Genomic DNA, 115,343 nt, shown 5'->3' with positions numbered 1-115,343 from the left:
TTGTTGATCGGATTAAGCGCATGCAGCACAACAGACAAACCAGCAACTAGCACGACGCCCGTAGCGACTACAACTGCTAAAGCAACGGAAGCGCCGAAAGCTGTTGCTAAACCTCTTGTTGTTGGTATTGAAGCCGAGCCTAAATCTCTGAGTCCTTATAATGCAACAGATGGTAACTCTTCTGGAGTACAGGGCAGTATGTTTGAGGGCTTATTGAAATTGAGTGCAGACATGAAAGTGGTTCCGCAGTTAGCAACGGATTATAAGTTAAGTGCAGATGCCAAATCCATTACATTTACCCTTCGCCCCAATGTAACCTTCCATGATGGCAGCAAACTTACCGCACAAGGCGTTAAAGATAGCTTGGATTTCGTGCGTAATAAAGCCAATAAACAAGCGCGTGCCAGTTTTTTTGAGTTCGTAGATTCCATAACGGTTGTTGATGATACGCACGTAACGATTACCTCCAAATCTCCAAATTCAGCAATGGCTGCATACATGGCGCATTCTGCAGCATCCATTCTTTCCCCAGCCGAGCTGAAGAAGAAGAAGGATGATCCAAACTACAATATGGATCGTAATCCAGTTGGCACAGGTCCGTTTAAATTTGCAGAATGGAAAGATGGGCAATATGTGAAAGTGGTTCCTTATGACGGGTATTGGGATGCGGAGCACAAAGCCAAGCTGGAGAGCGTTACATACAAACCAGTTAAAGAAGCCAGCACACGTGTCAATATGTTGAAAACAGGCGAGCTCGATGTTGTGAAAAATGTGCCTTCTCAAAGCGCGAAAGAACTAAGTGCAGATACAACAATCGATATTAGCAAAAACCCAAGTATGGACGTTTTCTACGTTGGTGCTAACAACAAACTGCCACAATACAATAAAGAGGTTCGTCAAGCGATGAACTATGCAGTAAATAAAGAACAAATGATTGCGCAAGTAGAAAATGGCTATGGACGAGTTGCTGACTCTGCGATTGCTCCAAACGTTATTGGATACGCTGCTCAAAAGCCATATGAGTTTAATGTAGAAAAAGCAAAAGAACTTATGAAGAAAGGTGGTTTCGAGAAAGGCTTTGAAGCAACACTTTGGACGCGTAATGATACCGAATTTGTTGCCATCGCTGAGAATGTTTCCATCCAATTAGGTAAAATCGGCATTAATGCGAAAGTCGTACCCATGGAGTCAGGGACGCTATTTGATAAGCTAGATTCTGGAAAAGACATCGACATGTATATCGGTCGTTGGTCACCTGGAACGGGTGAAGCGGATTGGGGACTTCGTCCAAACTTCCATTCTACACGCATCCCGCCAAGCTATAATAACGATACTTTCTATATCAACAAGGAAGTCGATGATTTGCTTGACGGTGCACTAAGTTCATCCGATGCTAAGAAAACGCAAGAAAACTATGACAAGATTCAAAAAATCGTGTATGAAGATGCCGCGTGGTTATATCTGCTTTCTCCAGAATCCATTATTGGTAAACGCAAAGATGTCAGCAATGTTGTACTTCTTCCAACAGGCTATGTTGATGTGAACAATGCTGTAAAAAAATAGGTGTAACAGATCCTTGGCGAGAGCTAGGGATTTGGTTTCTTTTTCTCAACCATTTCCACGAGGAAAGTAGTGAGTAGCTTGTACTTATATATGATTAAACGCACATTAGGCATGATTCCTATTTTACTCATCGTATCGATCATTTCGTTTCTGCTCATCCATTTGACCCCATCCGATCCCATTCGGATTCTATATGGAAACGATTTGGATAAAGCGACCTATGAGAAGTATAAAAAGCTCGAGGGCTTCGATGATCCGCTATATGTCCAATACGGGCGGTATATGTATCAGGTGCTGGTGAAAGGCGATTTCGGGAAGTCTTATAATTCGAAGAGCAATGTGTCTAAAGAAATTATGGAACGTCTTAAAGCGACGACAATTTTGACACTTATGGCCATGATTTGGGCTGTTATCTTGGGTCTAGTTATCGGTATGATATCGGCTGTAAAACGAAATTCAGTGTGGGATAGGATGGGTATGATTGCATCCATTACAGCCCTGAGTGTACCTGAATTTTGGTTTGGCCTTATACTAGTCGAAGTCTTTTCTGTCAAACTGGGCTGGTTGCCTTCTGGTGGTGCAGGGGGAATCTCGCATTTAATATTGCCTTCTCTAACGCTTGGACTAGGAGTTGCTGCGGTTATTGCCAGATTTACTCGTTCTAGTGTATTAGAAGTGCTTCGTGAGGATTATATACGTACTGGCGGCGCCTCCGTCGTTGAAACGGTTTTTGTTTATCCGGGATTAGGATTATTTATGGTAGATGCCATCGTAACCAGGGATTATCCCGTTGTTCAGGCATTAATTATGTTGTTTTCGTTCCAATTTCTCGTCATTAATTTGCTCGTAGATATAGGTTATAGCTTTTTGAATCCGCAAATTCGTTATCAGTAAAGGAGATTCACATGCACGCAAACGAGACGAAGCCTTACTCTCCTTTTCGTTTCTTTCTCAATAAATTTTTGAAGCAGCGTCTAGCTGTTATCGCTGGATGTATGATTATTCTTATTATTTTCATTGGACTGTTCGGTCCATGGATTGCGCCATATGATGCTGGTGTTCCAGTCACTGAGCAGTATGCGGCAAAGGGTATTTCTGTGGAGGATCTAACCAGCCGTGATGTGCAAATAAGGGGAATTACAGGCAAAGGAACCGAAATCGGAGCGAAAGATTTGGTGAAGCTGACTTCTAGCAGTGACCACTCCGAGGTCGCAAAGGCATCCCTCAATGATCAGGGTGCGAAAGTGATGGCGGTTTCAAGTGGAACTGCGGCGATTCTATTTTGCTCGGAGGGGGCATGTTCGGCCATACAAGTAGGTGTATCGGATCAAAGTGGTCAACCTATTCCTGCAAACGTTACCGCGTCGACCCCAGCGAAGGAACAAGCCGTGGGGGATTCCTTTCAACTTCAGCCAGAGATTGTTCTTACGGATGGTATGAAGCTGCAGGGGATTGCGGCTATAGCTGACTACGCAAAGTCACATGGGCAGAAGACTCAGACGGAAGATAATGGCTTCGTGACAGGCAGCGCTAAGAAAGTGGAATCAGGGTTGCAATTTGAGTCCATAACTCCGCAGATCGTATCCGTTGACAAGGAGGGCAAGGTTCGGGCTGTTAGAGAAGGAGCGGGACTTATCAAAATTTCTTATGGCTCTGTTTCTTCCTTGGTTCCCTTCGTTGTTGGTGCAGGAAATACGTATATTGGATTGACGCAGCTAAAGCTATCCCAGAGTCAGATCGCGTTAGAAGGGATTTTCAAGCATCAAGAGCCTTCCACTCGTCATTGGTTTGGGACCGATCATGTCAACCGAGATATTTTCAGTCGTGTACTCGTTGGAACGCGTCAAACCTTAATTATTGGATTTGTTTCTGTATGTATTGGTGCCGTTCTTGGTATCGTGTTTGGTTTGTTGGCTGGTTACTACGGTCGTTGGACCGATAGGCTCATCTCGCGCGGTTCTGATATTTTACTTTCTTTCCCAGGTATTTTACTCGCCATCTTCGTGGTGGCCGTTATTGGACCAGGAATGGTTAATATTATTATGGCAGTCGCTGTGTTCACGGTGCCTATTTTTATTCGAATCGTTCGCGGAAGTGTACTTTCCCTAAAAGAAATGACGTATGTGGAAGCCGCTCGCTCCATTGGTGTCAAGGATTCAGTCATTATTTTCCGACACATATTCCCAGGTACGCTATCTGTCGTCATGATTTATCTAACGATGCGCATCGGAAGCGCGATTCTCATTGGAGCTGGACTAAGCTATCTTGGACTTGGAGGCGACGTCACCGCGCCAGAATGGGGATCGATGCTGAATGCTGCGAAAAACAACTCTATGCAACAGTTTTTTCCATTGTTCTTTCCCGGTATAGCAATCGTGATTACGGTACTCTGCTTTAATCTACTCGGGGACGGACTAAGGGATGCATTAGATCCGAAACTCAAGGAATAGAGGACTCACACCATGGACAAAAAACTACTTGAAGTAGAGAATTTACGGGTTAATTTTAAAGTCGAAGGCAAGGAAGTTTCGGTGGTGAATGGCATATCCTTTGGCATTGATGCGGGTGAAACGGTAGGCGTCGTTGGTGAATCCGGTTGCGGGAAAAGTATTACTTCACTCTCGATTATGGGGCTTATTCCAAGTCCTCCAGGGCGCATAGCCGATGGTCGGATCCTGTATAACGGACAGGATTTGCTCCAGCTCAAAGAAAGTCAGATGCAGCAAATTCGCGGTAATGACATTTCGATGATTTTTCAAGAGCCCATGACCTCGCTGAATCCTGTTATCCGCGTAGGTAAGCAGCTGGATGAGGTCATTTTGCTTCATAATGCGGTATCCAAGAAAGCGGCCAAGGAGCGCTCAATTGAGATGCTGCGCACGGTTGGTATTGCACAAGCCGAGCAGGTTTATGCGAGCTATCCGTTTCAGCTCTCTGGCGGCATGCGCCAGCGTGTCATGATCGCGATGGGGCTTGCATGTGAGCCCAAGCTGTTAATTGCCGACGAGCCGACGACAGCTCTCGATGTGACCATTCAAGCCCAAATTCTAGATTTGATGCGTCAGCTTAAGCAGAAAACGAATACATCCATTTTATTAATAACGCATGATCTTGGGGTTGTAGCTGAAATGTGTGACTATGTCGTCGTTATGTATGCTGGTGAAATTGTTGAGGAAGCGAATGTCGATACGCTATTTCATGATCCGCAGCATCCGTATACGAAAGGTTTGCTTGCCTCCATCCCCAAGCTGGGTGATAAACGTGATCGGTTGTATTCCATTCCTGGGCAAGTGCCGCCAGCGGGAACTATTACTTCAGGTTGTAAATTTGCTGGACGTTGTTCTGAAGTGCTGGATGTATGCCGCACGACGAGTCCTGAGCTCGTTTCAGTAGGCGTGAAGCATCGGAGCCGTTGCTTACTTCATCACGGCAAGGAGGCCATCGTTTATGAATAAGCCATTGCTCGAAGTTAGAAATTTGCAAGTGCATTTTCCGGTTAAATCGAGTATTTTTCAGCGCGCAAAGACATTTGTAAAAGCCGTAGATGATGTTTCTTTTGATGTGAATGAACGTGAAACGCTTGGCATTGTGGGTGAATCGGGTTGTGGTAAATCAACAACGGGGAGAGCCGTACTTCAGTTGATTCCTCCAACTTCGGGTCTTGTACATTTTGAAGGGAAATCACTTATTGGATTGAAGTCTCACGAATTAAGGAAGAAACGGCAGAACATGCAGATGGTGTTCCAAGATCCGTATTCATCTCTAAACCCGAGATTAACGGTGGAGCGTATCCTAGCAGAGCCCCTTCAAGCACATGGCATAGGCAGCCATGAAGAACGTAGGTCCCAAATTCTCGAAGTCATGGATCTTTGTGGACTTAGCAGCACTTATATCAATCGTTATGCGCATGAATTTTCAGGTGGTCAGCGGCAGCGAATCTGTATTGCAAGGGCGTTAATTTTGAGGCCTAAACTGATTGTTGCCGACGAGCCTGTCTCTGCTTTAGACGTTTCCATTCAATCTCAAATCCTTAATCTTATGCAGGATTTGCAGCGAGAACTAGGGTTGACCTATTTGTTTATATCCCATGACCTAGCGGTTGTAAGACATTTGTGTACACGAGTGGGTGTAATGTATTTAGGTCGGATGGCGGAGATTGCACCTGTTGAGTCCCTTTATGAGACGCCGCTCCACCCTTATACGCAAACGCTGCTTTCAGCTATTCCGAAAGGAAGTCCTCGTGAAGTTAAAGAACGGATTATACTGCAAGGGGAAGTGCCTTCGCCTCTAAATCCGCCATCTGGCTGTGCTTTTTCGACACGATGTCCTCACGTTATGGATCGCTGCCGGACAGTTCGCCCTGAACTTCAAGAGGTAGGCGGGGCTAGTCATCAAGTTGCTTGCCATTTATACGACGAAGAATGAAAGAAACTAATAAAGGGGTGAGGCCTGTGGGGGAAAGGTTAGTCGTTGTCAAAAGAGGAAATAGAATCGAAAGCGAGCACACGGGTCATATCGCCGTTGTGGATGCTTCGGGTCAGCTTATCGCAAGCCTGGGTGACCCAAGGCGCCTCACATTTGCTCGCTCGACGTTGAAACCGCTTCAGGCGATACCGCTCGTTCATTCTGGCGCAGCGGAACGATTCTTGATGAGCGCCAAGGATATCGCCATTTGCTGCGGCTCGCATAATGGAGAAGAAAGGCACGTTGAAGCGGTCCATTCTTTGCTATCGCGGATTGGACTTGATGAACACCGTCTGTGTTGCGGTGCACATGCACCTTACGATGGCGCCAGCTACGAGGCGTTGCTGGCACAAGGGAAAAAACCCACAGCGGTGCACAATAACTGTTCGGGGAAGCATGCAGGCATGTTGGCGCTTGCTCTTCATTTGCACAGCGATATAGCCCGTTATGGCGAGCTTGAGCACCCGGTTCAACAACGTGTTTTTCATACGCTTTGTGAATTAGCCGAATTGGCGCCGGAGGAAATTGAAATTGGAACGGATGGCTGTGATTTACCGACGTTTGGCTTACCTCTGTATAAATTAGCGCGTGTCTTTCAGTTATTTGCCAATCCGAATAGTATCGAGAGTTATTCGTTGAAATTAGCTGTGAGACAAATTGCGGCCGCTATGATGGAACAACCGGAAATGGTCGGCGGATTGGATGTGCTATGTACGGATTTAATTAATGCGCTTCCGCAACGCATTATTGCTAAGGGGGGAGCTGAAGGTGTATATTGTATGGGGCTCGTGGATAAAGGGATTGGCATCGCACTTAAAATTGATGATGGCAATTATCGGGCAGCCTACCCAGCTGCCATTGAAACACTCGCACAACTCGGTTTTCTTAATCAAAGTGAGAAGCAATTGCTCCAAGCGTACCATTACCCACCGGTGAGAAATCGCAACAGGCATATTGTTGGTGGCATAGAGCCGGTGTTCTCTCTTCATTTTGAAAAGGGGGCGAAATAACATGATTTCCTTCTTACGCCTATCGCCGACATCGGTAACGATCACACGATTTGCTTAGCTTGCGAAGCGGGACAATTTGAGCTGAAGTGATGGAACCAGTGCTAGTCTTTAACTTGCTGAAGTCGCTCAAAATACTGCGCAATGCCGCCGATGTATTCGAATGCTTTGCGAATGAAGGTTTGTGGAATAAACCTTATAATCATGATCTAGGAATATGCTTTGACCTTGGGTGAGTCTCTCTTCATGAGAGGCTCATTGTGTTTTTGTGAGTTGACTTCCCAGGAAATAAATAAGCCGCCTCCCTAGCCATCAGCGTTTGCTGAGCTAGGAACAGCGGGGGCACTTCACAACGATATGAATAATTAATTACGATAGTTTGTAATTCTCAACTACTTGGTACTAACAAGCCCCCCTGTGGGTCTCGGGCGACGCACAGGTTAAAATCAAACGTATCCCCTGCCCGCAGGGAATACCCCAGGCCAAGGCGGCTGGCCTGCTCGTTTACAAGAATCCGTACCTGATTCTCTCCAACGACACTGCCTAGTCCAGCCCGGATCAAGATCGCCGTGTTCTCATCCACGCCGATCCCAAACCTGCTGTTCAAGGAGCGAACAGCCAAGGGCAGCCGTACTTCCCGGCTTCGCTCGCGGAAGTGCGTATCCACGCAAGCATTAAGCTCGCTCGCGAAGCCAAAGCCCTTCATGCAGCCGCCGACATCAGGCTGCCCCTCGACGACAAGCGTCGCGCTTGCGATCGACTTGTGCACTAACCCCAATCCTGCGCGATAACCGCTCAGGGTTCCCTCGCCATACGTCCACGTACCTTGGACGGATGCACCTGCACTTGACCCTGCAACGACCCCTCCGCGATGATAGACCTCGCGGACTGCCCGCAGCAGAGGGGTGTCCTCACCTTCATCAGTGAGAAGGCATCGAGCATGCTTAGCTTGATCCCCGCCATTTAGCCAAACCGCTTGTACATTGGCGATTAACTCGATGTATACATCATCATATGCAGCCCTCTGGTAGTTATCGATGGCGATCGGAATGAATAGTGGTTCAAAGCCATACTTTTGAAACAGCTTGCCATAGCCTGAAAAGCCGCAATCATCAACATGATAAGCCAGTTTTGCGGCCTGCAAGCTCGGTGCAGCCGAGCAGAGCACAGCAATTCGCGGTTTTCTGTTTGGTTTTACTTGCTGTTCTACGCCCATGCTGGATAAACCGCCTCCCACTGCGGCATCATAAAGCGTTCCCCAAACGGCTTTGTTGTCGTCCAATAAGTGGCCTCCACCAAAGAGGGTGGTTCCTAATCTTAAATGCTTCCTATTATCCATTTTATAAAATTTGCTTTCCTAATAAAGAGCTAATTAATCCAACTGCTAATTGGGAGGTTTTATTATTCACATCGAGCAATGGATTCACTTCAACGAATTCAGCGGAAGTGACAATGCCTGCTTCATGCAGCATTTCTAGAGCAAGATGGGCTTCTCGGAACTGGAGTCCGCCTTTCACTGTGGTGCCTGTACCAGGCGCTTCGTTTGGATCCAGAGAATCGATGTCATAGCTAACGTGAACGCCATCCGTACGCTCTTTAAGATAATCAATGGCTTCTTGCATCACTTGTGCCATTCCTTTGCGGTCAATATCGTACATGGTAAAACATTTAATTCCCAGTGATCTAATGAGCTTTTTCTCTCCTTCATCCAGGGAACGACAGCCAATAAGGACGATATTTTCAGGCTTCAATTTCGGCTGTAAGCCTCTCATTTCCGTCAATAGGGGGTGCCCAATGCCTAAGCTAACAGCGAGTGACATACCGTGAATGTTGCCGGAGGGACTCGTAACGGCGGTGTTAAGATCGGAATGAGCATCGATCCAAATGACACCTAAATTCTTGTGGCGTGTGGAAAGCCCAGCAAGTGTGCCAATAGATATGCTATGATCGCCACCAATGATTAGCGGAAATTCGCCTCGTTCAACGGTTTGAGACACCTGTTCGGCTAGTTGAGTGTTAATGGTTATGACCTCTGCCAGATAATTCAGATTGGTAATATCTTGTTCTACATCTAAAGCTGTTGCAGCTACCTCACCTAAGCTGATAACCGTTATATCATCGATGGACAAATCCATTTTTTGGATACTGCGAAGTAAACCCGCCTGTAAAATAGACTTGGGGCCTTGGCTGGCACCACGTCGACCTGCTCCAAGATCAAATTGGACAGTTATCGTTGCAATTTTTGGTCGCATGCTCATTAGACTTCCCCCTTAGTTATGGTTGTCGTTGCAAGAAACTCTTTACGAATCTTAAGCAGTAGATTTGGATTGCTCAAAATATCATATCCGGTCCATGCGAGTGACTTGGCACCTAACAAAAGAGCCTGCATGCCATTCTCGCTCCCTGCTGCATCTTTGAACTCAATCGTGTGTCCGCCATAGGGGCTGTTAGGAATTTGAATATAGGGATGTATGGCAGCCGTTCGTTGACTAACATTACCAATATCTATGGATCCGTGGTCAAGCCCATGATGAATTTGTGCGGGATCCACACCAAGATTGATGAGATTTTGAACGAAAGCTTCAGATAAAGCTTCATTGGTAATTAGATTATCATATCCGAGCTCGTAATTGGATATCTGTAATGTTGTCCCTGTCGCAAGCGCTGCTGCTCGTGCGCAGTCTTTAACTTTTTCAACCATGGTCCCGAGTGTGCTCTTTGTTCGAGTTCGAACATAAAATTGCGCCTGTCCATGGTCGGGGACAACATTCGCAGCAGTACCGCCATGTGTAATAATACCGTGAATTCGAACATCTGATGTCATATGCTGGCGAAGGGCGTTAATGGCATTGAATGTTTGAATAACCGCATCTAGCGCATTAATACCATCTTGTGGTCTCGCTGCAGCATGGGCAGTCTTTCCGATAAAATCAAATTGAACAGCTTCCATGGCCATGGACACACCACTACGCTCATAGAACTGAGATGGATGCACCATAAGGGCGGCATCGACGGCATCGAATAGACCTTGCTCCGCCATCGTAACTTTCCCACCGCTAGTTTCTTCCGCAGGGGTTCCAAAAACGATGACTGTTCCGCCAAACTGATCAACGGCTTTCTTTAAAGCGATTGCAGCGGTTACGCTCATTACACCAATGAGATTGTGTCCGCATGCGTGTCCAATCTCAGGTAATGCATCATATTCGGCTAAATAAGCAATGGTAGGTCCAGGAACTGTAGAGGAATATATAGCTTGAAAGGCTGTCGGTAAACCGGAGGTGCCGGTCTTAACATGAAATCCGTGGGACTTCAATAATTGAGTGAGCAGCTCACACGCTTTAAATTCTTGATGTCCGAGCTCTGGATTTTCCCAAATGGTTCGGGCGGCATGAATCCATATGTCCTTATTTGTTTCAATAAATGAAGCTATCTTTTCCTTTTCCATGCATGCTTCCTTCTTTCTGTGGGCAAATGAGGCAGGGGACTGCTAATTACTTTCTCTAGCAAAAAGCGTGCCACTTGGAATATGCGTGATTTCATTTATTTGAGATGTTCTTATTGGGGGGGATTCATTATTAACAACCAATAATCACCATAAAAGCGTCTATTCCTATTTCAATGATATTTAATTCAATGGGGAATCGTAACGCCTTCTGTTGGCATCGTTTTTGCTTAGAAGTAGGTAGGCCTTCCTTGCCTACACCTAAGGAGGAATCGAAAATACAAATGGAAAAGTCACTGTCGACGAACTATCGGGGAAATAGTGTTATTATTCGGTTAGAAATGAAGGTTGATCGCATGGCCTTCGGTGAAGCTGTTACATCCTTGGCAGCGGTCGGCGGTGATATCACAGCGATTGATATCATAAGTAACGGCGGAGGTGTTACAGTTCGGGATATCACAGTCCATATGCCGGATTCTGTTACGCCGACAGATTTGACTGATGCTTTGAAAAAAACGCCCGGCGTCAAAGTGGTACATATTTCCGATCGTACCTTCTTATTGCATCTTGGTGGTAAGATTTCGGTTATTCCCAAAACGCCGATTCAAAATCGTGATGATCTATCGCGAGTGTACACGCCGGATGTTGCAAGGGTGAGTATGGCAATCTATGAGGACCCGAATAAAGCCTTCAGCCTAACGATTAAACGGAGTATGGTTGCTGTTATTTCAGACGGCAGCGCGGTTCTTGGGCTAGGCAATATTGGGCCGAGAGCGGCAATGCCTGTAATGGAAGGAAAAGCAATGCTTTTTAAACAATTGGGTGATGTAGATGCGTTCCCGATTTGCCTAGAGACGCAAGATACCGAAGCAATTATTACAACTATTAAGCATATTTCAACGGCCTTCGGCGGTATTAATTTGGAGGATATATCCTCACCCCGTTGTTTTGAAATTGAAGAGAGACTTCGCAAGGAGCTAGATATTCCCGTCTTTCATGATGATCAGCATGGGACGGCAGTGGTGGTGTATGCGGGTTTAATTAATGCACTGAAATTAGCGAAGAAATCGATTCACGAAGTGCGTGTTGTTATAGCTGGGATAGGCGCAGCAGGCATCGCTGTCAGTAAAATTTTGCTAGCAGCAGGGGTGAAGGATTTGGTAGGGGTAGACGTCGAAGGGATACTCATTCGCACGGAAACCTATACCAATCCTATGAAACAATGGTATGCTGAGCATACGAATCCATTCTTACGTGAGGGAAGTTTACAAGACGCTTTGATGGGTGCTGATGTATTTGTCGGCGTCTCTGCTGGCGGTATTCTGAAAAGGGAACATGTACAAAGTATGGCAGAGGATCCAATCGTTTTTGCAATGGCCAATCCTACGCCAGAAATTATTCCTGATCTCATCGAAGATATTGTTGCTGTCGTAGCTACGGGTCGTTCGGATTATCCGAATCAGATTAATAACGTGCTTTGCTTCCCTGGGATGTTCCGAGGTGCATTGGATTGTCGTGCTTCGGACATCAATGAAGAGATGAAGCTGGCAGCTGCAGAAGCCATTGCTTCAATTGTCACAGCGGATGAGTTAAGTAAACAATATATTATACCGAGTGTTTTTAATGATCAAGTGGTCAAAAGAGTGAGAGATCGCGTTGTACAGGCGGCAATTTCTACAGGAATTGCGAGACGGATCCCAAGGGAATTCCGTTAATTTTCGATTAGTAGTCCATACCCACCCGACACAAAGGAGGATGAGCGAGATGTCCATGAGTATGCAACAGAAACAGTCCCAGCAGGTTAAATTGGCAATGACACCGGAGTTAAGACAATCTATTCATATTTTGCAACTATCCGGGTATGAGCTAAATCAATTCTTGCTAGAACAGTCCGTAGAAAATCCGATACTTGAAGTGGAAGAGTCCCCCTATTTGTATCGTAAAATACGTTCCTCTGGATCTTTGGATGCATCACAAACAGACCCGCTTCTTCTCCTACGGGCGCATGAGCAGTCACTTCAAGACTATGTATGTTCACAACTGCGAGTTCATATAAGACTGACACCGGCAGTACGTAAATTCGCAATCTTTCTTGCAGGTAATCTGGATGAAAAAGGATATCTCAGTCTGAAACTGGACGAATGTTGTGAAATTCTGGGGGAGAACATGGAGGTAGCCTTAGATGCCCTTGCAGCACTGCAGTCACTAGATCCTGCAGGTATTGGGGCTAGAGATGTTCGAGAATGCTTGCTAATCCAGATTCGGAAGGATAGCGAGGCAGATGTTGGCGCTTTGGCATGTGTGGAACATTACTTACCCCAATTAGCTCAAGGGAGATATAAAGAGGTCGGAGTTAGGTTGAAGCGTTCAGAGCAGCAAATTGCGAAAATACACGCCTATATCAAGACTTTAAATCCTTGGCCAGGCAGCTCTTACCCTCCTGATGTGAAGCCCTGCTATATCATACCGGATGCGTATATTCGCCGAGAGCCTAATGGGTTTTCCATTCAGGTGAATACGAAGTATATGCCACGTGTCTCTATGAACTCCGCCTATTCACAATGGGTGAATGACAAGCAGGAGGATGCATCCTTTTACCTCAGGGATAAATTCAAATCTGCCAGTTGGTTAATCAAAAGCATCGAACAACGCAATGCCACACTTCATCGTGTTATTCAGGTATTAATCGATGAACAGTACAATTTCTTGCATATGGGTTTGGCGTATCTCAGGCCTTTAAATCTGAAGAGTGTCGCGGAGAGATTAGGGCTGCATGAGTCAACTATTTCACGTGCCGTGCAAAATAAATACATTCAGACCCCCCAGGGGTTAATCGAAATGAAATTTCTCTTTTCTATGGGACTTCAAACGTCACAAGGTAGCACGGTTTCAGTTTCCTTGGTGAAATATAAAATGAAGGAAATTTTCTCGCAAGAGCGGAAATCTGCGCCTTACTCCGATCAACAAATCTCTGAGCTTCTCGTCACGCAGGGAATTGGGATTTCCCGAAGAACCGTGGCCAAATACCGGGAGGAGCTAGCTATTCCAGCCGCTTCCATTCGTAAACAGCGGGTGTGAGAACTAAGGGTTAGTAAAGGGAATAATTGAAAAAGGAGCTAAGTGGTTGTGCGCTTAGCTCTTTTTATGCTTTAGTCTTTTCTTCCGTTAAATAGGAACATATTCGGAACCCTAAGGGGTTCCAGTTATTGGTTTTGTTAATATAGCCTTGAGATTAAACTAAAGGGAGTTTAGTTATAATTGTTCTATATAAGAAATGCCTTGAAGTATTTTGTTATTATTAAGGGAGTACGTCCAATACTTACAGACTAATATCTGTAAAAGCGAGGAATGAAACTCAGTGACTCAGGAAGAAGTGTTAAATGGCGGTAATGTAAATCACATAATTCGAATGTCGAACACGGTTCGTCGACCTATAGGTATTTGGAGTCCGAATATTCATGAACTACTAGTTCATTTGGAAAAGAAAAGTTTTGAGGGAGCACCAAGATTTCTTGGAATCGATGGCTCTGGCCGCGAAATATTGACTTTTATTCCTGGAGTAGTACCTGGGAACAATTATCCGAAACTTGAATCCTATATGTGGTCAGACGAAACTCTTGTGGGTTTGGCATGTCTAATGCGCAGCTTCCATGATGCGACTAACGCGTTTACTCCTACTAAGGAGGCCAGATGGCAACTTAGCTACGCTGAAGAGACTGAACATGAAGTGATCTGTCATAATGACGCAGCATTATATAATGTTGTCTTTCAAAATGGTGCTCCCGTGGCACTAATTGATTTTGATATGGCAGGCCCAGGACCGCGTATGTGGGACATTGCATACACCTTGTACACATCGGTTCCGCTTGCGAGTTTCGCACCTGACCACTTTTCTGAAACAACGGTACCATACCAAAATGAAATACACGCCGCAGAGCGTCGGCGGCGAATTCATTTGTTTTTTGAATCGTATGGAATTCCTGTCCCAAATAATTTGCAGCAATGGATTCTACAACGTTTGATAGTACTGTGTGATACGTTGAGAAATGGTGCCGCCGCAGGGAATCCAGCCTTTAAAAAAATGGTTGATGAGGGGCACTTGGCGCACTATGAAAAAGAGGTTCTTTTTGTACAAGATCATTTCGATGGATGGATGTAGAATAGATTTTTCCCGCTAAAAACAAATTGAAGTGAAGGAGCTTGCCTTTCAGGCTGCATTGGTTTAATTCTAATTATCTCTACTATTTTTACAAGTGGCGCACTGATATCAGGTGACCGCCAACGAGCTAATGATAATACAGAAACCACAAATGATAAAAAACAAAGGGGCAGTATCTCTATAGCATGTTTTCTTGCAGCTATCTATCAGAAACGACAGAGCCAAGTTTAATGTTTGCTCCTTCTAGTATCTTTTAAATGCGGTTGTGTTATTGGTTAGGGAGCTATCATCCTAAAAAGGATTTGCCGCAGGCGAGGATTGGGGGCTAGCAATGCCGACAATGAAAGAAGATATCTTCCCAAAATACGGGGATTGAAGTAGCCGAGTTGTTCAGCGATTTCATAAATTTTGTCCTCTTTAACTGGAATCCGGACGTCTTGTAATATAGACGGTCGGATTTTTATTTTGAGGGGAGTCGATGAGCTTGGCATATCACCTCTTTCTGCACCTAACGTCCTTAGCGTATATTTTGGTTAAAATGATGGCGGGACCCCAATCTGCTCCGGAGTAAGAGACGAAATAAGCAGCTTGGATATTTTCTCTTCGGCGCATTACAGGGCTTCCCATACAACATGTTCCAGTGTTGTTATTCCAGGTAAAATTATTTTTTGCTTGCGTAGCTCATCTATTGCTGTGCGAAGCAAGTAAACGGCATTTCCATTCTCTAAGTCATATTTCAACAAAGTTTGGGAGATTGAGCGGTATTCCCGAAGCGTAAAATTCCGGTAGCCGTACAACTGTCGTATTTCCTCCATGTGTTCCCTGCGGGTTGGCTCCTGCTTTATTCTTCCTTCAGATTTTCTTTAGAATTATCCCCATCGATTCCTTAGATTTATATATTAATATAATCCCATCGACATCAAAGAGGAGGTTATAACGTGATCAGTGATACTATCATCCAGCTAGTCAATCACCATGGGTATCTGATTTTTTTCCTTGCCTTCTGCCTAGGTCCATTCGGAATACCCGTTCCTAATGAAATAACGATACTAACCGGTGGCATTTTGGGTAACAACGGAACTTTAAACCCGTGGATTATATATATTTTTATCCTCGCTGGCTTACTAACAGCTATTACATTTGGTTTTTTAGCTGGCAAAATCTTTGGGGAGCAAATCAAATCAAAGTTTCAATTCAACCGCCATTTTCAGAAGGCAGAGAAACTTTTTAAACAACACGGAGATAACGCCATGTGTCTAGGCTTTTTAATTCCAGTGGTTCGGTATGTTCTGCCAGTATTCGTTGGATTAAACGGTTTCTCGTACAAGAAGTTTGCGTTGATTTCATATTCCAGTGCTTTTGTGTGGACCGCTACATTCTTTGCTTTCGGTAAGTTCTTTGGAGCTCATATACTGAGTGTTCTGGCTTTAATTGATGTTAAATCAATCGTAGTGACATTGTGCATAGCTGTTGGTAGTTTTATAACCGCCCAATGGTACAAATCTAAATATACCAACTCGTCTTTGCAGTATGAGCCGATGAATAAATGAAGAAAATAAAGAAGAATGGGGGAGAGTCAAGTGAACTCTAATCAGTATGTTATGTTCTTGCAACAATTTATTAAAAATCCCAAGCGGGTCGGAAGCGTAGTGCCCAGTTCGCGATTTCTTGCAAGTAAAATGGTACAATCTGTGCCATGGGAAGAGGTATCTGCAATGGCCGAGCTCGGTTCAGGCACAGGAGCGATTACACGCTTAATCCAACAGCGAGTAGAAGAGTCAACAAAGGTGTTATTGTTTGAAATGGACGACAAGATGAAGCACGATTTGCAAACCAATTACCCGGACTTCATCTGCCATTCAAATGCTTGTCATTTAACTAAAACAATGAATCAGAAAGGCATTCCCCAACTCGACTGTGTCATTAGCGGATTACCCTTTTTTAATTTTGAAAATGACTTGCGAGAAACTTTACTCAATAACATTATCGAAGCATTAAAGCCGGGAGGTTATTTCATCGCTTTTCAGTACTCTCTTCAGATGATGAAACATTTGTCCAAGAATTTCAATATTGAAAAAATAGATTTCGTACCTCTTAATTTCCCTCCAGCTTTTGTTTATACATGCCGTAAAAAGGAGGGGATTTAAGTGAATTACGATACGCTTATCCACTCGATTTCACAGTTCGGCTACGCGGCTTTGTTCTTTGCGCTATGGCTCGGAATTGTTGGGATGCCGATTCCAGATGAGGTCATCGTTATGACCGGAGGAGCTGTAAGCAAAGCGGGTTTACTGCATCCAATCCCGGCATTTTTTGTCACTTATTTAGGTGTTATTTCCGGGTTATCCCTTGGTTATTTTCTCGGCAGATTTTTCGGTTCGCCAGTACTGGATAAACTTCGTCGTAGAAAGAATTTCGATAAACATATTCAAACCTCTGAACATCTGTTAAATAAATATGGAAATTTTGCGCTTAGTTTTAGCTACTTTATTCCTGTGGTTAGGCATATCGTTCCCTATTTAGTCGGGATTAATAAAATGTCTTATCGTCGCTACGTTATTTTTTCTTATACAGCCGGACTTGCGTGGACATTTGTTTTCTTTACCTTAGGACAGTTTGCAGGTAGCCATGTAGAAATGATTGGCACCTTGATTTATCATTATAGTATTTATGCGGGACTTGCCTTACTTTTAGGAATACTGATATTCATAATCTATAAAAGTTGGAATAGGAGCAAAGCGTAATGAAAATAGTGCTTGTTGTGGATGACGACGCGGAAATTCGAGAGGTCATTCATGTATATTTACGTAACGAAGGTTATCAGGTGCTAGAAGCTTCCGACGGTTTGGAAGCATTAAACGTCTTAAAGTCAAATGAAGTCCATCTGATTATTTTGGATGTGATGATGCCGCGAATGGATGGCATTAAGGCTTGCCTCAAAATAAGGGAAACGTTAACCATCCCCATCATCATGCTCTCAGCCAAGGAAGAGGATATTGATAAAATCGCGGGTCTCACTACCGGGGCTGACGATTATATGACAAAGCCCTTTAATCCTTTAGAACTGCTTGCTCGAGTAAAGGCTCAGCTGCGGCGGCAAACATTCACGGCGAAAGAACAACCTAACGAATCGCTAATATGTATTCAAGATCTTTGTATAGATAAGACAAAGCATATCGTAACCCTTAAAGAAAGCGAAATTTCGCTAACGCCACTTGAATTTTCAATTTTAGAACTGCTCGCAAATCATCCAGGCCAAGTATTTAATGCTGAGAAAATTTATGAAACTGTATGGAATGAACTGGCTGGATATTCAGATAATACGGTTATGGTTCATATTCGGAATTTACGTGAAAAACTTGAGGATAACCCAAGAGAGCCGCGATATATTAAAACCGTTTGGGGAGTTGGTTATAAAATTGAAAGGTAAGCAAGGTAAGATGTTGACGTTAATGAAGAGAAAAAAGAGCATTCAGATGGAAATGTTATGGTTTTTTGGATTAAGCTTACTTATTGCTTTTGTTTTTATGCTTATCTTTGCCAGTTTTATTAATAGATATGGATATTATCTTTACGTGCCATACTTTAACCTAATGGTATATATAGTTATCTTTATCTTATCTTTTTTTATGTTAACCAAGCGTGTAGTCAAGGATCTTGTCACTTTAGAGGAAGGACTTCAACTCATTTCAGAAGGTAATCTTCAACATAGAGTGTCTATTTACCGGGAGGACGAACTTGGAAGGGTAGCCCTTGGTATTAACTTGATGACGCAAAAATTAGAACAACAGATTCAAAAAGAACGTGACTTGGAAAAGTCGAAAATCGATCTGATCACAGGTGTATCCCACGACCTGCGTACACCGCTTACGAGTATAATAGGTTATTTGGATTTATTAAGAAATAATTCTTTTAGGGATCAAAATGAGTATGAACGGTTTGTTGAAAACACGTACAACAAAGCTATCCATTTAAAAAAACTGATTGATGATTTATTTGAATTTACGCGTCTTACAACTTCCAACATCCAACTAAGCTTGAAACTGCTTGATGTTCATCAACTTCTCGATCAAATGTTATTTGAATTTGAACCATTTGCTCAAGAAAACGGAATCCGTATAATAAAAAAAATTGGCGACTCCCCTGTTAATACCTTGATTGACAGCGGTAAATTTGCCAGAGCTATCGATAATCTGCTAATGAATGCTCTCAAGTATTCAGTTAAGCCGGGATCTATCTGTATTTTACTAAAGTCGGACGAACAGCGTCTTTATATTGAAATTGAAAATCAAGGTCACCCCCTCACGCATGAACAAGAACGCAGATTGTTTGATCGTTTTTATAAAGTTGATCATTCACGGAGCAGCGAAGGCATCCAAGCTGGATCCGGACTAGGTCTTTCCATCGCCAGAAACATTATTGAATTGCATGGAGGTACTATAAAATTGATTCATACTAATGGTATTTATATCTTTACAATTGCGGTTCCCTTCAGAAATTCTTTAGATTCTTCCCTGTAAGATCTTTAGTATTTAACGTTAATATTAGAGCTATGAAGTTGATCAAAATTACGGCCTAACTCGAAAAGGCTCTGGGGGTATAGTATGAACACACTGGAAAAAAGTATTGTCGCGGATATGGCGCTGGCGCCGGAGGGCCATTTGAAAATTGATTGGGTGCAGACGCATATGCCTGTGCTGAACAGGATTCGTGATCAATTTGAGAAGGAGCGGCCGTTCAAAGGATTGAAAGTGACGATTGCCCTTCACCTCGAAGCGAAAACGGCTTATCTTGCCAAAGTTATCAGAGCCGGCGGCGCGGACGTGACGATCACGGGCAGCAATCCGCTGAGCACGCAAGACGATGTGTGCGCGGCGCTTGTCGAAGATGGCATTACGGTGTTTGCCAAGTACAAACCAACTCTAGAAGAGTTCAAAGCGCTGCAAATCAAGTCGCTAGAATCCAAGCCGGACCTTATTATCGACGACGGCTGCGATTTGGTAACCCTTTTGCATGCCGAGTGCCAAGATTTGGCGGAAAACCTTCGCGGAGGCGCGGAGGAAACAACCACAGGCATTGTGCGTCTAAAAGCCCTGGCCAAAGAAGGCAAGCTTGCTTTCCCTATGATTGCTGTGAACGATGCGTATTGTAAATATTTGTTCGACAACCGTTATGGCACGGGCCAATCGGTGTGGGACGGAATTAACCGAACGACGAACCTGGTCGTGGCTGGGAAGACGGTCGTTGTGGTCGGCTACGGCTGGTGCGGTAAAGGCGTTGCTATGCGGGCTAAAGGTCTTGGTGCGAATGTTATTGTCACGGAAATCAACGCAATTAAAGGCGTTGAGGCGTATATGGACGGCTTTGCCGTTATGCCGATGAAAGAAGCCGCGAAGCTGGGCGATGTCTTCGTGACGGTCACAGGCAACCGTGATGTGATTCGCGGCGAGCACTATGAAGTAATGAAGAACGGAGCGATTCTTTCTAACGCGGGCCACTTCGATGTGGAGGTAAACAAATGGGAGTTAGAAGCGATATCGGCTTCGAAAAGAACCGTGCGCCGCAACATCGAAGAGTATCAATTGTTAGACGGCCGCAAATTATACGTGTTGGCGGAGGGCCGCCTCGTTAACTTGGCAGCAAGCGACGGACATCCAGTGGAAATAATGGATATGACTTTTGCACTTCAGGCTCTGTCGCTGAAATATGTTAACGAGCAATACGAGATAATCGGCAAGAAGGTACTCAACGTGCCCTACGAGCTCGACGAGCAAGTCGCAAGATTTAAATTAAAATCGCTTGACACTAGCATTGATTTTTTAACGCAAGAGCAGAAAGATTATTTGGACAGCTGGGCCGAACATTAATGCATGAGTGAAAAAAAGGCTTGAGTGAACTTTGGGGACTGACCGTTTTTGAGACAGGGATCAAAACACCTTTCAAGTTAAGCGACCAGTCGTCGGTAATCAACCGGCGACTGGTTTTATTTAGTTTTGTTTGAATACGAATTGAGTTATAGTAATAAATGTACTCTTAAACGGTCTGCTCAACGATTGCCGTCGTCGTGCAGGTTAAACCTTCGAGATAGAACGTTTCAGACTTTAGAGTGGAATGGAACGATTCAATGGAGGCATTATCAGCGGGCGTACCCTTCTGGGACATGCTCATGGTAATGCCTTTTCCTTTGACTGCTTCCTGATAGGCCTGCGATGTGTAAACACTGCCCTGAGCGCTATGCAATATCGTTCCAGGGAGATCTGGCAACTGACTTAGTGTATCCAGCACAAATGAAGTGTCCTGTTTGTCCGATATCGTGCTCGCAACAATCTCTCCGTTAAACAAATCTAGGATACTCGAAAGGTATAACATTTTTCCACCGTAGGGCAAGTACGTAACATCTGTGACCAGCTTTTTCAAAGGTGCTTCAGCTTGGAAATTTCGCTTTATCAGATGCTCCGCTATGTAGGCCGGCTGTCCTGTTGGTTTGCGTTTCTTGACCCTGACGCGACATTGTAGCCCTTCCTGTTGCATCATTCGTTGTACTCGCTTGTGGTTGATCGTATGCTCCCTTCGGAGCAATGCGGTGATCTTTCGGTATCCGTAACGAAACTTGTGCGTTGTACAGAGATCGCGAACTGTTTCCACCATATCGTCTACTTGCTCGGTCTCCTGCATTGCCCTCCAACGATAGTAGGTCGCGCGAGGAACTCCTAGCCATGCGCATGCCTGAGAAACACTAACTCTGCCTCGGATTGTTTCTACCAATTCCACTACGATTTTTGCAGACACCGCCTCTCCATTTCCTTGTACTTTTTTAGAATATCTAACTGTTGTTTCATAAACCGATTCTCTATTTTCAGTTGCTCCAGCTCTGATAAAGGTTCAGGTCCTTTGCCGTAGGTGTATTGTTTACCAACGGGTTGCTCAAGCCGGTTCATCTCACCTCTTCGATACCAACGCACCCAGGTTTCTACTTGTGTCTTATTTCGGATGTTGAGATGCTCCATGACATCCTTTACAGAAATCCCTGCGTTTCTCATTTCAATAGCCTTTAACTTTATTTCCATGGGGTAACTAACTCTTGTTGCCAATAGAAAAACACCTCCAAGTTGTCCTCCATATCTTACGACATAGAAGCGTTCTCTTGAAGGTGTTTTGATTGGTCACACTTTATGGGGTCAGTCCCATCACGCATCAGTTCCTTTTTTTCTGATATCCAGCTAAGTATTTGATGTGACCATATCTCCCTATTTATGGATTCATAGTGAACTCTGAACTCGAGTCTGACTTTCCGTTTTGGATAGAGTCATATTTCGATAACTTATAGTTTACAGCTTCAAAAGCGCGTTCCAACTCTAATTGTTGTTTTTTTAATTCATCTTTATGTTTTTCCAGAATTGCTCTTCTTTCGGAGATGGTTGAATCCCCTTGAAGAGCTAAATCAACAATATGTTTTAGGGCAGCTACTGGCATACCAGTCACACGGAAGCATGTCATTAAATTGATCCATTCTAAATCTTTGTTCTCAAAAATTCTGTTTCCATGCTCATCTCTCTGAATAAAAGGAAGTAGTCCTTCTTTTTCATAGTATCTAATTGTATGTGGAGGGATTCCAAGGCGTTCCGAAACTTTTTTAATAGAGAGTCCCAAAGCTAACAATCTCCTTTCTTTAAAGCATCATTAGATCGAAAATCTATTTTACACCTTGAAGATTACTTTAAGTCAAGAAAATATTTGTACGATTAGCCGTGCTAATTCAGTTATGCTTGTAAATTCAGGATCTAAATATATGAATTAGATGCGATTCATTTATAAATTGAAGTAACTTTTTATAATGGTGTTCGAACGCTGCAAGAGCTCGATTCTAAAGTAGCCTGCGCTAACGACAGCAATTCTATTCGAATGCTTGCTTTCTCAATAATAACAATTCGCCTCTTATTTACATTGGCTATTTGTTATCTGCCACTGATGGCCACGAGCCTTGAAGTTTACGTAATAGAATAATTTGTCCTGTATGGTAAGCATCATGAACGATTAAACCTCTTGCCCAATGGCCCAATGGCCCAATGGCACATCTTCCTTTGGTTGTTCATAATCTTCCTTTGTTAAGAAGGCAAGTTCTATTTTAATTTCTTTGTGTACTTTATCCAGTCGTTCAACCGTCGCGGCCCAGGCATTTTCATCCCCTTCTGCCACCAGAGTAAGGTTATACGTATCATAGCTCGTTAGCCCTTCAGGAAATGCGGAAATGCCACCACGAAGAACATTTAAAAAATGCTCTTTCAGATAGATTAAATGGCTGGTTATGGCCCAAATGGGGTTCACTGTTGTTTCTGGGCGCCAACGGGCTTGTTCGACAGTTAGTCCAAGTAAGGATTGTTTAAGAGGAGGATACCAATCCTCGTGCTCGTAGACACGATCCCAGCCTAGCAGTAAATTTTTAATGTTATCCAATTCATTTTTAGCTCCTTAGCATAAGTTGGGTCTTCTGTCTTAGGAATGAAGTATACCTAGCATAAACCTTTAAGCCCACTTTATAGAAAGTGATTTATGTCACGTAGTTTACTTGATCTGTGAAGGCACGGTACGGTTAATTGCACAACAACCTCCCAAGCTATAAGAGAGCGTAAGGAGGTTGTTTTCATACTAAAGGCTATATAGGGAACATGTTTATATCATGGTCTTTTTTTGTTTATCCATTCATAACGAATGAGCCGTTCCTTTTTGAATCGAGTCGTATTTGGTCAATTTGTGGTTCACGGCATCAAATGCGATATCCAGCTCTAATTGTCGTTTTCGTAATTCCATTTTATGCTTTTCAAGTATTGCCTTTCTTTCCGGTATGGTTGAATCGCCTTGAAGAGCTATATTGACAATGTTTTTTAAAGCTGATATTGACATGCCTGTCACACGGAAACATGTCATTAATTTAATCCAGTCCAAATCTTTAGATCCAAAAATACGATTGCCGTGCTCATCTCTTTGAATAAAAGGAAGAAGCCCCTCTTTCTCATAGTATCGAATCGTATGGGGAGGAATTTCCAATCGTTCCGATGCTTCTTTAATAGAAAGTCCCAAAAATGATCACCTCCTTTCTTGAGTTGCTTAAGCGTTGTTACATCTTCATAACATGTTTTACTGTATACCTTTGAGTCCACGTTAGGTCAAGTTTTATTTTCGTGCCCTTTAAAAAGAAATATCAGAAATCGCTAGTCTTAAAGTTAACTTTAAGGGATAAGCTTTTTCGCAACAATAATTTATCCGAAAGCATGAAAACAGCTACAAAAAATAAGCACCAATGTCTGTCGTAGAGTTCTCGCTTGATTCTACACCTTTTAAAGTATAAATAAGCTCAAGATAAATCTGCGAATCACAAAAACGCTTGACTTAAAGTGCACTTTAGGGGTTAAGGTTATTCTCGTAGCCAGATGGGCTTGTTGTCATCAGATAATGATGAGGAGGCGATCGGAAAATTCCAAATACGCAGAAGTTCATTTGGTACGCGGATCGAGAAGGAAATTATGCTAGGAAATAAGCGCAGAAATGAAGCGAAAAGATAATGCTTGACTTAAAGTGAACTTTAAGGTTTAAGGTTGTACAGAATTCATTTGCTTAACAATTTAAAATAAGGGAGATAAAAAAATGAAAAACATCGATGAAATTTATATTAATGGTAAATTTGTAAAACCAAATGGTATAGAAGTACAAGAGCTCATCAATCCTGCAACGAAAGAAGTTATTGGCCGCGTCACTTTGGGCGACGAGAATGATACGAAAGCTGCAATCGCAGCAGCAAAAGAAGCCTTCAAGACATTTAAGAATACGACGATTGAAGAACGTAGCCAAATGCTCCAACGTCTACACGATGTGATGATGGATAAATTCGATTTACTAAATCAAGTAGCCGTCGATGAATATGGTGCTCCTGCAGCCGCCACAGCTGGACGTACTCAGTATGCCGCTAAAAACTTCATCCATAACCTGGATGTCATGAAAGAATTCCAATTTGAGAAACAAATCGGTAAAGCGAAGGTTGTACTTGAGCCACTAGGTGTTATCGGACTTATCACGCCATGGAACGCGAACTACACTCACATCTCCACGAAGCTTGCTCCTGCCATCGCAGCCGGTTGCACAGTCGTCATTAAGCCGAGTGAGATTAGCGCGTTGCAAACGCAAATTATCGCTGAATGCTTCCATGAAGCAGGAATACCTGCAGGCGTAATCAATATCGTTAACGGCAGAGGCGACGTGGTTGGCGCGGAAATGACTCGTAACCCTGACGTCGCAATGATTTCTTTCACGGGATCCACGCAAGTTGGAAGAATCATTGCTAGAGACGGCGCGGCTACGATGAAACGTATGGTCTTGGAGCTGGGAGGTAAATCCCCTAATGTGATTCTTGATGATGCGGATTTCAACAAGGCTATTCCATTGTCCGTCATGACCGCGTTCAGCAACAGCGGACAAGCATGTCATGTTGGCTCCAGATTGATCGTTCCTGAGCATCGATTGGAGGAAGTGAAACAGCTTGTAATCAAAACGGTTGAAGGCATTAAAGTCGGAAACCCGCGGGAGGAAGGCACGTATATTGGACCCATGGTCAACCAGAAGCAATACGAGACGGTTCAACGTTACATTAGACTTGGCACGCAAGAAGGCGCCGAATTGATTGTTGGGGGAGAAGGGCATCCCAAAGGCTTAGACAATGGTTACTATGTAAAACCTACCGTGTTTGCTAACGTGACAATGGACATGACGATCGCCAAAGAAGAGATATTCGGACCGGTACTGTCCATCTTAACGTATAAAACGGAGGAAGAAGCGATCGAAATCGCGAACGATACCATCTATGGTCTATCCGCCTACGTTAGCTCGTCTAACCTCGAGAGTGCTAATCGCGTGGCTTCGCAAATCGTCTCTGGTCGCGTGCTAATCAATGGTTTGTACGATGAGCCGAAAGCGCCATTCGGCGGTTTCAAGCAATCCGGGATAGGTAGAGAATTCGGCACATTCGGCTTAGCAGCGTATGTAGAAACGAAAACCATTCTAGGACATGATATCTTGCCACAATAATCACAAGGAAAAGCAGCATTGGATACTCTCCTCTCCATCGGCGTGAATATCGCAAGCATGAAAGGGACACTCTGAGAAACGATTAGAAATAATAATTCATGGACGGGAGTGGTTCATCAAATGAATTCTCATGCAAGCAGCGAAAGAAAGAATCAATCGGCAATTCCATCGGGATTCGGACCTCAAACAACGGCTCGAGAAGCGCTAGGAAACCTCGACCTGACGGGGAAATTCGCGCTCGTGACAGGCGGTTATTCCGGCATTGGTCTTGAGACCTCGCGTGTTCTGGCAGAAGCCGGCGCAACGGTCATCGTGCCAGCACGCACGCCGGATAAAGCGCGGGCCGCGGTGGCAGGGATTCCTCGATTGGAATTGGAGACGCTCGATCTTATGGATCCTTCTTCGATCGATGGCTTGGCAGAGCGTTTCCTCGCTACGGGGCGTAAGTTGGATATGCTTATTAACAGCGCTGGCATTATGGCCGCTCCTCTTAGCCGCGACGCGAGAGGCTACGAATCTCAATTTGCCACGAATCATCTTGGCCACTTTCAACTGGCCGCCCGGTTGTGGCCGGCCTTGGAGAAGGCGAATGGTGCGCGGGTCGTCTCGGTATCTTCCCGGGGGCACCGTCTCGGAGGTGTAGAAAAATATTATTTAATGACTTTGCAACGCGAAGATGTGAAACGTAGATATTGGGAATGGAAATTAAAAAAGAAATTCTATATTGAGTCAATTAGCAACTTTTTGGAATGTCGGTGATTAAGTAATAGATTACAGCCACAATATCGTTTTGTAATTTAGCCAACTTGGCTGAACTCGCAATATAGAACAGAAAAATAAGCGACAAAGAGAAACGATCCTTATTCTTAAGGATCATTTCTCTTTGTCTGCCGTTACTGCTTATTTGGTTTTCCCTGCTTTTGGCGTATACCCGGTGAGCTTGCGGTAGGAGCGGAAAAAATTTGAGTAACTTTTAAATCCGGACATGAAACAAGCCTGGGTAGGGGGTATCCCTGCACGATCAACTCGTCCGCCATTCGAATTCTTTTATACGTAATATATTGATTAACAGAAAAGCCAGTTACATCTTTAGATGTACGACATAGATAGGATTTGGTAACAAAGAATTTCTGAGTTAATGAATCCAGGTCAAGCTCCTGATCCAGATTGGCATTGATAAATTCAAGAATTGAGGCTATTTTGAAATTTGCTTTTTTATTAGGTCTTGGCAACCCTACTTCGGCAATATGATTGATCGTGAATAGAATCTGAACAATGACACATTTTGCGACATATTCACTCTCCGCATTATTCTCCTGAAAAAGCTGACGCAGCTTGGAAAATAGATCCAGAAGTCCGCTGTTGATGACGTTTTGGGGTTTCATTTGATTGTCTTGGCCCAGCTTACGGAATTTGATCGTGCGGAAGAAATCATCGCTGTTCAGCATAAAAGGAGGTAGCAGGTTTTCATCCAAGCCCAGTACTACACGTTCATACGGGACTTCGTCGGAGATATTTACCACATGGAGCTCATTCGAATTTATCATCAGAATGAAAAGCTCCAGTTCGTACCTGACTCCTTCAACGTATAGTTGCCGGCGCCGCTGATAAACATATAAATTTCATAGCCTTTGTCGTCATGCGGCTTGTGGACCTCGGGGTTGGGCCGCTCATCCCTTGTGTGGTGGTAACCAAATGAACCGTCTAGATCCTTTTGTTTTTCGGTGAGGAAAAAAGCATTAATCGAGGAGCGATCGTTATGCTAACGGATTGTATAGCTCAATGAACACACCAATGGGAGGGTGCCGACATGAACGGCAGCCTCCATTACATTAATAGGCAGAATACTTCGAACGTGCCTAGAACTAATAATCATGAATGGAACGTATATTGAGAAAGTAGAAAATTGGATTCGAAATAGAGATTTGAAATACCATTCATTCGATTTAGATGTTGAAGGGTTTTTATATTGCTTAAATTATATTTGTAGACTAATTGAAGTAACGGGACACGTTAGCTTAAGGCACCTATGCCGCGGCTGCCAAGTATAGATAGGCAGCTACGTTACAATGTGATTGAAAGACCGTTGAATGTGTATTTACAAAAGTAAATATCACTAACGAACTTTATTTTCCACATTTTCTACATTTCCATTAGAAAAAGTTCCTTGACTAACGAAAATATTTTGAGAATTAACAATATTGAAAACCGCAGAAATACTGGGCTTTGACTAACGATCTTTATTTTCCTATATCAGCAACCAACGTATCTGGGAAATTAAAGTTCGTTAGTCGAATTTACAATAGTAATCAGTTAATCAGTTATTCGCGCCAGTTCAGATAATCACGGTCTTACGACGTTTAGTGATAAATTTCATTAAAATTAGTTGAGGATTTTATTGTTATTTTAGATGTTATGTAATGCCAAAAGAGCAGCCCGCCACACGGCAGCTGCTCTTTTTATTTTAATGCATATGCGCGTCCATCTTCATGCCTTGCTCCATTGGCATTGCTTTGCTCAAGGTAATCGACCAATCCGATTCATTCCAAGCGACATCCCAGCCTAACATCTCGGTGATAAAACGTAGTGGAACTTGTGTACGGCCATCCCTCAGTACAACGGGAGTACCGATTGCTTTGGTCACACCGTTTAGCTCCATTGTGTCTTTTTCAACCCAGAATGTCATCGTGTCCTTGCCGGCTTTTACCCAAGCAGTTTGGCTGGCTTGATCCCACGTCACATTTGCTCCAATTCCCTCTGCCAAGAAGCGAAGCGGCACGTAGGTGCTACTCTCCCACATGAACGGCGCCGTATCCATCATCATCGATTTATTGTCAATGGCCAGCGAGCTGCTCCCAATTTTCATCCAAATCTTCATAACGGATGAACCATTTGGTGTTTTAGGATCGTGGTATTTCTCTTGAAACTGCGCTACGATTCCTGTAGCCAGATAATCCCCTGTATGGGACATATGCGCAGAAGCTTCACGTGTACTGGCATAGGCCTGGGTATAATTTTTACCAACATAACTGTCAAACGCCCTGATTAGCTGCGCAACATGCGGTTTGAGGGCTGCAGCAATATCGGTGGTTTTAAAGTTGTTCGGGTTCGCGCTTTCCAAGAAGGCACCGAAATCAGTACCATACTGATTCAGCTTATCCAGTGCCTCTTTCCGTTTCGCCTCATCCTTCGCAGCCGTTGCTTTCACGTAATCCACAAAGAAACCGATATGTGTATTCCAAAGACCTTTAAAAGCTTTACCGGCATCCGCTCCATAAACAGAGGTAATGGCTGCTGAGAGATCATCGCTGTTCGCCATCAATGCCCCTGCTGCAGCGTCAAAATCAGGTGCTCCGTTGATTCCCTTTTGCATCGCTAGTACTGCCAGACTGCCATGCTCGCTTAACAATCCGTCGAGTGCAGAGCGAAGATCGACAGAAGCGACGGAAGCCCCTTCATTTGTAAACTTATCTGGATACTGCTTTACAATCGCATCTGCCAAGACATGACCAAAATGCATCATATGGGCGTATGCCTCGCGTTCTGCTTTGTATGCACTGGTGTAGTCCTTGTTGACATAGTCGTCAAAAGCTTCAATCAGCTGGCTCACATGCGACTTGAGTCCTTCTGCAACATCGGCCGCTTTCAGATTCGGATTAGCACTTTCCAAAAATGCTCCGAAATCTGTGCCATACTTCGCTAATTTATCCAAGGCCGCTTGACGCCCCGCCTGATCCTTCTTGGACGTTGCCGTCACGTAGTCGACGAAAAAGCCGATGTGCGTGCTCCATAATCCCTTGAAAGCCTTCCCCGCAGCATCTCCATAAACTGAACCGACCGCCGCTGACAAGTCATCCCCATTGGCAAGTAAAGCTGCAGCTACATCATTAAAATCAGCAGCTCCGTCAATTCCTTTTTGCATAGCGATTATAGCTAATTCCGCATGCTCACCTAGCAGGCTCTCGAGTGTAATGCGCAGGTCCGAAGATCCGCTTTTAATCGAATACGAATGTGCACTTGCCAGCGATGGGAAAATGAGGGTAAGCCCCAGTGCAGCCATTGCAAATGTTTTTACCATAGGTTTCATTGTTTTCATCGTTATCGCTCCTTGGCGTGTTTTTTGTGCTTTCGGTTAATACAACGAAGGAGTTTGAGATTTGGATCACAGGATAAAAATAATTTGCTTTTTGTCTATCATCCAATACAAAAGATTATACGAAGTATATACTAGGGAGGAGACTTTGGAGAGGAGATCCTTCATGCAGGAGACGATCAGCGATCACGAACTAATGAAGCGCATCATAAATAAAGATGCCGATGCACTTGCATTTCTATATGACAAATACGAGAAGCCGATTTTTGCATTTGCTTATCGCATTGTCCAGGATACGATGATGGCCGAAGAAGTCGTTCAGGAACTTTTTCTTCGTGTCTGGAAAGCTGCGGAACGCTACAATTCGGAAAATGGTAAGCTAACAAGTTGGATGTTCACTTTAACGCGGAATATTGCCATTGATTTGCTTCGCAAAAAGCAAAACCGCACGATGCAGCAAACAATGGAAGCGGAGCAGCTAACTGCGATTCCAGACCAGGGAAAGAGTACGGAAGAAGCGGTGCTTGAAGAATGGCGAGGGCAAGAAATTCGAGAAGCCTTGCATGGGCTGAACTGGGATCAGCAGCAAGTTGTTGAACTCATCTATTATCAGGGCTACACCCAACAAGAAGTGTCCGATCAACAGTCAATTCCGTTAGGCACGGTGAAAAGCAGGGTGCGATTAGCACTGAAACAGTTAAAAGAGCGGCTTACCCGTGTGGGGAAGGAGGAAATTCAAGGATGAATAAGCCAATGAAAGAATGCGATAGTCTCGAGATGTATGCGATTGGCGGATTGGATGCGAAGGAACGGGCAGCATTCGAACGCCATCTTCCGTCATGCCCGGCATGTGCCGCAGAACTTGAGGAGCTTACAGCGATTGTTGACCTGCTCCCGATGGCATCGGCTCCTGTATCCCCACCCGAAGGGATGAGGACACGCGTACTTGAGCATGTCCTCAGTGAGGAGCAGGCTCAATCTGATGAAATACCGTCACTTTTTGTAAAAGCATCCCTTGAAAAGAGCCCGGGAAAAGAAAACCGATTTCGGCCATGGCTTTATGGAGGCTTGTCAGCGGCTGTGCTGATACTAGCTATGTACAGCTACAATTTAAAACAACAAATTAACGAACTACAGTCCAATCTTGCACAAATGAATGGCCCATCTGAAGCTGTTCAGGCGAATCAAGTGGTTGAGCTAAGCAGTGCTGCCAAGGACATTGTGGCCAAAGGACTCGCCACAATTGTCATCGACAGTAAAGGCACCCATTTGCTCGTTCAGGCGGAGCAACTGCCAGAGCTTCAAAATAATGAGGCGTATCAGGTTTGGTTAATCAAAGGAAAAGAAACTCCGGTGAACGCGGGCACCTTTATGACGCAGAACGGAACAGGCGGATTATACTACACGTTTGATCCAAATAACTATGACACCATCGCGATCACTTTAGAGCCTGATGCACATGGTAATACACCTAGAGGATCGCTCGTTTTATCGGCTCCCTTATTAAAGAGCTGACAAATCAATCATTCTTTTCTTAAACAGAGTCATCCAAATCTTCCTTTGTTTCGTTACTCTTGTTGAGTAACCAAACTTTAAAGGAGGATTTTTGATATGCTCAAACCTTGGAGAATGATTAGTATCGCTGTCCTTTTGTGGCTGTCTAGTACTATTACGGTATTTGCAGAGGGGCAATTAAAATCGGATATGAGGCTGGAGCTAAATGGACAGCCGATGCAAGTTGGGGATTCGTACCTTATTGATAATTCATTATTTGTGCCTTATCGCGCGCTGGCAGAGGGGATTGGTGCTGAAGTCGGCTACGAGGCATCCACCCAAACCGTAACTGTTAAGAAAGGAGCAAAGCTAGTAAAGTTATCCATTGGCTCATCCGAAGCTCTTATAGATGGTACACCTCAAACGATGGTTGGCCCTGCCCAGCTTATTAACGGCACCACCTTTGTGCATTCACGATTTCTTGCGGAAACATTCGGCTTGAAGGTTAACTATGATGACGTAACGCGCAAGGTGAATATAGTCAGCGATACCGCGGCTTCAACCTACTTCGTAACAATCGAGGGATTTCAATTCAAAGGCGGGAATATCTCAGTAGAGACGGGCTCCACTATAATTTTTACAAATAGGGATAAAGTCAAGCACAATGCCGCTGCGGTTAATGGAAGCTTCCGAACCCCTTATCTCGCTACAGGTGAATCCGCCAGTGTGACGTTAAATGAACCAGGCGATTACGCTTATATTTGTGAGCTTCACCAAGCTGCCATGCAAGGGATCATTACAGTGAAATAGAACTTGCATGAAATAGTGTCATTTGCGCACCTATGACTTGGGAATCAGACATAACAAATTCTAAGGAAGCTCCATTTTCCGATAAAAAGATTAAGACGTTACGACGGAGAACGTTAGCTTAAAACAGCTATGCTGCGGCAACCAGTATATTTCTGCAGTTGCGTTACTAAATGATGAAAAACCGTCGAATGTATTTTAGCTACCCAACGACGAAGTAGTTACAGAAATTCAAACCCAATTGAAGAATTATCGCCCAAAGAAGATAAGACGAAACTTATTGAAAGAAGCAGCTCTGAGTGAATGAACGCAGAGCTGCTTTTTATCATGCAAGATCAAATGCCATTAAATCTCGGGCCATCGTAATTCGGCCACCGTAGATGTCCCGCATACCTTCTGTATAGGCGGCCTCCGCCTCCTCAGTGGCGGCAGGAGCAGGAATGTGGTGGGTGAGCACCAGATGAGCCACGCCGGCTTCTCGGGCGATTTCTGCCACTTGGTGCGTGGTCGAATGATACTTGGCTGGATTAGACAGTCCAATGGTCTGCTCAGGGAATTTGGCGATCAGCGCGTCCAGCCACGCTTTGTTATAAGATTCATGGACAAGCAGATCCACGCCGCGACTGTGTGTAATCATATTTTCAACGGGGATGGTATCGCCTGAAATGACGACCGACTTTCCGTTGAACTCGAATTTATAGGCAATAGCGGGATCAACAGGCTTATGATCCACTTCGAAAGCCGTGACTTTAACGCCACCTTGGTCGTAAACCACACCCTCGTTGCTTTCAAAATAACAAATGTCCGCCCCTTCACCTGCGGAGAAGTTATAGTTCACTCGAAGATTCACGTCGAAGTCGAAAGACGCCCTCATTTTGCCGATAATTTCTTTCGTTGTGATGGGTCCGTAGACGTTCATAGGCCCTTTGCGCCCCTCAAATACCCGATCCGCGATCACATGTGTCCGCCAGCTGGTGATGAAAACATCGAAAAACCCGGAGTTATGATCACTATGATGATGCGTGAAAAAGACATCAGAAATCCGCTGCGGCATGATCCCTGCTTTAATCAGTTGGTCAACGGTTGCGCCTCCGCAGTCGAATAGGAACGCTTTGTCACCAGCCAGAATCGCGACGCCGGCCTTCGCCCTGCCATAAAAGGCTCTCGGCGTGCCCGTGCCAAGAATGACGACTTTGATGTGCTCATGAACATCCGGCAATAGGTTTTCTTGTGGTTGTATATACACAGATGGCCTCCTCGGTTACGTATGTTTATTTTTCTTTTTTAGTTTCATTTAAAAGCGATAAATCCAAGAATTTGCTGAAATCCAACTCTTCCGCTTTCACTTTTAAGTACCCTGCATCAAAGGATGCTTTAGCCTGCTCGTTGATATCCTCTATGGTAATGTCTTGGGTTAATTTCAAATGGTCAATGGCTGCTTTGATGAGTGCTGGCTCCATTCCTTTACCGGCTAACTGCTTCAGCTCATCGCTAATCAGCCCATAGGCTTTATCCGGATTTTTCTGAATGAAATCGATCGCTTGTTTGTTGGCTTTCACCGCTTTTTTGGCCAAATCACGGTGATCCTTCAGGAATGTATCACTGGCTACGAGAATCGTTAATGGATAATTTCCGTCTTTTGGCGGGATTTTGTTCCAATCGACTAAAATCGTACCGGTACCCTCTTGGATGATCTGTGTACCCCAAGGTTCTGCAATCAAAGTTGCGTCTACTTCTTTCTGACGCATCGCGACTAACGTATCTGCCGGGGCACGTGTAACGATTTGCACACCTGACGTATCGGTGGAGACTTTCAACCCTTCCTGTTTGAGCAGCAACCGAAGGGACAAATCGGGTGTGCCACCTTTGGCAGCAACAGCTACCGTTTTACCAACGAGATCTTTGACGGAATTGATGCCTGCATCCTTGCGAGCAACCAATACGGCGCCGCCGTTATTCGCGCCAGCAATGACCCTGATATTTTTGCTTTTCAAATATTGATTGATAACTGGACCTGGTCCCACGTAGCCAATATCAATTTGGTCTGTGGCAATCGCAGTCGCGAAGTCCGCGCCATTGTCAAAAGCCGTGACGTCAATTTTGGCATTTTTACCAAAAGCGTCCTGAAAATAGTTATTCTGCAGGGCGATAAATCCGGGAGCATGGGTGACATTTTTCAAAATCCCAATTTTCACAGTCGCACTGACAGCGCTTGAAGCGGTTTCCTTACTCTGGCCGCAAGCGGACAAAACCAAGGATACGACTACAACCAAACTCATGATCCAACCTACTTTTTTCATACGAATTCCCCCTTAGCTAGATAACGCAATTATTTCTTAAGCTGAAAACGAAGCACGATGCGATCCTCCAGCTGTTTAAAGCAGAAATGATCCGATATGGTACCGATCACAGCGATAATAATGACGACGCACAGGATCGTGGCCGTATCGCCAAGTCCGCGTCCATCCTGCAGCATTTGCCCGAGCCCGACGCCCTTGGCAATCAGCTCGCCAGCTACAAGTGCCCGCCAAGCGAAGGCCCATGCCACTCGTATCCCCGTTATCCAATGGGGAAATGCCGCGGGCAGCTGCACTTGAAAGAACAAGCGGTATCCGCTGCCCGTTCCCAGCATTTGAGCAGCTCGCTGGTGAATCGGTGAAATGTTCATGATCCCTGTGCGGCTGGCCATCGACATCGTCCATATTGCGCCAATGGTGGTGATGAAAATGACCGAAGTGTCATTCAGTCCGAACCAGATAATCGCGAAGGGCAGCCATGCGATACTCGGCACGGTCTGGAGGGCAACTACGAGAAAGCCGAAGGTCTCATCGAAATACCGATATCGAGCAAATAAATAGCCTAATATCGTGCCCATGCTAATTGATAGGGCAAACGAGATGAGTAAGCGACGAAGACTAGCCCCAATGGCGCTTAGGAGATGCCCATGAACAAACCCATCATAGAAGGCCTGAAAGGTTTGCAGTGGGGAAGGAAACTTCCACCCCCAATCAAAAATTCTAAATCCCAATTCCCATATGATCAGCAGCAGAATTAGAAATAGCGCTCTTCTTAAGGCTGTATGCATGGCCAAGCTCCTCTCTGACTACCTTCTCGAGCTCATCCGTCAGAGCTTCCATAATCTTGTTTTCCAAAGCATGAATGAGCGGATCGCTGCTTTGGTGAGGCCTAGCCGCTTGCACGACAAATTCCTTCTTGACCCTGCCTGGCTGCGTCGCCATCACGACAACACGATCAGATAAAATGACAGCTTCACGAATGTTGTGTGTAATAAACAAGATCGTTTTACCCGTTTTTAGCCAAATTTCTTCCAAATCCTTCAGTAAAATGATACGTGTCTGCTCATCCAATGCCGCAAAGGGTTCATCCATTAATAGGATCTGAGGATCCATAACGAGCGCTCTAGCAATCGCTACTCTTTGTTTCATCCCGCCGGACAGCTCGTGGGGATAACGATAGATAAACTTGCTCAAGTGCACAGCTTTGATCTGTTCAGTAGCGAGTGCGTAGCGATCTTTCTTGGATACCCCCCTTTGCTTCAAACCAAAGGCCACATTGTCCAGCACCGTGAGCCAAGGGAACAAGCCGTGCTCTTGAAAAACGACAATGCGATCGGCTCCTGGCGCAGTTACCTTTTGCCCACCCACCGTAATTAATCCGCCGCTCACTTGCTCGAATCCGGCGATCAGGTTCAAGAGCGTTGATTTTCCGCAGCCCGAGGGCCCTACGATGGAGACGAATTCTCCCTTTTTAATCGTGAGGGAAACTTGATCTAAAGCCGTATAGGCATTGCTTTTATTCTGTGAAAAGGATTTATTCACATTGGTTAACGTAATCATAGGGTTGGCCTCCAGGTGGATGTTCGTCTATATGTCGGTGAAGAAACGGTTCGGATGATAAACAACGATCTTCTTTTTGGCATAATCGATAAGTCCTTTATCTCGCCATTTGTTCAAGGTTTCTGTGACAGTTTGTCTGCTGCATCCAATCACATAGGATATCTCTTCATGGCTAAGCGGCACCTGGATTTCGAGCTTCTCTTCAGTCGGTTTGCCTAACTGCAAAAGGAACCAAGCGAGTCTCCAGGCGACGGGGCGGGAGATTAAGGTTTCGACCATTCGCTGTGTTTGCAGGAGTCTGCGCGCACCTAGAACGGCAACGGAATAGGAAAACTCCGCGTTCTCCTTGGCCAATTCAAGGAATTTTCGACTGTCTAGCGTAATGATTTGGCTGTCCACTAGACACTTGGCGTAGCGCTTCCGAGCCATATTCGTCAACACTTCCGCATTACCGAAAACTTCCCCCTCATAACGAAGAAATAAGGTAATTCCTTGCCCCTCCTCGGAGGATTGGGAAATTTTAATTAATCCTGAAGCGACATAATAGGCTCCGCTGGGCAAGTCATTTTCCTGAAAAACAAACTCGTTTTTTCGGTATGTATAGCTAATACCGTGTTGTCGAAAAGCCTTAACCATGACTTCCTTAGTAGGGTCCTTTTCCTGAAGGTCGGTCAGCTCATGCAATTGTTCCATAGATAGGATCATACCCCCTATTAATACTCATAAAATAATGCAAATCCTCAATACCGAGTATTCCAATGTGATATAAGTATATTATCACATGATTTCATACTAATATGTCGGATTCCCGACAAAAATAAAAAAACTAAGCACAATCTGCTCAACGTTCAGCCAATTCACATTGAAGAATTCATATTTGGAAGTGAGACGATTTCGCTAGCTCGCAGTACGCTTGGCGTTTAATCCGTCAGCTCGGGTAGCGGGAAAATAAAAGAAGATCCAAGAGGTGGTGATCTCTTGGCTCTCTATGTCGTGTTAGTGGAGGTTAGGAAAACGCTAGCCAAAGGCTTACCTCAAGTCATACTTCAACTGCAACTTTCAGTCATTCGGTCGGGAAATCCCAAGCGTCATATGAGACAACTAGCTTTATATGCCTGGGCTACTGAAAAAATCACGGGTGTAGACTCTGTGCTCGGCACAGTGTAATACAGTCATAACGGCGGAAAAAAGGCAGAAGCCGTTCAATGGGCACTTAAACTCGCGAAAGAAATTCTAAAGAAGCTGGCATGCTGGATTATAACTAGGGGGATAAAATCATGGCAAATGCAGATAAATTGGAACAAGCCTCACCGGAATTAGAGAGAGGCTAGCAGCTGGAAGAGCCGCGGCGTTAACTAAAGAGATTGAGCGCTTAAAAATGGTTCTTAAACTATCTCAGGATGTGCTTAAGAAGATCGTTGAGGAGCAGTACGATGGGTCCTTAAGATTTGGTGATGAAATCTGGGAATTTCCTGGCGTTTCCTGGGAAGGATCAGCTGAGGTGTGAGCATGTTTTGCGCAGCACTAACCATTGATAACTTTAATCCTTATGAGTATATCTCGATTACAGAGTCCAATCTCAAAAAAATACGAAAAGAAAAGGGCTTGGAAATTGACGAAGAATTCATATCTAATATGAGATGGAGGGAGCCCTCTGGCGCATTTAATTGTTGAGGGAAACTTACCACCTTTATTTGTGCATTGACTTGCCAATTATGGCGGCAAAGGATCGGGCGAGGTAGCCGTTGAGGTTGTACGTCGTTAAGGTCCTGCTAATGTGATTCTTCTTAACCATAATATTAACAGCGTCTCAGTCCATTTGTTAGAGCATTCATAGATACTCCAATTCCAGGAACAATTGCTTCAGAAAAACTAATATTTCCTGATTGATCGAGATCAGCTTTTTTCTAGTGAACTCAAATATCCTAATAATATGAGATGATTCACGTTCATTTGATTCTGTTGAAGTTATTTTTCGTTTTTTCTTAACCGAAAGCAAAATAATAAATGACGGAAAATGGGGTAAATATGGTGACACCATTGATTAGTTTTATTCGACATCATATGATAGGAATAAGTAAGAAAGGTGGAGACGAGTAGGCTGAAAAATTCTTTGAGGGGGCGCCCAGATTTTCTACTTTTGTTATTAACTAGTATACTTGTTGGCTTTGTTATCTTAATGGTGTTTAGCACTAGTGAAGCATCAGCATCATGGAAGTTCCATTCTTTTATTTATTTTACGGAGAGACAAGCGATATGGGGTCTTATTGGTACATTTTCTATGCTGATAGTGATGAATATACCTTATCAAATGTATCAAAAATGGTCCCGTCTCATTTTTGTTTTGATTCTTATTATATTAGGGCTTGTTATTGTGTTCGGAACAAAAATTAATGGACATCGTAGCTGGTTTGGTGTCGGTTCTTTTGGTATTCAACCCACAGAGTTCGCAAAACTAGGATTAATTATCTATCTTGCAGCTCTAATCAATATTGCAGCAACTATTGTGATTGTTGTCGAGGAGCAAACCTTTTGCAGCTTTTTGGAATTGGTCTTTCCTTGCTTCCAATAGCAATTGGAATTGTCCTTGCAAAGAGTTATAGGCTTCAACGATTTACAGCCTATCTTGATCCATGGAATGATTCCCAGGACTCCTCCTACCAATTAGTTCAATCTTTATTAGCATTCGGGCATGGGAGATTGACAGGAACTGGTTTTGGTAGGGGGAAGAGAAGTTGTTGTACTTACCTGAAGCACATACGGATTTTATTTTTTCAACAATAGGAGAAGAGTTCGGCTTTATTGGCTGTTTCATTTTTTTAACTATTTATATTTTGTTTATTTGGAGAGGCATCATTGTAGCCTTGAGATGTCCAGACTTGTTCGGAACATTAATTGGTATAGGAATTGTATCTCTTATTGGTGTTTAAGCACTCATTAATCTAGGCGACGTTACTGGAAGTATCCCCATTACAGGTGTTCCTCTTCCGCTAATTAGCTATGGGGGATCTTCTTTACTAATTAGCTTGGCGAGTATAGGTATATTACTAAATATCTCAAGAGAGGGAAGATATGCTCGTGATCAAAGAGCTGTTGCCTAAAGCGAAGAAAATTGATTTTATCATAATCGCCTTATTGTTATGTTTTATGGCTATCAGCACAATAGTAATCTACAGCGCCACAAATAATACGAAATTTGCAGGGTTGCATGTGAATAACTTGGTTATGTTTGCTGCCATGTTTGTGCCAATGCTGGTCCTGACCATGCTAGATTATCGGGCTATTATACGTCATTTATCCGTATACCTATATATATTCGGTATTCTGCTGTTAATCTTTGTTATGTTTAAAGGCATGAACATCAATGGTTCTCAGCGATGGATCAATCTTCATTTTATGCAGTTTCAGCCTTCTGAACTAGCGAAAGTATTCGTCATCCTGCTGTTAGCCAAAATGTTGGAAAAACGTAAGGGGGAATATCTCCGATTCGTTCAAGATATAATTCCGATGATAGTTGTTGTAGGAATACCTTTTCTGCTCATCTTGAAACAACCGGATATGGGAACATCTATCGTTATTATCTGTATATTTCTAGGGATGCTATGGATCGGGAAAATTCGTTTCAAGCATGGACTCTTGGGGTTATTTGTAATAATCGGGATTATTGGCAGTATTATAGCCCTATATTTTGTAGATCCCCCCTTATTCAATAAAATTGTAAAGCCGTACCAACTTCATAGAATTCAAACTTTTTTGGATCCAACTAGTGATCCGGATCAAAGTTATCAAGTTGTGAATTCCATGAAGGCAGTTGGTTCGGGGGAATTATTGGGCGAAGGATACCTTCATGGTACTATGATACACAATGGATATATTCCATATGACTATGCAGATTCGATTTATGTTGTTATTGGTGAAGAATTTGGCTTTGTTGGTTCATCAATACTTTTATTGCTTTACTATTTTTTGATTTATCGAATGATTCGAATCGCTATGGAATGCGAAGATTTAGAGGGGTCTTATTTGATAATTGGTGTGACATCAATGTTTATTTTACAAATTTTTGAGAATATAGCCATGCATACTGGACTAATGCCACTTACAGGAATTGCACTCCCATTTGTCAGTTATGGAGGAAGTTCTTTAATGACTAATATGCTATCTATGGGTTTGGTTCTTAGTGTTTTGGTTCATCAATCCAAACCTTTTCAATTTGGAAATGAACTAGCGAGTAGCAGTGACAAGTAAGTTAATTCATTAACATATGTTCTCGACAAAAGTATATAGAGAATAAGTCCCGCGGCCGTAATGGTAGCCTCTCAAAGTATACTCGTATCAGTCACGTATTAATAAAGTAGACCGGGCTTGCGGAGATGACACGCAAGGACAAGTCATAAATTCTTAAGAAAAAATCGCCATCCTCGGACACTTTACGGAGTCCAGTGGATGGCGATTTTTTAAAGTTTTATCGTTCTACAATAACATCAGCGCTGAAACTATGGGATAGGGCATCCGAGTTAAGCTTTACGAGCAACCGGTCTGCACGGAACGAATAATACGAAGACAAGTATACGGAGACAGCATCAATCACTTCTTTCTGATTTAAGCGGTGCTGCCGACCGTAAATCTGACCTTTTGCCGAAAATCCGTAACGCTCCTCAAAAGAAATCTGCACATCATGGACATTGTGCGGAGCACTTCCTTCTACTCGGCCATTATTGTCTTGGAAAGCAATATACACATGAACAGCATCTAAAACGTCTTGTTCATCAAGGAAAATGTTCATTGATTAGTAGCTCCTTCTTCTAAAAGTTCGGACAACTGCAATGATAATAGCAATAACAGCGATGAAAAGAATGATATCCAGCATCATGGAGAAAAACGAGAACGACTGATTTACATAACCTCCACCAGTAGTTGGATAATAACCTCCCCAAGGATGCAGCATCGATCCTAAAAATGTTCCGGCAGCGAAAGCTCCTACCATCGGCCACATCGAGCTGCCAACGCGTGAACCAGTCGGGACTGAAGAGGAATACGTGTTGTTGTTGTAATACGTACGACCCGTATTCGGATTCACGTTGCTTCCACTTGTAACATTGGAAGAAGCCCGCTGATAGCCAGTGCTATTGGAAGAGTTGCTTGAACTGCTTCCTGAGTTGGACATACTTGGAACCGTCGATTTGCTAGAAGACCCACCGCTAAAACCGGAAGAATTCGTCGAGTTAGACGAGCTTCCAGTATTTGATGTACTTGCAGATGTCTTACTACTGGAGCCTCCGCTGAAAGTTGAATTTGATTTAGAGCTTGACGAGAAAGAGCCAGATCTAGAAGATGTGTTAGGCGCACTGCCTTTCGCATCCGCTATGGATATATTAGCTGTATTCACTAATAGTAAAACAGCCGTCAATATAGCGATAAATTTGGTTTTCATTTTACAATCCACCTTTACTTTAAGTCTTTTTCAATCGTATACCTGTATATACGAGTTTGTAAATCAATATGTTTCAAAATAAAAAACGGATTGCTAAGAAAAAAGTCAGGCAGCTATTCAGCTATCTGACTTCATGGTCGGCTCTCATTCATTGGGAACACGGTTCAGATTGTCTATGACCCTGCAGACCAGACCTTAGGAAGTGAGCATAGAATTTATTGGTCTATGCCGTGGAAAGCATGTGAACTTATTATTGGAGAATTCTAACCATCGCCTTGTGTTACGGCATTGCTAGTCATATTCAGTGTTGTTTTTCATTAAATCTTAAGGTTTATGTTATAGAATAGTTAGATGCGTTTATAAAGAGGTGATTTTACTTGAATGATTATCAAGGCTATGCGTTAGCTCAAACAACAAAGCCGATGTTGAAACCGCGTCGCAAGCGTAAATTGCGATTTTTCGCGGCTGCGATCATTATATCTACTTTTATTTTTATTATATGGTTCTATTTTTCTTCTTCCGGTACGAATTGGCGGTATATGCTGGCCGATACGTTAATTACAACGCAACACCGCGATTATGCGAAATATTTAATTGGGCAAAGTGAACTGGATCGTCGGACGGATAATTACTCGAAGCAATTTAATGATATGGGTTTGGTCCAAGACAACCATGATATTTCTATGAATTCGAGGAAAAATAATTCTGTGACAGTTGAGCCTATTACAGGGAAAAAATTCAAAGGATATATGATGTTTGTTCACAATCCGCAAATGATCCGAGTCGTAACAACAAGCTTGCAAGGTCAAGGGGAACAAATTCTTAGTATGGTCAAAAGAACAGGAGCTATTGCAGGTGTCAATGGCGGCGCCTTTGATGATCCGAACTATGATGGCAATGGCTTCAGACCCATTGGTGTTGTTATGTCTGGAGGGAAACTTCTCTATAGTGACGGAGGTATGGAGGATCCTGTAAACGTTGTTGGACTTGACCGTAAGGGAATTATGGTAGCAGGTCGTTATAAACCATCCGAATTGTTGAAAATGGGCGTAAGAGATGCGGTTTCGTTTCAACCCAAATTTATCGTCAACGGTAAAGGGCTTGTTAAGAACGAGGCAGACGGTTGGGGGATCGCCCCCCGAACATGCATGGCTCAGACAAAAGATGGGACGATCATCTTTTTAGTGATTGATGGAAGGCAGCCAGGCTACTCCATGGGTGCAACCCTATATGATGCACAGCAACTGTTATTGGAAAAAGGAGCTATCACAGCAGCTAACCTGGATGGTGGTTCTTCCTCCGTATTAATCAAGGATAATCAGGTTGTGAATCGACCATCAAGCAGTTATGGGATGAGATACCTCCCAACCGCATTCTTGGTCTTTGATCATCCGGAGAAAGTAGCGGTATCTAATATGTGGAATGGAGTGGACATGGTGCATTTCAATTCTGCATATAAACCGTTTTCTGCTAAACGGTGAACAGTTGCCTTATCTTTTTAAATACTGTCTAATAACTTGATCAAAAGTCTTAGCAAAGTCTAGTGGTCCATCTACACTCGTTAGTTTTATTTTATCCGTTTCGTTCGAAATGAACCATGCAGTCTATGGGTTTAGTGCTCAGGCTCAGTATTAAGGAACCTCAGTCGAAATCATTTCAATTTGAAGATGAGTAAAGAGCTGTGGCTAGATTTTCAGGAATACAGGACAATTATAAGGCACATGAGGGTTAAAGTTTATGAAGTGTTGGAACAAAGGTATCGTTTACTTATTAACGTAACCATCTCATTATTTCAGGTTGCCAGAATAATGTAGGCGAGCAGGCATGCGAGAAAGGGTATGGAAGACACTGATCGCATAGGTCACGTAGCTATCTATATTGGTAATGGTCTCTTATTGCATACCTTTATACCAGCTCTAGGTGTAACTGTCTCCGAGCTTTAGGGTCCTTGGCTAAAGAGGATGGTCACTGCTACAAATATAATTGAATGATTGAATCCCGATAAAGACACTACACCCCACCTTCCTAATAAAGGCGGGGTGTAGTGTCTTTGACTGCTTATTCAGTTAAAAGGACGGCGAACTACTTTAATAATGCTTGCGCCTGACTAATTAGTTTCTGTGCTTGCGCCACATTAATTCTTACGAGCACTGCTACATCGGTAGAGTTTTGCACGTCGAATACTGAAAAGATTTGTCCATTGGCGAACAAGCCCCCTTTGCGCTCAACTTTTTTCCGAGAGACGGTTTTGGAACCGTATTTTGAATTTTGCAACGCATTATACCCCACGTATGAGACGGCGTGCTTGTTCAGTAGTCGCTCTAACCGCGAAAAGTGGGTCGATTTCTACAGCCGTCGTATTCGCTTCAATTTCTGCAATCAGAAAAAAATGACTTCCTATTTGCGCAATACGACTGGAGCCAACGTAGTCCATCACCTCCCCGAATGGTACGAAGAGCGTGAACTTTAAGTAACGGCGAATTCCACGTCTAATGACATTTTCTATCAATTTACACCTCTACCATGAAGTTCTTTGTGATGATATCTTTATATATATGCACAGTATTCATAGAAAGGGTGTAATAGTAGATGAAAATGATTCGAAGTATCGTTGGTACTACTTTGCTTATAGTCGTAGTGTCCTTAACGGGTTGTATGAGTAAAAATGAGCTTCCAGCTGCTGTACAGTCGGCTTCTGCATCGAATGCGACGCCTTCGTCTTCTACTATAGTTTCTGCAGCGGTTACGCCCTCACCGACAGATGCGAATCCCATCTTAGAAGCTGCGCCTCAAGTTTCTACGCCCAGTTCGAAATCAAGTGAAAATCCTTCAGTTAAGCAAATCGGAGATACAACGAATGCATGCAGAGAAAAGCCTCTAAGCGGAGTAAAGAATCCTTCAAATTACGAGCTCAAGGAAAACTGTAAAACGGTAAGTGGAACTGTTCAGAAAGTCGTAAAAGATAAAAATGAATATTGGATTGATCTCATTCAGAATGAGAAGAATAAGGATAAAAACACAAAAAGCACAAATTCTCCATTACATATAGAAGTGGCATCCTTTGACATCGCCAAAGTGACTAAAGTAAAAAAAGGTGAGCATATCACAGTTACGGGCGCTTATGTCTTTGATAAACGTAATAAACGAAATGAAATTTATCCCGCATGGATTATAAACGGAAATGACGCAAAGAACACTGCGACAACAGCTCATAAATAATATAAAGTACCGATCGTAGGCCTCACTGGTATAATCGGTTCTTTGCAGTATATATGCATTCATAGTTTTAATCAGACATCCGCTGTTTGACAATCATGTTTTTCAAAAGAATTCTCAAATTTCCAGTCACACTTGTTTCCCCATTAAGAAGGATCAGACTTTCAAAACAATGGAGGTAAGCATTATGCTTATTCAAGCAGCAGTAGTTCCTTGTTCGAGTAGAGTATTGCTCACTTATGAGTTTTGCTCAAAAAGGAAGTGGGGAAAAGATGCACTGAATTGCTTATTCAATCGAGCACGAGATAAAGAAATCGAATATCATGATAAATTTTATGCAGAAATAAAACTTTTTCAACCTGGCAGCTGGCTTTCGCGCCCTGTTAAAGTTGTTCTCGATAATTTGATGCAAATAGAAAAGACAATATTCAGGTCCTAGACCTTGGTTGTGGAGTCGGAAGAGACAGTATCCCCATTGCACAAAGTATTCAGGCGTATAAAGGAAAGATATATTGTATTGATTTATTGCCTTCGGCTATTCAATTATTAAACCAAAATGCGGAACAATATGGAGTAACGGATACAATCATTTCACAAGCGATTGATGTGGAGAATTTTCTGATTAATAAAAATACATTTGACTATATTGTCGCCTGTTCTTGTTTAGAGCATGTTAGTTCAGAAGCAGTTTTTCAAACTAAACTTGAAGAAATGAAAGCAGGAACAACAGTTGGCGGCATTAATTGCATATTAATGAGCACAGAAGTAAAGGAAATTGACGTACTTACTGGAGAGGAACAGGTAGGCTTGATTGAATTAAACCTTTCAACAGAGAAAGCATTTACCTATCTTAGAGAGGTGTATACTGACTGGAACATATCAATAGAAAAAAGTGTTCAACAGGAGATTAAGGAAGAAAAGAATGGTAGATTAATTATTTTTAGAAGCAATTGGATTACATTTGTAGCTCAAGCAAGAGATTAAGCTCCCTCGGAAAACGATAGTCAGATCTAGGGAGCAGATATTCGCGAGCCAGCAGCTGTTCCTTTTTAATTGAAGCATGGTCAGGATAGTTTAATACTGATGAGGTACTCTATACATTCGAATCATTAAAATAGTCTTTTGGTGCCTGGCGGAATAAAAACATAAATGAATTAATCCATTTGATACCGAAGGCAGTAGCAGAGATTGATAAACCTAATAATGAAAAGATATGTTTTATCGCCCTATATAGGATGATTACGACCCACTAGTTAGCCTGATACAAATTAGGTTTGGTTAAATACCGTCAAGAATGCTTTGAAAGTTCAGGTTTTTGTTTTAATTCAGGGGAACAGCCTGCAAAGTATCAGAATGACCTAACTGACGAAAAGTTGAAAGAAAAAGAAAGAATATTTAATTCAAAATTTAACCCCGATGATTATTACGGTGAATGGTGGAAGTTTTACCGTCCGACCTCCACCCCCTTAGATAGATGTGAGGGAGGAATGTAAGGGCTATAGACCCGTTGAGACATGGGAGTGAAAATCGCTAAGGGCAACATGGAGAATACGTGCAGAATTTTGGAATGAATTGGATGAATCAATTCCACCACTGTTCCAGCATGCCTTTTTAACGAAACGCCTTAATATATCTCGATATCTTTCAGTCATCATCGAAACCTACATGGGAGAAATCCTGCGAATAGACGAGCTTGTGTGAGGAAATTAAATCATATTGAGGGAGTTTAACTAGTAAACTATGAATATATTTACAAAATTTTAACACGCTATTAATACTGGATTTACACTACTCTCCTATAGTTGCTATGTAAGCACATAGCTATATTAAGGAGAAATTAAATGAAAAAGACATTTAAGTGGGTTGGAGCGGTTACAGTTGCAACTACCATGCTGGTTGGGGGAGTTTCTGCGGTAAAAGCTGCAGAAGTCGATACTGCACTTCGTTCTGCAGTGGAAGGAATGAACGGCACGCTGGGTTGGACTGCAGACACTCAGTCGATTCTTGTGGATGTTGCAGGAAGCAAAGCCAGCTTCAAGGTAGGATCGACCGAAGCGACAATCCATGATCAAGTTGTCAAGTTGGATAAGGCACCTTACGTTTCGAATGGTGCGACGCAAATTTCAGCTGCTACGCTGAAGCAATTGCAGACTGCTCTGAAAGGAAACGACAAACTATTGCTCACATTCTCCTCTGTGGGTGACGCACGTATAGAAGATGGTGTGGCGGCAGCTTCGGCGCAAGATCTGAAATGGTTGGTCAATACAAAAGTATTGACTCGCATGACCGATGAGATGGAAGCGAAGAAATCGAATATGCTGTTCTTTAACGGCGATATGATTATGGGCTATACGAAAAATTCCGACGTCAACTATTTAAACCGACAGTACGCCTATTGGCGCGGAGTTGTTGGAACAGCCTTCGAGCACGGTATGTACGTATTCCCTGTACCTGGAAATCACGAGATGCAAAACAAGTACAAAGACGATCAAGGAAATACGGTGAAAAAAGCTACGGAGTCAAATGAAAACACTTGGCGTGACAATATGGGTGACATTATCATCGATTCCCAGCGATTTGAGCAAATTCTAGATGAAAACGTATCTGGGTTTGATCCAAATAATTATCCGCAAAGCGGAGGCGCAGACACAATCTCCACGAATCAAAAGCAACTTGATTATTCGTTCGATTATCGTGGGTCACATTTCGCTGTCATCAATACAGACCCGACTGGTAACGATTCGCATGCTCCTACAGCATGGTTAGCTAAAGACCTGGAAGACGCGAAAGCTCGGGGCATGAAACACAACTTCGTATTTGGGCATAAGATGGCTTACACTTATATCTTCGATCCTGCTAATACAACTCCTGGAGGACTTGATACAGATAAAGCAGCTGCGGATGCGTTCTGGAAGGTCATTCAAGATAATAAAGCAACTTATCTGAGCGGTCATGAGCATATTACGGACATCAGCCGTCCTAATAACGGTTCTGCTTACCAAATTATTGTGGGCTCCGGCGGCTCCCCGTTTGAAGCCGTTAAGCCGACTGGCAAGGATACTGATCGTTACTACGCTTATGTGACGGCAAAGGTATTTGAGAGCGGCAAAGTACACTTTGACGCATATGGGTTTGATGCGAACTATGGACCTACGCAGAACTTCTTAAGCTGGGATCTGGAGCAGGGCTTCTAAATCGATTTTATTTTATTCAATATAAAGTTAGTTGCCTTAAAACATCAGTCGGTCCAAACACTATGGGTATACACCGTGGTCAAATAAATTAGGAGTACCCAATTATAATGAATTAATTAAGAATAGGCATCTAGAAATTCCTATGACAATATTGAAGTTACCTTTTAAAAACTCTGAATCTGCCAGTATGAGTTTTATTGTAGATCCCCGCGGGTGCCTAAACGGCTTTGTAAAGCCCCACGCGCGGGGGCTTTTTGTTGTGCGACGGGCAGTCGCAACTTTAGCATTAAGATGTTATGAGTAAAACGAATACAAGCGACGATGACGTTACCTTGGTAAATACGAGTCGAGAGCTTTGGAAAGTTATTTTCTCGAAGGTGGAAGTCCTTCCTCAAGCTTTCTGGTAAGACTTGAGAAGCTTAATCTAGGGCAATATCGTGAGGTACTTGTCTGAAGGAGATGCGGAAAATCGAGAGATCCGTAGGCGGATGAGCAGACCCAAATGCGAAAGCGTGAAGCACGCAGCGGCAGGGTAAGTCGGCGACTGTGCGATAAAAACAGGAAGCCTAGGAAAAGAAAAAAATTGTCATCCAATGAACCAGACGAATGGCAATGACTTATCATTACCCTATATGAATATCTAGGAAATTAACCAGTTAATTTGTGATTTAGAGAGAGTAATGTCCATGTATAATAGAAGGTAATTAAGGTCTTTACAAAAAGAAAGCAGATCCAATGGATCTGCTTATGTTTCTTTATGGATTTGTTGACCATAGTCCCGCAGTTTTTACGAATACTCTTGGATTAAGTTTTAATCCAGCTACGATTAATTCAGCCAGGTCTTCTGGGTGCATAACATTTTCTTCATTGCCACTAACAAGGTTTGTATCAATTGCCAAATCTGTTACGACCGTACTAGGTGTTAAAGCTGTTACACGGATATTATGCTTTCTTACTTCCAGCATGAGTGATTCTGTTAGTCCTATAACAGCAAATTTAGAAGCACTATAAGCACTTGTTACAGGAGCACCTTTTTGGCCAGCAGAGGAAGAAATATTGATGATATCACCTGATTTTCTTTCAATCATGCCAGGTAGTAAAACTCTTGTTACATTATATACACCCATTAAGTTTACTTGGATGATTTTCTCCCATTCTTCAGGAGTTAAATCAAGAAAACCACCAAATTTAGCAATACCTGCATTGTTGATTAAGATATCAATCGGTCCTAAGTCCGATTTTATATGTTCAAAAGCATGAGTAACTGATTCGAGATCAGTAACATCTGCTGTTGCAGCTGATACTACTACGTTATATTGTTTTAGTTCAGCAGATACCTTTTCAAGATTGGTCATGTTCAATCCAATCATTCCGATATTAACACCTTCTTTTGCTAAGGCGATAGCAGTAGCTCGACCAATACCTCTTCCTGCTCCAGTAATTAGAGCAGTTTTTCCATTTAAAGAACTCATTTTTTCACTCCTAATAAAAGACCGCAATCTTTGATTGGAATAGTTTGCGGTCTTTCCATTTAGATTTTGTTTATTCTAAATTAGCATGTCTACCATACATCTTATCGGTATCCAATCCCTTTTTCTCCATGTACCTCAAAATGACTGCGTCGTAGAATACTAAAAGAGTTTGCTCAAATAATGAGCCCATTGGCTGAATGGTTGTATAATCACCTATGGACTGGTCTTTTGGAGTTCCAGGTAATTTAATCGTGATATCAGCTAATTTTCCAATAGTAGACTCAGGGAAAATAGTTACAGCTGCTATCGTCCCACCTATACTTTTTGCTTTTTCAGCTATGGAAACTAAGCTTTTTGTTTCTCCAGAACCAGATCCGATGATCAATATGTCATCTTTTTCGTAGTTAGAGGTTACCGTTTCACCTATAACATAGGCATCTATCCCCATGTGCATCATTCGCATTGCGAATGATTTAGCCATAAATCCAGATCTACCTGCGCCGGCAACAAAGACTTTCTTTGATTCAAGTATCCCATTTACTAATTGTTCAGCTTCATCATCCGAAATTAAGTTTACGGAACTGTATAACTCTTTTATAATTTCAGCTAAATATTGAGTCGTATTCATGCTGTTCAGTACCCTTAGTTGATCATTTGTTGCATTTTAGCAGCAACAGCTTTTTTATCAGCTTGCCCAGTAATACCGCCACCTACTATGACAAGGTCTGGTTGTACTTTAACGACTTCAGGAAGTGTTTCTAATTTAATACCGCCTGCGATGGCCGTTTTTGCATTTTTTACAACACTTTTGATGGTTTGAAGATCCTCAAAAGAGTTTTTGCCAATTGCTTGAAGATCGTAGCCAGTGTGCACACAAATATAATCTACACCCATTGCATCTACTTCTTTAGCACGGTCAGCAAGGTCTTTAACTGCAATCATATCAACAAGGATTTTTTTACCTTGTTTTTTAGCTTCTTCTACAGCACCTTTAATAGACATATCTTCAGCAGTTCCAAGAATAGTGATGATATCTGCACCTGCTTCAGAAGCTTTCATCACTTCATAACCAGCAGCATCCATGATCTTAAGGTCTGCTAATACTTTTAAATTAGGGAATGCTTCTTTTATAGCCTTTACTGCATGGAGACCTTCATTGATCACAACCGGCGTACCGATTTCTACGATATCAATGTGCTCCTCCACTTCTTTTACCAACGCAATAGCTTCTGGAATATTTACTAAATCTAAGGCCAATTGTAATTCCATCTATATTCACTCCTATAATTTTTATTGATAGTCGTACAGTAATAATATCTCGAAAGAGTAGAAGTACTTTTTCTGTAATATTTTCTTAATGGATATTATCTGTAGCAGCAGTAGGGATTGATGTCGCTGAACAATTGCAAGTATATAATGTATAGTATTATTTTAAAAGTACGCACTTTTTTTTTACATAGTGCTAAAAAGTATACTATGTATTATGATAGCCTTGGAGGTGAACTGAAATGTCACGATTGCAGGATAAGGTGTTTAATTGTGAAAAGGAATTAACCCTTTCAGTTATCGGAGGTAAATGGAAAATGCTTATTTTGTGGCATCTCGGCAAAGAAGGAACAAAGCGTTTTGGTGAATTGAAGGTACTAATGCCAGAGATCACCCAAAGAATGCTTGTTAACCAATTGCGTGAATTGGAAGAAGACTTGATTGTTAAACGAGAAGTCTACCCAGTGGTTCCGCCGAAAGTGGAATATTCCCTCACTGAACAAGGAAGAACTTTGATGCCAATTCTTGATGCAATGTATAAATGGGGTAAAGATTATATGGAGACGATCGGGTTTAATCATATAGAACAACAGCAGTCGATTAAGGAAAACTCTCTATTATATAGACCATAACACTAGCGTTGCATTAATTTCCCTTTGAATCTTCATAATCTTTATTGAATCCATACAAAAAAAATCCTTTCCAATGGAATGGCAGGTAGTTCCTGTCTAAAATCCAACAAAAAGGATCAGTTCATGGACATGGATATCTTATTTACTTCACTTGGTCAATGGTTTAGATAAGGCTGAAAAACATACTTGTGAAGCAGGCTTTATATGTTTTTCAGCGCGTGCCATAGGCATATTGTTTATCACGACTGGAACTTTTATGCTGAATGAACCGCAATAGACATCCGGGTAGCCCTTGCCAGAAAGATGTTTCGTGCGTTCTATTTTCCATCTTACCAGTATTCATGACTTCAAATTCGCTGCTTTTCAGCTTGTCAAGGTTAGTGGGGATTGGGACTATCTTCAGAATTTACTTTTACGTGAATCGTTCGTCTTCCGTCTCCTTTCTTGTTCTTAGACGCTCCGCGGCTGTCGAAAATACTGGACATCGCATGTATGATCCTCAGTCTTCAATTCCATAATAGAATTATGCATGCAAATTCAAGGCATGTCATAACAGGAGGCAATTATGAAGGCTGTAACATTCCATGGCATGAAGGACATGCAGGTGACGCAGGTCGCGGATCCGACGATTCAGAAAAAAGACGGGATTATTGTCAGGATTACCTCGACCGCCATATGCGGTTCCGATCTCCATATATACCAGGGGGCGATTCAAGCCCAAACCGGATACGTGGTCGGACATGAACCGATGGGCATTGTCGAAGAAGTAGGCCCTGAGGTGACAAAAATTCATTTTTGATTTCTTCCCGCTCGCCGAACGTATGACGGTGTTGAAAGTACGAAGAGACGAAGAGTTCGCCCCTGTCAAAAACAAGGAAGGCAAGGACAGCCCGGCGACAGCACGCCGACTTGTCCAGGATTTGTATAAGCGCTGGCTTTTGGAAGCAGGTGCAGCCCCCTCCGTGCTCGAAGGCAGGGATATCGAAATTTCCCCGTTGATTTCTTATGCGGGAGAGGGACTGACTCCGGAAGTTGTGAAAGCACTTCTTGATACACAGTATAACTGATGGTTAGCATTATTGATTGAAAAATGGATGGCTGTATCAATTTTGTTGAAGTAACGGGAGGATAGTTAAATTAGAGTATCTAATTTAGGTTATGAGTATTATGGATATTAAACTTGCTCGGAAACACTGAAAAACCACAAATAGAATATATCGCATAAATAAAGATAGACAGACTGCCAGTGATAAACTTGGTGGCCTGTTGGTGCTAACGATGAACGATAGCTCAATAAACTTCAGTAGAAGCTTGCGAATATGGAAATTGTTGTCATTAGTGGCGGCAGCAATCCCTCATCAATTGCGGTACAAATCAGCGAAGCTAGCACACTTTTGGTGCAGGAGTTGATCCTTGCTAATGATGTTGCAACCAAGTTGCCGGAGGAAAGTTTCATACAATAACAGATTAGAATCAATTTCCATATAAATTTTATACCGCATTAAAGCTTAAATATTACTTTTTACATACTATATAACCAGAAAGTAAGTGCTTTTTTTTTAGTTACTTTTGTTCCATAATGACTCTTGTGGCCACGAAGCATTAACCTAATTGATAAAAATCAGCTGATTGCATTATAGAGTGAATGTAAAAACATACTAACCAATGTGCATTATTAATTTGATGTATCCGGGAGAAAAGTAAATGAGCTCAACAATTGAACAATTAATAAATAAACACATTGAAATATGGAGTGAAACAGACTCCAAGAAGAGAAGAATTAAAATTCAAGAAGCATACACATCAAACTGCCGGGTGTTTGATCCGTTTTTCTCCGATGTAATTGTTGGTCATGACGCTCTAGATAACCTTATTGATGAAGTACAAGCCAAAAATCCTGGAAAAGTGTTCACGGTTATTCCCGGTACAGTAGACGAACATCATGATCAAGCGAGGTTTAGTTGGAGGTACGAATCATCTGAGAATCCAATCGTGATTACTGGACAAGACTTCATTGCTGTAGAGAATGGTTCGATTCATTCCTTGACTGTATTTGTAGACAAGCCGACTTCAGATTAATCATTTTATATAAACGTAAGTAAGCGGGGAATAAGAATATGGGGTAATTTGATGGGAAAGTAGCAGTAGTAACAGGAGGCAAAAGCGGAATTGGCCTCCAAGCAGCCACGCAGTTTGCAAAAGAAGGTGCTCATGTATATATTACAGGACGCAGACAAGCGGAGCTTGATGTAGCGGTAAACAAATAGGGAACAACGTAACTGGCGTTCAAGGGGACATTTTAGTGAAGAGCATTACGATAAAACCTTTGATGTTAACGTTAAAGGAACGCTTTTCACTGTTCAAAAAGCCCTGCCTTTGTTCCCCGATAACGTTGGATCTATAATCATGACTGGTTTAACGGCGGGTTCTATTGGCGATCCAGCGTTCAGTGTTTACGGAGCTTCAAAAGCTGCGATTAGGCAGATGGCTCGTAACTGGATTCTTGATTAAAAAGGGACAAAAATTCGTGTAAACGTCCTAAGCCCTGGATTTGTTCATACGCCAGCGTATGATTATTTGTTCGCTGAGAATACTAATTCTGTTCTAGAACATGCTACCAATATAACTCCACTAGGCAGGGTTGAAACTGTTGAAGAAATTGCTAATGCTGTAATGTTCCTCGCCTCAGATGAAAGTAGTTATATTAATGGAATTGAGTTATTCGTAGACGGCGGAGTTGCTCAGATTTAATGATGTGAATTTACAATCTGGAGGATTTAACCAATGAAAACACAATTCGGGCAAGCACTAAGTGCAAGAATTAGTGCACGAAATTAATATATGAATACTAAGAATGAACGAAAAAAATATTATTATAATTGGAGGATTTAAAATGAATAAAACAGAACAGACCGTCATTATTGCTCGTTTTAAGTTGAAAGCTAACTCAGATAAACAAGCTTTTTTTGATAACCTAAAACCGCTCTTTGATACAATGTCAAAAGAACCTACTTTTGTAAATGGGATTGTACATGAAAACGTTGATGATCCTGATGAAATTGTACTCTACGAAATTTGGAATTGTTCTAAGGAGACTTGGCTGGCAGAGGAAGAAACGAAATCTTACCGTCAAGGTCCATACACTCGTGCAGCAGAATTCTTGTTGGGTAGAGAACTTGGTTTCTACTCGGCATTCGGAGAATGGGGAACTACGATTACTGCTGGTAAACATTTTTCCTAAAATCAACTTAAAGTTTTTCATTAAAAGGTTCAGCTACTTGAAGTTTAAGGAGCTGTTCCTTTTTCTTATAATTGCTTAATCTAAAAATATGTAGTAAAGAAGGGATACACCCATGGGATCATCTAAAATGGAACAATTAAAATTTTTATCTGTTAACTCATTTGGGTCGGTTATGGGCATATCAGGACTTTCGCTTGCTGGAAGGTTATCTCATAATCTGTTTGGAACCTCCTCGCTGATTGCAGAATTGATTGGTTTGATGGGTATCATTATGTTTGTGCTTCTAAGTGTTTTTTTTGCTATAAAGTGGTTGAAATTCCCAAGTGTTATTTATTCAGAGTTTTCAAACCCAATTGGCGGTAATTTCTATGGAGCGATCACCGTTGCTATCTTACTTCTTTCTTCAGTCATTTTACCTTACAACCAAATTCTTGGGCAAGCGATATGGATAATAGGTACAAGTCTAACAATATTATTAAGCTACTTCATGGTATCTCGATTATTTAAGGTTAAACAGGATCCACGACATGCTGTTCCTGCCATGTTAATTCCTGCTGTTGCCATTTTGAATGTACCAGTTACGGGGGTTGCAATGCCGTTTGCTTGGATTCAAGAATTGAACTTGTTTTGTATAGCGGTAGGGGGCGTTTCGTCGCTCATTTTCTTGACTATGATTTTTACTCGATTGATCCATCACGAACCTATGGCAGCAGGCATGAACCCCTCTTTGTTAATTTTGATTGCACCTTTTGAGGTTGGCTTTCTTGCATATGTATCTATGACAAAATCTATTGATATATTTGCATCAATTTTATTTTATTTTGGTCTTTTTTTATTCATGGTATTGTTTTTCAAGTCAGTTAATAAGTCCATTCCGTTTAGTACGGCTTGGTGGGCAGTAAGCTTTCCATTGGCTGTTCTTAGCAATGCAGCTTTGAAGTATGCCCTGTATGTAAACACATGGCCGACGAAGGTCATTGCAGCTTTTATCCTTATCTTGACTACATTTGTTATTGTTATTATTTTTATTCGGACTATTAAACACTTAATTAGTGGAAAGCTGCTGCAGGGATAATGGCATGTGATTATTATTTTGTACTTTCAATGGTTAACTGTGTTTGCTTTTAACTGTAAAGTCTTCCGTGCGACTTAGTATTACTTTTAAGTGAATCCTAAGTTGCCTTCAGTGTCTGGAAGCAAGCATTGTTCAATATGCTCAAAGAAGATTTACTTTGAGTCCTGTTATCAAAGCAGTAGCTGATACAGGATTGTTTTACGCGTTTCCGAAACCCGCTATGCTGATGCGTACCTTACCTTAGCCTAGTTCCAAGAGTGCAGTATACTGGACCTAGTACGCGAAGAGGAAGGAGGAAGTATTACTATTGTGGGAAATCGTGGAGTACATCGCATTATGGTTGAATCAAGTTGGTGATATTTTCATAAGCCGACGAAAACCACAGGAAGAAAATGGAAGAGTTGCGCGAGAAATAGTCGGATTCATATGAAAACTAAAAGCTTGTTTAGAACTGTGTGTGACAATGGGTTTCAGGTATGTAATCTTAACGAATGTCATCAACTGCAGTGACCAGCCCCAAATTATCAGGATGCTAGCGATTACTTGAGATTGATCAGAAGCCTAGATTTTTGCTTATAAAAACAAGTAACACTCTCTTACTAAAGGGGGCTTGCAGTTACTTAAGGAATCTATAATCGTTCAGCTTTTTGGTATAGATCAGCTTTCTGTTCTTTCGATGTCATGGCTTCTAGCAAGAATGCAGTCAGAATGATCCCTGGAACGTTGATTAGAAGCCGGGTTAAAGCAAAGGTTGATCCTAAAGATGACATTTCAAAGAGCAACATCGGTATTTTCGTTGAGGACCAAGCACCGATGAGAATCATAATATTCCTGAACTTGACACCCTTTTTCATGAAAGCCGCAGCCACCGGAAAAGATGCATAGAGCGGACCAGCAGCAACAGAACCAATAAGAAAAGCTAGAAAGATCCCCTTCCAGCCAGATGTTTCTCCCATGTACTTCACCATGATTTCCTTTGGTACCCAAGTATCCAAAAGTCCCATTAATATAAAGATGGGGGGAATGACAAGCATCATTGCTTTCAGACTTGATGTGGAAACCTTTATAGCATTCAATCCGACAGTCCCCTTATAGAAATACAAGAGAATTAAAACTATGATAGTCAATAACGGAAACCTGTATCGTTTAATTATTCTTCTCATGCGCCCACCACCCAGCCAATTATCATAGCCACAAAGAGAGAGAATAGAAATGCCACGATATTTCGAGAAAGTGTTAGCCTTTTTCCGAAATATTTCATCTCCAAAGGTGCAGTGACGATACCCACTGTCAAAAGGGTAGACACTAATGCCGCTGCTTGCATGACGCCAGCCCCTTTTTGTAATAACAGGGCAACCATAGGAAAAGCAACAAAACCAGGGATAATAACAATAGAACCTGCAATTGCGGATATCAGTACACCAATAAAACCGCTGGATGAGCCGATGAAATGACTGATTGTTTCTGGATGAAGGATTGATAGTAAAATGCCCATTATAAATATGATCCCAAGTAATTGAGGCAAAATATTTTCGAAAGACTTCCATGCTTTCATTAAAGATCGTTTGGTCTTTCCTTTGTCTTTCCAATAGGAGAGAACCAGCAAAAGTAATGTCAGTCCATATATGATCGTATTACTCATAATTTTACCTTCTTTACTATTAGTTTATAAGTGCTTATTTATTAATATTCACAACCTTTTCTGAATTCGATTATTATCACTAATAACATTCAAATGTATGCAATAGAACCAGCAGTTCAAATTAATTCTTGAACTGCTGGTTTTATGAGGTTTTCAATAAATAAGTAATACACTAATTATATCATTGGGAGAATTGGAATTATGGGAAATATAGATTCGTTCCAACTATTCCTTTTCCAAATGCCAGCAGTAGTAAGGCACTTCCAATAATAGTCTGTAGAATAGATTACAGAATAAATAAATGGTTAGCCTTAAAATAGGAGAGCAGATAAGGAGGAGCAATTGAGTTGAAAGACTCAATAAATCCGGTTCAACATATAGCGACTGTCGTTGTAAGAATATAAAAAATAGTTAGCTTAACCTCCAATTACTCTAGAAGTTAAATTGCTGCAAACATTGAAAACATTATAAATTAGGAGGCACAATATATTATGTCAAAAGTTTTAGATGTCATGGGACCACGTATTCAACTCGTAACGGATTTAATAGAAAATAAGGATTATTCCCTCATGAAGGCTGAAGTTCCAGCAGGAGTTATCGTTCCTGTTCACAGTCATGATGATCGTGAAACATTTGTTGTTCTTGCAGGGGAACTTGAAGCATTCACGGAAGACAGTTGGAAAACAGTAAAAGCTGGTGAGACCGTTGATATCCCTGGAGATGTAAAACATGCTTGGAGGAATTCCTCTAACGAGACAGTAACATTGTTAGTCGTATCGACAGTAAAAAATGGGGGGATTTTTCAATGAAATTGGGCGCCCTGTTGACACAGTGCCACCTGGACCTCCTTCGCTAGAGGTATTACAACACTTTGTTGAAGTTGCGATAACTTATGGGTATTGGCTCGGCACACCAGAAGATAATGCTTTGATCGGTATTAAGCTAGGTTAATATATTATCAGAAGAAATGCCCTATCTACGAGACTTAAAAAAGAGGAATCCGGACTAAATTGCGGTTTTTTTTTTATGGTGTTTAAATCATATCCGCATAATCGAATAGGATGGAAGGGGAATAACAAATAACATATTGCTAAACATTATTAGTTGTTCCAGCAATTAAGGAGGAAATCAAATGAATCAAGCGATCATTATCGGTACTGGGCCCGCTGGACTTACCGCTGCAATATATTTAGCTCGTGCAAATTTAGAACCAATTATTATTGAAGGTCCTGAACCAGGTGGACAATTAACTACCACTACTGAGGTTGAGAATTTTCCGGGTTTTCCAGAAGGAATGATGGGACCAGAGTTGATAGAAAATATGCGAAAGCAAGCAGAAAGATTCGGTGCAAAGTTTCGTTCAGGATGGGTTGATAAAGTGAATTTATCCGACCGACCTTTTGAATTAACTCTTGAAGGAGGTGAAGAACTCGTAGCAAACTCCATCATTATATCAACAGGTGCCTCCGCGAAATACCTTGGCATATCAGGTGAAAAAGAAAATGTAGGACGAGGTATTAGTACTTGTGCAACTTGTGATGGGTTCTTTTTCCGTAACAAAAAGATTATTGTTGTTGGTGGTGGAGACTCCGCTATGGAAGAAGCACACTTCTTAACGAAATTTGCATCAGAGGTACGAATAGTTCATCGACGTGAGGAATTACGCGCATCAAAAATTATGCAGGACCGTGCTCGTCAAAACCCAAAAATCACATGGAGCTTGAATAATACCCCCTTAGAGGTGCTATCAGGGGAACGAGGGGTAACTGGGTTAAAAGTTCTCAATAATATCACATCTGAAGAAGAGATTATCGAAACAGAAGGCATTTTTGTTACGATAGGACATACACCTAACACAAAATTCCTTGACGGCCAGTTAGATACGGATGACATTGGTTATTTGATCGTAAAACCAGGGTCTTCTGAAACTAACATTCCGGGAGTGTTTGCCTGCGGCGATGTGCAAGATAAGAAGTATAGACAAGCCATTACTGCAGCTGGAAGTGGTTGTATGGCAGCTTTAGATTGCGAGAAGTTCCTTGAAGGTTCTATGTTTCATGATTGGAGTAAAACGCTTGTGTAAAAAGGGATTAGAGAAATATTTGTATGAATTATGATGAATTTATCAAACACCAGGAGGTTATAATAATGGATGTTATTTCGTTAACTAAGAATAGCTTTCATAAGCAAATTGAACATGGAGTTACACTTGTAGATTTTTATGCAACTTGGTGTGGTCCTTGTAAGATACAGTTGCCTATTGTAGAAGAAATAGCTAAAGAACTGAAGAGTGAGGCTACAATTGCTAAAGTGGATATAGATGCGGAATCTGACATTGCATCAGAGTATGATGTGAAAAGTATTCCTACTTTAATGATTTTTAAAGATGGTTACAAATTAGAAACATTTGTTGGCGTTCAGAGCAAAGCGTTTTTAAAACAAAAAATTAATGAGTATACAGCAATAGGTGATACTTGTTAAATCTATTTGAAGGAGTAAAACATGGAAATTAACCAACAAACAACTGCGATTGTTGTGACTGACCCTCAAAATGCATTCTTAAGTCCATCTGGTTCTGGCTATGAATTAACGAAAGATGTTATTAAAGAAGTCAATATGATCGAGAATCTGGAACTAGTATTTAAGACAGCAAAGCAACACAATTATCAAGTTTTTGTTTCACCACATTATTATTATCCTCATGACCATAAGTGGGAGATATTGAGTGTCGGTGAAAAAATGATGCACGATCTAAAATTGTTTGACGTAACTAGCCCACAAACTGAAGTGCCCCAATCATCTCAAGCAGATTTTTATGAACTGTATAAACCCTATATTGAAGATGGGAAGACAATTATTACAAGTCCACATAAAATCTTTGGACCAGAATCAACGGATCTCGTTTTGCAATTACGTAAAAGAGGGTTTAGTAAAGTCCTACTCGCAGGAATGAACTCTAATATTTGTGTTGATTCTCATATGCGAGAGCTTGTTGAACAAGGGTTTGAAGTTGCTGTCATTCATGATGCAACCGCTGCTCCAGGCATGGATGCCTATAATGCTGGAAAGCTTAATTTCGGATTGCTATGTAGTGGCTCATGGACGGCAAAAGAAGCTGCCGAAAAAATGAGTTCAAAGTAGAGGATAACGACGATAATTTTTTTATTAATGAAATATCCTAAGAGGCCGTTGGTAATCCAACAGCCTTTTTCTTATAAATGGTTATAGATTAGGCTTGTTTCAATGATATGACTGAATCCATAAGTATGTGGGTACTGTCTGTACAATAGACTCCAAAGACGTTTATTTAAATCGAAAATGTGAAAATAATAAATCAGACTGTTTTTGGGATAATATAGAATGGTAAAGCTTAGTTGTATAAAAAGATGTGTGAATTAGATTACAGAAGAATCTTTCATTTAGAAGTATGCTGATAAAGTAATAAAACAATAACAATTATAACGAGAAATCATTATTATTAGCGATATATTATCTGATGATATGGATCAACCTAATGATTTAGTCATCTATGAGATATGGCAGAGAACAAGGAATAGTTGGTTGCAGGAAGAATTTACGAAACCTTATCGGAAGAATTATAAAGGTACTCTTGGTGAGCTGATCGAGGACAGAGTGGTTAGTTGGTTAGAGCCAAAAGGAGAATAAGGAAGTACGTTAACAGCAAAAAAGGACTAGATCCCATGTCTAGCTTTACTTACATTAGCATGAGAATGTGACAAGACAAGGATGTGTGAAATGATACAATATGATGCCATTATTATCGGGTTCGGAAAAGGTGGTAAAACACTGGCTGCAGCATTAGCTAAGAAAGGTCAGAAAGTAGCCATCATTGAACAATCAGAACTAATGTATGGAGGTACATGCATTAATATCGGTTGTATTCCAACAAAAGCATTAGTTCATTATTCTAAGCAGTCACAACTCATGAATTTAAAAGATTTTGATCAAAAATCCGCAGCCTATCGACTAGCTATAGATAAAAAAACTACCTTGGTATCTGGCCTTCGTCAAAAGAATTTTGATAACCTTGACAATCTTGATATGGTAACGATTTATACGGGTAAGGCAAAATTTGAATCATCACATGAAATTGTAATTCAAGGCGGCGAAGAGCTTACATCGATTTACGGTGAGAAGATTTATATAAATACTGGAGCTTCAACCATTATCCCTGCTATTGAAGGGATTTCTAGTAGTCAACATGTGTACACAAGTACATCCCTACTGGAATTAACTAATCTGCCTAAAAAGATGGTTGTTCTTGGAGCTGGTTACATCGGATTGGAATTTTCATCGATCTACGCGAATTTTGGTTCAGAAATTGTTGTTTTGGATAAACACAGTGAATTTCTCTCAAGGGAAGATCGAGACATTGCGGGTATGGTTCAATCAACTCTTGAGAAAAGAGGAGTCCAATTTAAGTTTGGTACTGAAATACAATCTGTTCGTGATGTAGAGCATGGAGTGGTTGTAACTTACCGAGATCAGGACAATACCATTCATGAACTTTACGCAGATGCTGTTTTAATCGCCGCTGGAAGAAAGCCAAACACGGAAGGCTTGCAGCTTCAAGAGGCAGGCATAGCTGTTTCTGATCGAGGAGCTATCAAGGTTGACGAGCGATTACAAACGACAATACCTCACATTTATGCCATGGGGGATGTTGTTGGCGGATTACAATTCACCTACATTTCGTTGGACGATCAACGTATTATATTAGATAACTTGTATGGCTCAAAGCAAAGAACAACGGAAGACCGGCTTTATGTGCCATATTCCGTATTTATTGACCCTCCTTTATCCCGTGTGGGGTTAAGCGAAGATGAGGCACTTGCTAAGGGTTATGAAATAAAAGTGGCCACAATGCCTGCCGCAGCAATACCACGTGCAAAGTTGACGGAAGAAACGGACGGGCTGTTAAAAGCAATCGTTGATGCGAAAACAGACAAGATACTCGGCTGTTCATTGTTTTGTTCAGAATCACATGAAATGATTAATATTGTTCAGATAGCCATGGAAACAGGTCAACCCTACACTTATTTAAGAGATCACATCTTCACACATCCCACGATGAGCGAATCTCTAAATGATTTATTTCAATTAATTAAATAATATACATGAGGAGAATATAGACATGGATAGAATACAATCAAAAGATCAGTATCAAGAACTTATTGCAAGAGATGCTTTTACAGTTATGAAATTTGATACAACCTGGTGCCCTGACTGTAAAAACATGGATCGTTTTATTGGGGATATTATTGAAGGGCAAACGGATAAGGATTTCTTTGCAATTGATGCTGAAGAGTTTCAACAAATAGCCGAAGAAAATGATGTACGCGGGATTCCTAGTTTATTAGTATTTAAAAATGGAGAGAAAATTGGACATTTACACAGTAAATTTGCAAAGACTCCTACGCAAGTGCGCGAATATCTCGATACATTATAATTGAGAACGTCGAATGAAAATGAGGAGTATTCCTAAGCGAATTGCTCCTCATTCATTTTACTAGTTGTCTAGTTCCAAACTTTCTTTAGCTTTCTTTATATCTACTAGGATTTTTTTCACGGATTCTCTTGTAGCTCCAATCATATGAGCTAATTCCATGCGGGTTAGAGGGAGATCGATTTTAACAAATTGCTCCTCAGGGATGCCGAATTGACTAGAAAGCCGTAGTAGCAAATATAGTACACGTTCATGTACAGATCCTAATGCTAATCTTTCCAGTAATTCAGAGGCAGGGTTGGAACACCGGAAGATATTGCTAAGGTAGTGAAATTTCTTCCTTCGGACGACAGTGCATACGTTAACGGGATCGATTTGTTTGTAGACGGAGGAGCAGGTCAGTATTAAGAAAAGAATATAAATCAATAAAAAATTCAGATAGTTATTCAAGAAGGTGCTGTCACTCAAAATCCTTGAGGAGGCAGCACTTTTTTTTGCAGAATACTGTCAAGGGAATGTAAGTCAAACATGCAGGTTTATCTATCTGCACGATAAGTACAAACTTTTGATTTTTTTGATCTTAATAAAATCAAGGAAGCATTAGCCCGTTAAAATGAGGTTTAGCAGTTTTTTATGTTTCCTCTGTCAATGGAACTTTTCAATATTTAACCTGAAAATGTGAAAACCGCGATATACAAGGATTTAGCTTACTCATTAATACAATAATTACTTATAAGTTACTATATAACAAATAAGTGGGTACTTTTACTATTGTTACTTTTAATTCATAATGTCGTTTGTAAGATGTTCTTAACAGATTATAGGGGGCGCAAAAACACCGGGGTACGAAGAATATTCAATAATATGATTGGGGGAGTAAATAATGAATAAAAGTGAATTATCTAAACAACAGAAAATTTTGATATTTAGTTTGTTTTTATTAACCTTTGTATTGGGGACCAGTGAATTTGCCATTTTGTCCAAGGATCTACAAGTCAAATTTATTTTGTTGAGTTAGCAGAGAAGCATTTTCCAGCAGCAAGGGATTTAGCAGCATCATTAAACCCTGTATCCATAAATTTTGGTATTGCTATCGGATCTGCTATTGGTGGTTTGATTGTTACTAACGTGGGACTAATTCATGTCTCATGGGTGGGAGGAATCTTTGCATTAGCTGCTTCAATTGTAACCTTCTTGAGCCTTCGTTTGAATCAGAAAGTGAAGGCAAAAAAATCATGATATTATTGTGACATTGAAGTGGCAATGCAAATACTCAGGGGAAAATGGAAAATGCAAATTTTGTATCATTTTACGAAAGTTCCCAAACGAACGAGTGAATTAAGCGACGAGTTCAAGGTATTACTCAAAAAATGCTCATCCAAACACTTCGAGAATTAGAAACAGATAGAATGATTACTCGGACGATTTACCAACAAGTCCCTCCTAGAGTCGAATATTCTGTAACAGAACTCGGACAATCACTTGAGCCTGCATTGAGATTGCTTTGCCAATGGGGGCAGAATTATGTTGAAGAAACCTTTGCTAAGGGTGAGGTTCAAATTTTGAATTTAAATAAGAATTAAGATGGTAGTTCAACTTATAATATTTTATTTGATTACTTTCTTAAAATTGCTGTGACAGCATGAATTTAAACAGTCCTGTAAACACCAAAAATAGTGTTCACAGGACTGCATTTTAAGTTATAAAAAGTTCAACTATTATGAATACCCATTAAAATGAATTGAATCTATATTCCAATAGAGATATTTGAAACTGAATTAACATTATTCTACGGATAAAATTTGATACTCACCCTCAGAGAATGTTTTTTCTGCATAATCGCCACCCCAGGAGCAAAGTGCTCTCAGCATAGGTTCGAGCGACTGACCAAGTTCAGTAGTTGAATATTCAACTTTAGGAGGTACTTGTTTATACGTCTCCCTGTGAATGAGTCCGTCAGTCTCTAATTCGCGAAGTGTTTGAATTAGCATTTTTTGAGAAATGCTTTGAACAAGTTTTTTTAACTCGCTTGTTCGTTTTGGCCCCTTTATTAAATGGTACAAAATAAGTCCCTTCCACTTACCTCCAATAACCTCCAATGAAATCTCTAAGTCGCAATAATATGTTTTCATATTTGATATAACACCTACCCATTTTAATTGTAACTATTTGGTTACTATATAACAAAAAAGTGTGTACTTTTCACATTACTTCATATGATTCATAATATCATTAGTGCCTAGAGAAGAGTAGTACAAGCTCGATCATTCAAACTATCAATATGTTAACCAAGTGAGAAGAAAATAACCATGACAAAGTCAATATTAGTGCTTATTCTTATGTACATTTGTTAAGAGATCGCAAAGATTACTGAATCTGACTGACGTTAATAGAGGCAAATAAGTGGTCAGAGGTTTTTCTACAAAATTTAGATTAAGAATTTATTCATTTATTGAAAACGCTACCAGAATAACTCTATGAAAATACTTATATTACTTACACCAAAGATGATATCCATGAGATATTAGATATTAAAATGGAAAAGAGAACTCCAACTAATTTTGTTTCAAGGTTATGATCAGCCTACGAATAAAATTTGGTTTTATTTTAAGAACAGCCTACTATCTAGACTAATGGAGGAGGTCGAAGGCAAAAATGATTAGTTATTATTGTGCCCATTGCAATATGTTGCATTCCGGACCTCTTATTCAAAATGAGATAATTTTTACAACTGCTTTTCATTGGAAAGAAGGAATTATCTATCAAGTCGGTGTATGTAATAAGCTATTGAAAATATCCCTAGGTAGTACTAAAATAAGCATTTCATCTCTGGAAATCTAAAGGTAAATCTTTTTGTTTTATGTTAGTTAATGTGCATGCATGCTAAATGGCGATCTTTTCTCGAATATCAGTCGAGGGGAGGTCGCTTATTTGATTGATATTCGTATAAACATGGCATAATTTTTGTTATTAAAACAAATAATACATGACGATTCCCTTTTGATATGCAATGTATAGTACTTAAATTTAACAAATAGAAAGCATACTGTGTAATTGGATTAGTCAAATAGGAGGAAGTACATGATTCGCTTCGAGCAAGTATCTAAGCAATATTCCGAACGGACTTCTGCTTTGCAAGGAGTTGATCTGCATATAGAAAAAGGAGAGTTTTTTGTTCTTATTGGGCCTAGCGGTTCTGGGAAAACAACAATGCTGAAAATGGTGAATCGACTGATTGAACCGACATCAGGTGAAATATTCCTTAATAATAAATCTATCAGAGATTACAACATCCATGAACTACGCTGTAATATCGGATATGTGCTGCAGTCTATAGCCCTTTTTCCTCATATGACAATAGAGAAAAATATTTCGATCGTTCCTGAACTGCGTGGATGGAGTACAAAAGCCATTCATATACGAGTAAATGAACTGCTTGAAATGGTTGGATTAGACCCATTTACCTATAGAAATAGACGACCTGCTGAACTTTCTGGCGGACAACAACAGAGAGTAGGCGTGGTTCGAGCACTCGCTGCTAATCCAGATATTGTCCTGATGGATGAGCCGTTCAGCGCGCTGGACCCAATTAGCCGCGACCAATTGCAGCAGGATTTGGTTGTATTAAAAAAAACAATTTCTAAAACAATTTTGTTTGTCACCCATGATATACAAGAAGCTGTTCTACTTGGAGACCGTATCTGTTTAATGCAAGCTGGTAATGTCGTTCAAGTAGGCTCTGCTAAGGAACTTATAGAGAATCCATCTACTAATTTTGTGAAGGAATTTGTTGGTTCGACTTTTGATAATGGCTGCAGGGAAGAAGGGTTGAATAAATGAATGCGTTGTATCAAGCTTTTATGGAACACAAATCTGAGCTATTTGTAGCCATAGGTGAACATATCCAAATCTCGTTTATTGCTCTGATTACTGCAGTTGTTATAGCTATTCCCATTGCCATTTACGGCACAAGACATCCACGCTGGGCTGAAGGAATAATTGGAGTATCGGCAGTGCTGCAAACAATCCCTTCCTTAGCTTTGTTAGGATTACTTATTCCTTTCGTTGGGATTGGTAAAAAACCAGCTATTATTGCAATCGTTATTTATTCTTTATTGCCGATTTTGCGCAATACGTACACAGGTATTCAACAAATTGATCGAAATTTAATTGAGGCAGCCGATGCCATGGGAATGAATGGTTGGCAACGACTTTGGCGAGTTGAACTCCCGCTTGCGCTTCCGTTTATTATGTCCGGCATTCGCACGGCAACGGTACTTGTTATAGGTACAACAACACTTGCAGCGCTTGTTGGAGCAGGAGGATTAGGCAATTTAATCTTACTAGGAATCGATAGGAACAACCATGATCTGATAATCCTTGGTGCTGTACCTGTTGCTTTGCTGGCTATTTCGTCTGATTCCCTGTTGCGTTTCGCCGGGCGTACCTCGCTAATTCAATTACGTTTTTATGTTGGTGTTGGCCTTATATGCACAATTCTTATACTAGTTCAACTGCTACGGGGGACTACCGGAGGAGTGATTGTGATTGGTGCTAAGATAGGTGCTGAGCCAGAAATACTAATCAACATGTACAAACTACTTATAGAACAAGAGTCAAACCTAAAAGTTCAATTGAAACCTGGTTTAGGGAAAACAACGTTTGTTTTCGAAGCACTTAATTCCGGGGCGATTGATATCTACCCGGAGTTTACGGGGACAATCGTTTCAACTTTTCTTAAAGAGAATGCCGTTAGTACGGAGAGTTCAAAAGTATATGAGCAGGCCCGAGCAGGTATTTATCATAAGAGCAATATGATCCTTCTGCATCCAATGAAGTATAATAATACATATGCTTTGGCCGTTCCAAAGCAAATGGCTGAAGAAAAGCAACTCAAGTCCATATCCGATTTAAATCGAGTTTCTGGGGAAATACGCGCAGGCATGACGTTGGAGTTTTCCGATCGAGAAGATGGGTATCGTGGCATTGAGAAATTGTACGGGCTTCATTTTGCTAATATTAAAACGATGGAACCGAAGTTGCGTTACACGGCAATCCAAACTGGAGACATTAATCTCGTTGATGCGTATTCAACTGATAGCGAGATCCAGCAGTATCAATTGACTGTTCTTGATGATGATAAAAAACTTTTCCCGCCTTACCAGGGTGCATCGCTCATGAAGTACGAAACGTTGAAAAAACATCCGGAGCTTGAACGAATTCTCAATAAGCTAGGCGATAAAATTACCGACGATGAAATGCGCAAAATGAATTATCAAGTTAACGTTCAACAAATGTCCGCAGGCCGAGTAGCTGAAGAGTACCTGAAACAAGCAGGTTTACTTCAATGAAATGGTGCACAGGAACTATAACGGGACACTATTCTTTGTGTTTTCCGGACGGAAGAAAAACAGCATTAATTAAGAAGCAATCGTTACAAGTGAGGTAATTTTTTGAGGAGCTTAAATTATCCATTATTTATAGTAAATATTTACTTCGGGTTTTGGTTTAGCCTGTTAGCTGAAGGAGGCGCAATATTATGGTTAATGATCCCGACATTAATTTTCTTAATAATCGCGCTGCCGATAAGCCTCTATAAAGGCATGAAGAAGGATAGTGAATATAAAGGTTAATACATTAACTGTTGGTTCAAATATGGAGCAGATTGCCTCGTGCTGGTAACTGTTCCTTTTTTGTTGAAGTACGAGCAGTTTAGTTGAAAAGTTCCGATTCGGATATGCTGGGTCGGAGTTCCTGAAGGGGCGAACATACATATACAATGTAATATTAATTTACATGTTTCGTTGACGAGCCTATGATTCTACTATATTTTCATATTTTGTTACAAATCATATGTGGACATCCGCTTCTGATGAACGGAAATATCCACTTTTTTTTGATGAGATTTAGGGGGACTCTAAGGTTAGATTCAAGTCTCAGATATTGGGTTTCAACAGGCTTTTCCACGTCAAAGTGTTTTAAAGCTGTTAACCATTTCAGATTTATTGTATAGCAAATATACGAGTGCATTATGAAAACATTAACAAATTTTTAAAATAGCATAAAAACGTATTTTACATAACTCATATATAGTAGAAACTATGCATTTAAATATTTTAAGGAGAGATTCGATGAAGAAGATGTTGAAGCGGATTGGAGCGGCTTCAGTCATGACCGCTATGCTGGCCGGAGGAGCTTCCGCCATAAGTGCCGCAGACACTGATATTGCACTCCGTTCGGCAATGGAAAGTATGAACGGCACGTTAGGCTGGGCATATGATACCCAGATGATTATCGTTGACGTGGCCGGCAGCAAAGCCAGCCTCAAGGTGGGTTCGACTGATGCGACGATCAAAGGTCAAGCGGTTAAGCTGGATAAAGCACCCTACGTTATGAACGGAGCGACGCAAATTTCTCCTGCGACTCTGAAGCAGATTCAGGATGCTCTCAAGGGTAGCGACAAGCTGTTGTTCACGTTCTCCTCTGTGGGTGACTGCCGCATCGAAGACGGCTATCCTGGAGCTTCCGCACAGGATCTGAAGTGGATGGTCAATACAAAAGTACTGACCCGCATGACTGATGAGATGGAGGCCAAGAAATCGAACATGCTGCTCTTTAACGGCGATATGATTTTGGGATACTCGAAAAACTCCGACGTCAATTACTTGAACCGTCAGTACGCCTACTGGCGCGGTGTGGTTGGAACGGCCTTCGAGCACGGCATGTACGTATTCCCTGTGCCTGGCAATCATGAGATGCAGGACAAGTACAAGGATGATAATGGAAAAACGGTGAAAAAAGCTACAGAGTCAAACGAGAACACCTGGCGTGATAACATGGGCGACATTATCGTTGATTCGCAGCGGTTTTCGCAAATCCTCGGTGACAACATCGCTGGCTTCGATCCGAACAATTTTCCGCAAATCGGGGATGTAGACAAAATTTCCACAAACCAAAAGCAGCTCGATTATTCGTTCGACTACCGAGGATCGCACTTCGCCATCATCAATACAGATCCGACAGGAAACGATTCGCATGCTCCAACTGAGTGGTTGGCTAAAGACCTGGCAGCTGCCAAAGCTCGTGGTATGAAGCACAACTTTGTATTTGGCCATAAAATGGCTTACACGTATATCTATGATCCTTCAATTACAGAACCGGGGGGCCTTGACGCAGATAAATCTGCTGCGGATGCGTTCTGGAAGGTGATTGAAGATAATAAAGCGACGTACCTGAGCGGTCATGAACATATAACGGATATCAGCCGTCCGAATAACGGCTCCGCGTACCAAATCATTGTAGGCTCCGGTGGTTCGCCATTTGAAGCCGTGAAGCCGACCGGTAAGGATACGGATCGTTACTATTCCTATGTAACAGCAAAGGTATACGAGAGCGGCAAGGTGCATTTCGATGCGTACGGTTTCGATGCGAACTTTGGTCCTACGCAGAACTACATGAGCTGGGATCTGGAGCAGGGCTTCTAATCGGTCAATGTATAGTGAAGAGGGTTGGCGACTGCGCCAAGCCTTTTTTTGTTTTTTGCGCCTTGCCAACCCGTCTAGGTGTCCGACGACACAAACATAGGTGCATAATCGCGGTGGAGTTATAGGTTGGATTAGTAAATGTTTTTCACGTGGTCGTTAAACGAACGGGCAGGATAACGCAGTGCGATTCAGGTGCTAGTTTATGTTACAATATAAGGAAAATATTAGGAGATTCAGCGTCTGAATAATATGAAGATCGTACTCACTCTCCAGGCAAATGTGATAAAAAATGAGATCGGCTTCGTGAATCATCTGCATCATTTCCCCCATGCTTCGGGTGGTGAGCTCGATGCGAATTCCGGCTTTGGCGCACTGCGCACCAATCCGCTGGGCATCTTCACTGTTTTTGCTGTAGATGTACATTTGAATCGGCTCGCCGTTGTACCCCATCTCCTCAAGAGCTTGCGATGGAATCAGCATACTTGAGATGCTTAAAACCTTGGAATGCAACCCGATTTTTTAATATGACAAAATCCTTATTTATTGAAAACGCTACCAGATGTAACTTTATGAAAAAAATTTATTATATACACCAAAGATGATGGAGGAGGTCGAAGGCAAAAATGATTATTTATTATTGTGCCCATTGCAATATGTTGCATTCCGGACCTCTCTATGAGGCCTTTCCAGTTGCTGCAACTTTCATGAAAAAAGGCGTCAATGTCATCGAAAGAACAAAAGGCTGAACTATATCAGAAAGCTGAATTACTTTAAATTCTCATAAAGAAGCAGCAATCATTTATTAGGTAAAGGATTTGTAGGGGCATTCCTTTTATTTAATAATGAGCGAAGCAGATCAACCATCAAATAGAGAGAAGGAATAGTATCCAAGAACAAGAGTAGAGCGGCAGCACCATAATTCATTACATCCACAAGAACGGTTGTAGATTGGAAAGCAAATAACGCAATACCAGCCATGAAAGTGGCTGTGGCATAAGTAAATGGTTTGTGATCTTTCAGACCGAATGTATGCGTTAGACTGCTAACGGCTACGTACAAAAAGAGACTTACTTTTAGAAACATACTGTATATCCAAAATATGAGTAACAGAGGATCGAGATTCTCCAAAAAAGATCCTGATCGTGTATAGCGAATGACTTCAAGGGTAGGCGAACTCAGGTTTTCAGTTAACTCTGGACCGAAAAGTAAGATGGTCGAAATCACATCGCTGAGCGTAATGAAAACAACTGTGATGGTCGCCCAACTGAATGATTTCATTAACTTACCTGGTTGTATCATATATGGAAAGAAATAAACAATGTTACTCATCTCCCCGATTAATCCTCCCATGATCAAACCTCCATTCCATGAACCTGGCATATTAATATTGTGTATAAATGCAACAGCCATATCGAAGTTCAAATCCTTTATAGGGATAAATGGTAAAATCAAAATGGCAATTATACTGAAAAAAAACAACCCCTGTGCACTCCGAAATAAAGTGATGGCTCCGGAGCGTACGGCTCGAGCTAAGCAGAAAGTGAATACACTGCCAATGACCCAATTCGGTGTGCCCGGCAAATAAATTTCGCCAATAAAATCTAATAAATACCTTAAGACCATGGCTCCGCAAATTAAATTGGCGAGGATGACAGTCGCAAATAATGGATAATGAATCCACTTACCCATAATATCTTTACCATACTGACCGAAAAAAAGTGTAGGCCTTCTTATGCAAAGGAAGTAAGCGCAGTAAGAGATAACTAGACCGACAAGCCCTCCTAAGATGATGGAAATCCAGGCTGAGAATTGGGCTTGTTTAATGATCTGTCTTACAAAGATGCCGATCGCTGTCGCATACGAAACCTGCGAAAAGAACATATAAACTTGCGAGGGTGTAATTTTATTATTCAATGCTTTACTCCTTTAATCTTCCAAGAAAATGATTTTTTGTAACGGGTAGAAAACGGCTTTCATCAAATTGAAAACCGTCCAGCTATTCCTGAATAGATATAGGACTAATAGAAATAGCATAATGAAGAAAACGTAAGCCAGCACTATACCGAAGGTTTTTGTGCTTCGGTTATTGCGCTTTAGATACCTCCATTCCAAGTAACCTATTGCACAAAAAATGAGTACGATTATCATCATTGGTGTTCCTCATCTTGATGAAGAAATCGATTCCATTCAGGTTTCTGCACGGCCCCTATCCGTTTAATGGATATGTCTACTTGTGGATCGATGACTATTTTTGATTCATACGTGTTTCGCCAGTTGTCCTCTACAGAGTTCCATTCGTTAGGATATCGCCACTTTATTAATTGACCAAGTTGAAACACGTCAGTTTTCATCGCTTTTGACTTTATAATGGTTTTGGTTATAATTCCTTCAAGCAATGATTCAAAGCTTTGTTCAAGCGATTTAAGCTCCCGAGGATTCGTTAAATCGATATTAGACTCCGATGACATCACAGTAGCGTCGCCGCGGCATAGGATGTTCATTTGAATATGATCGCTATTAATACTTGGTACTATCTTCGTATTAGAGCTTCGCACCATCAAGGTAACTAACTTTCCGTCAGTTGGAGAAATGACCCTATATTGAGCGTGATAGACGTCATCAAAAAGCCATCGGGCACCTTTGGTTTCCTTCATATCAAAGGTGCCCACCATTTTGGCATTTCTGAAAATAGCCATCCCGCTAGTCCCCATCCATTGTGCCCCCTCCTTCTCAAATTCCACGCCTGCTTTGCCAATGAACAGTATCGGTAAGGCAAAGTCACCTTTGCGATAAATGGATGTCAACATATTCTTAATTGTAACTGCATGTACGATCTTTTCTTTGGTGTACGATAACAGGATATCTGTCAGGAATCGTTCGAAGACCATGGGAATGGAACCAACCTCTTTACTATTACCATCAACTACAAATAAATTAACATTCAGATGGAGGGCTGGTTGCCGGGACAAAAAATCGATAAACGGTTCCAATCCTACCTCAGTAGCTAATTGTTTGCTGATAAAGATATTACGCATTTGCCCGAAGGTAACCCGACGGGGTAAGTCGGACAGAATTTTACTGTAAGCTCTACTAATATCTTCACTTGACTTTGTGACATATGTAAATGGAGGGGAACTATTTTCTCCTCCAGCTTTACTAGTAACCATACGATTGGGGAGCGGAAATCCCAGGGTTAATTCCACTCCTATATCTGATTTATCGATGAACATAAATCTTGCAAAAGACCGTTGATTAATCTCGATAGAGGACCAACAACCGCTTAGACTAAATGAAAGGCTAATAACAAGAAGTTTAATAAGTCTTCGTATCATGGGAAGTTTGTTATTCCTCCTCGAGGTGATTATCTTCTAAGGATTGAGCCCATTTTCGGGAGTTGGTCGGCTGTCGTATACCACCTTGGCTCAAGCCAAATAAACTCGTTCGGGTGGTTAACTTCCACCAAGGTGCTCTTCCTAACGTATCCTTAAGGTCATTTGGGACAAGCGGAGCAACCGGAGCCAGATAGGGAACACCGAAAGAACGCAATTCCAACAAATGCAGATAAATCAAAATCATAGCACAGGCGATACCGTATAAGCCTAGAATGCCAGCGAGAATCATTATTGGAAATCTTAACATTCGAAATGAAAATCCAAGTTCAAAATGTGGGATGATAAATGATGAGATTCCGGTTAGCGAAACGATGATGACCATTGCTGCGGATGCAATACCGGCTTCAACTGCTGCTGTACCAATAATTAAGGCTCCAATGATCGAAACAGATTGCCCGATCGTTTTCGGAATTCGGACAGATGCCTCCCGTAGTGCTTCAAATGAAAGTTCCATCATAAACGCTTCGAAAAATGAGTTGAACGGCACTACCTCTCTTGAAGATGCCAAAGTTATTAGCAGTCTCTCGGGAAGGATTTCGGGATGAAATGTTGTGATAGCTATGTATGCGGATGGTAGTAACAAAGAGACGAATAGAAAGAAATATCGAATATAACGAATCCAACTTGCGGCTATATATCGATGGTAATAATCTTCTGCTGCCTGCATGAGCATAAAAATCGTTGTAGGTGCAATAAGCGCAATTGGAGTTCCATCTACCAAGACACCAATACGTCCTTCCAACAATGCAGCGTTAACGACATCGGGCCGTTCTGTTAATTGCAATTGAGGGAAGGGAGAATAGGGATTATCTTCGATACATTCTTCAATGTAGCTTGTCGCTAGTATGCCGTCGATATCTATAGAGGACAAACGCCTCTTCATTTCTTCGACCAACTGTTGACTGCATTTTCCATGCAAATATGTTATCGCAACGGAAGTACTCGTTTCTGTACCTATATGCATCATTTCCACTTTAAAAGAGGGAGATTTCATTCGTCGGCGCAGCAAGGTTAGGTTCGTCTCTAGATCCTCCAGAAATGCTTCTCGTGGTCCACGAATAACGGTTTCATTTTTTGGTTCTTCAATAGCTCTTTTTGTAAAGGAAACCACTGAAATAGCAAGTATTCTCGGATCGCCGTCGATCAGGAGTAAGGCATCCCGGTTTAAAAGCTTTCGAAGAGCTTCTTTCAAAGTATATTGAATACTTTGCTCGGATATAGGCAAATGCTTTTTGTCCATAATTAGGCTAATAAATTGTTCAATAGACATGCTGGCGTCTAGTGTTGTTATGACTCCGAGAACGCTTTTTTCAACAGTTTTATGATCAATCATGCCTTTTAGATAAATCAGAGAACATCTTACTTCTGGTCCTGCTACAAACTTGTGGTACTGGACATCGGACGAGTTGGAAAGGTTTTGCTGAAACCACTCCAACCGCTTGCTAATATCAATACACTCCGCAACCTCAAGTGGTTCATTGTTAGGGTTACTGCTCTGTTCCCTAGGTAGATGAGCAGTAGATTTGGCTTGTGTCTTACCAAACATCTTCTTCAACCAAAATTTTTTTGACATAGGATGCCCCCTATAACTAATTATCCTATTCTTTCACATTCATCCTTTTTTATGCATTTTTTGGTTCTGAGTATGTTGATATTATTGTTGTGTACACGATAATGGGATAGGCAAGTTATTTGGAGAATAGAACTACATCGTTATGCAGGTATTAAGTATCGTTTCCTATTCGATCTTATCGTTTATTTTTGATGCTCAATTTTGGATAAGGAGTTGGGGAACTGTTTCAAAATTGCGATTTAACGAATGGTGTTCTATTTGGAGGTTGCAATGGGGGAAGTTTAGGTATTCTATTTAAAGAAGAAATTGAGGAAAAGAAATAACTACAATGGATCATATGGTTCAGTATGAACACCGAATATAGTGATTGTAACTCTAAAGCTGCCAATGACAAGAGGACAGGAGGAACCGATGTGAATATCATTATTGTTGATGATGAAAAGTTGATTCGACAGGGTCTGTCTTTTTTAATTGCGCAGATGGGTACAAGTGACAACGTGATTGGCCGATGTAAAAATGGCCGAGAAGCACTATATGATTCAGCAACATGTACGCTATCCAATTACGATTGGCGTGTCTACGGTCCATGAGCATATTCGTGAGTTATCTGGCATGTCATCACAGCTTGATGAGGTATTTAGGGCTCGTCTTACAAGAAATGGGTTGGCTGTACACCAACAGAATATCGAGAACGTTATCAGCACCAACTGATGTTGTGATGAATTGGAATCGGTTCAAAAGGTTGAACGAGAAGGGGGAATACTGTGATGCGAGAGGATGAAGCGATGTTTCAAAACCCGCCCGCGATGTACAGACCTGCTCCACTTTGGGTTTGGAACGATGACATTAGCGAGGCCAAGTTGTTGGAAGCAAGCGCCTAAAGTGGGGCAGCCGAGCGCAGAGCAATATGATTTTATTCCTTATGGTTTATTTGGACCTATCCGGTTAAGATGCTGTTAATTACAGTCTAATAATATCCCTAATCGAGCGATTGATTTGCATCGTTATTAGGGATATTTCCACTTGTTTTCGATAGATACATAGTGAATCAATAGATAAAGAATAGACACCTATTCCAAAGATTGTATCCCTATTCAGTGATAAAACCATTCATTTATAATTTAATTACTTGGAAGAAAGTTATTCGAGAGAGGAGGAATTGCAAAAAGAATCATAGTTTAAAAAGAGAACGCTATCATTAAAATTCCAAAAATCGAGGGTGGCGATATTACTGTTAACTCCGGTTTATTCCGCCAATCAATCTAATATTTATTATAGGAGGAAAACAAACTTGAAGATCTCAAAAAAGCTTAACTTGCTTACTTCAGTGTTAGTGTTTTTATCCATACTAGGACTGAGCGGGCATACGGCTTCTGCACAAACTACACAAACCATGCAAACGAATCTATGGCCCTCGAATCCAAACTGGCAAAAATATGTGCAGGCTCCTACGTCAAGGGATGTTCATCCTGTGAAAGTTGTAAGCATTTCCGGTGATGTAACCAATCCCCAAGCTCTAGTAAACTCCGGAACAGGTGTGACGACGTTAACAATGTTACCGGGTGGTCCAAATCCCACAATTATTATGGATTACGGTAAAGATGTAGGTGGGGTGCCAAAGTTCCAAGTAACCGCAGCTACGGGTTCACCGACCTTGCAAGCTGGATATAGTGAGTCTGAAAAGTTTATAAGCCCCACTGGAGATGGCGGTTCTCCATGGGCAAGCGGTGATCCTAAACGGTATGATACTTATACGATTACTGGCCCAGGCACGGTCACTAACCAGTACATTCAGGGTGGGCAACGCTATGAAGAAATTACATTAACTTCTCCTGGAAGCGTTTCACTCAGTTCTGTTGGGATTTACTTCGAACCTTATCTCGCCAATGCGAATGATTATAAAGGTTATTTTATTTCTAGTTCCGACCAACTTAATCGGATATGGTACGCAGGAGCATATACCGCTCAACTCAACCAAGTACGACCTGGAACGGCAGAACCACCCATATGGACAATTGAGGACAACACGTTGACGACTGGAGGAACGAGTGCAGGACCTGGATATCTGGAAATCGGCAGTAATTGGTCGGACTATAGAGTCAGTTTCCGAACGGCAATCGATCAGAACCAATCTGGCTGGGTTTTACGGGCAGCTCCGGAATCTTACTATTTGTTCATTTTGAATGCTTCCAATGACACAGTGGGTACCCCCAATACTTTGCAACAGGTGGTTTATACTTCAACCGGCTATCAAGTGATTGGTAATGTTCAGATGCCTTACAGTCTGACACCTGGGGTTTACTATGATGTAGAGTCGGTTGTTCAAGGGAATACCGTGACTACGTATATCAATGGGCAAAAGGTGGCGAGTTTTGATACAACGACTTTAAAGTCAGGTATGCCAAATTTGCAGACTGGGACGTTCGGCTTCAGAGAGTTCTCTGGGGAAAAGGCCAAATTCAAGGATTTAAAGGTTACTGATTTGGCAGGAGCAGTTCTGTATGAAAATTCTTTTGGCGATTCTTCTGCGTTAAATGACTTTAGCATACCTAACAACAATGGAGAGAACACGCTCTCGTTATTAGTGGATGGTGCCAAGCGCGATCGTGCTATTTGGTCTGGAGATTTAAGTACCTTGGGGCCAACTGTCTTTGTAACAACTGCTGCAAATGAGTATATGCGGGATTCACTGGAGTTGTTTGGCAGTTACCAAGGGGCGAACGGATACCTACCTGGTGCTATTGCGCCGCAGGTGCCTTTGCACACAGGACCTCTCAACAGCACTACAATGTATGCGTATTCCGCCTCGTATTCGATGTACTTTGTAAGAGATTTGGCTGAATATTATCTATACACAGGTGATAAAACGTTCTTGGAGCAGGAATGGCCTGTTGTTCAACGAGAACTCGCTTGGAGCGCATCACAGGTCAACAACCAAGGATTGTTTATTACAGATCAAAGCAACGGAAATGATTGGGACTATTACGATGGACCCAAAAAAGGAGGAGTTACGGCCTTTAATGCGCTGTATTATCAGACGCTGTTGGATGGTGCATCAATGGCGAAAGCGCTAGGGCATACGGAACTCGCCGAACAGTATACAGACCAAGCAGCAACCCTCAAGAAGGCAATCAACACAAACTTGTTTAATCCGACGACAGGTGTTTATGATGTGAGCACAGAAATTCGCGGAACAATTGGGCAGGATGCGAATGCTTTTGCAATTTTGTTTGATATTGCACCAAAGAATCACGTGCCTGAAATGCTGGAAACTATGAAGAAGACCTTGTGGACTGCGCAGGGGCCACATCCTTTCTCGTCCAATACAGGGCTTTCAAACATAATCAGCCCATATGTCTCTGGATTTGAATTGCTGGCACGCTTGTCCGTTAATGACACAGATAATGCAATGCGCCTGCTTAACAGCATGTGGGTGCAGATGGTTGTAGAGGGACCTTATTATACCGGGGCGCTATGGGAAAATGTAGGGGTGAGCGGAGAACCTACAGCGGATACCAGTCTTGCGCACGGTTGGGCGACGACCCCTACCTTTGCGCTATCTCAATATGTTCTCGGAGTGGGTCCTGTTGACCCTGGCTATAAGACCTGGATCGTTCAACCCCATAGCGGCAATCTTGAATGGGCAGAAGGTCAAGTGCCGACGGAGTATGGTCCTCTCTCGGTCAAGTGGGGGCAGGATTCGAGTTCTCACCAGTTCGTGATGAATGTTCAATCGCCTGTTGGAACTACAGGAACCATTGCTGTTCCAGTATCGGGGAGTAATTCAATCATTCACATGAACGGCAAACTTATTTGGTACAACGGCCATCTCCAATCCGACGCAGGCGTCAAGGATGCCTCGACTGATGGGAAATACGTGTACTTAAATGGAGTAGCAGTTGGTGAGTATCAGATTGAAAGTCAAGTATCAGACAATAATGATGAAGAGCAAACCATGTTAGTGGGTCCATCGACGGTTACTTCTGGTCAGTCGTTTGATGTCACCTACCAATTATCTGGTGTGACTGAGAGTGTGTACGCACAAGATTTAACCTTAACGTATGACCCGGCACAAATGGAGTTTTTATCAGCAGATTCATTACTTACTAATTTGGAAATTGTAGCTATATCGGATGTATCCACAAATCCAGGTAAGATTAGAATCCTATCCGCAATAATTGGTGGAGATCATAGTGCTAGCGGTAATTTGCTGGTGTTTCATATGAGAGCGAAATCATCATCTTCCGCTCCAGCAACGTTAACGTTGTCAGACGTTGTTTTCGCGAATGGAAAAGGTGCAGAGAAGAATATTGCAGGTACCGCCTATAGTGTGCAAATCGCAGGTCCAATCAATAAAGACACACTTGTTGCTCTAATTACAGATGCACAAACTAAACACGATACAGCCACGGAAGGTACACACCCAGGTCAATATCCAGTCGGAGCAAAAGCTACGCTGCAAGCGGCAATCAATAAAGCTCAATCCATAGTTAATAATGCTTCTACTACTCAGCAACAGTTGGAACAAGCGACATCAGATTTAACTAGTGCGCTTCAATTATTTATTTCATCCATCCTTGTTTCGACTCCGGGAGATTTGAATGGGGATAATAGAATTAGTATAGGAGATTTAGCTATTATTGCTTCTTATTATGGAAAAATGTCCACGGATCCAAATTGGAATATGTATAAGAAATCGGATATCAATAACGATGGGGTTATCGACATCCTAGACTTGGCTGCATTGGCGAAGTGGATTATCGGTTAAACGTATAGCGAGGCGCAAAAGTGAAAGAGCGGCCGCAAGTCTGGTTGAACTTGCGGGCGTTTTTGTATGCGTGTATAAGAAGGGGAAATTGTAAACGACATATGGGGATGCAGGAAAATTGTTCCTTTTGCCGAATAAATAGACTACATATTATGAGGGGATTTTCTATATTTGGACAAGGAGTACGACAATGAGGAGACTACAAGTTAGGTTCCGGACAAAGTTATTTATCACATACCTGCTTCTTGTTTCTTTGCCTTTGTTCGTATTAGGTTATTTGTCATATCACCAATATGAAAAATCAATTGAAAGAAATGTTGGTGAGTATGTTCCTGCGATATTAAACCAGGCTAATGCAAATATTGATAAGTATTTGTCAGAACTTGTATCCATTCCTGATGTTGTAACAAGATCAGGTGAGGTTATGGCTATTCTCAGGAAAAATGAGCCGGACAGAGTTTCTATTAAAGAACAAGAGGCGTTTGCAGTTCAATCATATCTGGCTAATAACATTGTGAATGGTGGGCACCAAGATGTCATTGCTGTGTTTATACAAACGAAGAATCGTGTGTACTCAAGCTCACGATTGAATTTTCAGGGAAACGCCTTTATGCAAGAGAAAAATCCCTTTCAGCAAGAAATGGACTTACAAGGCAATTTATTGTTTGTTCCTCCTGAAAGACTTAAGCTCGTATTCGAGAACAATCAGCCTTATATTTCCATATACAAACAATTATATGATGCAGAAAACATGAATCCTCTTTGTACGGTGCTGCTCATTGTAAGTTTGGATGAAATATCCAAAATCTGTAACCGAATTCCGATTGCAAAAAATGGCATGGTTCTTCTAAATAATGAGGCAGGACAGACGGTATTTAATAGTTACAATGAATTCATCAGTAAAGTTGGAACGTCTGATATAAAGCTTTCTAAAGGTACTTCGGAATTCAAAATAAATAATGAAAGAATGATGGTCAGCGCTGATAAATCTGAATACACCAATTGGACTTTGGCCACTATTAATCCAATAAAGGAACTCATGAAAGAAACGATAGGGATACGTAATTTTACAATAGCGATCTTCACTATTTGTTTAATTGTATCCGCTCTCATTTCAATATTTCTTTCACAAACGGTGACTAGTCCTATTCGCTCTCTTCAGCTGTTAATGCGAGAAGTAGAAAAGGGCAACTTCCATGTGTCGATTCCCGTTCATCAAACGGATGAAATTGGGGAACTGGGAAACAGTTTTAATCATATGGTTGAACGAATTCAGGCACTTGTAAAAAGGGTCTATCAGGAAGAATTAAGACAAAAGGAAGCCGAGTTAATTGCCTTGCAAAGCCAAATCAATCCTCACTTTTTATATAATACATTGGAATCTATCCAAATGGTTATCGAGAATGACGATGGTGAAACGGCTTCTACCATGATTTCGGCGTTATGCCATATGCTGAGATTTACTGCAAGAAGAGGGGATATCGTGAATATAGGAGATGAGGTAAAGCATATAACTGATTATCTTTATATTCAAAAAATGAGATACGGAAAAAGATGTCAATATGTGATCGATATGGATCCGAATACTGTTCATTTCTTTACTCCTAAATTTATTTTACAACCCCTCGTTGAAAATGCGATACGCCATGTTGTTGAAAAAACGAATATGCCTACTCAGATTATGGTCACAATCTGCAAAATTGACGATGGTATTCAATTATTAGTTCAAGATAATGGGAATGGGATATCGTGGGAAAAACTGCAAAAGCTCCAAGGGAAACTTCAGGGTGAACAGCAAACCGATCAAAGGTATGGTATTGGATTACTAAATGTGCACAGCCGGATCCAATTGTTATACGGAATTGATTATGGCTTGACTGTTACAAGTATTGAAGGGGCAGGGACATCAATTAAAGTGCGCATTCCATATATAACAGAACAATCCAAATAAGCAGGAAAGGATGTTCAAAGTGATGTCTTTACGTGTACTAATTGTAGATGATGAAGAATTAATTCGTACAGGTATTGCGAGGCTGGTCGAACAGGCAGATGCGGCTTTTCAAGTTATAGGTACCTGCTCCTCTGCCAAAGAGGCAATAATTTGCCTTGAAATGCAGGAAGTTGATTTAATTATTACCGATATACGCATGCCCGAAATGGATGGATTGGAACTATTAGTTGAAGCTAGACGGCTTCGTCCGAATATCTTTAGCATGGTCATTAGCGGATATGACGAATTTGAATATGCTAGAAGTGCTTTAAAACTCGGCGTAAGTGATTATATTTTAAAGCCGATTGACAGAAAACAGTTTCGTGAACAATTACTTAATATGATAGTGGTGGTGACAACCCACAGGAAAAAGCAGTTTTTACAGCAAGATCTCGACAATAAGTCTCAGAAAGAGGTCGACTTTCAGGTGGGGAATTTTTTGAATTCTATTCTTTATGCAAGCAGACTTCCTCACGTAAAAGAATGGCAAGGGTTACTTAATCCTTTGTACCAATATCGACTTATTGCCGCCTCTATTGACCGAATCCATAGTACGTATTCTTATTCGCAAAGAGACTATGAATTATTTGAATACGTTATGAATGGAATTATACGCGAAATATGTAATGCGGAAACGTAGAATCAAGCATCTCTTTTCACTCTTGGATCGGTTTAGACGGTTGGGGGTGGATCCTAATCAACCATAATAAACAAAATGAGCATGATGGTGAAATGGATTTAGAAGACGCCTCTTGTTCAGAGGTAGATCTATTCTGTGAACGGCTTACGGTAAAGGTTGAAGAAGTTTTTAGGCAATATATCCCGGTTTCCGTCAGCTTAGGAGTAAGCAGTGCACTGGAAGACATATCTACCGTAGGACAAGCTGCAGCTGAAGCCAGAGCATCGCTGCAACGAAGATTGTTTGAAGGTGGGGGTAAATCTTATTGGTTTGAAAAACAGCCTAATTATAATTCGGTAAATGTGCAAGAGACTAAAAGTATAGCTTTGCGCCTATCGGATCTTGAGAACAAGCTTTTTAACGTGGTACGCCTAATTAATGAAGACGTTATTCGAACAACCGTAGACGATTTATTTGCCATTTGGAAGAAAAATGCTTTGGCTTCAAGTGATTTGCCTGCCAATGTACTTTCATTAATGCTGCGGGCAACTATCCTTATTGATGAGATTCGGCTTGAAGATCGCGATATGGGAAAGCTCATGTCCACTAGCTATATCGAAAATACTTGGAGAAAGATGCAAGTGTCTTCCGATGTTTTGGAGCTAAGGGAAGAATTAGTGCATTTTCTATTACTGATTGCAGGAAAGTTAAAAACATTGCGCTTCCAAAGCGAAAAAGAACCCGTTGAAAAAGCAAAAACCTATATCGAGCAGCACTTGGCAGAAGATTTAACGCTAAGTGTCGTCGCGGGCGAAATATACTTGAATCCCTCTTATTTCAGTAATTTATTTAAGATACAAACCGGAGAAAACTTTTTGAATTATGTCACTCGGATACGGATGGAAAAAGCGCGCGAGCTTCTGAAGGATAGAATTTTGAAGTTAAATGAGATTGCCAATAAAATTGGCTATCAGAACCCAAAATATTTTACCAAGTTATTTAAAGAATATTTTGGAATCACACCAACAGATTATAGGGAGCATCAACTAAAATAATGATTGGCCCGTCATTGCATGCGTGCAATGAGACGGGTCATTTTTATGGAAGAGCCAAAGAATGTAGCCGTAATCTAAAAAAAGGATATCTATGTAAGAGCCTCCACCTCTATTAAAATTAAATTGTATAGAAGAAGTGTTAGAACTAAAAGGGAGGAAATAAAAAATGTTGCAATCCAAAAAAATGCTAGGTACGGTTTTATGTAGTTTTCTTGCTATGTCCATCATGGCTGGATGTTCAAACGGAGGGAGCACTTCCTTCACTTCATCCAATTCCCCATCCACGGATAACAAAACGACTGCAACCACAGCTGCAAAGAAGGAATTTACGGTTGCTGTAGTACCTAAGCTTGTAGGTATTCCTTACTTTAACTCTGCACAAGCAGGCGCTGAACAAGCGGGAAAGGATTTGGGAATCAAAGTTATTTATACAGGCCCAACGCAAGCGGATGCCGCCCAACAATCGACGTTTATTCAGGATTTGATTACGAAAAAGGTAGACGCCATTGCCGTTTCAGCTAATGATCCAACAGCGATTGCTCCCGTACTCAAGAAGGCTCAAGCAGCAGGGATCAAAGTATTAACATGGGATGCAGATGCGCAAGCAGATTCACGAGATCTGTTCGTCAGCCAAACAAGTGATGAAGCTTTGGGTAGACATATTATGGATACACTTGCGCAACAAATGGGTGAAGAAGGCGAGTTTGCAATCATTACAGGGTCTCTGACAGCTGGGAACCTGAATACTTGGATGGATTATATGAAGAAACAAGCGGCTGAAAAGTATCCAAAAATGAAGTTAGACTCCGTAGTGCCGTGCGATGATGACCAGCAAAAAGCGCTCACGCAAGCGCAAAATCTGATCTCTGCGTACCCGAATCTGAAAGGAATCATCGGGAACAGCTCAGCGGCTGTGCCTGGTGCTGCAGAAGCTGTGAAAAAGGCGAACAAGAATGGTCAAATTAAAGTCGTTGGTTTGTCCACACCGAACCTAATGAAACCGTATTTGAAAGATAATTCGGCTCAAACGGCCACGTTATGGAGTCCGAAAAAACTGGGCTATTTAACTGTAGCTGCTGCGAAAGATCTACTAGATGGTAAAACGCTGACAGATGGACAAGACATTCCAAATGTAGGTAAAGTATCTATCCAAGGGAAAGTCCTTATCATGGGACAGCCAACCGATTTCACCAAGGATAATGTGGATCAATACGACTTCTAAATTAACGTATTAGACAAGGAATCCCTAATCGTTAGAGGTTAGGGATTCTGCCATTATTTAATAGAAAGGGGTGCCTATTGTGACAAATTCATTATGGTTAGAATTAGATGCTATAACCAAGCAATATCCTGGGGTTAAAGCGCTAGATCAAGTATCGCTGCAAGTAAGAAGGGGGGAAGTTCACGCAATCGTAGGGGAGAACGGGGCGGGGAAATCCACATTGATTAAAGTGCTGGCAGGGGTCATTCAACCGGATCAGGGCAGAATCATGATTGAAGGCAAGGAAGTCGTTATCCAGAGTCCAACGCAAGCAAGAAAGTTAGGTATCACTGTCATCTATCAGGATCTTAGCTTGTTTCCTAATTTAACCGTAGCAGAAAATATCGCCTTAGGAGAAAGTGACGAACAAAGCACCTCGTTCATTTCTTGGAAGAAGATGACTATAAAGGCCCAAGCTGCTTTGGACCGCTTAGGCATAGAGCTTGATCTGAATACTAAGCTATCCGAATTATCTGTAGGTAAACAGCAGTTGGTTGCGATTGCGCGAGCTTTAGTTAGCGATTGTAAGCTGTTAATTATGGATGAACCTACATCCTCGCTTTCCCGAATGGAAGTCGGATATTTATTCCAGGCTGCAATGGGATTAAAGCGTGATGGCATTGCCATCGTATTTATCGGTCATAAATTCGATGAAATTTACAGACTCTGTGACACGGCAACCGTGTTAAGGGATGGACAGTATATAACTTCAGGCTCGCTGAAAGATTTCACGCAGGAAGCTCTGGTGGAATTCATGGTAGGCCGCAAATTAACTAATTTGTATCACAAAATTCCTGTTCAAATTGGAGACATCTTGCTGCAGGTGAATGAGTTGACCAAAGCGGGGCAATTCGAGAATATCAGTTTTAGGGTAAGAGCAGGGGAGATTGTCGGCATTACAGGCTTAGTTGGTGCTGGAAGAAGTGAATTGGCTGAATCGATATTCGGTTTGAATCCTCCAGATCAAGGGAGTGTATCTATGAAAGGCGTGCGCATTGATCTGAAGTCGGTGAGCGCATGTATTCATTCTGGTTTGGCACTAGTGCCAGAAAGTAGACAAATTCAAGGTTTGGCCATGAAGTTGTCCATGCAACACAACACGACGCTTAGCATTATGCAAAGGATTACCCGCTCTAGGTGGTTCCTGAAGCCCAAAGATGAGCGGTCCATCACGGAAGACTATATTCAGAAGTTGTCGATTCGACCTCCCTACCCTCACATTCAAGTAGATAAGCTAAGCGGAGGTAATCAGCAAAAGGTCGTCCTTGCCAAATGGATTGCGACCAATCCGTCTATTCTTATTCTTGATGAGCCTACCAATGGCGTTGATATCGGAGCGAAAGCTGAAATATATAAAGTAGTCAATGAAATGGTGCAAAAGGGGATTGGTGTAATCCTTATTTCTTCAGAACTACCTGAGATTCTCTCCATGAGCGATCGCATTCTGGTCATGTGCGAAGGTAAGCTTGCAGGCGAGTTGGATGCTAGGCATACAACACAAGCTGCAGTCATGAAGCTTGCAGTACCAGGAATCAATAGGGAAGAGGATGAATCCAATGATGAGGTGGTGACAGCATGATGAAGCGATTACTTACAAGTAGAGAGTTCGGAGTTGCTCTATTACTCATTCTAGTCACACTCATTATGACCATGATTACGCCGAATTTTCTGACCTCAAGTAATGTAATGAATATTCTGATCACGAATTCCGTCCTCGGCATTATGTCCGTAGGAATGACAATCGTCATCCTAACAGGAGGGATCGACGTTTCTGTCGCCGCCATCCTAGCTGTGTCATCTGTCCTTGTAGCCAAATATGTCATCTCAACAGGAGCTAATCTGTACATGGCTTTTCTAGTTGGTGCTGGTTGCGGACTTGTTCTAGGATTACTGAATTCCTTATTTATTGTGTACGGGAAAATTCCCGCTATCATAGTCACGTTAGGAACGATGGGGATCTTCCGGGGAACGATTCTGCAAGTGACGAACGGGGAATGGATTGTTGGGTTCCCGGCATGGTACAGCAATTTAAACGCACAGAAGGTTGTAGGATTGCCGCTCTCTTTTCTTATTTTTCTGGGAATTGCCCTCATCAGCGGATTACTCTTGCGATACACGAGAATCGGCAGGCAAATTTATGCATTTGGTGGTAATGAGGAATCAGCCGTTCGTATCGGAATTCGCGTCAAAAGACTGCAAATTTTTGTGTACATGTACATGGGTTTAATCTGTGGGGTGGCGTCTGTCGTCTATGGTGCCATACAAGGCAGCGTTCAGCCTAATGCGGCAGTAGGATTTGAGTTAAGCATAGTCGCAGCGGTAGTTGTTGGAGGTGTCAATATTATGGGAGGAAGCGGATCGGTGCTTGGAACCGTACTAGGCGTTATGTTCCTTGGTCTGGTCAACAATGCGCTGGTGCTGGCTCATGTTGAAACGTATTGGCAGAATGTTGTTGTTGGCATGGTCATTTTGCTCGCCATTACGGTAGATGTGCTTAATCGCAAAGTGAAGCTCACGAGGAGGGCCAGGGCATGAAACCTAAGAACTGGCTTACGAATGAAATGCTGCTTCTCTTGCTGCTGCTTGCTCTCCTTGTCTTTTTGGGCTTGCAAAGTGATGTATTTCTGACAGTGGACAATTTATTATCGATAACCGTGCAGCTGGCCGAATTGGGGATTTTGTCACTAGGTATGACATTGATTATTCTAACGGCAGGCATTGATCTTTCATTAGGAAATCTAGTTGGTCTTCTAGCTGTCGTTACCGGATATTTGCTTAATAAAGGCCTGCCGATTCTGATTGTTATTCCGCTTGTACTTGTGGTTGCCGTATGTTGTGGATTATTTAATGGATTTTTTGTAGCAAAATTAAAGATTTCGCCAATCCTGGTTACATTGGCAACGATGACTTTCTTTAACGGTATTGCGCTCGTTTTGAGTAAAGGTAAGGCATTTTCCGGATTTTCAGAATCTTTTTATATATGGGGACAAGGATCAATCTTCGGAATTCCCGTACAATCCATTATTCTGATTGTTTTAGTCATCCTCATGTGCCTTATCATGGCTTATACTCCGTGGGGACGTTCCGTTTATGCGATTGGAAGTAGTGAGAAGTCGGCCAAGTTCTCGGGCATCCAGGTAACCAAAGTGTTAATTGGGGTCTATGTGATTGCAGCCGTGCTGGCAGGAATTGTGGCGATCATTATGACATCCCGCGTTGCAACGGCTCGAGCTGATATGGGATCTATTTATTTGATGCAGAGCATATCTGCTGTTGTACTCGGGGGGACTGTTCTCTCCGGAGGCAAAGGGAAAATGATTGGAACGATGCTGGGATGCTGTATCTTTGCTGTTCTGTCCAATGGCTTGAATCTCTTGAGTGTGGCTCCATTTATAAAAGATGTGATTCAAGGCAGTATTCTGATTCTCGTTTTATTGATTCAGCACGCCATGGGCTTCCGCAAGCTGGCTTCTTGGGGGAAATGGATCAAACCATCCATTAGCAAAGGTGTGTAACAAAGTTCTCTTATCAAAGTCTCACGCGGAAGCAGGTGGAAGGTAAGATGAAGAAGATTCCGATAAAATTTCGCACGAAATTATTTATCACCTATCTGACACTCGTATCCTTCCCGCTTTTGTTTCTGGGGTACTTCTCCTATCAACAGTATGTTGAATCGATCGAAAAAAATGTGGGGGAATATGTTCCTGCCCTCTTAACATAGTCCAACTTCAACATCAATAAGTATATGTCGGAGCTATACGAAACACCTGACGTTATAGCTAAATCAAATGAAGTCATGGCTATCCTGCGGAAGAAACAATCTGGATCTATACTTCATCCAGCGAGCAGGATGCTTTTTTTGTGCAGTCGTATCTGGCAAGCAATATCGTAAACGGCAGACATCAAGATGTCATTGCTGTGAACTATATTTCCATCTATAAGCAAATCTACGATACGGATAATATGATTCCGCTTTGTAGGTACTGCTCATTGTCAATCTCAGTGAAATTTCCAAAATATGCGATCTGATCCCGTTTTCAACAAACGGTATGTTGTTTATTACGAACAAGCTGGGCCAAATCGTCTATCATAACGATAAAAATTTAATCGGAAAAAGCACATGGGAGTCCTCCGCTTTGCCAATGGAGAACGTTACAGTTGTGAGGGAAGTCAATCATTCGCGCATGCTTGTCAGTGCTAATCATTCTATCTATACGGATTGGACATTCGTCACGATTAATCCAATAAAAGAATTAACCAAAGAAACAATCTGGATTCGTAATGTTACCCTTGCTATTTTTTCAATTTGTTTAATTATCGTCGTAATCGTATCGGCGATTGTTTCACAAACGGTGACGAGTCCAATTCGAACTCTGCAGAGGCTTATGGGGAAAGTGGAGAAGGGGAATTTCGATGTTTCCTTCCCCACCCGTCAGAAAGATGAAATTGGAGAACTCGGTTATAGCTTTAATCATATGGTTTAGCGCATTCAAGAGCTGGTGCAGAAGGTGTATCAGGTCGAGATCATCGTTTCAGACAATGGTGCCGGCATTTCTGAGGACTTGCTGCAACTACTTAGAGATAGGCTTATTAATCAATGTACGTAGTCGTGTCCGCTTCATGTATGGAATCTAATTATGGTATTCAAATGGAGAGCTTAAAAAAGCAGGGTACTAAGATGTCTGTTCTGATCCCATACCTTCAATTTCCATAGATTTACCTCAGTCAAGAGATAAAGAATAGACACCTATTCCAAAGATTGGATGCCTATTCAGTGGTAAAACCATTACCCTATAATTAAAGCAAGATGACGAAAGTTATTCGAAAGAGAAACTAGTATAGCGGAGGTAAATAACATGGCGAGCCAACGTACGATGCAAAACAAGTTCAAAAAGAGAGCGCTAACATCGTTGCTGATCTTCTCGATGTTGCCCACGATGTTAGTGCCGGCGACGATATTTGCCAATGAGAGCGAAGCTCCCAGCACGGCGAATGTTGCCGACGCCACGTTCCGAGTCAAGAATTTAAAGACCGAGCAAGCGGTCAATCCATTAGGACTCGATACGTTAAAACCACGCTTGAGTTGGCAGATGGGTTCTGAAGCACGCTCGCAGAAGCAGACAGCCTATCAAGTGCTGGTGGCATCAACGCCAGAGCTGCTTTCACAGGATCAAGGCGATGTATGGGATAGTGGGAAGTTGCTATCTGATCAATCCGCTAACGTAGCGTATGCGGGGGAGGAACTGCAAACGAGCCACCGTTACTACTGGAAGGTACGAATATGGGATAAAGACGACCAAATGTCCGATTGGAGTGTACAAGCTTGGTGGGAAATGGGTTTGCTGAAGCCATCCGATTGGAAGGCCAGCTGGATTACAGTCCCTAATGAGCAAATACCTATTAACCGCAAATATTCGATAGATCTCGATTTTACGATCTTAGAAGCTGCTGCCGGGTTTGTTTTCGGCTCACAAGATTCATCCCATTTTTATATGTGGCAGATTAATGTAAAAGATAAGCCATATGCTCAATTTAGACCGCATAAATGGAATCCTAATCCTAGTGTAATTAAGGAAAAAAACATTTCTTCTATCATCCCGGATGCGGCAAAGCTAAATACAGCACATCATATGAAAATAGATGTGAACGGCGATCAAATATCAACTTATGTAGACCAGCAATTAGTCGATACCTTGCAGGATAGTAGTTTTTCACTCGGGAAAATTGGTTTCAGACAGCATAAGGATAACTTAACTAATGAGCGTGCGAGTTTCGATAATATTAATATCAAAGATGAAAATGGAAACTCAGTGTTTACGGAAGATTTTTCAGATCCTGATAAGAACGTTTTCGGCGCTGGAAAGATTGAGAACGGTCAATTAGTGCTGGGTGAATTGGCAAGTGATCTTGTCATTAAGCAGAGTCAAATGCACGTACCGCAGCTTCGCAAGGCTTTTACAATTACGAAACCAGTAAAGAAAGCGACCGTATATGCGACTGCGCTTGGTTTATATGAATTAAGCATGAACGGACACCGTGTGGGGGAAGACCATCTAGCCCCGGGTTTTACGGATTATAACCAATTTGTTCAATATCAAGCCTATGATGTCACCGGAATGCTCGAGAGTGGACATAATGCGTTAGGAGCTTTACTAGGAGACGGTTGGTATTCTGGTCATGTGGCGATGGCTGGTGAAAATATTTATGGTGATAAACCAGAGATGCTGCTTCAAATGAATGTAGAATATCAGGATGGTACGAAAGATGAAATTGTTTCGGATTCATCGTGGAAGATTTACACTTCTGGTCCCATCATTGCATCGGATTTATTAATGGGGGAAACGTATGATGCCCGTAATGAAACAAAATCATGGGATAAGCCTGCATATGATGATACAAACTGGATCGAAGCGCAGAGTGTGAATGATTATAAAGGCAAACTGACCGCGCAAGTAGGTCCAAGTGTTCAGGCAACTCAGGAGTTAACGCCAAAAGCAATTACGCAGCCAACTCCAGGAGTGTATATTTTTGATTTAGGGCAAAATATGGTTGGATGGGCTCGCTTAAAAGCGACAGGGGCTCTCGGAAGCAAAGTACAGATGCGTTTCGGTGAAATGTTAAATGATGACGGGTCACTCTACACGGCTAACTTACGAACAGCGAAGCAAACGGATGTATACACGCTAAAAGGTGAGGGGCTCGAAGTTTATGAACCCCATTTTACGTTCCATGGTTTCCGCTATGTAGAAATAACAGGATATCCTGGTGTTCCAACGTTAGATAGTATTACAGGTGTGGTCGTCCATTCGAATTTGGAGCCGTCGGCAACATTTGAAACTTCAAACAGTATGGTGAATCAGATATACAGTAACATTGTTTGGGGACAAAGAGGTAATTTCCTAAGCATTCCTACAGATTGTCCGCAGCGCGATGAAAGAATGGGATGGACGGGAGACGCGCAGATTTTCTCTCGTACTGCAAGCTATAACATGAATACGATGACATTTTTCGAGAAATATATGCGTGATGTGGTGTCTGGTCAAAATGCTAATGGCGCCTTCCCTGATGTAGCACCTCATGTTTCTATCTTCGGAGAAGGTAATAACGCTTGGGGGGATGTCGGAGTTATTGTTCCATGGACGGTTTACTTAACCTATAATGACAAACGTATCATTGAGGATAACTATGCAGCCATGGTCAAATGGATCGATTACCTTAAGACGAACAGCAACAGCTTGATTCGTCCAGATAGCGGTTTTGGCGATTGGTTGAACATTGAAGATGAAACGCCAAAAGATGTTTTAAACACGGCTTATTTTGCTTACAGTACAATGCTAATGTCAAAAATGGCGAAAGTCATTGGCAACGAAGTGGATGCGCAAAAGTACGATTCTCTCTTTAATGATATTAAGACAGCATTCAATCAAGCATTTGTCGACAAAGACGGCCACATTAAAGGAAATACGCAAACAGGCTACGTGCTGGCTCTTCAAATGAATTTACTTCCTGAGGATAAACAACCTCTTAGTGCCAAATATCTCGTAGATCTTATTAAAGGCAGGGACTATCACTTGTCGACAGGATTTGTAGGTGTAGGTTATTTACTGCCTGTGCTTACGAAGGCGGGATACTCTGATGTTGCTTATCACTTACTGACCAACGACACATTCCCTTCGTGGGGCTATGAAATTAAAAACGGTGCGACTACCATCTGGGAACGTTGGAACTCCTACACCAAAGAGGGCGGTTTCGGAGATGTGGGTATGAACTCGTTTAATCATTATTCGTTAGGCTCAGTAGGCGAGTGGATGTTCCGTTACGCAGCAGGTATTGAAGCGGATCCAGATCAACCAGGATTCAAACATACGATCATCCAACCGACAGTAGGTGGCGAATTCCAACACGTGAATGCGGAATATGACTCGTTCTACGGTAAAATCACTAGTGGTTGGAAGGTAGATGGGAACAATTTCTCATTGGATGTGACGATTCCCGCGAATACCACAGCAACTGTGTATGTGCCGACTAATGATCAGCATACAGTCAAAGAAGGCGGGAAAAGTATAGAGGAAGTAGCAGGAATCCGTTATGTAAAGATGGATAACGGAAAAGCCGTTTATGAAGTAGGATCCGGGAGCTATTCATTCACTTCTCTTTTGACGATTACAGGAAGTCCGCTGAGTTCTGTCAGCTTAAACAGTGATCAGGCGAAAATGATAGTCGGCCAGACGACTCAACTGAACGTAACCGCGAAAAAAGAAAATGGAGTTGCGATAGATCTGGCTAAAGCTCAGACTGCTTATAAAAGTAGTAATGCAAACGTGGCAACTGTAGATGCAGCAGGTAAGGTGAAAGCTGTAGGTTTTGGTAATGTTAAAATAACTGTTGATGTAACGTATGAGGGTATCACAGTTTCATCGTCCAATTTCATTTTTGTAACGAATGGGACTAATTTGGCTTTAGGGAAAAAAGCGAGCAGCAATAATACAATAACAGTTGCTCCGACTTGGAATATCTCTAATTTGACAGATGGAAATTTGGATCTAAAATATTCCAGCGATGGATTTGTCTCAAATGACGTGACCAATAATCCAATATGGGTTGAAATTGATTTAGGCAGCGCAAAACCATTCAACAATCTCGTATTATACCCGAGAACGGATTCAAGGACACCGGATGGGCAGATTGCATCCTTCCCAACAAATTTTGATATCCAGGTGAAGTCAGATAACGGTGAATACAAAACGGTGAAACAAATCAGAGGACAGACAACGTTTGAAGCCAGCGAGCCTCAAAGATATTATTTTGCAACTGAAAACGCAAGGTATGTGAGAGTAGTAGTCACTCAATTTGGACCCAAGCCTCACGATGATGTCTTTTATAGATTCCAATTAGCAGAAACAGAAATCTATAATGTTGAAGCACAAACTATGTTAACCGGCCCGTCTGTCGTTACTTCTGGTCAGGCATTTGATATTGCTTATGGATTGTCAGGCGTGACGGATAACGTATACGCACAAGATTTAACCTTAACGTATGACCCGGCACAAATGGAATTCCTATCCGTTGATTCATTGTTTACTAATCTGGAAATTGCGGCCATATCAGATGTAACAAAAAATTCAGGTAAAGTAAGAATCTTATCCGCACTGGTCGGAGGAGATCATACTGTCAATGGTGATTTACTGGCGTTTCACATGAGAGCAAAATCGTCATCCACGGCAGCAACTGTAACACTGTCTGACGTAATTTTTGCCAATGGAAATGGCGCTGAAAAGAATATTACTGGTACCTCATATAGTGTGCAAATCGCGGCTTCAATCCATAAAGAGGAACTTATTGCTCTTATTGCAGACGCTCAAGCAAAGCACGATGCAGCTGTTGAAGGTACCCACACAGGCCAATATCCAGTCGGATCCAGAGCTACACTACAGGCAGCTATCGACAAAGCTCAATCCGTTGTCAATGATGCTTCTGTTACCCAGCAGCAGTTGGAACAAGCGACAGCCGAATTAACCAGCGGGCTTCAAGCATTTACTTCATCTATCATTATTTCGACTCCGGGAGATACGAACGGGGATGATAGAATCAGTATTGGAGATTTAGCTGTAATGGCTTCTTACTATGGCAAAAAATCCACGTATCCGAATTGGAATCTGTACAAAAAAGCGGATCTCAATAACGATGGAGTTATCGACATCGAAGACTTGGCCGCATTGGCAAGACTGATTATCGGTTAATTGTAAAGCAAAATGCAATAATGAAGGAGCGGCTGCAAGGCTATATGTACTTGCGGCCGCTTTTAAGTACGCATAAATCAAACGATGCATTATCGAGCAAGCAATTGTAGAAAGGATGATTCAAGTTGAAACGTAGAGTAATTCTAGCGGCATTAGCCTGCAATTTATGCTGTTCCTTAACCTTTAAAGCTCCTGCTTATGCGGAAGAAGCCTCCCAGTTTGTAATGAAAACCTCAGATGACGAATCAACGAGCGAATTTACCGTTACTTTACAAGGGGAAAATATTCAGGACTTATATGCTTATGAAGCGAAGATCTCCTTTGATGCAAGCAAGCTTGACGTCGTTAAAGCGGAGACAAAGTTTGAAGGTTTCTCTGTTTCTCCGATTGTGAAGAATAATGAAGTGACATTTGCACATACAAAGATTGGAAAAGTGGATGGCGATAATGGGAATCTCGACATTGGAACGATTCTTTTTAAAGCCAAGAAGGCAGGGGCTTCGAATATTATTTGGACATCGATAAAAATCGTGGATCACAATCTGAAAAGCCAATCTATTGCACTAAATAATTCAGCCAGCTTTGCGAAAATCTTCAGTGATCTTGTCGGCCATTGGGCCAAGTCGGATATTATGATGATGGTTAGTAAAAATATTGTGGAAGGCATGGATGACGATCATTTCTCACCAGATACGATTGTAACAAGAGCACAGTTTGCAACTTTAATCTCAAGAGCCTTAGACCTGAAGGAAAGCGCAAATCAAAATCCCTTCACAGACGTTGCGGCAGGCTCTTGGTATGAAGCGGCGGTGAATAGGGCGTAAACAGCAGGACTTATTAATGGTGTTGCTGATCGTGAGTTTGCACCGGAGAAGTACATTACTCGGGAGGAAATGTCGGCGATGCTCATAAGGGCGAAAGCACAAGCAACGGGAACTAAAGTTGAAAATATATCGGCTGGTACAGCGATCCAATTCAGTGATGAGAGCAAAATCAGCGAGTGGGCGAAAAAGTTTGTTGATCTTGCTGTCAGTTCCGGATTAATGAATGGTAGAACAGAGCAAGAGTTTTTCCCGCAGGAACATGCAAGTAGAGCAGAAGCGGCAGTTGTACTCAAGAGGTTATTAGCAGGATTTAGATGAAAGCTGTCTGGGATATTTTTCGCAATAGACTTGGTGTTGTTGGTAATATACAGTTCTAGATACCCTTCTTCAATTTGACATTGTGGGCCTGATGAATACAACTATGTTTCGAGAAGCTGCAAGAGAAGGCGAATTAAAGGGCGTTCTTGATGTTTTGGAAGGGGAATGGGCCTCGTCCTTCTATAAACAATTTTCGAATTTTTTCCGATTTTACTACTTGGCTAAATGCCATGATTAATGCTTTGCTTGTTGCATTGTTTTCAATATTATCATATAAATGGGCAATTTCTAATGCGTGTAAAGGACGTACATGTCCCAAAAAACCATTTAAAAAACCTTGATTAACAAATTCAACTTTATCTGGAGCTGGAATAATAGGTGGTTTACTGATTAATCCTTTATTCATTAATATATCATTGATTTGTCCCATCAAAGCCATGGTGGAATCCATACAATAAATAAAAAAATTCTTTACATCCATCCTATAAACAAGTGGTACGGCTACGTTATAAATACTCATTCCTGCTTTACATACATATTTCAAGTAATGAACATAGTATATATCTTCAAACAAACGAGGAGCACCAAGGTTAACGTCTTCTTCGGAAAAACCATTAGGAATTGGAAAGTTTTCTTTATTAAAAATATCTTTCGTTGTTTTTATGAACTCTACGCATAAATTTAATGCATTCTCTAATAAAGTTTTGATCTCTCCGTCTTCAACGTGTTGAAGGTAATAGCTTAATATACATTTTGACATGCTGTTTCCCATATATGTTGCCCAAAGTTTACCCATTTCGGCTGATGTTAGTTTTTCACTGATATTCGATTTAGTTGAACCAAGCTTTATGGGTTTAATTAATTCCATGGTATAAACTCCCTAATTAATTTTTGATTAGTATTTTCCTCCATTCGAAATCATATTCCGAACGCAATACTGAAATTGGACAGGGGTATTAGCCTGAGAAAATGGCTAACGAATTGCAGACATCAATAATTACAACAAATCATTATTGATATGATTCGATGGCCAGCTAGTGTGTTCATTACGGCGAACGATAGTGAGGAGTTGCCTCGGGCAGCTCATATTTTAATCATTCAAGTAACGAGGTTAGTTGAATTTGTACTTTACTACTCCATTAGTGTCCCAAGGTAACCTTTGGGGTACCATCCATTGCATTCCTTGTTATTGATTACATAGTGATACGGGATATTTTTCCTGAAATAGGTAAACCATATATAAACCAAAATCTTTTCATCTCAAAGGGGGATTCATACATGATTCAAAAGAATTTGCCCTTTGCGCTCGTCATGATGACTTTAATGATGTCTGTCGGTCTAATGAATCACGTTCAAATGGTCCCATTATTATTGGAAACGGTACAAAGGGACGCTTGGATCAGCATCGTAATATTGACTGTACCCATCTGCTTATTCATGATTCCGGTTTACTACATCTGTAAAAAAACGAGCGGAGGTAACATTCAAGACTGGATCAAGATCAACTATGGCTTCATACCGTCCCTTCTTTTTCGGAGTTCATGGATCGTATATTTTATTTTTTTCGTCTTCGTAGCGGTTAAAGATACGGTCATGTGGACGCATGTCTCCTATTTACCACATACCCCCGTGCTTGTTATCGCCTTATTCTTATGTGGTTTATCCTCGATTGTCAGCATTTTTGGTATACGCATGATTATGATTGCATGTGGCATTTTTTTGCCGACCGTATCTTTGCTCGGTTTCTACATTTCCTTTGCGAACATTCCGAATAAGGATTACTCCAGTATCTTTCCCGTCCTTGAAAACGGTTGGAGTCCTATTCTGAAAGGGCTGATTTATGTAGGAGGCGGATTGTCGGAGTTGGTCATCATCATATTTCTAAATCAGCAAGCTTCAAAAAAATCATTTTTTTATTATTTTTTACTTGCTCTGATGTTAGCCTGCCTGGCTTTTGGCCCGACTCTAGGCTCGATCAGTGAGTTTGGTCCTCTGGAGGCTGCCAAACAACGATATCCTTCTTTTGAAGAATGGCGGCTTCTACGTATTGGACATTTTATCGAACATATGGATTATTTGTCTATTTATCAGTGGGTCACCGGAGCATCCGTTCGAATTTCACTTGGCATTTGTCTAATCCTCGATCTTGCGAATTTGTATAAGCGGCGTACTCGAGCATTAGCCGCTTCATTGATTGGTGCAGGATTCATATTGGCTAACCTACTACATATCAGCGATTATGAATTTTTGTTATTTTTACGGCATTGGTATTTTCCAGCGGTACTACTATTCCATTTGCTGATCGTCGTGATCCTGCTCGGGCTTATCGCTCTATGGAGGCAAAAGAACGTAACAACATAGTCTAAAAAGGTGGTACAACTATGCTGCAGTCAGACAAGATCACCATCGGTTCTTTAGAAGAGCACTCCATCAGGCAGCTGTTCAAAAACAGCCAAGATGTTCAAATCGATAACGTATTTATGAATTTTCGTCATTCAACGCATAGCGTGATTTTAATCTACTGCATCGGCATAGCCGATTCCAAGCAAATCAATAATTATGTCCTGCTTCATTTGGAGGCCATGATAGAGCTTCATCCGGACGAACAATCTCTCGAGTGCTTCGGTCCTTTACGATTGAAAAAGCTGAATAGGAATGACAACGTTGATACGCTGACAGCTGATGTTTTTACTGGAACCTTAATTATATATTTAGAAAAATCACAAACCTTTTATTCTCTGGAAATCGCCGATGCTCCGAAACGCAATCCTGAGGAATCCGCATCAGAGGTCTCAGTAAAAGGGCCGCGTGACGGTTTTACCGAAGACTTGACAACCAACGTCGCCTTGGTTCGACGCAGAATTAAATCAGCCACATTGTGTGTTGAATATTTCACTGTCGGCAGAAGAAGTCAAACCAAGGTGGCATTATTGTATGTAAATGATATTGCAAATTCCGATTTGATCCAAGAAGCCAAAGAACGTCTCTGTAAAATTGACGTGGATGTGCTGCATAATAGCAGCCAATTGGAGGTCATGCTTGCTGATAGTTCGATTTCTTTATTTCCGTTAATCGATTATATCGGGCGTCCGGATTATGTGACTGAAAGCTTAATGGTCGGTCGGTTTGTTTTTTTAGCTGATGGCTCCCCTAACGCCATAATTGCTCCAGTCACGTTTACCGAGATTCTCAAAACACCGGAGGATCTCTATTTACCTTTTCAATTTGTTACCCTTGAAAGACTCCTTAGAATACTTGGATTTATTATAGGTACACTATTGCCGGGCTTCTGGGTCGCATTATCCGCCTTCAATATCGACCAGATCCCTTTCTCCCTGCTGGCTTCAGCAAAAATAAACAGGGCTGGTCTTCCTATGCCATCCACACTCGAAGCGTTTCTAGTGGTTACTATTTTTGAAGTGTTCCGGGAAGCAGGCATTCGTTTGCCCAAATCGGTCGGTCAGACGGTTGCCGTTGTCGGCGGACTGATCATTGGTGACATGTCTGTAAAAGCCGGTATTACCTCGCCAATCATGATCGTGGTCGTATCGATATCTACCGTGGCATCGTTTATGCTGATCAACCAAAATTTAAATGGGACTGCAACCATTTTTAGATTTTATGTTCTTCTCATGTCCTGCTTTTTTGGCATATTTGGGTTTATCCTTTCCGTTATCTGCATTGTTTTTTATATGTCCGGTTTGGAATCCTTCGGCATCCCTTACTTGACTCCAATGTCTCCACCGCTTTGGAAGGACTTGATACCTGCTTTAGTGCGAAAACCACTATCTCTAATGAAAAAGAGACCAGGTTTTCTGCAACCAAAAGATGCCAAACGACAAGGAGATGAAGCTTCTTGAACTTCGGACGTGTCGTTGTATTGATTCTAAGCTGCAGCCTGTTCCTAACCGGTTGTTGGGATCGAAGAGAGCTTCAAGATACCGTGTTCGTAGCTGCAATTGGCGTTGATTATAAAGATGGACAATATCTCGTATCTTCCCAAATTATTAATTTCGGTAACGTTGCCAAGCGTGGGACGGGAAAAAATGCTGGAGAGAGCACATGGATAGGTACAGCATCCGGTAGTAACCCGTTTGTTGCTTTTCAAAATTTAAATCAAATGACATCCCAGCAGCAGTTATATTTAGGCCAGGCTTCAGCTCTGGTCTTAACCAGCCGCGCGATTGAGCAAGATGTAGAGGACATCCTGGAAGCGTTATATCGTTATCGGGAGCTTCGTTATACTGTCTGGTTATTTGGGACCGAAGAGCCCATCACGCCATTGTTTGGTTCAGATGCTCTACTTGGGCTCTCGCCTGAGCTGACCGTCATCCACAATCCTAAACCAGCTGCCGCCAAAGTAGCACGAACTCGGCCAGTTTCCGTGAGACAATTCCTTAAGGCCTACAGAGAGCCCGGGGAAACGGCGTTTATTCCCTCTCTATCGTTAAATAACAAGTGGGAGACAAAAGAAAAACCGATGCCCGTAGCCTATATCGATGGACTCTATGCTTTTTATCAAAAAAAGTATAAAAAGAAATTTCTGCTTTCCGATGTCGAAGGAATTCGTTGGATGAACAAACCTTCAGATGAGGTCCTGCTGCAGGTAAATGGACCGCAATTTCAAGCGGCGTGTATGGTGAGAAGTAGTCATCGGAGCGTAAAGTGGACTTATGCGAAAGGACAGCTTCAATATATTCTGGACTTAAAAATAAAAGCCAGTATGGAAATGGGGAATGGTCAATTCTCCAAAGAAGAGCTGAGGGCGGCTGCAGACAAAATGATACGCAATGAGATCATGGAAACTTTTCAACTGGGTAAAAAATCCAACACTGATTTGCTGAATTTAGGGAAGGAAATGTATAAATATGATCTTCGACAATGGCGTGAAATTTACCGTTCACCAGAAGTCAAACCTGCATTGAAGGTGAATATCCATTTGTTCCTAGAGCATTCGGGAACTTATAAAGCGGGATAATATGGTAAATCGCACGTGGTGCCTGTATTGCCTGTTGTGTCCCCAAACTCAGCCCGTTCCACCCTCTGGCAGTCTCTTTTTCAATCTGGCAGCCGCCGCAGAGTCAAAATTTTTGAAAACACCTAGAACGGCGCATACCCATGCCATGCTGTACGAATTCGTGGTGGTGATATTTTTGCCGAACAGCACCGTAAGCAAACTGGACGAAAGGATCGTCCCAATAAACCGGGATTTCATGAACAAAGCGGAAGACTACACGGCTGGTCATAATATCGGACCCAAGGACCGAAATAAATCTGGTTACGGCATCCCCATTCCCGACGGAAGGCAGGGAGGAGTATATTCCAACTGATTAAATTAACGGGCATTATAGCTTGGTGGTAGACGCGTTACTCGTATTAATAAGATTATAGGAAACCGATCGATACCCACAGTGAGAAGTGGTATGTAGGTGCGTTTATTTTAGAACCTATTTTTGAAAAACTTGATTTTTACAACGCTAAAGATTGACATCACACATATGATTTCATTATTCATTCTTTAATTTTTCTAATCTCCTTCTGGATAAGTACTATGAATAATTTCGAAAAAATCAAATCGGATGAAAATGTTAAACGGGAGCATAACTTTAATTTTTTGCGGAGAAAAGAAAAAGTACGATAAAAGACAAGTTCTATCCAAAGAACCACTCCATTGGAAGGAGTGGTTTTGTCTTTATATGCTGATATATCGTTCGCTGTTGCATCTATCCCTGAGCAGTAGCGATCATGGACTCTACTAAGTTTTTCAGTAAAAGTAAGAACAGCGTATAACTTCGAAAAAGTTAAACACTGTTTTTTGCATGTGATTCGTTTAAAGCGAGCAGTGGTATTATTCTTGGTTATTACCCTTATTTTTATCGTGCCTTTTGCCGTTCTCTTTCTCGCTGCTGCCATGTTGGCTATTGTTTCTTTTTTCTTTTGCTTGATCGGATTTATCCAGATCCTGCCTATCTTTACTCTTTTGTGTATGATCTGCTTTTTCCTCAACCGAGTCTTTTTGTTTTACTTGGACTGAGACAGACTCTTTAATAACTTGTGATACTACTGGTGATTGAACTGGTGTTGGAACCGATGATGGAGTTTCTGATGGAACTGTTGTTTGAAGTGGTGATGGAACAACTGAAGGAGCCGGTTGCTGCTCTGCCTTAGCTGTAACGTCATCATTCTTCTTCACCTGTTGCGTTTTCTTTTCGATTTTGGACAGTTTTTTATCCAAGTGGGCAAACGACTTTTCTATATTTTTCATTAGAGATGATTGGGCTTTGGGATTTCCTACTTTTTCCAATGCTGAGGCCAAAGCTAGAATGTTGTGCTGCAAATCGGTTTTTACCTTCAGTACCTGCTCAGAATTTTTTACTTCCTTTTCAGAAACGTTCACATCTTCGGTTTCCGTTTGCTCAGATTCCATTATCTGCTCACTGGCCGGATTAGCTGCGATTTGTGTTGTTGAAGTCGCTGCTTCAGCATTCACCGATGGTGTCGCAGTTGCAGCGGGTGCAGACGTTTCAACTGCCGAAAATCCGGAAGCCCGTTCGGTTTTTTGAATCGCATTCTGCTGAATTTCCAACGACTTCTGTAGAGTTAGACTCGCCTCGTCCGTTTTCCCTTTAGCCAATAAGGCGTTCGCTTCTGCCAGTCGTTCTTTGGCAAATGCGGCAAGCAGTCTTGCCTCCTTAACGTCATTGACAGTTAGGGCTAATCGAATATTTTCGTACATGGTTTTTATAAAGTAGAAGAAGTCTCCAGGCAATAGCCCTGTAGTAGTCTTAGTCGTACTCTGGGTGACGCTAACGGAAGCCGGAGTAGAAGACGGTGTTGGTGTTGACATCTCCGAAGCAAATACACTGCTTGCACTTACGCAAAAAACGAGTATGCTGAGCATAGCGCTTTTCGCTAGAAAATTGTACTTTTTAGGTTCTTTTGTGAATGTTACTTTCATGAATATTACCACCTTTTGGAAGTTGTCTATTGTCCCTCGGCCGATACTAAGGTATACGAGATCACCATTTATTTTCAGGGGGCAGGTCAATTTTAGAGCATAGAATCGGTATATACCCTCACAAAATCCGTGTGGGATGCCGAATATACTTAGTGTTAACAAAAGAGGAGGAATATAAAGAGATGAAAAAAAGATGGATGGTTATCGCGTCATGTGTATTGGCAACGAGTCTTATGGCAGGATCCGCATTAGCAAAATCGGAAACAAGCAATTCTAATGAGGGCAAGTCTGAAGCTGTAAAGGTTAACATTGATCTTAAGGTGAAAACTGATGTCAAAGAGACGGTTACATCCGATACTTACGGCGATCAAGGCCATAATGGATATAAAGGGCTGCTCAACGCGATCGACAATGTGAAGGACAAGCCTGCAGGGGCTGTTTTAGCAGAGCTTCTTTTAACCAAATATGAGACCCAGCTTACGGCTGAGCAGAAAGCCGAGCTTGAGGCAATCAAAGAGAAAGAGGCAGCTTTGTCGGTGGTTGCCGATCTGTTGGATAAGAACGGAAGCGTAACTGACGCCGTATACGTTCAAAAGGAAGCTATTTTAGCAAACGTTACGAATCTTGACTCTTACAAAAAACTAGGCAAATTGTACGACAAGCTAGGGAAAAAAGGCGTGAAATTATACGTTAACGGTGAAGAGCCTACTTTTGAAGTAGCTCCGTTTATCCGCGAAGGCAACACACTAGTTCCTTTTCGTGCGATTTCCGAGGCTTTAAAAGCAACAGTTACTTGGAACGAAGAAGACCGTTCAGTTACTGTTACACGTGATGGTATTACTGTAAAACTCTTTATTGATAGTAAGACAGCTACTGTCAACGGTAAGGAGGTAACGCTTGAGGTTCCAGCAGCGATTGAACAAGGCAGCACGGTTGTGCCTGTGCGTTTTGTGAGCGAAGCCTTGAAAGCAGCTGTGAAATGGGAAGCTGAAACCAAATCTGTCGTTATTTACGAAGAATAGTCCGATCTCATTCTAGAGCCATCCATATTGGATGGTTCTTTTTAGTTGAATCATTTACTCGCATTTATATGTTTTGGGTTCAGGCGATTCCTTACTATAGGGTATTTGATGTATAGGGAGATCAATTATATTGAACGTGAAAAATGAATCCGGCTTAGCCTTCAATCAGTTCGAGGCTGCAAAGCGTGGAAGCGGTCGCCAAGGACGTAGACAAAAGCTTAGAAATGCTTAGAAAGATCCATGCTGATATGGTCCAAAGGCAAGATGAAGAGAAAGTAAATACGAAGGAACAAAACAGTCATTAAACTCCCTCGGTATGATTTGATTTCCTCACGCAAGCTCGTCTATTCGCAGGATTGGCCATGTAGCCAGATTGATAGAAAAGACGTAGGGTACATTCGATCATTAGGCGACATGCTTATGAGAATTGCATACCATGAAGCAGTCCATTCAGGTCAACATTTAGATTATTTAAGATTAGCCGGATTAAAGCGGCCAAAGGTTTGGGATTGAAGTTTAAGAAAGAAAGAAAGAAAGAAAGAAAGAAAGAAAGAAAGATTGAGCTAACGATGAACTCTAGCTTGATAACAATATGAAGAGGCAGCCGGTCCAGGTGGATTGGTTGCCTCTTCTAAACTGCTCCTCAAAGTCTTGCCATACTTTCCCCCATGCACTTTTGGGGTCATTCGCTTTTGTTACGGACTCCTTAGCTTGAATGTAACTTACTGCTCCATTCATAAATGTCACTACGATATCATCTACATCCTGAGGTGCTTCAACTCTAACCTCTGTGACTTTATAAGAAGAAGGGAATGCTCTTGAGTCTAACATCCGCCCAAGGTAGAGTGCAGCAATGGCATTTTGATAAGAGATTCCGACCTACCAGAATTCTTCTTACTAAGAAGTTTATCTATTAAATATGATCGCGTATCTTAAATAGTAATTCAAATAAGAAAGGTGCTAACTTAGTGAATTTTCTTCACTAGTTAGCACCTTTTTATTTGCCGAATATGAGTTCCTAGTCTATACATTTTGTGCATAAATAATGTATAGCTCTAGATGCGTTTTTTCGCAATAATTATGAAAACACCGCTTTTTAAACAATGATTCCACTCTTTCTTCTCAGTAAATATGAAATTAGCCCTTGATAAATCAACCTTTGTGGCATTATTTTTCTTAATAATTATGACGCCACACATTTTTTTTGTATAGAAGAAATAGTTGACGATGTCTTAAAGGAGATTTTCAAAAGAAACTTGGGCTTGAATCAATCTCAGCTGTGAGTTTTGTTGGAACGTTCCATCTCCGGAAAAACATGCTTGTGCAGCAGGCTGTGTAACTTTTCCAGAGTGTGCCATAGGCATATTGTTTATCACGACTGGACAACTTTTATGCTGAATGAACGGCAATCGGCACCCGGGGTAGCCCATAGGGGATTGGAACTACCTTCAAAATTTACTTCACGTGAATCGTTCCGTCTTCCGTCTTCCGTCTCCTTTCTTGTTCTTAGGCGCTCTGCGGCTGTCGAAAATACCGTACATCGAATGTATGGTCCTCGCTCTCCAATTCCATAATAGAATTATGCATGCAAATTCAAGGCATGTCATAACAGGAGGCGATTATGAAGGCTGTAACATTCCATGGCATGAAGAACATGCAAGTGACGCAGGTCGCGGATCCGACGATTCAGAAAAAAGACGGGATTATCGTCAGGATCACCTCGACCGCCATATGCGGTTCCGATCTCCATATATACCAGGGGGCGATTCAAGCCCAAACCGGATACGTGGTCGGACATGAACCGATGGGCATTGTCGAAGAAGTGGGCCCTGAGGTGACAAAGGTCAAAAAAGGGGACCGAGTCGTGCTCCCGTTCAATATCTCGTGTGGCAGCTGTCATTACTGCCAGCATGAAATGGAGAGCCAGTGCGACAACTCCAACCCCAATCCCCAAGTGGATACAGGAGCTTACTTTGGGTTTACCGAACGTTACGGGAATTATTGGGGCGGACAAGCCGAAATGCTTTACGTGCCATACGGCAATTTCATGCCGTTTGTTATTCCGGAGTCATGCGAATTGGAGGATGAGAAGCTCCTGTTCTTGTCCGACGTGCTGCCGACGGCCTATTGGAGCGTGGATAACGGAGGTGTGAAGCAGGGAGATACGGTGGTGGTGCTCGGCTGCGGCCCCGTTGGCTTGATGGCGCAAAAATTCGCCTGGATGAAAGGCGCAAAACGGGTCATCGCGATCGACAATCTCCCGTACCGGCTGAACCATGCCAAAAAAATGAATAACGTCGAAATCTTCAACTTTGAAGATTTCAATGACATGGGGCTGCATATAAAAGAAATAACAAGCGGGGGTGCGGATGTCGTCATCGATTGCGTCGGAATGGACGGCAAGAAGACGCTATTGGAGGAAGAAGAGCAGAAAGCCAAGCTGGTTGGCGGAACGCTCAGCCCAATCAACATCGCGATGAATGCGGTGCGGAAATTCGGCACGATTCAGATTACGGGGGTATACGGTTCAAAATACAACCAGTTCATGTTCGGAAACATTTGGGAACGAAACGTGAAGCTGACCATGGGACAGGCACCCGTGATTCATTACATGCCGATGCTGTATCAAAAAATTATGGCTGGCGAGTTCGATCCGACGGAGATCATTACGCATAAAGTGCCGCTCGATCAGGCTCATAACGCCTACAACACCTTTTACAACCATGCGGACGAATGCATTAAATTCGTCCTGAAGCCATAAATGATGTCATGATAAGAGGGCTGTGCCATGGGGTATTGTACCCTGAGGGACAGCCCCATGTGTTTAACCGATTTTTCGTCAAAATTGGAGGGACCCAGTTTCGTTATAGGCATAAAACCGCCAGGTTTGCTGCAAGCTCCCGGAAGACCCAATCCGCGCCTTCGGAGCCGATTCTTTATAATTTCTTCGCCGCTGCTGGATGATTTCAAGATCATGCTGGATAAATGTGAAATAGGTTCCCAATTCCCTTCGCCGAGATCAGGCTGTATTTGCAAAAATTGCATCCGTTCCTTCGAAGTTATCAGCTCCCTTACTCTCGCCTACATCGTACTCATCCCTTATTGCCAAGCTATTTCATACTTCATTCAGATTGCAAATCTGCACGAGTCGCCTTGAAGTAAATCATCGTAGTATCTAGACTATCGTGTCCCATAATTTGTGCCAATCGGTGCAACGGCGTATTTTCTGCCATCACGTACCCGAACCGGTGCCGTAGATCATGGGCGCTGAATCCTTCGAGCCGCGCTACTTTCCTATATTTTTGAATCAAATGGCGTAAAGCACGTTCTGTTAATCGATCGCCAGTTTTCTCCGATGGAAACAGATAAGGACTGTCCGGAGGGAGTTCTGCCAGATATTTTTCTAATGCAGCTCTGCAAGTAGCATTCAAAGGCACTTCCCGCTGTTTATTACGTTTTCCAGATCGGACCGTGAGCTGGCCGCTGCATGTTCCGATTTGAATATCTCCGGGAGCTAGGTCGCACACTTCCATTGTTCGTAATCCGGTGTGAAACATCACGATAAGAAGCGTCTGATCCCGGAGGGAACCAGCGTGCTCAGCCGCAGCGATCAATGCAGCTTCTTCTTTGTCTGTCATCTGCCTAGGGCTCACCTTTTCTTCAGGAACCAATTTAACCGGCTTGGAAGGGTCGCGACGAAGCCTTGATTCCGACACGGCCCAACCGAAAAACCGTTTCAGTGTTATAAGTCGCCGGTTAATGGTCGCCGGTTTCAATTCCATTACTTTTTGAGCGGCTTCCCGGTATCGTGTTAATGTTGGAGTAGCCACTTCTTCAATTCGAAATATTACTTCTTCCTCTTGGTGGTCGGATGTCTCGAACCAACCGATGAAGTGTTTCAGATCGCTTGCGTATTCCTTTAACGTTTTGGGATTCAAATCTTCGTGGGTGGTGAGAGCGTGAATGAAGTCGTGAATCGTCTGCTCCCCCTGTTTAGAAATCCCGGTCGTTTCACTCATTAGCGAGACCTCCAAATATTGACTTACATTAGCGGACATGGTACTCTTATCTTAACCAAAACAATAGCGGACATCAAGTATGTGTTCTGAGAACATATAATGACCGCTAATCTAAATTAGCGGCATTGAAATGGTCATGGGTAATCAATTTTTGGAGGAATTCTATGCAAACAGGTACAGTTAAATGGTTTAATGCTGAAAAGGGTTTTGGCTTTATTGAAATCGAAGACGGAAACGACGTTTTCGTTCATTTCAGCGCGATTGATGGTGATGGTTACAAATCGTTGGATGAAGGTCAACGAGTCCAGTTCAATGTTGCCCAAGGCAATCGCGGACCACAGGCTGAGAACGTTTCTAAAGTATATTAAGATCTTTCAAGCTGTCCTAAACGTGGGACAGCTTTTTGTTTATTCTTGCTTGCATCCATGCACGAGGGCTGTCATTTTCAAAATTTATAATCATAGAAGTGAGGTATCGCAAATGAACAAAGAACAATTTTTTCAAAACCGGTAAAGAGGTGCAAATTCCGGCAGGTAAAGTCACGGCAGGAATTACTCTGAAAGATGCTTTAAATTAAGCTTAAAGTCATCAAATGCTAATATAAAATAAAGATGTTACTACATCAGAAAAGCGGTTTTCTATCAACATAAGTACACATGATTTGAACGCTAGTGTCGTATTTTCTACTATTGATGACATTATTGACTATTATTCCAAACAGGGTTTGCAGACAAAAGCAGCCAATCTGACCAATTTACAGAATGACAAAAGTAAGGAAAGGGATGATATATCATAGTTGGAGAAATGTTTCTTTACAACCGACCTGTAAGGACAATTAAGAAGAGTTCGTGGTTGATAATGATTTCCTGTGTTTTTTCTTCGGTTTTCTTCACTGTTTGGGGAGGATGCCTTTTGTTTGGTTGCCTCCTTTACATGGCCTTTTCGAATCCAAAGGTCAGAAACCTTTTGGTAAGTTCCGGAAATTCATTGCTGCGAATGGTTTCCAAGAAAAAGGGATTACTATGAAATCACTTCAAGAATACACCCGCTGGAAGAAGGACATGGCTCTTCACGGTAAATCGGATTTGAGGAAGAGCGTCTGGCAGTTGGTCAATAGCATTGTTCCTTTCCTCTTGCTGTGGGGTCTTGCTTATGAAACTCTGTCTATCTCAATATGGATCACACTGACGCTTGCAATTCCAGCAGCCGGATTCATGATCCGAATCTTCATTATTTTCCATGATTGCTGCCATCTGTCGTTCTTCGCTGCGAGGAAGGCGAATACGATCATCGGCACGATAACGGGAATCCTTACTTTCTTCCCGTATGAGCAATGGAAAAATGAGCACTCCATTCATCATGCGACTAGCGGCAATTTGGGTCGTAGAGGCACAGGCGACATTTGGACGCTGACTACGAAGGAATACGCGGCACTCTCCCCATGGAAGCGCCTAGGATATCGCTTATACCGCAACCCATTTGTCATGTTCGGGCTCGGACCGGTATTTATATTCTTATTTGTATACCGGTTTAACCGGAAGAGTGCCAGACGCAAAGAGCGCTTGAACACTTACCTAACGAACGCAGCGTTAGCAAGCTTGATGGGACTGCTCTGTTGGTTGCTGGGCTGGAAGGAGGTCCTACTGGTGGAGGGGACGATTCTCTACTTGTCTGGCGTTGCAGGCATATGGCTCTTCTACGTGCAGCATCAATTTGAGGATACCTATTATGAGCGTACAGATGAGTGGGATTTCGTCAGCGCGGCTATGAACGGCAGCTCCTATTATAAGCTGCCCAAAATCCTGCAATGGATGACGGGGAATATCGGCTTCCACCATATTCATCATATGGATCCTCAGGTGTCGAACTATAACTTGCAGCAAATACACGAGAGCAACGCCGCCATGCAAGACGTTCCTGCCATCGGAATTCGTTTGAGCCTGCAGGCGCTTCGATACCGACTGTGGGACGAGAGCAGCAAACGGTTTGTGGGGTTCCGGGGTCTAAAAGGATAAAAATAAGGCAGATCGTAGTTTCTTACGATCTGCCTTATTTTATTGCTTACGATGGATTCATGGTGACACGCTGGTCGTTGTCCGTCATAGACACGAACTTGCGGGGTTCCTTTAAAAATATTTTAATATCCAGGCACTTGAACCACATTCAGTCATATATAGATGATAGCAGTTCGAACCTGTTGAGGAGGATTTTATAAAATGATGTTACCGAGTGAAAAGTATTTTGGTAAGTTTGAAGCGGTTTTTTTATTTTACGGGGCCATGCCTACAGGCGTTACTGTTTCTGAAACTGGGCGCATTTTTATTTGCTTTCCAAGATGGGGAGACGATGTTAATTTTACGGTGGCTGAAATCGTTCGCGGTACATTACAGCCATATCCTAGTTTAGACTCTAATTTGGTAAGCCAATCGAATATCACAACGTCCTTCATTAGTGTCCAAAGTGTCGTTGCTGATGGAAAGGGAACACTTTGGGTACTGGATACGGGGGCTCCTAATTTCTCAGAACCCATCAAAGGGGGGGCGAAGTTAGTCGCTGTAGATTTAAATACAAATACCATAAGAGGCGTATTTACATTTACAGAGGATGTTGTCCTGCCAACCACTTATCTGAATGATGTTCGATTTGATTTTCGTGTTGGTAAAGCAGGTTATGCTTATATAACGGATTCGTCTTCCCGAGGACCGGGTGCCATTATTGTCGTTGATCTAGAAACGGGTATTGCCTGGAGACGGTTAAACGGGGCATATTCAACTTCGCCCGATCTCTTTCTTTTACCGAAAGTCGAAGGTGAAATCCTGATGAATCGAAACAAAGATGGATCTACTTCACCCTTTAGATTGGCCTCTGATGGTATAGCGATTTCCCCGGACGGCAAGTTTTTGTATTTTTGTCCTCTCTCCAGTCGACATCTGTACTCAATTTCAACGGAAGCCCTAAGAGACCGAACGATACCGGATATGAATTTACAGGATCACGTGAAGTATTGGGGAGAAAAAGGTGCTTCAGATGGAATGATCACCGGTGCAAAAGGAACCCTTTATGCTGGAGATTACGAAAACAACAGTATTCGAAAGATATTGCCGAATGGCATCATGGAAACGATCGCACATGATCCGAGAATTTTATGGCCCGATACTTTTTCGATTGGTCCAGATCAATACTTATATTTCATCGTGAACCAATTACATCGGCAGGCAAGATTTCATTATGGAAATGACCTGCGGCAGAAGCCTTATAGTTTACTCCGTATGAAAATAGACGAACCACCTGCTCCTACCTTTTAATAAATATTTCACTTTACAAAGTTGACTCTACTTGCATAGAAAATGCATTTTTTTACTTTATGGTTATTCATTATTTGGAGACAAGTTGTCCATCATTTAGCCGATGCTGAGAAGAATGCCTATAATCGTTTCAAACGTGGTTTAACCGAAGAACATCCAGTTGTGGGAACATTTCGAGAGGACTTAACTTCATTACGAGAACGAATGGGATGGTAAATTGCCATCTCTGGATTGACGTTATTGTGCTAAAGGAGAAGGGTAGCCCAATAATCAACAGGCTGCTGGCAAATCGATAGCGCTCCCATAGCGCAGAAAGGCCTTAATGATGGACAAAAATTTGGCTGCCAACCATGCAAATCCAAAGATGACAACACCAGCTCTTCGTTCCGTCAGATGGCTTGTCACTCTTTATAGCTTGATAAGCTGGCTGACCGTCGTGGCGATCATTATTTTATCGTATACTGCACCAAACCTCGTAAACCCTTAGGCTTGGGTACGTGGCATCATCGTCGCTGCTACATCGGTCTTGACAGTAGTCTTTGCAAGTCGGGCTGCCATAGGTAAACCGCGTGAATTGATGCGGTTGCGTATCGTTGTGACGGTATTGCTCATCGCATTCACCGCCGTACTTTTTTTCTTGACTTTACCGGTATGGATGAAAGTCGAGCAGGTGGTTTGCAGCGCATTGCTTCTAGTTATTGCCATTCTCATCTTCAAGCGCTAGACCCTTTTATCAAATGAAATTAAAGTTTTAGATCCAAGAGGAGAACTTCATGAATGACAACTAAATTTGAATAACAACATTTATATACAAATGTGCAACATCAGTATAATGTATTGACACGTGCGCTATCGGTGAACTTTAGTTGAATAAACACTGGGGAAGGCAGCCGTCTAGTGAACGGCTGCCTTTACTCAACTAACGGGCAGCATTGGTCAATTGTTCCACGAATACCTCCGTTTTCCTAAACAAAAAACCGTCCTTTAGAGGAACGAATTATTTTGTGTTTTTTACCTTCCAGAAAGAAATCCCAGGCATATGTCCAATCAAGAACTATGTACTGAGCGTATGATTATACCGTAATGAAAATTAACTTGAGGGGAATGATTAATTATGGGTGCAAGTTGTGCAGGTTATAGTGGCTACTCCTCAGCTGCGGTGGTATTGGTCCTTTATGTTTTACTTGTAATCGTTCTTGCAGTTTTTGCTTGGTAATAAAAGAACAAGATGGCTCGAACATTCGAAACAGCCCATACCCATTTCTCTAGACTGAATAGACTAATAGCACCATAGCGCACACCATACCCAGAATACTCATTCGATATCACCTTGTAGTGTACCGAAAAAGAGGAATCCTTTAAGTTTTAAGGGGATTTCTTTTTTTGTGTTCATAGAATCAATTCGAGTTGTATGTACAATATACGATAATGTACCTTTGTTCAACTAACGCAGAACGTTAATTACATACACAACTAACATGAGGCTGCCGGCATTTTCGGCAGCCTTTGCTCAACTAACGGGCAGTAGAGCGTAGTGGGATGGCTATTTAATATCATTTAGTGATACGGGTCACCGTAATGTATCTAAGTGCAAAGTTCATTTTGACCACAATATATATATCAGCATATAAAGACAAAACCACTCCTGCCAATGGAGTGGTTTCTTTGGATAGAACTTCTCTTTTATTTAAGAACTAACTTACCTAAATTAATACATCGGTAAAAGAGTAAAGTCAAACTTAAAGTAAATAAATAAATTGGGATTGAAAAAATTATTGAATATCCATTCTTGTATGTGATCATTTTAAAAACAACACTGATCCATTCGACTCCTAGAGATAAAATACACCAAACAACTACGTATAATACGACACTTTTCGTTTTTATTCCAAACAATTCATAAAAATAAATAAAGAAATAGGAAAATGGAGAATAAAGAAAGTAAGAAACTAAGTCAAACATGTCGTAATGAGGCGAATCGTTTACTTCATAAAAGTCAAACACCCCTCCTCCGATCGTAAAATCCCAAAACTTCGCTACAGTGAACCCCCACAAAAAAAGCAAAAAGGTAATTTCTGGTTTTAATTTCCTTGGCAGAAAGTACGAGAAAGTATACGTACAAACTATAGCAATGGTGATAAACCACTCGTTCTTATCAAAATGTTCATATGGAGTCAGATTCATTGAGCACCCCATATTTGTTGAGCCATTCATCCAAGTTACACCGCGAACTGCAGAACAGTTGGATTTAACAGCGGGGGATGTCCTCATGGAATTCAATCAGATCACATCTGTGCTGCGGATCAATCTAGGAAAGTAAGAGAACATCCGCCATTCGGAAAGCAGCCGGTCATATGATCGCTGCCTTTCTCAATTTAGGTTAATTAGTGAGTGACAGGAAAAGTTGAGGCTGGTTTAAAATAAAGTCGTAATCATAAGCTTGTATAACGACAACCTTACGATCCCTGTTACTCAGGACGTACAAACGATTGGTTCGGGCATTCAAAACACCGTTAAAAGGTTCGACTCCCGTACGTATACGTGTAAGAATCGTGTTATCCGCCCCATTTATCACGATAACATTGCCGCCAAATTCCGGAACATATACAAGGTTTCTTATAGGGTCAACATTGATAACAGCTGGAGATTCGCCAGTACGTACCGTCTGGATTATCCGATTTGTTCGCAAATTTACTGCACTTACCGTGCCACCATCAGGATCTGCAGAATACAGTCGATTTGTTCGCTCATTTAAAGCGGGATCAATGATTTCATGGAGAGTAGGGGGGGATATTACGGTTATGAGTCTGTTGGTGTTTCCATTAACTACAATAATATCAGCGTCTTTAACGACATAAATTCGATTTGTCCTAGTATTGATTAAAACTACGAAAGCTGGCCCCGTTTGAGGATTTGCGATTATCAGATTGCTCTTTCCATCTATGACGGCCAAGTTCCCTGTATTCGCAAACACGACATAAATTCGATTCGTTAAAGGATTCACAGCAACACTTATCGGTTGAATTCCGACCAATGGTATTTTAGACATAATTTTGTTGGTTTCGCCGTCGATAACAACTAATGTGTTACTACTACGATTGATTACATAGATTCGGTTGGTGGACGGATTTACAGCTATATTTCCCACACTGGATGAAAGCTTGATCGTCTTTATGATCCTATTTGTGATACTGTTAATGACGGAAACGGTTCCACTTGTTGTATTGGATACATAAAATCGGTTGGTACGAGGATTTACCGCAGCGTGAAACGGGTTGTTGCCAACACTTATGGTGCGAATTATTCTATTCGTATCACCATTTATTACAGTGACGGTATTACTTCCGGTGTTAAGTACATAAATCCGGTTAAGGGGCTCATTAAGATAGATTTTGGAGGGGTTTCTTTCAACTGGTATAGTCTTGATGACACGATTCCTCAATGATAATCGAGTAATGGAACGCTTAGTCCTCATATTTCTTCTAATACCTCCATATATTAAGAATCCTATACTATATGCTCAGGATAAAAGTAATGTTTATTATTTTTAGATGTACGTATGTTCAGTCGTAAAGTCGTAACGAAGAAAAACCTAAGGCTAAGCCAACAGATCTTATTAAACTCACGTGAGTTCCGTTTAATAAATGGCATTGAATTAATGGGTAGTTTTAGGCACTTGAGCATTGAACTAACGGATACGATAGTTCAAAATAAGGGAGCAGAATGCCGCGGGTCGGCAGCTGTTCCTTTTTTATTGAAGTAACGGACAGTAGAGCGTGGTATAGTATAAGAAGGGGGAACTTAATTGAATGGATTGTTGAAAATGAGTAAAAAAGCAAAGATAAGAACGACTGTTGTTTTGTTGGTGCTGAGTATCATACTTTTTTACTTGGTAAATCTTTTTACGATTGATCCCTACAAAACATCTGGAAACGGAAATCTGGGATTAGTTCCAATTTTATTTTCAATTCCCATTTTTATCGGTTTTAATATATTTTACTTTTTAGTTCTTCGCACTGGTTTACGGAAAGTGAGTAATAAAATCAAAGCCTTAATATTTATTATTTGCTTAATAATTTTAGTCGTTTTCTTTCTTCTCGAGCTGAATTTTGTTAAGGATTTATCCGATTTATTAGGCTCATGGGATGATCTCAATTCCAGAGTGTACCGTTATCCAATATTAAACCAATACACCAACACTATGTTCTTCAACAAATACACCTTTCTTACTGCTGTGACGATAACTACTTTGATTGGAATTGTGTACCCTAATAAAAATCCAGGTTATAAGGTATTCAGCTAACGATAAACTTTAGTGAAGGAGCTTGCTTCGTGGCAGCTCTTTTTTTATTCATTCAATTAACGGGATACTTGAACAAAAGCGAAACTTATACAAGCACTAAAACGTCATGTT

At 41.8% G+C, this 115,343-nt stretch carries 100 protein-coding genes and 11 pseudogenes (1 of these 111 running past the window's edge); 77 read left to right on the top strand and 34 right to left on the bottom strand.

From position 1 onward, the window contains the following. The 6 genes from RQP52_RS27680 to RQP52_RS27655 all read left to right on the top strand — a co-directional run. Positions 1-1,563 carry the 3' portion of a glutathione ABC transporter substrate-binding protein gene (locus RQP52_RS27680; protein ID WP_315954835.1) on the top strand. 48 nt of this gene lie to the left of the window's left edge, so the window shows 1,563 of its 1,611 coding nt (coding positions 49-1,611); its start codon lies beyond the left edge, outside the window; it ends in the stop codon at positions 1,561-1,563. Positions 1,564-1,653: 90 nt separating this feature from the next. Continuing rightward, positions 1,654-2,457 carry an ABC transporter permease gene (locus RQP52_RS27675; RefSeq protein ID WP_315954834.1) on the top strand — a complete coding sequence of 268 codons (804 nt, stop codon included), beginning with the start codon at positions 1,654-1,656 and terminating at the stop codon, positions 2,455-2,457. Between the two features lie 11 nt (positions 2,458-2,468). After that, positions 2,469-4,013, top strand: a complete 1,545-nt coding sequence (locus RQP52_RS27670) for an ABC transporter permease (protein ID WP_315954833.1) — start codon at positions 2,469-2,471, stop codon at positions 4,011-4,013. A gap of 12 nt (positions 4,014-4,025) precedes the next feature. Next, on the top strand, positions 4,026-5,018 hold the full coding sequence (locus RQP52_RS27665) for an ABC transporter ATP-binding protein (RefSeq protein WP_315954832.1): 993 nt from the start codon (positions 4,026-4,028) through the stop codon (positions 5,016-5,018). After that, positions 5,011-5,988: an ABC transporter ATP-binding protein gene (locus tag RQP52_RS27660; protein WP_315954831.1), complete on the top strand. Its 978-nt coding sequence runs from the start codon at positions 5,011-5,013 to the stop codon at positions 5,986-5,988. Before RQP52_RS27665 ends, RQP52_RS27660 begins: the two co-directional genes overlap by 8 nt. A 26-nt stretch (positions 5,989-6,014) precedes the next feature. After that, entirely contained in the window at positions 6,015-7,037 is a 1,023-nt protein-coding gene (locus RQP52_RS27655; protein ID WP_315954830.1) for an asparaginase, read from the top strand. Positions 7,038-7,422: 385 nt separating this feature from the next. On the opposite strand, the gene RQP52_RS27650 is transcribed toward RQP52_RS27655, so the two are convergent. Genes RQP52_RS27650 through RQP52_RS27640 form a run of 3 tightly spaced genes read right to left on the bottom strand, consistent with a single transcriptional unit; the run spans position 7,423 to position 10,479 of the window. Beyond that, entirely contained in the window at positions 7,423-8,316 is an 894-nt protein-coding gene (locus RQP52_RS27650) for a cyanophycinase (protein ID WP_315954829.1), read from the bottom strand. A gap of 58 nt (positions 8,317-8,374) precedes the next feature. Then, on the bottom strand, positions 8,375-9,292 hold the full coding sequence (gene rocF, locus RQP52_RS27645; protein WP_315954828.1) for an arginase: 918 nt from the start codon (positions 9,290-9,292) through the stop codon (positions 8,375-8,377). Beyond that, the gene (locus tag RQP52_RS27640; protein WP_315954827.1) at positions 9,292-10,479 is read right to left on the bottom strand and encodes a M20 family metallopeptidase; all 1,188 of its coding nucleotides are present in this window, start codon (positions 10,477-10,479) and stop codon (positions 9,292-9,294) included. Before RQP52_RS27640 ends, rocF begins: the two co-directional genes overlap by 1 nt. A 281-nt stretch (positions 10,480-10,760) precedes the next feature. On the opposite strand from RQP52_RS27640, the gene RQP52_RS27635 reads away from it, so the two are divergent. The 4 genes from RQP52_RS27635 (at position 10,761) to RQP52_RS27620 (ending at position 14,866) form a co-directional block, all read left to right on the top strand. Beyond that, positions 10,761-12,191: an NAD-dependent malic enzyme gene (locus RQP52_RS27635; protein WP_315954826.1), complete on the top strand. Its 1,431-nt coding sequence runs from the start codon at positions 10,761-10,763 to the stop codon at positions 12,189-12,191. A gap of 49 nt (positions 12,192-12,240) precedes the next feature. After that, on the top strand, positions 12,241-13,554 hold the full coding sequence (gene rpoN, locus RQP52_RS27630) for an RNA polymerase factor sigma-54 (protein ID WP_315954825.1): 1,314 nt from the start codon (positions 12,241-12,243) through the stop codon (positions 13,552-13,554). Positions 13,555-13,885: 331 nt separating this feature from the next. After that, positions 13,886-14,635 carry an aminoglycoside phosphotransferase family protein gene (locus RQP52_RS27625; RefSeq protein ID WP_315954824.1) on the top strand — a complete coding sequence of 250 codons (750 nt, stop codon included), beginning with the start codon at positions 13,886-13,888 and terminating at the stop codon, positions 14,633-14,635. Positions 14,636-14,692: 57 nt separating this feature from the next. Further along, the gene (locus RQP52_RS27620; RefSeq protein ID WP_315954888.1) at positions 14,693-14,866 is read left to right on the top strand and encodes a DUF5316 family protein; all 174 of its coding nucleotides are present in this window, start codon (positions 14,693-14,695) and stop codon (positions 14,864-14,866) included. Positions 14,867-15,249: 383 nt separating this feature from the next. On the opposite strand, the pseudogene RQP52_RS27615 reads toward RQP52_RS27620, so the two are convergent. After that, positions 15,250-15,477: pseudogene (locus tag RQP52_RS27615) on the bottom strand (DUF4158 domain-containing protein); the annotation flags it as partial. 96 nt (positions 15,478-15,573) lie between these two features. Between RQP52_RS27615 and RQP52_RS27610 the strand changes: the two are divergent. The 6 genes from RQP52_RS27610 to RQP52_RS27585 all read left to right on the top strand — a co-directional run bounded on the left by RQP52_RS27610 (position 15,574) and on the right by RQP52_RS27585 (position 20,502). Beyond that, positions 15,574-16,185 (top strand): DedA family protein, encoded by a 612-nt coding sequence (locus RQP52_RS27610; RefSeq protein WP_315954823.1) that lies wholly within the window; start codon positions 15,574-15,576, stop codon positions 16,183-16,185. Positions 16,186-16,200: 15 nt separating this feature from the next. Further along, on the top strand, positions 16,201-16,782 hold the full coding sequence (locus RQP52_RS27605; RefSeq protein WP_315954822.1) for a class I SAM-dependent methyltransferase: 582 nt from the start codon (positions 16,201-16,203) through the stop codon (positions 16,780-16,782). Further along, positions 16,783-17,379 (top strand): DedA family protein, encoded by a 597-nt coding sequence (locus RQP52_RS27600; protein WP_315954821.1) that lies wholly within the window; start codon positions 16,783-16,785, stop codon positions 17,377-17,379. Beyond that, positions 17,379-18,065, top strand: coding sequence for a response regulator transcription factor (locus RQP52_RS27595; RefSeq protein ID WP_315954820.1), 687 nt, complete (start codon positions 17,379-17,381; stop codon positions 18,063-18,065). The genes RQP52_RS27600 and RQP52_RS27595 overlap by 1 nt, the downstream gene beginning before the upstream one ends. Then, positions 18,055-19,155 carry a sensor histidine kinase gene (locus RQP52_RS27590; protein WP_455430407.1) on the top strand — a complete coding sequence of 367 codons (1,101 nt, stop codon included), beginning with the start codon at positions 18,055-18,057 and terminating at the stop codon, positions 19,153-19,155. Before RQP52_RS27595 ends, RQP52_RS27590 begins: the two co-directional genes overlap by 11 nt. 84 nt (positions 19,156-19,239) lie before the next feature. Further along, positions 19,240-20,502, top strand: a complete 1,263-nt coding sequence (locus RQP52_RS27585) for an adenosylhomocysteinase (RefSeq protein WP_315954819.1) — start codon at positions 19,240-19,242, stop codon at positions 20,500-20,502. Between the two features lie 77 nt (positions 20,503-20,579). Here RQP52_RS27585 and RQP52_RS27580 read toward each other — a convergent pair. The 4 genes and pseudogenes from RQP52_RS27580 to RQP52_RS27565 all read right to left on the bottom strand — a co-directional run bounded on the left by RQP52_RS27580 (position 20,580) and on the right by RQP52_RS27565 (position 23,713). Beyond that, a pseudogene (locus RQP52_RS27580) lies at positions 20,580-21,726 on the bottom strand (IS3 family transposase). A 160-nt stretch (positions 21,727-21,886) separates the two neighbouring features. After that, positions 21,887-22,285 (bottom strand): MerR family transcriptional regulator, encoded by a 399-nt coding sequence (locus tag RQP52_RS27575; RefSeq protein ID WP_315954818.1) that lies wholly within the window; start codon positions 22,283-22,285, stop codon positions 21,887-21,889. A 384-nt stretch (positions 22,286-22,669) separates the two neighbouring features. Beyond that, complete coding sequence (locus RQP52_RS27570; RefSeq protein ID WP_315954817.1) at positions 22,670-23,089, bottom strand: DinB family protein; 420 nt, start codon at positions 23,087-23,089, stop codon at positions 22,670-22,672. A gap of 246 nt (positions 23,090-23,335) precedes the next feature. Next, positions 23,336-23,713 (bottom strand): MerR family transcriptional regulator, encoded by a 378-nt coding sequence (locus tag RQP52_RS27565; RefSeq protein WP_315954816.1) that lies wholly within the window; start codon positions 23,711-23,713, stop codon positions 23,336-23,338. A 564-nt stretch (positions 23,714-24,277) separates the two neighbouring features. On the opposite strand from RQP52_RS27565, the gene RQP52_RS27560 reads away from it, so the two are divergent. Together RQP52_RS27560 and RQP52_RS27555 are read left to right on the top strand one after the other, a co-directional pair. Next, on the top strand, positions 24,278-25,711 hold the full coding sequence (locus RQP52_RS27560) for an aldehyde dehydrogenase family protein (RefSeq protein WP_315954815.1): 1,434 nt from the start codon (positions 24,278-24,280) through the stop codon (positions 25,709-25,711). A 120-nt stretch (positions 25,712-25,831) separates the two neighbouring features. Further along, the gene (locus RQP52_RS27555) at positions 25,832-26,470 is read left to right on the top strand and encodes an SDR family NAD(P)-dependent oxidoreductase (RefSeq protein WP_315954814.1); all 639 of its coding nucleotides are present in this window, start codon (positions 25,832-25,834) and stop codon (positions 26,468-26,470) included. Positions 26,471-26,604: 134 nt separating this feature from the next. Here RQP52_RS27555 and RQP52_RS27550 read toward each other — a convergent pair whose 3' ends face one another. Next, positions 26,605-27,258, bottom strand: coding sequence for an AraC family transcriptional regulator (locus RQP52_RS27550; RefSeq protein ID WP_315954813.1), 654 nt, complete (start codon positions 27,256-27,258; stop codon positions 26,605-26,607). Positions 27,259-28,175: 917 nt separating this feature from the next. Continuing rightward, a complete protein-coding gene (locus tag RQP52_RS27545) occupies positions 28,176-29,807 on the bottom strand; it encodes a copper amine oxidase N-terminal domain-containing protein (RefSeq protein ID WP_315954812.1) in 1,632 nt (543 codons plus the stop codon). 163 nt (positions 29,808-29,970) lie between these two features. On the opposite strand from RQP52_RS27545, the gene RQP52_RS27540 reads away from it, so the two are divergent. The 3 genes from RQP52_RS27540 to RQP52_RS27530 all read left to right on the top strand — a co-directional run bounded on the left by RQP52_RS27540 (position 29,971) and on the right by RQP52_RS27530 (position 32,108). After that, positions 29,971-30,549, top strand: coding sequence for an RNA polymerase sigma factor (locus RQP52_RS27540; RefSeq protein ID WP_315954811.1), 579 nt, complete (start codon positions 29,971-29,973; stop codon positions 30,547-30,549). After that, entirely contained in the window at positions 30,546-31,319 is a 774-nt protein-coding gene (locus RQP52_RS27535) for an anti-sigma factor (RefSeq protein WP_315954810.1), read from the top strand. The genes RQP52_RS27540 and RQP52_RS27535 overlap by 4 nt, the downstream gene beginning before the upstream one ends. A gap of 96 nt (positions 31,320-31,415) precedes the next feature. Beyond that, entirely contained in the window at positions 31,416-32,108 is a 693-nt protein-coding gene (locus tag RQP52_RS27530) for a stalk domain-containing protein (protein WP_315954809.1), read from the top strand. Positions 32,109-32,430: 322 nt separating this feature from the next. Here the strand turns inward: RQP52_RS27530 and RQP52_RS27525 are convergent, their stop codons facing one another. The 5 genes from RQP52_RS27525 to RQP52_RS27505 are packed head-to-tail and all read right to left on the bottom strand — an operon-like array spanning position 32,431 to position 36,655. After that, complete coding sequence (locus tag RQP52_RS27525) at positions 32,431-33,351, bottom strand: MBL fold metallo-hydrolase (RefSeq protein WP_315954808.1); 921 nt, start codon at positions 33,349-33,351, stop codon at positions 32,431-32,433. 25 nt (positions 33,352-33,376) lie between these two features. After that, positions 33,377-34,405: an ABC transporter substrate-binding protein gene (locus tag RQP52_RS27520; protein WP_315954807.1), complete on the bottom strand. Its 1,029-nt coding sequence runs from the start codon at positions 34,403-34,405 to the stop codon at positions 33,377-33,379. A gap of 29 nt (positions 34,406-34,434) precedes the next feature. Next, complete coding sequence (locus RQP52_RS27515; RefSeq protein ID WP_315954806.1) at positions 34,435-35,133, bottom strand: ABC transporter permease; 699 nt, start codon at positions 35,131-35,133, stop codon at positions 34,435-34,437. Next, a complete protein-coding gene (locus RQP52_RS27510) occupies positions 35,123-35,962 on the bottom strand; it encodes an ABC transporter ATP-binding protein (RefSeq protein WP_315954805.1) in 840 nt (279 codons plus the stop codon). Before RQP52_RS27510 ends, RQP52_RS27515 begins: the two co-directional genes overlap by 11 nt. A 27-nt stretch (positions 35,963-35,989) precedes the next feature. Beyond that, positions 35,990-36,655, bottom strand: a complete 666-nt coding sequence (locus RQP52_RS27505) for a Crp/Fnr family transcriptional regulator (RefSeq protein WP_315954804.1) — start codon at positions 36,653-36,655, stop codon at positions 35,990-35,992. Between the two features lie 1,447 nt (positions 36,656-38,102). Between RQP52_RS27505 and RQP52_RS27500 the strand changes: the two genes are divergently transcribed. The 4 genes and pseudogenes from RQP52_RS27500 to rodA all read left to right on the top strand — a co-directional run bounded on the left by RQP52_RS27500 (position 38,103) and on the right by rodA (position 40,210). After that, positions 38,103-38,534, top strand: a complete 432-nt coding sequence (locus RQP52_RS27500) for an FtsW/RodA/SpoVE family cell cycle protein (protein ID WP_315954803.1) — start codon at positions 38,103-38,105, stop codon at positions 38,532-38,534. Next, positions 38,495-38,746, top strand: coding sequence for an FtsW/RodA/SpoVE family cell cycle protein (locus tag RQP52_RS27495; RefSeq protein ID WP_315954802.1), 252 nt, complete (start codon positions 38,495-38,497; stop codon positions 38,744-38,746). Before RQP52_RS27500 ends, RQP52_RS27495 begins: the two co-directional genes overlap by 40 nt. Continuing rightward, positions 38,698-39,063 (top strand): annotated as a pseudogene (locus RQP52_RS27490) (FtsW/RodA/SpoVE family cell cycle protein). Before RQP52_RS27495 ends, RQP52_RS27490 begins: the two are co-directional and overlap by 49 nt. Continuing rightward, on the top strand, positions 39,041-40,210 hold the full coding sequence (rodA, locus tag RQP52_RS27485) for a rod shape-determining protein RodA (protein ID WP_379174678.1): 1,170 nt from the start codon (positions 39,041-39,043) through the stop codon (positions 40,208-40,210). Before RQP52_RS27490 ends, rodA begins: the two are co-directional and overlap by 23 nt. Positions 40,211-40,427: 217 nt before the next feature. Here rodA and RQP52_RS27480 read toward each other — a convergent pair whose 3' ends face one another. Next, positions 40,428-40,748 carry a DUF2653 family protein gene (locus tag RQP52_RS27480; RefSeq protein ID WP_315954800.1) on the bottom strand — a complete coding sequence of 107 codons (321 nt, stop codon included), beginning with the start codon at positions 40,746-40,748 and terminating at the stop codon, positions 40,428-40,430. A gap of 3 nt (positions 40,749-40,751) precedes the next feature. Further along, entirely contained in the window at positions 40,752-41,042 is a 291-nt protein-coding gene (locus tag RQP52_RS27475; protein ID WP_315954799.1) for a hypothetical protein, read from the bottom strand. 49 nt (positions 41,043-41,091) lie between these two features. Between RQP52_RS27475 and RQP52_RS27470 the strand changes: the two genes are divergently transcribed. Further along, complete coding sequence (locus RQP52_RS27470; protein WP_315954798.1) at positions 41,092-41,478, top strand: hypothetical protein; 387 nt, start codon at positions 41,092-41,094, stop codon at positions 41,476-41,478. A 340-nt stretch (positions 41,479-41,818) separates the two neighbouring features. Next, a complete protein-coding gene (locus RQP52_RS27465; protein WP_407075622.1) occupies positions 41,819-42,877 on the top strand; it encodes a phosphodiester glycosidase family protein in 1,059 nt (352 codons plus the stop codon). 797 nt (positions 42,878-43,674) lie between these two features. Here the strand turns inward: RQP52_RS27465 and RQP52_RS27460 are convergent. Continuing rightward, positions 43,675-43,905: a hypothetical protein gene (locus RQP52_RS27460; protein ID WP_315954796.1), complete on the bottom strand. Its 231-nt coding sequence runs from the start codon at positions 43,903-43,905 to the stop codon at positions 43,675-43,677. Positions 43,906-43,985: 80 nt separating this feature from the next. On the opposite strand from RQP52_RS27460, the gene RQP52_RS27455 reads away from it, so the two are divergent. The 5 genes from RQP52_RS27455 (at position 43,986) to RQP52_RS27435 (ending at position 47,806) form a co-directional block, all read left to right on the top strand. Then, positions 43,986-44,615, top strand: coding sequence for a hypothetical protein (locus RQP52_RS27455; protein WP_315954795.1), 630 nt, complete (start codon positions 43,986-43,988; stop codon positions 44,613-44,615). 184 nt (positions 44,616-44,799) lie between these two features. Then, entirely contained in the window at positions 44,800-45,051 is a 252-nt protein-coding gene (locus tag RQP52_RS27450; RefSeq protein WP_315954794.1) for a hypothetical protein, read from the top strand. Then, positions 45,039-45,596: a class I SAM-dependent methyltransferase gene (locus tag RQP52_RS27445; RefSeq protein WP_315954885.1), complete on the top strand. Its 558-nt coding sequence runs from the start codon at positions 45,039-45,041 to the stop codon at positions 45,594-45,596. The genes RQP52_RS27450 and RQP52_RS27445 overlap by 13 nt, the downstream gene beginning before the upstream one ends. A 290-nt stretch (positions 45,597-45,886) precedes the next feature. Then, a complete protein-coding gene (locus RQP52_RS27440) occupies positions 45,887-46,105 on the top strand; it encodes a hypothetical protein (RefSeq protein WP_315954793.1) in 219 nt (72 codons plus the stop codon). Between the two features lie 348 nt (positions 46,106-46,453). Continuing rightward, positions 46,454-47,806 carry a stalk domain-containing protein gene (locus tag RQP52_RS27435; RefSeq protein WP_315954792.1) on the top strand — a complete coding sequence of 451 codons (1,353 nt, stop codon included), beginning with the start codon at positions 46,454-46,456 and terminating at the stop codon, positions 47,804-47,806. Between the two features lie 755 nt (positions 47,807-48,561). Here RQP52_RS27435 and RQP52_RS27430 read toward each other — a convergent pair. From RQP52_RS27430 to hxlA, 3 genes are all read right to left on the bottom strand, one after another. Then, positions 48,562-49,278, bottom strand: a complete 717-nt coding sequence (locus RQP52_RS27430) for a 3-ketoacyl-ACP reductase (RefSeq protein WP_315954791.1) — start codon at positions 49,276-49,278, stop codon at positions 48,562-48,564. Between the two features lie 70 nt (positions 49,279-49,348). Continuing rightward, positions 49,349-49,906, bottom strand: coding sequence for a 6-phospho-3-hexuloisomerase (gene hxlB / locus RQP52_RS27425; protein WP_315954790.1), 558 nt, complete (start codon positions 49,904-49,906; stop codon positions 49,349-49,351). A 14-nt stretch (positions 49,907-49,920) separates the two neighbouring features. Beyond that, positions 49,921-50,547, bottom strand: coding sequence for a 3-hexulose-6-phosphate synthase (hxlA, locus tag RQP52_RS27420; RefSeq protein ID WP_315954789.1), 627 nt, complete (start codon positions 50,545-50,547; stop codon positions 49,921-49,923). 239 nt (positions 50,548-50,786) lie between these two features. Here hxlA and RQP52_RS27415 point away from each other — a divergent pair, with 239 nt between their 5' ends. The 8 genes and pseudogenes from RQP52_RS27415 (at position 50,787) to RQP52_RS27380 (ending at position 55,492) form a co-directional block, all read left to right on the top strand. Further along, on the top strand, positions 50,787-51,176 hold the full coding sequence (locus tag RQP52_RS27415) for a winged helix-turn-helix transcriptional regulator (RefSeq protein WP_315954788.1): 390 nt from the start codon (positions 50,787-50,789) through the stop codon (positions 51,174-51,176). A gap of 565 nt (positions 51,177-51,741) precedes the next feature. Further along, positions 51,742-51,966: pseudogene (locus tag RQP52_RS27410) on the top strand (alcohol dehydrogenase catalytic domain-containing protein); the annotation flags it as partial. Positions 51,967-51,997: 31 nt separating this feature from the next. After that, positions 51,998-52,243, top strand: coding sequence for a hypothetical protein (locus RQP52_RS27405; protein ID WP_315954787.1), 246 nt, complete (start codon positions 51,998-52,000; stop codon positions 52,241-52,243). A gap of 252 nt (positions 52,244-52,495) precedes the next feature. Then, entirely contained in the window at positions 52,496-52,639 is a 144-nt protein-coding gene (locus RQP52_RS27400; protein ID WP_315954786.1) for a hypothetical protein, read from the top strand. Between the two features lie 241 nt (positions 52,640-52,880). Next, positions 52,881-53,255, top strand: a complete 375-nt coding sequence (locus tag RQP52_RS27395; protein WP_315954785.1) for a hypothetical protein — start codon at positions 52,881-52,883, stop codon at positions 53,253-53,255. 89 nt (positions 53,256-53,344) lie between these two features. After that, a pseudogene (locus RQP52_RS27390) lies at positions 53,345-53,927 on the top strand (SDR family oxidoreductase). A gap of 142 nt (positions 53,928-54,069) precedes the next feature. Beyond that, positions 54,070-54,417, top strand: a complete 348-nt coding sequence (locus RQP52_RS27385) for a putative quinol monooxygenase (protein ID WP_315954784.1) — start codon at positions 54,070-54,072, stop codon at positions 54,415-54,417. Positions 54,418-54,544: 127 nt separating this feature from the next. Then, entirely contained in the window at positions 54,545-55,492 is a 948-nt protein-coding gene (locus tag RQP52_RS27380; RefSeq protein WP_315954783.1) for an SLAC1 anion channel family protein, read from the top strand. Between the two features lie 629 nt (positions 55,493-56,121). On the opposite strand, the gene RQP52_RS27375 is transcribed toward RQP52_RS27380, so the two are convergent. Both RQP52_RS27375 and RQP52_RS27370 read right to left on the bottom strand, forming a co-directional pair. Beyond that, the gene (locus RQP52_RS27375) at positions 56,122-56,568 is read right to left on the bottom strand and encodes a permease (RefSeq protein WP_315954782.1); all 447 of its coding nucleotides are present in this window, start codon (positions 56,566-56,568) and stop codon (positions 56,122-56,124) included. 83 nt (positions 56,569-56,651) lie between these two features. Beyond that, positions 56,652-57,134, bottom strand: a complete 483-nt coding sequence (locus RQP52_RS27370; protein WP_315954781.1) for a hypothetical protein — start codon at positions 57,132-57,134, stop codon at positions 56,652-56,654. Between the two features lie 491 nt (positions 57,135-57,625). On the opposite strand from RQP52_RS27370, the gene RQP52_RS27365 reads away from it, so the two are divergent. The 6 genes from RQP52_RS27365 to RQP52_RS27340 all read left to right on the top strand — a co-directional run bounded on the left by RQP52_RS27365 (position 57,626) and on the right by RQP52_RS27340 (position 62,604). Further along, the gene (locus RQP52_RS27365) at positions 57,626-57,943 is read left to right on the top strand and encodes a cupin domain-containing protein (protein ID WP_315954780.1); all 318 of its coding nucleotides are present in this window, start codon (positions 57,626-57,628) and stop codon (positions 57,941-57,943) included. A 323-nt stretch (positions 57,944-58,266) separates the two neighbouring features. Then, on the top strand, positions 58,267-59,217 hold the full coding sequence (gene trxB / locus RQP52_RS27360; RefSeq protein WP_315954779.1) for a thioredoxin-disulfide reductase: 951 nt from the start codon (positions 58,267-58,269) through the stop codon (positions 59,215-59,217). Between the two features lie 65 nt (positions 59,218-59,282). After that, positions 59,283-59,615 carry a thioredoxin gene (trxA, locus tag RQP52_RS27355; protein ID WP_315954778.1) on the top strand — a complete coding sequence of 111 codons (333 nt, stop codon included), beginning with the start codon at positions 59,283-59,285 and terminating at the stop codon, positions 59,613-59,615. Positions 59,616-59,636: 21 nt separating this feature from the next. Further along, a complete protein-coding gene (locus RQP52_RS27350) occupies positions 59,637-60,275 on the top strand; it encodes a cysteine hydrolase (RefSeq protein WP_315954777.1) in 639 nt (212 codons plus the stop codon). 615 nt (positions 60,276-60,890) lie between these two features. Further along, positions 60,891-62,267, top strand: a complete 1,377-nt coding sequence (locus RQP52_RS27345) for an FAD-dependent oxidoreductase (RefSeq protein ID WP_315954776.1) — start codon at positions 60,891-60,893, stop codon at positions 62,265-62,267. Between the two features lie 22 nt (positions 62,268-62,289). Then, on the top strand, positions 62,290-62,604 hold the full coding sequence (locus tag RQP52_RS27340) for a thioredoxin family protein (protein WP_315954775.1): 315 nt from the start codon (positions 62,290-62,292) through the stop codon (positions 62,602-62,604). A gap of 60 nt (positions 62,605-62,664) precedes the next feature. Here RQP52_RS27340 and RQP52_RS27335 read toward each other — a convergent pair whose 3' ends face one another. Continuing rightward, the gene (locus tag RQP52_RS27335) at positions 62,665-62,883 is read right to left on the bottom strand and encodes a helix-turn-helix domain-containing protein (RefSeq protein WP_315954884.1); all 219 of its coding nucleotides are present in this window, start codon (positions 62,881-62,883) and stop codon (positions 62,665-62,667) included. 21 nt (positions 62,884-62,904) lie between these two features. Here RQP52_RS27335 and RQP52_RS27330 point away from each other — a divergent pair. Both RQP52_RS27330 and RQP52_RS27325 read left to right on the top strand, forming a co-directional pair. Beyond that, positions 62,905-63,009: pseudogene (locus tag RQP52_RS27330) on the top strand (SDR family oxidoreductase); the annotation flags it as partial. 855 nt (positions 63,010-63,864) lie between these two features. After that, a pseudogene (locus RQP52_RS27325) lies at positions 63,865-64,184 on the top strand (winged helix-turn-helix transcriptional regulator). Positions 64,185-64,385: 201 nt separating this feature from the next. Here RQP52_RS27325 and RQP52_RS27320 read toward each other — a convergent pair. Next, positions 64,386-64,733: a winged helix-turn-helix transcriptional regulator gene (locus RQP52_RS27320; protein ID WP_315954774.1), complete on the bottom strand. Its 348-nt coding sequence runs from the start codon at positions 64,731-64,733 to the stop codon at positions 64,386-64,388. Between the two features lie 949 nt (positions 64,734-65,682). On the opposite strand from RQP52_RS27320, the pseudogene RQP52_RS27315 reads away from it, so the two are divergent. From RQP52_RS27315 to RQP52_RS27305, 3 genes and pseudogenes are all read left to right on the top strand, one after another. After that, a pseudogene (locus tag RQP52_RS27315) lies at positions 65,683-66,399 on the top strand (ABC transporter ATP-binding protein); the annotation flags it as partial. Positions 66,400-66,437: 38 nt separating this feature from the next. Next, positions 66,438-67,952, top strand: a complete 1,515-nt coding sequence (locus RQP52_RS27310) for an ABC transporter permease/substrate-binding protein (RefSeq protein ID WP_315954773.1) — start codon at positions 66,438-66,440, stop codon at positions 67,950-67,952. A gap of 780 nt (positions 67,953-68,732) precedes the next feature. After that, positions 68,733-70,085, top strand: a complete 1,353-nt coding sequence (locus tag RQP52_RS27305; protein ID WP_315954772.1) for a copper amine oxidase N-terminal domain-containing protein — start codon at positions 68,733-68,735, stop codon at positions 70,083-70,085. A gap of 195 nt (positions 70,086-70,280) precedes the next feature. On the opposite strand, the gene RQP52_RS27300 is transcribed toward RQP52_RS27305, so the two are convergent. The 4 genes from RQP52_RS27300 to RQP52_RS27285 all read right to left on the bottom strand — a co-directional run bounded on the left by RQP52_RS27300 (position 70,281) and on the right by RQP52_RS27285 (position 75,050). Next, on the bottom strand, positions 70,281-70,565 hold the full coding sequence (locus RQP52_RS27300; protein ID WP_315954771.1) for a hypothetical protein: 285 nt from the start codon (positions 70,563-70,565) through the stop codon (positions 70,281-70,283). Positions 70,566-70,880: 315 nt separating this feature from the next. Beyond that, positions 70,881-71,999, bottom strand: coding sequence for a GerAB/ArcD/ProY family transporter (locus tag RQP52_RS27295; protein ID WP_315954770.1), 1,119 nt, complete (start codon positions 71,997-71,999; stop codon positions 70,881-70,883). Positions 72,000-72,232: 233 nt separating this feature from the next. Next, positions 72,233-73,417: a Ger(x)C family spore germination protein gene (locus RQP52_RS27290; protein WP_315954769.1), complete on the bottom strand. Its 1,185-nt coding sequence runs from the start codon at positions 73,415-73,417 to the stop codon at positions 72,233-72,235. 10 nt (positions 73,418-73,427) lie between these two features. Continuing rightward, the gene (locus tag RQP52_RS27285; protein ID WP_315954768.1) at positions 73,428-75,050 is read right to left on the bottom strand and encodes a spore germination protein; all 1,623 of its coding nucleotides are present in this window, start codon (positions 75,048-75,050) and stop codon (positions 73,428-73,430) included. Positions 75,051-75,551: 501 nt separating this feature from the next. Between RQP52_RS27285 and RQP52_RS27280 the strand changes: the two genes are divergently transcribed. The 15 genes and pseudogenes from RQP52_RS27280 (at position 75,552) to RQP52_RS27215 (ending at position 95,625) form a co-directional block, all read left to right on the top strand. After that, on the top strand, positions 75,552-75,761 hold the full coding sequence (locus RQP52_RS27280) for a hypothetical protein (protein ID WP_315954767.1): 210 nt from the start codon (positions 75,552-75,554) through the stop codon (positions 75,759-75,761). A gap of 580 nt (positions 75,762-76,341) precedes the next feature. Beyond that, the gene (locus tag RQP52_RS27275) at positions 76,342-79,818 is read left to right on the top strand and encodes an alpha-L-rhamnosidase-related protein (protein WP_315954766.1); all 3,477 of its coding nucleotides are present in this window, start codon (positions 76,342-76,344) and stop codon (positions 79,816-79,818) included. A gap of 190 nt (positions 79,819-80,008) precedes the next feature. Beyond that, on the top strand, positions 80,009-81,769 hold the full coding sequence (locus RQP52_RS27270) for a sensor histidine kinase (RefSeq protein ID WP_315954765.1): 1,761 nt from the start codon (positions 80,009-80,011) through the stop codon (positions 81,767-81,769). A 22-nt stretch (positions 81,770-81,791) separates the two neighbouring features. Then, the gene (locus RQP52_RS27265; protein ID WP_315954764.1) at positions 81,792-82,448 is read left to right on the top strand and encodes a response regulator; all 657 of its coding nucleotides are present in this window, start codon (positions 81,792-81,794) and stop codon (positions 82,446-82,448) included. A gap of 92 nt (positions 82,449-82,540) precedes the next feature. After that, a complete protein-coding gene (locus tag RQP52_RS27260; RefSeq protein ID WP_315954763.1) occupies positions 82,541-83,482 on the top strand; it encodes a helix-turn-helix transcriptional regulator in 942 nt (313 codons plus the stop codon). A gap of 166 nt (positions 83,483-83,648) precedes the next feature. Then, on the top strand, positions 83,649-84,704 hold the full coding sequence (locus RQP52_RS27255; protein WP_315954762.1) for an autoinducer 2 ABC transporter substrate-binding protein: 1,056 nt from the start codon (positions 83,649-83,651) through the stop codon (positions 84,702-84,704). A gap of 79 nt (positions 84,705-84,783) precedes the next feature. Continuing rightward, complete coding sequence (locus RQP52_RS27250) at positions 84,784-86,322, top strand: sugar ABC transporter ATP-binding protein (RefSeq protein WP_315954761.1); 1,539 nt, start codon at positions 84,784-84,786, stop codon at positions 86,320-86,322. Continuing rightward, the gene (locus RQP52_RS27245) at positions 86,319-87,278 is read left to right on the top strand and encodes an ABC transporter permease (RefSeq protein ID WP_315954760.1); all 960 of its coding nucleotides are present in this window, start codon (positions 86,319-86,321) and stop codon (positions 87,276-87,278) included. Before RQP52_RS27250 ends, RQP52_RS27245 begins: the two co-directional genes overlap by 4 nt. Next, complete coding sequence (locus RQP52_RS27240; protein ID WP_315954759.1) at positions 87,275-88,258, top strand: ABC transporter permease; 984 nt, start codon at positions 87,275-87,277, stop codon at positions 88,256-88,258. Before RQP52_RS27245 ends, RQP52_RS27240 begins: the two co-directional genes overlap by 4 nt. A gap of 47 nt (positions 88,259-88,305) precedes the next feature. Then, positions 88,306-88,464, top strand: a complete 159-nt coding sequence (locus RQP52_RS27235; RefSeq protein ID WP_315954758.1) for a hypothetical protein — start codon at positions 88,306-88,308, stop codon at positions 88,462-88,464. 328 nt (positions 88,465-88,792) lie between these two features. Then, positions 88,793-89,227: a HAMP domain-containing protein gene (locus RQP52_RS27230; RefSeq protein WP_315954757.1), complete on the top strand. Its 435-nt coding sequence runs from the start codon at positions 88,793-88,795 to the stop codon at positions 89,225-89,227. Positions 89,228-89,599: 372 nt separating this feature from the next. Beyond that, positions 89,600-94,483, top strand: coding sequence for a family 78 glycoside hydrolase catalytic domain (locus tag RQP52_RS27225; protein ID WP_315954756.1), 4,884 nt, complete (start codon positions 89,600-89,602; stop codon positions 94,481-94,483). A 125-nt stretch (positions 94,484-94,608) separates the two neighbouring features. Beyond that, positions 94,609-95,307, top strand: coding sequence for an S-layer homology domain-containing protein (locus tag RQP52_RS27220; protein WP_315954755.1), 699 nt, complete (start codon positions 94,609-94,611; stop codon positions 95,305-95,307). 9 nt (positions 95,308-95,316) lie between these two features. After that, positions 95,317-95,373: pseudogene (locus RQP52_RS36540) on the top strand (hypothetical protein); the annotation flags it as partial. Positions 95,374-95,385: 12 nt separating this feature from the next. Continuing rightward, positions 95,386-95,625, top strand: coding sequence for an S-layer homology domain-containing protein (locus RQP52_RS27215; RefSeq protein WP_315954754.1), 240 nt, complete (start codon positions 95,386-95,388; stop codon positions 95,623-95,625). Between the two features lie 175 nt (positions 95,626-95,800). Here the strand turns inward: RQP52_RS27215 and RQP52_RS27210 are convergent. Continuing rightward, positions 95,801-96,493 (bottom strand): annotated as a pseudogene (locus RQP52_RS27210) (DUF3231 family protein); the annotation flags it as partial. Between the two features lie 410 nt (positions 96,494-96,903). Between RQP52_RS27210 and RQP52_RS27205 the strand changes: the two are divergent. The 3 genes from RQP52_RS27205 to RQP52_RS27195 are packed head-to-tail and all read left to right on the top strand — an operon-like array spanning position 96,904 to position 100,603. Next, positions 96,904-97,986, top strand: a complete 1,083-nt coding sequence (locus RQP52_RS27205; protein ID WP_315954753.1) for an endospore germination permease — start codon at positions 96,904-96,906, stop codon at positions 97,984-97,986. Between the two features lie 20 nt (positions 97,987-98,006). After that, a complete protein-coding gene (locus tag RQP52_RS27200; RefSeq protein WP_315954752.1) occupies positions 98,007-99,485 on the top strand; it encodes a spore germination protein in 1,479 nt (492 codons plus the stop codon). After that, positions 99,482-100,603, top strand: coding sequence for a Ger(x)C family spore germination protein (locus tag RQP52_RS27195; protein WP_315954751.1), 1,122 nt, complete (start codon positions 99,482-99,484; stop codon positions 100,601-100,603). Before RQP52_RS27200 ends, RQP52_RS27195 begins: the two co-directional genes overlap by 4 nt. A gap of 48 nt (positions 100,604-100,651) precedes the next feature. Here RQP52_RS27195 and RQP52_RS27190 read toward each other — a convergent pair whose 3' ends face one another. Together RQP52_RS27190 and RQP52_RS27185 are read right to left on the bottom strand one after the other, a co-directional pair. After that, a complete protein-coding gene (locus RQP52_RS27190; RefSeq protein WP_315954750.1) occupies positions 100,652-100,840 on the bottom strand; it encodes a hypothetical protein in 189 nt (62 codons plus the stop codon). Between the two features lie 633 nt (positions 100,841-101,473). Beyond that, entirely contained in the window at positions 101,474-102,583 is a 1,110-nt protein-coding gene (locus tag RQP52_RS27185) for a DUF5667 domain-containing protein (protein WP_315954749.1), read from the bottom strand. Between the two features lie 182 nt (positions 102,584-102,765). Here RQP52_RS27185 and RQP52_RS27180 point away from each other — a divergent pair, with 182 nt between their 5' ends. From RQP52_RS27180 to RQP52_RS27170, 3 genes and pseudogenes are all read left to right on the top strand, one after another. Then, a complete protein-coding gene (locus tag RQP52_RS27180; protein ID WP_315954748.1) occupies positions 102,766-103,605 on the top strand; it encodes a copper amine oxidase N-terminal domain-containing protein in 840 nt (279 codons plus the stop codon). 369 nt (positions 103,606-103,974) lie between these two features. Continuing rightward, positions 103,975-104,118 (top strand): annotated as a pseudogene (locus tag RQP52_RS27175) (DinB family protein); the annotation flags it as partial. 1,108 nt (positions 104,119-105,226) lie between these two features. Then, positions 105,227-106,366 (top strand): zinc-dependent alcohol dehydrogenase, encoded by a 1,140-nt coding sequence (locus RQP52_RS27170; protein ID WP_315954747.1) that lies wholly within the window; start codon positions 105,227-105,229, stop codon positions 106,364-106,366. A 361-nt stretch (positions 106,367-106,727) separates the two neighbouring features. On the opposite strand, the gene RQP52_RS27165 is transcribed toward RQP52_RS27170, so the two are convergent. Next, positions 106,728-107,624: a tyrosine-type recombinase/integrase gene (locus tag RQP52_RS27165; protein WP_379174449.1), complete on the bottom strand. Its 897-nt coding sequence runs from the start codon at positions 107,622-107,624 to the stop codon at positions 106,728-106,730. Positions 107,625-107,788: 164 nt separating this feature from the next. Here RQP52_RS27165 and RQP52_RS27160 point away from each other — a divergent pair, with 164 nt between their 5' ends. From RQP52_RS27160 to RQP52_RS27145, 4 genes are all read left to right on the top strand, one after another. Next, positions 107,789-107,992, top strand: a complete 204-nt coding sequence (locus tag RQP52_RS27160) for a cold-shock protein (RefSeq protein ID WP_119792120.1) — start codon at positions 107,789-107,791, stop codon at positions 107,990-107,992. A gap of 654 nt (positions 107,993-108,646) precedes the next feature. Next, positions 108,647-109,639: a fatty acid desaturase gene (locus tag RQP52_RS27155; protein WP_315954746.1), complete on the top strand. Its 993-nt coding sequence runs from the start codon at positions 108,647-108,649 to the stop codon at positions 109,637-109,639. 201 nt (positions 109,640-109,840) lie between these two features. Continuing rightward, positions 109,841-110,929 carry an L-dopachrome tautomerase-related protein gene (locus RQP52_RS27150; protein ID WP_315954745.1) on the top strand — a complete coding sequence of 363 codons (1,089 nt, stop codon included), beginning with the start codon at positions 109,841-109,843 and terminating at the stop codon, positions 110,927-110,929. A 526-nt stretch (positions 110,930-111,455) separates the two neighbouring features. Continuing rightward, a complete protein-coding gene (locus RQP52_RS27145; RefSeq protein ID WP_315954744.1) occupies positions 111,456-111,653 on the top strand; it encodes a hypothetical protein in 198 nt (65 codons plus the stop codon). Between the two features lie 1,656 nt (positions 111,654-113,309). Here the strand turns inward: RQP52_RS27145 and RQP52_RS27140 are convergent. Continuing rightward, entirely contained in the window at positions 113,310-114,404 is a 1,095-nt protein-coding gene (locus tag RQP52_RS27140; protein WP_315954743.1) for a YncE family protein, read from the bottom strand. A 330-nt stretch (positions 114,405-114,734) separates the two neighbouring features. On the opposite strand from RQP52_RS27140, the gene RQP52_RS27135 reads away from it, so the two are divergent. Further along, positions 114,735-115,232, top strand: a complete 498-nt coding sequence (locus tag RQP52_RS27135; RefSeq protein ID WP_315954742.1) for a hypothetical protein — start codon at positions 114,735-114,737, stop codon at positions 115,230-115,232. The last annotated feature ends 111 nt before the right edge of the window (positions 115,233-115,343 follow it).

The organism is Paenibacillus violae, from assembly GCF_032461945.1.
Taxonomy (GTDB): Bacteria; Bacillota; Bacilli; order Paenibacillales; family NBRC-103111; genus Paenibacillus_E; species Paenibacillus_E violae.
This window is presented reverse-complemented; position numbering and strand designations above follow the sequence as displayed.

Bases quoted from the DNA above. Each gene is read 5' to 3' on its own strand.
- RQP52_RS27205 (WP_315954753.1), top strand. From the start codon at position 96,904: ATGATTCAAAAGAATTTGCCCTTTGCGCTCGTCATGATGACTTTAATG.
- RQP52_RS27435 (WP_315954792.1), top strand. From the start codon at position 46,454: ATGAAAAAGACATTTAAGTGGGTTGGAGCGGTTACAGTTGCAACTACC.
- RQP52_RS27380 (WP_315954783.1), top strand. From the start codon at position 54,545: ATGGAACAATTAAAATTTTTATCTGTTAACTCATTTGGGTCGGTTATG.
- RQP52_RS27405 (WP_315954787.1), top strand. From the start codon at position 51,998: ATGACGGTGTTGAAAGTACGAAGAGACGAAGAGTTCGCCCCTGTCAAA.
- RQP52_RS27160 (WP_119792120.1), top strand. From the start codon at position 107,789: ATGCAAACAGGTACAGTTAAATGGTTTAATGCTGAAAAGGGTTTTGGC.
- RQP52_RS27555 (WP_315954814.1), top strand. From the start codon at position 25,832: ATGAATTCTCATGCAAGCAGCGAAAGAAAGAATCAATCGGCAATTCCA.
- RQP52_RS27225 (WP_315954756.1), top strand. From the start codon at position 89,600: ATGGCGAGCCAACGTACGATGCAAAACAAGTTCAAAAAGAGAGCGCTA.
- hxlA (WP_315954789.1), bottom strand. From the start codon at position 50,547: ATGGAATTACAATTGGCCTTAGATTTAGTAAATATTCCAGAAGCTATT.
- RQP52_RS27520 (WP_315954807.1), bottom strand. From the start codon at position 34,405: ATGAAAAAAGTAGGTTGGATCATGAGTTTGGTTGTAGTCGTATCCTTG.
- RQP52_RS27415 (WP_315954788.1), top strand. From the start codon at position 50,787: ATGTCACGATTGCAGGATAAGGTGTTTAATTGTGAAAAGGAATTAACC.
- RQP52_RS27540 (WP_315954811.1), top strand. From the start codon at position 29,971: ATGCAGGAGACGATCAGCGATCACGAACTAATGAAGCGCATCATAAAT.
- hxlB (WP_315954790.1), bottom strand. From the start codon at position 49,906: ATGAATACGACTCAATATTTAGCTGAAATTATAAAAGAGTTATACAGT.
- RQP52_RS27180 (WP_315954748.1), top strand. From the start codon at position 102,766: ATGAAAAAAAGATGGATGGTTATCGCGTCATGTGTATTGGCAACGAGT.
- RQP52_RS27230 (WP_315954757.1), top strand. From the start codon at position 88,793: ATGTTGTTTATTACGAACAAGCTGGGCCAAATCGTCTATCATAACGAT.
- RQP52_RS27350 (WP_315954777.1), top strand. From the start codon at position 59,637: ATGGAAATTAACCAACAAACAACTGCGATTGTTGTGACTGACCCTCAA.
- RQP52_RS27320 (WP_315954774.1), bottom strand. From the start codon at position 64,733: ATGAAAACATATTATTGCGACTTAGAGATTTCATTGGAGGTTATTGGA.
- RQP52_RS27400 (WP_315954786.1), top strand. From the start codon at position 52,496: ATGGAAATTGTTGTCATTAGTGGCGGCAGCAATCCCTCATCAATTGCG.
- RQP52_RS27640 (WP_315954827.1), bottom strand. From the start codon at position 10,479: ATGGAAAAGGAAAAGATAGCTTCATTTATTGAAACAAATAAGGACATA.
- RQP52_RS27365 (WP_315954780.1), top strand. From the start codon at position 57,626: ATGTCAAAAGTTTTAGATGTCATGGGACCACGTATTCAACTCGTAACG.
- RQP52_RS27235 (WP_315954758.1), top strand. From the start codon at position 88,306: ATGAAGAAGATTCCGATAAAATTTCGCACGAAATTATTTATCACCTAT.
- RQP52_RS27510 (WP_315954805.1), bottom strand. From the start codon at position 35,962: ATGATTACGTTAACCAATGTGAATAAATCCTTTTCACAGAATAAAAGC.
- RQP52_RS27480 (WP_315954800.1), bottom strand. From the start codon at position 40,748: ATGAACATTTTCCTTGATGAACAAGACGTTTTAGATGCTGTTCATGTG.
- RQP52_RS27265 (WP_315954764.1), top strand. From the start codon at position 81,792: ATGTCTTTACGTGTACTAATTGTAGATGATGAAGAATTAATTCGTACA.
- RQP52_RS27185 (WP_315954749.1), bottom strand. From the start codon at position 102,583: ATGAAAGTAACATTCACAAAAGAACCTAAAAAGTACAATTTTCTAGCG.
- RQP52_RS27665 (WP_315954832.1), top strand. From the start codon at position 4,026: ATGGACAAAAAACTACTTGAAGTAGAGAATTTACGGGTTAATTTTAAA.
- RQP52_RS27535 (WP_315954810.1), top strand. From the start codon at position 30,546: ATGAATAAGCCAATGAAAGAATGCGATAGTCTCGAGATGTATGCGATT.
- RQP52_RS27260 (WP_315954763.1), top strand. From the start codon at position 82,541: ATGGATTTAGAAGACGCCTCTTGTTCAGAGGTAGATCTATTCTGTGAA.
- RQP52_RS27560 (WP_315954815.1), top strand. From the start codon at position 24,278: ATGAAAAACATCGATGAAATTTATATTAATGGTAAATTTGTAAAACCA.
- RQP52_RS27635 (WP_315954826.1), top strand. From the start codon at position 10,761: ATGGAAAAGTCACTGTCGACGAACTATCGGGGAAATAGTGTTATTATT.
- RQP52_RS27370 (WP_315954781.1), bottom strand. From the start codon at position 57,134: ATGAGTAATACGATCATATATGGACTGACATTACTTTTGCTGGTTCTC.
- RQP52_RS27240 (WP_315954759.1), top strand. From the start codon at position 87,275: ATGAAACCTAAGAACTGGCTTACGAATGAAATGCTGCTTCTCTTGCTG.
- RQP52_RS27150 (WP_315954745.1), top strand. From the start codon at position 109,841: ATGATGTTACCGAGTGAAAAGTATTTTGGTAAGTTTGAAGCGGTTTTT.
- RQP52_RS27385 (WP_315954784.1), top strand. From the start codon at position 54,070: ATGAATAAAACAGAACAGACCGTCATTATTGCTCGTTTTAAGTTGAAA.
- RQP52_RS27430 (WP_315954791.1), bottom strand. From the start codon at position 49,278: ATGAGTTCTTTAAATGGAAAAACTGCTCTAATTACTGGAGCAGGAAGA.
- RQP52_RS27450 (WP_315954794.1), top strand. From the start codon at position 44,800: ATGCTTATTCAAGCAGCAGTAGTTCCTTGTTCGAGTAGAGTATTGCTC.
- RQP52_RS27625 (WP_315954824.1), top strand. From the start codon at position 13,886: ATGTCGAACACGGTTCGTCGACCTATAGGTATTTGGAGTCCGAATATT.
- rpoN (WP_315954825.1), top strand. From the start codon at position 12,241: ATGTCCATGAGTATGCAACAGAAACAGTCCCAGCAGGTTAAATTGGCA.
- RQP52_RS27505 (WP_315954804.1), bottom strand. From the start codon at position 36,655: ATGGAACAATTGCATGAGCTGACCGACCTTCAGGAAAAGGACCCTACT.
- RQP52_RS27530 (WP_315954809.1), top strand. From the start codon at position 31,416: ATGCTCAAACCTTGGAGAATGATTAGTATCGCTGTCCTTTTGTGGCTG.
- RQP52_RS27190 (WP_315954750.1), bottom strand. From the start codon at position 100,840: ATGAAATCCCGGTTTATTGGGACGATCCTTTCGTCCAGTTTGCTTACG.
- RQP52_RS27585 (WP_315954819.1), top strand. From the start codon at position 19,240: ATGAACACACTGGAAAAAAGTATTGTCGCGGATATGGCGCTGGCGCCG.
- RQP52_RS27545 (WP_315954812.1), bottom strand. From the start codon at position 29,807: ATGAAAACAATGAAACCTATGGTAAAAACATTTGCAATGGCTGCACTG.
- RQP52_RS27605 (WP_315954822.1), top strand. From the start codon at position 16,201: ATGGGGGAGAGTCAAGTGAACTCTAATCAGTATGTTATGTTCTTGCAA.
- RQP52_RS27675 (WP_315954834.1), top strand. From the start codon at position 1,654: ATGATTAAACGCACATTAGGCATGATTCCTATTTTACTCATCGTATCG.
- trxB (WP_315954779.1), top strand. From the start codon at position 58,267: ATGAATCAAGCGATCATTATCGGTACTGGGCCCGCTGGACTTACCGCT.
- RQP52_RS27245 (WP_315954760.1), top strand. From the start codon at position 86,319: ATGATGAAGCGATTACTTACAAGTAGAGAGTTCGGAGTTGCTCTATTA.
- RQP52_RS27660 (WP_315954831.1), top strand. From the start codon at position 5,011: ATGAATAAGCCATTGCTCGAAGTTAGAAATTTGCAAGTGCATTTTCCG.
- RQP52_RS27155 (WP_315954746.1), top strand. From the start codon at position 108,647: ATGAAATCACTTCAAGAATACACCCGCTGGAAGAAGGACATGGCTCTT.
- RQP52_RS27670 (WP_315954833.1), top strand. From the start codon at position 2,469: ATGCACGCAAACGAGACGAAGCCTTACTCTCCTTTTCGTTTCTTTCTC.
- RQP52_RS27310 (WP_315954773.1), top strand. From the start codon at position 66,438: ATGAATGCGTTGTATCAAGCTTTTATGGAACACAAATCTGAGCTATTT.
- RQP52_RS27345 (WP_315954776.1), top strand. From the start codon at position 60,891: ATGATACAATATGATGCCATTATTATCGGGTTCGGAAAAGGTGGTAAA.
- RQP52_RS27595 (WP_315954820.1), top strand. From the start codon at position 17,379: ATGAAAATAGTGCTTGTTGTGGATGACGACGCGGAAATTCGAGAGGTC.
- RQP52_RS27290 (WP_315954769.1), bottom strand. From the start codon at position 73,417: ATGATACGAAGACTTATTAAACTTCTTGTTATTAGCCTTTCATTTAGT.
- RQP52_RS27285 (WP_315954768.1), bottom strand. From the start codon at position 75,050: ATGTCAAAAAAATTTTGGTTGAAGAAGATGTTTGGTAAGACACAAGCC.
- RQP52_RS27340 (WP_315954775.1), top strand. From the start codon at position 62,290: ATGGATAGAATACAATCAAAAGATCAGTATCAAGAACTTATTGCAAGA.
- RQP52_RS27255 (WP_315954762.1), top strand. From the start codon at position 83,649: ATGTTGCAATCCAAAAAAATGCTAGGTACGGTTTTATGTAGTTTTCTT.
- trxA (WP_315954778.1), top strand. From the start codon at position 59,283: ATGGATGTTATTTCGTTAACTAAGAATAGCTTTCATAAGCAAATTGAA.
- RQP52_RS27165 (WP_379174449.1), bottom strand. From the start codon at position 107,624: ATGAGTGAAACGACCGGGATTTCTAAACAGGGGGAGCAGACGATTCAC.
- RQP52_RS27270 (WP_315954765.1), top strand. From the start codon at position 80,009: ATGAGGAGACTACAAGTTAGGTTCCGGACAAAGTTATTTATCACATAC.
- RQP52_RS27300 (WP_315954771.1), bottom strand. From the start codon at position 70,565: ATGCTGATTCCATCGCAAGCTCTTGAGGAGATGGGGTACAACGGCGAG.
- RQP52_RS27465 (WP_407075622.1), top strand. From the start codon at position 41,819: ATGTTGAAACCGCGTCGCAAGCGTAAATTGCGATTTTTCGCGGCTGCG.
- RQP52_RS27200 (WP_315954752.1), top strand. From the start codon at position 98,007: ATGCTGCAGTCAGACAAGATCACCATCGGTTCTTTAGAAGAGCACTCC.
- RQP52_RS27305 (WP_315954772.1), top strand. From the start codon at position 68,733: ATGAAGAAGATGTTGAAGCGGATTGGAGCGGCTTCAGTCATGACCGCT.
- rocF (WP_315954828.1), bottom strand. From the start codon at position 9,292: ATGAGCATGCGACCAAAAATTGCAACGATAACTGTCCAATTTGATCTT.
- RQP52_RS27140 (WP_315954743.1), bottom strand. From the start codon at position 114,404: ATGAGGACTAAGCGTTCCATTACTCGATTATCATTGAGGAATCGTGTC.
- RQP52_RS27455 (WP_315954795.1), top strand. From the start codon at position 43,986: ATGAAAATGATTCGAAGTATCGTTGGTACTACTTTGCTTATAGTCGTA.
- RQP52_RS27550 (WP_315954813.1), bottom strand. From the start codon at position 27,258: ATGATAAATTCGAATGAGCTCCATGTGGTAAATATCTCCGACGAAGTC.
- RQP52_RS27170 (WP_315954747.1), top strand. From the start codon at position 105,227: ATGAAGGCTGTAACATTCCATGGCATGAAGAACATGCAAGTGACGCAG.
- RQP52_RS27395 (WP_315954785.1), top strand. From the start codon at position 52,881: ATGAGCTCAACAATTGAACAATTAATAAATAAACACATTGAAATATGG.
- RQP52_RS27215 (WP_315954754.1), top strand. From the start codon at position 95,386: ATGCTCATAAGGGCGAAAGCACAAGCAACGGGAACTAAAGTTGAAAAT.